Annotated in this window: 104 protein-coding genes, 1 tRNA gene and 3 pseudogenes (2 of these 108 cut by a window edge); 59 read left to right on the forward strand and 49 right to left on the reverse strand. The window is 62.6% G+C overall.

Translation table 11 applies throughout. The features are described from left to right. The 5 genes from KW821_RS05725 to nadK form a co-directional block, all read right to left on the reverse strand. Window positions 1-1045 carry the 5' portion of an efflux RND transporter periplasmic adaptor subunit gene (locus tag KW821_RS05725; protein ID WP_042653856.1) on the reverse strand. It extends 119 nt beyond the left edge of the window, so 1045 of the gene's 1164 nt are visible here — the first part of the coding sequence; it begins with the start codon at window positions 1043-1045; its stop codon lies off the left edge, out of view. A gap of 231 nt (window positions 1046-1276) precedes the next feature. Next, the gene (locus tag KW821_RS05730) at window positions 1277-1717 is read right to left on the reverse strand and encodes a universal stress protein (RefSeq protein ID WP_042653855.1); all 441 of its coding nucleotides are present in this window, start codon (window positions 1715-1717) and stop codon (window positions 1277-1279) included. A 267-nt stretch (window positions 1718-1984) separates the two neighbouring features. After that, on the reverse strand, window positions 1985-2866 hold the full coding sequence (locus KW821_RS05735; RefSeq protein ID WP_042653854.1) for a DHHA2 domain-containing protein: 882 nt from the start codon (window positions 2864-2866) through the stop codon (window positions 1985-1987). 243 nt (window positions 2867-3109) lie between these two features. Then, on the reverse strand, window positions 3110-4774 hold the full coding sequence (recN, locus tag KW821_RS05740) for a DNA repair protein RecN (RefSeq protein ID WP_218290729.1): 1665 nt from the start codon (window positions 4772-4774) through the stop codon (window positions 3110-3112). A 100-nt stretch (window positions 4775-4874) separates the two neighbouring features. Next, window positions 4875-5759, reverse strand: coding sequence for an NAD(+) kinase (gene nadK / locus KW821_RS05745; RefSeq protein WP_218290730.1), 885 nt, complete (start codon window positions 5757-5759; stop codon window positions 4875-4877). Window positions 5760-6248: 489 nt separating this feature from the next. On the opposite strand from nadK, the gene grpE reads away from it, so the two are divergent. From grpE to KW821_RS05785, 8 genes are all read left to right on the forward strand, one after another. Beyond that, a complete protein-coding gene (gene grpE, locus KW821_RS05750; RefSeq protein ID WP_033130359.1) occupies window positions 6249-6824 on the forward strand; it encodes a nucleotide exchange factor GrpE in 576 nt (191 codons plus the stop codon). A 299-nt stretch (window positions 6825-7123) separates the two neighbouring features. Beyond that, on the forward strand, window positions 7124-9040 hold the full coding sequence (gene dnaK, locus KW821_RS05755) for a molecular chaperone DnaK (RefSeq protein ID WP_033130360.1): 1917 nt from the start codon (window positions 7124-7126) through the stop codon (window positions 9038-9040). Between the two features lie 113 nt (window positions 9041-9153). Next, complete coding sequence (gene dnaJ, locus KW821_RS05760; RefSeq protein ID WP_033130361.1) at window positions 9154-10296, forward strand: molecular chaperone DnaJ; 1143 nt, start codon at window positions 9154-9156, stop codon at window positions 10294-10296. Between the two features lie 262 nt (window positions 10297-10558). Then, a complete protein-coding gene (locus tag KW821_RS05765) occupies window positions 10559-12049 on the forward strand; it encodes a carbohydrate porin (protein WP_126623379.1) in 1491 nt (496 codons plus the stop codon). 115 nt (window positions 12050-12164) lie between these two features. Beyond that, the gene (locus KW821_RS05770; protein ID WP_126623378.1) at window positions 12165-13121 is read left to right on the forward strand and encodes an aminoimidazole riboside kinase; all 957 of its coding nucleotides are present in this window, start codon (window positions 12165-12167) and stop codon (window positions 13119-13121) included. A 39-nt stretch (window positions 13122-13160) separates the two neighbouring features. Beyond that, window positions 13161-14525 carry a sucrose-specific PTS transporter subunit IIBC gene (locus tag KW821_RS05775; RefSeq protein WP_218290731.1) on the forward strand — a complete coding sequence of 455 codons (1365 nt, stop codon included), beginning with the start codon at window positions 13161-13163 and terminating at the stop codon, window positions 14523-14525. Then, entirely contained in the window at window positions 14525-15940 is a 1416-nt protein-coding gene (locus KW821_RS05780) for a sucrose-6-phosphate hydrolase (protein WP_218290732.1), read from the forward strand. Before KW821_RS05775 ends, KW821_RS05780 begins: the two co-directional genes overlap by 1 nt. 27 nt (window positions 15941-15967) lie before the next feature. Continuing rightward, window positions 15968-16978 (forward strand): substrate-binding domain-containing protein, encoded by a 1011-nt coding sequence (locus KW821_RS05785; protein ID WP_218290733.1) that lies wholly within the window; start codon window positions 15968-15970, stop codon window positions 16976-16978. 103 nt (window positions 16979-17081) lie between these two features. On the opposite strand, the gene KW821_RS05790 is transcribed toward KW821_RS05785, so the two are convergent. After that, window positions 17082-17810, reverse strand: coding sequence for an MgtC/SapB family protein (locus KW821_RS05790; RefSeq protein ID WP_033130404.1), 729 nt, complete (start codon window positions 17808-17810; stop codon window positions 17082-17084). A 204-nt stretch (window positions 17811-18014) separates the two neighbouring features. Beyond that, window positions 18015-18383, reverse strand: coding sequence for a hypothetical protein (locus KW821_RS05795; protein ID WP_218290734.1), 369 nt, complete (start codon window positions 18381-18383; stop codon window positions 18015-18017). Between the two features lie 531 nt (window positions 18384-18914). Here KW821_RS05795 and KW821_RS05800 point away from each other — a divergent pair. The 4 genes from KW821_RS05800 to KW821_RS05815 all read left to right on the forward strand — a co-directional run bounded on the left by KW821_RS05800 (window position 18915) and on the right by KW821_RS05815 (window position 22762). Continuing rightward, the gene (locus tag KW821_RS05800) at window positions 18915-19328 is read left to right on the forward strand and encodes a YeeE/YedE family protein (protein WP_218290735.1); all 414 of its coding nucleotides are present in this window, start codon (window positions 18915-18917) and stop codon (window positions 19326-19328) included. A gap of 11 nt (window positions 19329-19339) precedes the next feature. Continuing rightward, window positions 19340-19774, forward strand: a complete 435-nt coding sequence (locus KW821_RS05805; protein ID WP_218290736.1) for a YeeE/YedE family protein — start codon at window positions 19340-19342, stop codon at window positions 19772-19774. A 99-nt stretch (window positions 19775-19873) separates the two neighbouring features. Further along, window positions 19874-20890 carry a lipoate--protein ligase A gene (locus KW821_RS05810; RefSeq protein WP_218290737.1) on the forward strand — a complete coding sequence of 339 codons (1017 nt, stop codon included), beginning with the start codon at window positions 19874-19876 and terminating at the stop codon, window positions 20888-20890. Window positions 20891-21067: 177 nt separating this feature from the next. Continuing rightward, the gene (locus KW821_RS05815; protein ID WP_218290738.1) at window positions 21068-22762 is read left to right on the forward strand and encodes a pyridoxal-dependent decarboxylase; all 1695 of its coding nucleotides are present in this window, start codon (window positions 21068-21070) and stop codon (window positions 22760-22762) included. 69 nt (window positions 22763-22831) lie between these two features. Here KW821_RS05815 and KW821_RS05820 read toward each other — a convergent pair whose 3' ends face one another. The 9 genes from KW821_RS05820 to KW821_RS05860 all read right to left on the reverse strand — a co-directional run bounded on the left by KW821_RS05820 (window position 22832) and on the right by KW821_RS05860 (window position 37061). After that, window positions 22832-23188: a copper-binding protein gene (locus KW821_RS05820; protein ID WP_218290739.1), complete on the reverse strand. Its 357-nt coding sequence runs from the start codon at window positions 23186-23188 to the stop codon at window positions 22832-22834. A gap of 47 nt (window positions 23189-23235) precedes the next feature. Continuing rightward, a complete protein-coding gene (locus KW821_RS05825) occupies window positions 23236-26355 on the reverse strand; it encodes an efflux RND transporter permease subunit (protein ID WP_218290740.1) in 3120 nt (1039 codons plus the stop codon). Window positions 26356-26428: 73 nt separating this feature from the next. Next, on the reverse strand, window positions 26429-27937 hold the full coding sequence (locus tag KW821_RS05830) for an efflux RND transporter periplasmic adaptor subunit (RefSeq protein WP_218290741.1): 1509 nt from the start codon (window positions 27935-27937) through the stop codon (window positions 26429-26431). A gap of 289 nt (window positions 27938-28226) precedes the next feature. After that, window positions 28227-28682 (reverse strand): hypothetical protein, encoded by a 456-nt coding sequence (locus KW821_RS05835; protein ID WP_218290742.1) that lies wholly within the window; start codon window positions 28680-28682, stop codon window positions 28227-28229. Between the two features lie 165 nt (window positions 28683-28847). Further along, window positions 28848-31967: an efflux RND transporter permease subunit gene (locus tag KW821_RS05840; RefSeq protein ID WP_218290743.1), complete on the reverse strand. Its 3120-nt coding sequence runs from the start codon at window positions 31965-31967 to the stop codon at window positions 28848-28850. Between the two features lie 9 nt (window positions 31968-31976). Then, entirely contained in the window at window positions 31977-33248 is a 1272-nt protein-coding gene (locus KW821_RS05845; RefSeq protein WP_256353331.1) for an efflux RND transporter periplasmic adaptor subunit, read from the reverse strand. A 205-nt stretch (window positions 33249-33453) separates the two neighbouring features. After that, window positions 33454-34260 (reverse strand): exodeoxyribonuclease III, encoded by an 807-nt coding sequence (gene xthA / locus KW821_RS05850; RefSeq protein ID WP_033130373.1) that lies wholly within the window; start codon window positions 34258-34260, stop codon window positions 33454-33456. Window positions 34261-34399: 139 nt separating this feature from the next. Next, the gene (locus KW821_RS05855; protein ID WP_218290744.1) at window positions 34400-35362 is read right to left on the reverse strand and encodes an ion channel; all 963 of its coding nucleotides are present in this window, start codon (window positions 35360-35362) and stop codon (window positions 34400-34402) included. A 58-nt stretch (window positions 35363-35420) separates the two neighbouring features. Then, complete coding sequence (locus KW821_RS05860) at window positions 35421-37061, reverse strand: tetratricopeptide repeat-containing response regulator (protein WP_218290745.1); 1641 nt, start codon at window positions 37059-37061, stop codon at window positions 35421-35423. A gap of 151 nt (window positions 37062-37212) precedes the next feature. On the opposite strand from KW821_RS05860, the gene KW821_RS05865 reads away from it, so the two are divergent. Together KW821_RS05865 and KW821_RS05870 are read left to right on the forward strand one after the other, a co-directional pair. Then, window positions 37213-37476 carry a hypothetical protein gene (locus KW821_RS05865; RefSeq protein WP_218290746.1) on the forward strand — a complete coding sequence of 88 codons (264 nt, stop codon included), beginning with the start codon at window positions 37213-37215 and terminating at the stop codon, window positions 37474-37476. 86 nt (window positions 37477-37562) lie between these two features. Further along, window positions 37563-38768 (forward strand): MFS transporter, encoded by a 1206-nt coding sequence (locus KW821_RS05870; protein WP_218290747.1) that lies wholly within the window; start codon window positions 37563-37565, stop codon window positions 38766-38768. Here the strand turns inward: KW821_RS05870 and KW821_RS21675 are convergent. Beyond that, a complete protein-coding gene (locus KW821_RS21675) occupies window positions 38765-38899 on the reverse strand; it encodes a hypothetical protein (protein WP_256353332.1) in 135 nt (44 codons plus the stop codon). The two genes, KW821_RS05870 and KW821_RS21675, sit on opposite strands and share 4 nt — an antisense overlap. Here KW821_RS21675 and KW821_RS05875 point away from each other — a divergent pair, their 5' ends adjacent. Continuing rightward, window positions 38900-39034, forward strand: a complete 135-nt coding sequence (locus KW821_RS05875; RefSeq protein WP_256353333.1) for a hypothetical protein — start codon at window positions 38900-38902, stop codon at window positions 39032-39034. A gap of 45 nt (window positions 39035-39079) precedes the next feature. On the opposite strand, the gene KW821_RS05880 is transcribed toward KW821_RS05875, so the two are convergent. Next, complete coding sequence (locus tag KW821_RS05880; protein ID WP_218290748.1) at window positions 39080-40123, reverse strand: FAD:protein FMN transferase; 1044 nt, start codon at window positions 40121-40123, stop codon at window positions 39080-39082. 309 nt (window positions 40124-40432) lie between these two features. On the opposite strand from KW821_RS05880, the gene azu reads away from it, so the two are divergent. Both azu and KW821_RS05890 read left to right on the forward strand, forming a co-directional pair. Continuing rightward, window positions 40433-40888: an azurin gene (azu, locus tag KW821_RS05885; RefSeq protein ID WP_042653829.1), complete on the forward strand. Its 456-nt coding sequence runs from the start codon at window positions 40433-40435 to the stop codon at window positions 40886-40888. Between the two features lie 188 nt (window positions 40889-41076). Beyond that, window positions 41077-41280 (forward strand): hypothetical protein, encoded by a 204-nt coding sequence (locus KW821_RS05890; protein WP_218290749.1) that lies wholly within the window; start codon window positions 41077-41079, stop codon window positions 41278-41280. A 9-nt stretch (window positions 41281-41289) separates the two neighbouring features. On the opposite strand, the gene KW821_RS05895 is transcribed toward KW821_RS05890, so the two are convergent. Then, on the reverse strand, window positions 41290-41850 hold the full coding sequence (locus KW821_RS05895; RefSeq protein ID WP_218290750.1) for a HutD family protein: 561 nt from the start codon (window positions 41848-41850) through the stop codon (window positions 41290-41292). Between the two features lie 282 nt (window positions 41851-42132). On the opposite strand from KW821_RS05895, the gene KW821_RS05900 reads away from it, so the two are divergent. Beyond that, window positions 42133-43101, forward strand: coding sequence for a nucleoside hydrolase (locus tag KW821_RS05900; RefSeq protein WP_218290751.1), 969 nt, complete (start codon window positions 42133-42135; stop codon window positions 43099-43101). A 99-nt stretch (window positions 43102-43200) separates the two neighbouring features. Then, window positions 43201-43533: a DUF3634 family protein gene (locus KW821_RS05905; RefSeq protein ID WP_042653825.1), complete on the forward strand. Its 333-nt coding sequence runs from the start codon at window positions 43201-43203 to the stop codon at window positions 43531-43533. Between the two features lie 111 nt (window positions 43534-43644). Here the strand turns inward: KW821_RS05905 and KW821_RS05910 are convergent, their stop codons facing one another. Beyond that, window positions 43645-44562, reverse strand: a complete 918-nt coding sequence (locus KW821_RS05910) for a LysR family transcriptional regulator (RefSeq protein ID WP_218290752.1) — start codon at window positions 44560-44562, stop codon at window positions 43645-43647. 121 nt (window positions 44563-44683) lie between these two features. Here KW821_RS05910 and KW821_RS05915 point away from each other — a divergent pair, with 121 nt between their 5' ends. From KW821_RS05915 to KW821_RS05950, 8 genes are all read left to right on the forward strand, one after another. After that, entirely contained in the window at window positions 44684-45127 is a 444-nt protein-coding gene (locus tag KW821_RS05915; protein WP_042653823.1) for a carboxymuconolactone decarboxylase family protein, read from the forward strand. A gap of 559 nt (window positions 45128-45686) precedes the next feature. Further along, on the forward strand, window positions 45687-46706 hold the full coding sequence (cyoA, locus tag KW821_RS05920; protein WP_218290753.1) for a cytochrome o ubiquinol oxidase subunit II: 1020 nt from the start codon (window positions 45687-45689) through the stop codon (window positions 46704-46706). Window positions 46707-46709: 3 nt separating this feature from the next. Further along, window positions 46710-48686 carry a cytochrome o ubiquinol oxidase subunit I gene (gene cyoB / locus KW821_RS05925; RefSeq protein ID WP_218290754.1) on the forward strand — a complete coding sequence of 659 codons (1977 nt, stop codon included), beginning with the start codon at window positions 46710-46712 and terminating at the stop codon, window positions 48684-48686. A gap of 4 nt (window positions 48687-48690) precedes the next feature. Next, window positions 48691-49305 carry a cytochrome o ubiquinol oxidase subunit III gene (locus KW821_RS05930; RefSeq protein WP_042653820.1) on the forward strand — a complete coding sequence of 205 codons (615 nt, stop codon included), beginning with the start codon at window positions 48691-48693 and terminating at the stop codon, window positions 49303-49305. Further along, complete coding sequence (locus tag KW821_RS05935; protein ID WP_042653819.1) at window positions 49306-49638, forward strand: cytochrome o ubiquinol oxidase subunit IV; 333 nt, start codon at window positions 49306-49308, stop codon at window positions 49636-49638. Window positions 49639-49648: 10 nt separating this feature from the next. Beyond that, entirely contained in the window at window positions 49649-50542 is an 894-nt protein-coding gene (gene cyoE, locus KW821_RS05940) for a heme o synthase (RefSeq protein WP_218290755.1), read from the forward strand. Between the two features lie 203 nt (window positions 50543-50745). Continuing rightward, on the forward strand, window positions 50746-52107 hold the full coding sequence (locus tag KW821_RS05945) for an MFS transporter (protein ID WP_218290756.1): 1362 nt from the start codon (window positions 50746-50748) through the stop codon (window positions 52105-52107). Window positions 52108-52182: 75 nt separating this feature from the next. After that, entirely contained in the window at window positions 52183-52551 is a 369-nt protein-coding gene (locus KW821_RS05950; protein ID WP_218290757.1) for a DUF1428 domain-containing protein, read from the forward strand. Window positions 52552-52666: 115 nt separating this feature from the next. Here KW821_RS05950 and tauD read toward each other — a convergent pair whose 3' ends face one another. The 6 genes from tauD to KW821_RS05985 all read right to left on the reverse strand — a co-directional run bounded on the left by tauD (window position 52667) and on the right by KW821_RS05985 (window position 58649). Beyond that, the gene (tauD, locus tag KW821_RS05955) at window positions 52667-53515 is read right to left on the reverse strand and encodes a taurine dioxygenase (protein WP_218290758.1); all 849 of its coding nucleotides are present in this window, start codon (window positions 53513-53515) and stop codon (window positions 52667-52669) included. 106 nt (window positions 53516-53621) lie between these two features. Next, complete coding sequence (gene tauC, locus KW821_RS05965; protein ID WP_218290759.1) at window positions 53622-54446, reverse strand: taurine ABC transporter permease TauC; 825 nt, start codon at window positions 54444-54446, stop codon at window positions 53622-53624. Next, window positions 54443-55210, reverse strand: a complete 768-nt coding sequence (tauB, locus tag KW821_RS05970) for a taurine ABC transporter ATP-binding subunit (RefSeq protein ID WP_218290760.1) — start codon at window positions 55208-55210, stop codon at window positions 54443-54445. The genes tauC and tauB overlap by 4 nt, the downstream gene beginning before the upstream one ends. Window positions 55211-55226: 16 nt before the next feature. Next, entirely contained in the window at window positions 55227-56201 is a 975-nt protein-coding gene (tauA, locus tag KW821_RS05975) for a taurine ABC transporter substrate-binding protein (protein WP_218290761.1), read from the reverse strand. A 288-nt stretch (window positions 56202-56489) separates the two neighbouring features. Further along, the gene (locus tag KW821_RS05980; protein ID WP_218290762.1) at window positions 56490-57593 is read right to left on the reverse strand and encodes a YdcF family protein; all 1104 of its coding nucleotides are present in this window, start codon (window positions 57591-57593) and stop codon (window positions 56490-56492) included. A 162-nt stretch (window positions 57594-57755) separates the two neighbouring features. Beyond that, a complete protein-coding gene (locus KW821_RS05985) occupies window positions 57756-58649 on the reverse strand; it encodes a LysR family transcriptional regulator (RefSeq protein ID WP_218290763.1) in 894 nt (297 codons plus the stop codon). A 100-nt stretch (window positions 58650-58749) separates the two neighbouring features. On the opposite strand from KW821_RS05985, the gene KW821_RS05990 reads away from it, so the two are divergent. The 3 genes from KW821_RS05990 to KW821_RS06000 all read left to right on the forward strand — a co-directional run bounded on the left by KW821_RS05990 (window position 58750) and on the right by KW821_RS06000 (window position 61187). Continuing rightward, on the forward strand, window positions 58750-59229 hold the full coding sequence (locus KW821_RS05990) for a DMT family transporter (protein WP_218290764.1): 480 nt from the start codon (window positions 58750-58752) through the stop codon (window positions 59227-59229). 9 nt (window positions 59230-59238) lie between these two features. Further along, window positions 59239-59670: a DMT family transporter gene (locus tag KW821_RS05995; protein ID WP_218290765.1), complete on the forward strand. Its 432-nt coding sequence runs from the start codon at window positions 59239-59241 to the stop codon at window positions 59668-59670. Window positions 59671-59975: 305 nt separating this feature from the next. Then, on the forward strand, window positions 59976-61187 hold the full coding sequence (locus KW821_RS06000; RefSeq protein WP_218290766.1) for a NupC/NupG family nucleoside CNT transporter: 1212 nt from the start codon (window positions 59976-59978) through the stop codon (window positions 61185-61187). A gap of 228 nt (window positions 61188-61415) precedes the next feature. Here KW821_RS06000 and KW821_RS06005 read toward each other — a convergent pair whose 3' ends face one another. The 3 genes from KW821_RS06005 to KW821_RS06015 all read right to left on the reverse strand — a co-directional run bounded on the left by KW821_RS06005 (window position 61416) and on the right by KW821_RS06015 (window position 63350). After that, on the reverse strand, window positions 61416-61658 hold the full coding sequence (locus KW821_RS06005; RefSeq protein WP_042655004.1) for a DUF3297 family protein: 243 nt from the start codon (window positions 61656-61658) through the stop codon (window positions 61416-61418). A gap of 98 nt (window positions 61659-61756) precedes the next feature. Further along, the gene (locus tag KW821_RS06010) at window positions 61757-63073 is read right to left on the reverse strand and encodes a HipA domain-containing protein (RefSeq protein WP_218290767.1); all 1317 of its coding nucleotides are present in this window, start codon (window positions 63071-63073) and stop codon (window positions 61757-61759) included. Beyond that, window positions 63057-63350 carry a helix-turn-helix domain-containing protein gene (locus KW821_RS06015; protein ID WP_256353336.1) on the reverse strand — a complete coding sequence of 98 codons (294 nt, stop codon included), beginning with the start codon at window positions 63348-63350 and terminating at the stop codon, window positions 63057-63059. The genes KW821_RS06010 and KW821_RS06015 overlap by 17 nt, the downstream gene beginning before the upstream one ends. Before the next feature lie 279 nt (window positions 63351-63629). Here KW821_RS06015 and KW821_RS06020 point away from each other — a divergent pair, with 279 nt between their 5' ends. Continuing rightward, window positions 63630-64169 carry a metal-dependent hydrolase gene (locus KW821_RS06020; protein WP_218290769.1) on the forward strand — a complete coding sequence of 180 codons (540 nt, stop codon included), beginning with the start codon at window positions 63630-63632 and terminating at the stop codon, window positions 64167-64169. Between the two features lie 358 nt (window positions 64170-64527). On the opposite strand, the gene KW821_RS06025 is transcribed toward KW821_RS06020, so the two are convergent. The 8 genes from KW821_RS06025 to KW821_RS06060 all read right to left on the reverse strand — a co-directional run bounded on the left by KW821_RS06025 (window position 64528) and on the right by KW821_RS06060 (window position 74067). Beyond that, window positions 64528-65001, reverse strand: coding sequence for a hypothetical protein (locus KW821_RS06025; RefSeq protein ID WP_218290770.1), 474 nt, complete (start codon window positions 64999-65001; stop codon window positions 64528-64530). 83 nt (window positions 65002-65084) lie between these two features. After that, window positions 65085-66002 (reverse strand): FRG domain-containing protein, encoded by a 918-nt coding sequence (locus tag KW821_RS06030; protein WP_218290771.1) that lies wholly within the window; start codon window positions 66000-66002, stop codon window positions 65085-65087. 1205 nt (window positions 66003-67207) lie between these two features. After that, a complete protein-coding gene (gene trpA / locus KW821_RS06035) occupies window positions 67208-68014 on the reverse strand; it encodes a tryptophan synthase subunit alpha (protein ID WP_218290772.1) in 807 nt (268 codons plus the stop codon). Further along, entirely contained in the window at window positions 68011-69204 is a 1194-nt protein-coding gene (gene trpB / locus KW821_RS06040) for a tryptophan synthase subunit beta (protein ID WP_218290773.1), read from the reverse strand. Before trpB ends, trpA begins: the two co-directional genes overlap by 4 nt. A gap of 84 nt (window positions 69205-69288) precedes the next feature. Further along, entirely contained in the window at window positions 69289-70785 is a 1497-nt protein-coding gene (gene trpCF / locus KW821_RS06045) for a bifunctional indole-3-glycerol-phosphate synthase TrpC/phosphoribosylanthranilate isomerase TrpF (RefSeq protein ID WP_218290774.1), read from the reverse strand. Beyond that, window positions 70785-71798: an anthranilate phosphoribosyltransferase gene (gene trpD / locus KW821_RS06050; RefSeq protein WP_042654997.1), complete on the reverse strand. Its 1014-nt coding sequence runs from the start codon at window positions 71796-71798 to the stop codon at window positions 70785-70787. Before trpD ends, trpCF begins: the two co-directional genes overlap by 1 nt. A gap of 9 nt (window positions 71799-71807) precedes the next feature. Beyond that, entirely contained in the window at window positions 71808-72407 is a 600-nt protein-coding gene (locus KW821_RS06055; protein ID WP_033129899.1) for an aminodeoxychorismate/anthranilate synthase component II, read from the reverse strand. Further along, window positions 72400-74067 (reverse strand): anthranilate synthase component 1, encoded by a 1668-nt coding sequence (locus KW821_RS06060; RefSeq protein WP_218290775.1) that lies wholly within the window; start codon window positions 74065-74067, stop codon window positions 72400-72402. Before KW821_RS06060 ends, KW821_RS06055 begins: the two co-directional genes overlap by 8 nt. A gap of 441 nt (window positions 74068-74508) precedes the next feature. On the opposite strand from KW821_RS06060, the gene KW821_RS06065 reads away from it, so the two are divergent. The 5 genes from KW821_RS06065 to rluB all read left to right on the forward strand — a co-directional run bounded on the left by KW821_RS06065 (window position 74509) and on the right by rluB (window position 78752). Next, complete coding sequence (locus KW821_RS06065; protein WP_218290776.1) at window positions 74509-75390, forward strand: PHP domain-containing protein; 882 nt, start codon at window positions 74509-74511, stop codon at window positions 75388-75390. A 151-nt stretch (window positions 75391-75541) separates the two neighbouring features. Next, window positions 75542-76162, forward strand: coding sequence for an L-threonylcarbamoyladenylate synthase (locus KW821_RS06070; RefSeq protein ID WP_033129896.1), 621 nt, complete (start codon window positions 75542-75544; stop codon window positions 76160-76162). Further along, on the forward strand, window positions 76155-77039 hold the full coding sequence (locus KW821_RS06075; RefSeq protein WP_371315775.1) for a ScpA family protein: 885 nt from the start codon (window positions 76155-76157) through the stop codon (window positions 77037-77039). The genes KW821_RS06070 and KW821_RS06075 overlap by 8 nt, the downstream gene beginning before the upstream one ends. A gap of 68 nt (window positions 77040-77107) precedes the next feature. Beyond that, window positions 77108-77677, forward strand: coding sequence for an SMC-Scp complex subunit ScpB (scpB, locus tag KW821_RS06080; RefSeq protein ID WP_042654994.1), 570 nt, complete (start codon window positions 77108-77110; stop codon window positions 77675-77677). 151 nt (window positions 77678-77828) lie between these two features. Then, window positions 77829-78752, forward strand: a complete 924-nt coding sequence (rluB, locus tag KW821_RS06085) for a 23S rRNA pseudouridine(2605) synthase RluB (RefSeq protein WP_042654993.1) — start codon at window positions 77829-77831, stop codon at window positions 78750-78752. A 67-nt stretch (window positions 78753-78819) separates the two neighbouring features. On the opposite strand, the gene KW821_RS06090 is transcribed toward rluB, so the two are convergent. Next, window positions 78820-79335 (reverse strand): winged helix DNA-binding protein, encoded by a 516-nt coding sequence (locus KW821_RS06090; RefSeq protein ID WP_202046709.1) that lies wholly within the window; start codon window positions 79333-79335, stop codon window positions 78820-78822. 138 nt (window positions 79336-79473) lie between these two features. Between KW821_RS06090 and pxpB the strand changes: the two genes are divergently transcribed. The 7 genes from pxpB (at window position 79474) to tesB (ending at window position 85299) form a co-directional block, all read left to right on the forward strand. Next, a complete protein-coding gene (pxpB, locus tag KW821_RS06095) occupies window positions 79474-80163 on the forward strand; it encodes a 5-oxoprolinase subunit PxpB (protein ID WP_218290777.1) in 690 nt (229 codons plus the stop codon). After that, on the forward strand, window positions 80157-81089 hold the full coding sequence (locus KW821_RS06100; RefSeq protein ID WP_218290778.1) for a biotin-dependent carboxyltransferase family protein: 933 nt from the start codon (window positions 80157-80159) through the stop codon (window positions 81087-81089). Before pxpB ends, KW821_RS06100 begins: the two co-directional genes overlap by 7 nt. Next, window positions 81073-81816, forward strand: a complete 744-nt coding sequence (gene pxpA / locus KW821_RS06105; RefSeq protein ID WP_218290779.1) for a 5-oxoprolinase subunit PxpA — start codon at window positions 81073-81075, stop codon at window positions 81814-81816. The genes KW821_RS06100 and pxpA overlap by 17 nt, the downstream gene beginning before the upstream one ends. A 54-nt stretch (window positions 81817-81870) precedes the next feature. Beyond that, window positions 81871-82611, forward strand: a complete 741-nt coding sequence (locus KW821_RS06110; protein ID WP_218290780.1) for a DUF969 domain-containing protein — start codon at window positions 81871-81873, stop codon at window positions 82609-82611. Continuing rightward, a complete protein-coding gene (locus tag KW821_RS06115) occupies window positions 82611-83597 on the forward strand; it encodes a DUF979 domain-containing protein (protein ID WP_218290781.1) in 987 nt (328 codons plus the stop codon). Before KW821_RS06110 ends, KW821_RS06115 begins: the two co-directional genes overlap by 1 nt. A 117-nt stretch (window positions 83598-83714) precedes the next feature. Then, entirely contained in the window at window positions 83715-84368 is a 654-nt protein-coding gene (gene pcp / locus KW821_RS06120; protein ID WP_218290782.1) for a pyroglutamyl-peptidase I, read from the forward strand. Window positions 84369-84435: 67 nt separating this feature from the next. Continuing rightward, on the forward strand, window positions 84436-85299 hold the full coding sequence (tesB, locus tag KW821_RS06125; RefSeq protein WP_042654992.1) for an acyl-CoA thioesterase II: 864 nt from the start codon (window positions 84436-84438) through the stop codon (window positions 85297-85299). Between the two features lie 63 nt (window positions 85300-85362). Here tesB and KW821_RS06130 read toward each other — a convergent pair whose 3' ends face one another. The 3 genes from KW821_RS06130 to KW821_RS06140 all read right to left on the reverse strand — a co-directional run bounded on the left by KW821_RS06130 (window position 85363) and on the right by KW821_RS06140 (window position 88095). Then, window positions 85363-86541: a dicarboxylate/amino acid:cation symporter gene (locus KW821_RS06130; RefSeq protein ID WP_218290783.1), complete on the reverse strand. Its 1179-nt coding sequence runs from the start codon at window positions 86539-86541 to the stop codon at window positions 85363-85365. A 117-nt stretch (window positions 86542-86658) separates the two neighbouring features. After that, on the reverse strand, window positions 86659-87327 hold the full coding sequence (locus KW821_RS06135; RefSeq protein WP_218290784.1) for a bifunctional 2-polyprenyl-6-hydroxyphenol methylase/3-demethylubiquinol 3-O-methyltransferase UbiG: 669 nt from the start codon (window positions 87325-87327) through the stop codon (window positions 86659-86661). 126 nt (window positions 87328-87453) lie between these two features. Beyond that, window positions 87454-88095 carry a TetR family transcriptional regulator gene (locus tag KW821_RS06140; RefSeq protein WP_218290785.1) on the reverse strand — a complete coding sequence of 214 codons (642 nt, stop codon included), beginning with the start codon at window positions 88093-88095 and terminating at the stop codon, window positions 87454-87456. Window positions 88096-88249: 154 nt separating this feature from the next. Between KW821_RS06140 and KW821_RS06145 the strand changes: the two genes are divergently transcribed. From KW821_RS06145 to KW821_RS06185, 9 genes and pseudogenes are all read left to right on the forward strand, one after another. Further along, complete coding sequence (locus KW821_RS06145; protein ID WP_218290786.1) at window positions 88250-89440, forward strand: efflux RND transporter periplasmic adaptor subunit; 1191 nt, start codon at window positions 88250-88252, stop codon at window positions 89438-89440. 17 nt (window positions 89441-89457) lie between these two features. Then, window positions 89458-92607, forward strand: a complete 3150-nt coding sequence (locus tag KW821_RS06150; RefSeq protein ID WP_218290787.1) for an efflux RND transporter permease subunit — start codon at window positions 89458-89460, stop codon at window positions 92605-92607. Next, the gene (locus KW821_RS06155) at window positions 92600-94012 is read left to right on the forward strand and encodes an efflux transporter outer membrane subunit (protein ID WP_218290788.1); all 1413 of its coding nucleotides are present in this window, start codon (window positions 92600-92602) and stop codon (window positions 94010-94012) included. Before KW821_RS06150 ends, KW821_RS06155 begins: the two co-directional genes overlap by 8 nt. An 81-nt stretch (window positions 94013-94093) precedes the next feature. Continuing rightward, window positions 94094-94219, forward strand: a pseudogene (locus KW821_RS21680) (recombinase family protein); the annotation flags it as partial. A 313-nt stretch (window positions 94220-94532) separates the two neighbouring features. Beyond that, window positions 94533-94883, forward strand: a complete 351-nt coding sequence (locus tag KW821_RS06165; protein WP_218290789.1) for a BON domain-containing protein — start codon at window positions 94533-94535, stop codon at window positions 94881-94883. An 81-nt stretch (window positions 94884-94964) separates the two neighbouring features. Further along, window positions 94965-96101 (forward strand): MlaE family lipid ABC transporter permease subunit, encoded by a 1137-nt coding sequence (locus KW821_RS06170; RefSeq protein ID WP_218290790.1) that lies wholly within the window; start codon window positions 94965-94967, stop codon window positions 96099-96101. A gap of 1 nt (window position 96102) precedes the next feature. Next, entirely contained in the window at window positions 96103-96894 is a 792-nt protein-coding gene (locus KW821_RS06175) for an ABC transporter ATP-binding protein (RefSeq protein ID WP_218290791.1), read from the forward strand. Further along, a complete protein-coding gene (locus KW821_RS06180; protein WP_218290792.1) occupies window positions 96891-97844 on the forward strand; it encodes an MlaD family protein in 954 nt (317 codons plus the stop codon). Before KW821_RS06175 ends, KW821_RS06180 begins: the two co-directional genes overlap by 4 nt. Beyond that, window positions 97841-98512: an ABC-type transport auxiliary lipoprotein family protein gene (locus KW821_RS06185; protein WP_218290793.1), complete on the forward strand. Its 672-nt coding sequence runs from the start codon at window positions 97841-97843 to the stop codon at window positions 98510-98512. The genes KW821_RS06180 and KW821_RS06185 overlap by 4 nt, the downstream gene beginning before the upstream one ends. Before the next feature lie 44 nt (window positions 98513-98556). Here the strand turns inward: KW821_RS06185 and KW821_RS21685 are convergent. Continuing rightward, a pseudogene (locus KW821_RS21685) lies at window positions 98557-98691 on the reverse strand (IS5/IS1182 family transposase); the annotation flags it as partial. A gap of 194 nt (window positions 98692-98885) precedes the next feature. Between KW821_RS21685 and KW821_RS06190 the strand changes: the two are divergent. From KW821_RS06190 to KW821_RS06200, 3 genes are read left to right on the forward strand one after another with little or no spacing between them, the layout of a single operon-like run. Next, complete coding sequence (locus tag KW821_RS06190) at window positions 98886-99038, forward strand: DUF3309 family protein (RefSeq protein WP_218290794.1); 153 nt, start codon at window positions 98886-98888, stop codon at window positions 99036-99038. Window positions 99039-99079: 41 nt separating this feature from the next. Beyond that, a complete protein-coding gene (locus KW821_RS06195) occupies window positions 99080-99496 on the forward strand; it encodes a BON domain-containing protein (protein ID WP_218290795.1) in 417 nt (138 codons plus the stop codon). Between the two features lie 28 nt (window positions 99497-99524). Continuing rightward, entirely contained in the window at window positions 99525-99812 is a 288-nt protein-coding gene (locus KW821_RS06200; RefSeq protein WP_218290796.1) for a hypothetical protein, read from the forward strand. A gap of 282 nt (window positions 99813-100094) precedes the next feature. On the opposite strand, the gene KW821_RS06205 is transcribed toward KW821_RS06200, so the two are convergent. From KW821_RS06205 to KW821_RS06215, 3 genes are all read right to left on the reverse strand, one after another. After that, the gene (locus tag KW821_RS06205) at window positions 100095-100505 is read right to left on the reverse strand and encodes a low affinity iron permease family protein (RefSeq protein ID WP_033130410.1); all 411 of its coding nucleotides are present in this window, start codon (window positions 100503-100505) and stop codon (window positions 100095-100097) included. 20 nt (window positions 100506-100525) lie between these two features. Next, window positions 100526-100981: a VOC family protein gene (locus KW821_RS06210; RefSeq protein ID WP_218290797.1), complete on the reverse strand. Its 456-nt coding sequence runs from the start codon at window positions 100979-100981 to the stop codon at window positions 100526-100528. Window positions 100982-101157: 176 nt separating this feature from the next. Then, the gene (locus KW821_RS06215) at window positions 101158-101409 is read right to left on the reverse strand and encodes a GlsB/YeaQ/YmgE family stress response membrane protein (RefSeq protein WP_033129246.1); all 252 of its coding nucleotides are present in this window, start codon (window positions 101407-101409) and stop codon (window positions 101158-101160) included. A gap of 21 nt (window positions 101410-101430) precedes the next feature. Between KW821_RS06215 and KW821_RS06220 the strand changes: the two are divergent. Continuing rightward, window positions 101431-101593: pseudogene (locus KW821_RS06220) on the forward strand (IS66 family transposase); the annotation flags it as partial. 217 nt (window positions 101594-101810) lie between these two features. After that, on the forward strand, window positions 101811-102128 hold the full coding sequence (locus tag KW821_RS06225) for a BON domain-containing protein (RefSeq protein WP_218290798.1): 318 nt from the start codon (window positions 101811-101813) through the stop codon (window positions 102126-102128). Window positions 102129-102321: 193 nt separating this feature from the next. Here the strand turns inward: KW821_RS06225 and KW821_RS06230 are convergent, their stop codons facing one another. Further along, window positions 102322-102630 carry a hypothetical protein gene (locus tag KW821_RS06230; RefSeq protein ID WP_218290799.1) on the reverse strand — a complete coding sequence of 103 codons (309 nt, stop codon included), beginning with the start codon at window positions 102628-102630 and terminating at the stop codon, window positions 102322-102324. A 374-nt stretch (window positions 102631-103004) separates the two neighbouring features. On the opposite strand from KW821_RS06230, the gene KW821_RS06235 reads away from it, so the two are divergent. After that, window positions 103005-103730 carry a Crp/Fnr family transcriptional regulator gene (locus KW821_RS06235; protein ID WP_218290800.1) on the forward strand — a complete coding sequence of 242 codons (726 nt, stop codon included), beginning with the start codon at window positions 103005-103007 and terminating at the stop codon, window positions 103728-103730. Window positions 103731-103828: 98 nt separating this feature from the next. Here the strand turns inward: KW821_RS06235 and KW821_RS06240 are convergent, their stop codons facing one another. From KW821_RS06240 to KW821_RS06250, 3 genes are all read right to left on the reverse strand, one after another. Further along, on the reverse strand, window positions 103829-112357 hold the full coding sequence (locus KW821_RS06240; RefSeq protein ID WP_218290801.1) for a GH36-type glycosyl hydrolase domain-containing protein: 8529 nt from the start codon (window positions 112355-112357) through the stop codon (window positions 103829-103831). A 665-nt stretch (window positions 112358-113022) separates the two neighbouring features. Further along, window positions 113023-113098, reverse strand: a tRNA-Thr gene (locus KW821_RS06245). A gap of 86 nt (window positions 113099-113184) precedes the next feature. Next, entirely contained in the window at window positions 113185-113925 is a 741-nt protein-coding gene (locus tag KW821_RS06250; RefSeq protein ID WP_218290802.1) for a phosphatase, read from the reverse strand. Between the two features lie 489 nt (window positions 113926-114414). Between KW821_RS06250 and KW821_RS06255 the strand changes: the two genes are divergently transcribed. Continuing rightward, window positions 114415-114901: the 5' portion of a TetR/AcrR family transcriptional regulator gene (locus KW821_RS06255; protein ID WP_033129885.1), read on the forward strand. It continues 167 nt past the right edge of the window; 487 of the gene's 654 nt are visible here — the first part of the coding sequence; the start codon lies at window positions 114415-114417; its stop codon lies off the right edge, out of view.

Consider the following 114901-nt stretch of genomic DNA (forward strand, 5'->3'; position numbering starts at 1 on the left):
TGATGCGGCGGGTCTCTTTCTGCTCGTCCTCCTTGAGCAGGCTGACCTCATATTCGTTGTCCCCCAGCTTCTTGCCGAGGGCGGTCTGGGGGATCGCCAGCACCTGCTTGCGTTCACCCAGCACTATGGTGACCTGGGTCGTCATGGCGACCCGCAGCTGATGGTCCGGGTTGGGCACATCGAACAGGGCGTAGTAGTAGACGGCCGCGTTGCTGGTCGCCGTGCTGCTGGCGGTCTGCTCGTTGATGTTGGTGGGGGCCAGCTCGACCGTGCGCAGGGTGGCGTGATAGCGGGTATCCGGATCCCCGATCAGGGTGAAATAGACCGGCATGCCAGCCTTGACCTTGGTGACATCGGCCTCCGAGATCTGGGCCTTGACCGTCATGGTCTCCAGGTTGGCGAGCTTGAGCAGAGTCGGCACCGTCTGGCTGGCGGCCAGGGTCTGGCCCTGGCGGGTCACGATGGAGACGACTGTCCCATCCATGGGGGCCTGAATGCGGTTATAGCCCAGCTCTGTCTTGGTGCGATCCACCTTGATCAGGGCGCTGTCGACGTCGGCCTGGGCACTCTGCAGCTCGGCCCGGGTGACCGCCAGCTGCGCCTCGGCACTCTCCAGATCGGCCCGGGAGCTCGCCTCCTGCCTGAACATCTGCTGCTGGCGGCGCCAGGCCAGCTCGTTCTGCTTGAGCTGCGCCTGCTTGATCTTGAGCTGAGCACGGCGGCTGGCCAGATCCGCCTCGGCGGTCTTGAGGTTGTTCTGGGCGATCAGGGGATCTATCTCCGCCAGCAGGTCTCCCTGCTTGACGTGCTGCCCGGCTTCTACGGCCAGGTAGGTTACCTGACCCGAGACCTGGGCACCCACATCCACCTGCTCGATGGCTTGCAGGACACCGCTGGCCAGCACGGTCTGCTCCACGTCCTGGCGGATGACGGAGGCGGTCAATACCGGGGCCTGCGTCTTGCTGGGCCAGGCCAGCCAACCGATGATGGCCAGCAGAATGAGGACGAGCAGGACGAGCTTGCCCTGCTTGGGGAGTATTTTCATTTATCACCTGAACGAAACGTGCGAAGCCGTGCAAGGGCAATATCCTGCAGCAAACAGCGCTGAAAAAACAGCGAGCAATATGTAAGAAATCATGTGGATGGACTTGTCAGTAACGCTGTGGCCAGCGGGCAGTCACGTCCCGAGCGGGTGCCATGGCACCGGGTTGAGCGGCGCAGGGAAAAGGGGAGGGGAACAAAAGAGCGCCCACCCCAGGGGCGGGCGCTCGAGGGATCAGGCGACGGCCTTGCTCTGCTCGGCATAGGGTTCGTGGCAGATCTGGATATCGATGGGAAGCTTGTAGATGAGCAGGCGCGCCAGGGAGCCTTCCATCCAGTGGTGACGGCTGCCGACCAGCAGCAGTTGGGTCGGGTGTGCGGCCAGCCAGCGTCGCAGATCCGACACCACCTCATTCACCACCAGGCACTGGTAATCCACCGGATGCCGCAAGGTGGTGATGAGCTCGCTGATGACGGCCTTGGCGTCCAGGGTGCCCTGGGCACTGCGCTCCTCTTCCGACAGCGACAGGCTGTCACGCCGGGTCTTGCTACTGTGGGTCAGGTGCAGCAGGGTCAGCGTGCAACCCATTCCCTGCGCCAACTGGCTCGCCTTGGCCAGCGTCTCCTGCTCGTAATCCTTGCCTTCCAGCAACAGCACTATATTGGTTGGGGTCATAAGCAGTTCTCCTTGGCATGTGCGGGTCATGGAGGACAAGACGGCTGTCCCTTCCCATGGCGATCCCGCGAGATGTCACATCGAGCGAACCATTGTGCGTCGCCGCGCATCGGCTCGCTTAACACATCATAACAAATTGAGTTGAATGGAAAATGAAGGGGATTGTGAGGGGGATCGCGAACGGGCTCGATGCTGGATTGGGTAGCCCCCATGCGGGCTGGCATGGGGGCTAGGGCAGTGATGAGGGGGGTATGGGGTGCTCGGCGCTCAGGCGAAGTGTCTGGCGAGCCAGGGCAGTCCTTCCTTCTTGCGGCTGACGGCGCCGGCAAGGTGGACGGGTTCGCCCGGCAAGATGCCGGCACTGGCGAAGTGGAGCTGGCTGTCCCCCTTGGCCAGATCGGTCAGCATCAGCACATAGGCATCGAGTTTGTCTCGCCCAAGTCTCTCCTGCATCGCCTGTTGCAGCTCATCCTGCCGGGCCAGGATCTCGGCCGGGTTCATCACACAGATCTGGCTGACCATCAGGGAGTGGCCCGCGATCTGATAGGCCTTCTCGTCGGCGGTGAGCAACTCGCTGAGCGGCGCGTCGCCCAGCTGGGTGCGGCGCTCCAGCAGGGTCTGGGCGAAGGGGGCAAGCGCCAGCTCGGCGATGGGGAGCAGCCGGTCGACCGCGACCCTGTCCTGCTCAGTGGTGGTGGGGGAGGTAAAGTTGAAGGTGTCGCTGACAATGGCCCCCAGCAGCAGGCGGGCCTGGGCGCGGGACAGCTTGTCATAACCCATCAGCTCAAGCAGCACTGTGGCGCTGCAGCCGACCGCCCTGATCCAGGCATCGAGCGGACCACGGGTGATCAGGGTGCCGATGCGGTGGTGATCGATGAGGCCTTGCACATCGGCATCGGCCAGCCCTTCCGGCCCCTGCTCCAGTTCGCTGAAATCCACCAGAAAGACCGGCTTGTCGGCCACGCTGCCCGTCAGCACGGGCGGCGCCTCGACCCCCGCCGTCTCCAGGATAAAGCGGGTCTCGGCGATGGGGCTGCCCAGCGCGAAGGCCTGGGCGGGGCGGCCCTGGCCATTGAGCCAGTCGGCGGTGACCAACGCGGTGCAGATGCTGTCGCTGTCGGGATTCTTGTGGCCAAAGACATGAAGCATGGGGTGTTCCTGATGTGGGGTGGTGGCCGCGGTGCCAGGCCATGAGAGAGAGGGCCTTGGGCCCGAGTCGGTTCAACTCTACTGCGTGGGGGCCGCGGGGGCAATCCTGGTCAGCCCCGGCCGGGGCAAAGGGGCGCAGGCAGAGCCCGGTGGCAGCCAGGTGGGGGCGCCAGCTGGCTCGCTGGCAGGCAAGGCGCGGTCAAGTGGGCGGCAAGGGGGCATCCCCCCCTTGCCGCCCCGGGCTCAGCAGGCGAGCAGCTCGCGCGCGTTGGCCAGGGTATTGTCGGTGATCTGATCCCCCCCCAGCAGGCGGGCCAGCTCGTTGAGACGGGCGCCCGGGTTGAGGGCCTGCATCTGGGTTTCTGTAGTCTTGCCATCGGTATGCTTGCTGACCACCATGTGCTGGTGACCCTTGCCGGCCACCTGCGGCAGGTGGGTGACCACCATCACCTGGGTGGACTCGCCGAGCTGGCGCAGCAGACGACCGACCACGGCCGCGGTCGGGCCGCTGATCCCCACGTCCACCTCATCGAAGATGAGGGTCGGCGTCGACACCTTGCGGGCGCTGATCACCACTATGGCGAGGCTGATGCGCGACAGCTCCCCGCCGGAGGCGACCTTGCCGAGCGGCTGGATCGGTTGACCCGGGTTGGTGGTCACCATGAATTCCACCCTATCGATGCCGAGGGGGGAGAGGCTGCTCTGGGCATCCGGTCGCACCTCTATGATGAAGCGGCCATCGGGCATGGCCAGCTCGTGCATGCTGCTGGTCACCTTGGCACCGAGCTCTTCGGCATAGCGCTGGCGGCTCTGGCTGAGCACCTCCGCCGCCTGCACGAAGGCCAGGCGGGCCTGGGCCAGCTCGTCTTCCATGCCTTCGAGACGTTCCTCATCCGAGTTGAGGCGGGCGAGATCGCTGGCGAGATCCTGATGATGCAGGGCCAGCTCGGCCGGTTTGACATGGTGTTTGCGGGCCAGGTTGATGGCCTTGGAGAGGCGGGCCTCCAGCTCGTTGAAGCGCTCGGGATCCAGCTCCAGCAGATCGAGGTAGCTGCGCAGCTCGCTGTGGCTCTCCTGCACCCCGATCAGGGCCTCGTTGAGCATCCCCAGCACGTTGCCGAGACGGCCATCCATGGCGACCAGGGTCTCGGCCCTGTCCACCGCCACCTGCAGCAGGCCGGCGATGGTGGTCTCCTCGTTGTCATAGAGCAGATCGAGGCATTGGCCGCACTCCTGCATCAGCTCGGTGCCGTTGGCGAGCCGCTGATGCTCCTCTTCGATGGTTTCAAACTCCCCCGGTTGCAGGGCGAACTCATCCAGCTCCTGCACCTGGTATTCGATCAGCTGGCGGCGTGCCTCCCGCTGCTGTTGCTCGGCCTTGAGGCGGTTGAGCTCGTTTTGCAGCTGGCGCCACTGCTGGTAGTGCTGGCGCACCTCGTCCAGCAGCAGATGGTGGCCGGCGTAGCCATCCAGCAGGGCAAGTTGATAGTCGGGCTTGAGCAGCATCTGGTGGGCGTGCTGGCCGTGGACGTTGACCAGCAGCTGGCCAAGGCTGCGCAGCTGCACCAGGGGAACGGGCACCCCGTTGATGTAGCTGCGGGAGCGCCCCTCGGCGGAGAGCACCCGCCGCACTATGCACTCCCCCTCGTTTTCGAGCTCGTTGGCGGTGAGCCAGGCGCGGGCGGCCGGGTTGCCATCCAGCAGGAAACGCGCGCTGACCTCGGCCTTGTCGCTGCCCGGTCGCACCATGCTGGCCTCGGCCCGCTCGCCGAGGCAGAGGCCGAGCGCATCGATGGCAATGGATTTGCCTGCGCCGGTCTCACCCGTGATGCAGGTCATGCCGGATTGCAGATCGAGTTCGAGAAACTTGACGATAGCGAAGTTGTTGACGGTCAGCTGGGTCAGCATGGTCTCATCCTGTATGGGCCAACATTACTGTGTATGCATCCAGTATATACTGGTTTTCCATACAGTAAAGTGTCGACCTCACACAGGCTGTCTGACCGGCTTAGAACAGCTTGCTACCCCAGCCGAGCTTGTTGCGCAGCACGTGGAAGTAGCTGTAATCGAGGGGATGGACCAGGTGCAGCTTGTGGCTGCTCTTCTTGATGAGGATCTCGTCACCCGGGTGCACCGCCAGGGTCACCTGGCCGTCGCAGCTCACCTGCATGGCGTCATCCTGGTTGTCGGGGGAGACCAGCAGGCGCACCTCGCTGTCCGCATCCAGCACTATGGGGCGGCTGCTCAGGGTGTGCGGAAACATCGGGACGAGCGTGATGGCGTTGAGCTTGGGGGTGAGGATGGCGCCCCCCGCCGACAGGGAATAGGCGGTCGAGCCGGTGGGGGTGGCGACTATGATGCCGTCCGAGCGCTGGCTGTACATGAAGCTGCCATCGATGTAGACCTCGAACTCGATCATGTGGGCTATCTTGCCCGGGTGCAGCACCGCCTCGTTCACCGCCAGGTTGCTGGACTTGCGCTCACCGTGGCGATAGACGGCGGCCTCCAGCAGGAAGCGATGCTCGCTCTTGAAGTGGCCGGAGAGCACCTGCTCCAGCGGCGGCAGATAATCCTGGGGTGAGAGATCCGTCAGAAAGCCGAGGTTGCCCCGGTTCACCCCGATCACCGCCACATCGAAGCGTGACAGCACCCGGGCGGCCCCCAGCATGTTGCCGTCGCCGCCGACCACTATGGCGAGATCCGCCTGCTCCCCGAGCTGCACCAGATCCATCACGTCATCGCAGAGCACGCCCAGGGTGTGGGCGACCCGGCTCTCGAGCAACACCCGAAAGCCGCGACTTCTCAGGTATTGATAGAGGCCGCTGAGGGTCTGGTTGGCACCTTCATGATGGGGTTTGCCGATCAGGGCGATGGTTTTGAACGGAGAATCCATAGGTTATCGGGTCTGGGGCTGAGTATTGAGGGGAGTATACCGCGCTTTGGTGGGGATTTGTCTGCTGCCATGCCCGGCGGGCGGATCCGGCCCGGAAAAGCGGCAAAAATGCCGGTTGGCTCACTTCAATTGGCCATGAGAAGGCCCTTTTCCCCTTGAAAGCCGGGGCGACGTCCCCATAATAGCGCCAACATAGGGTCTGTTGATGTTTCGTCGCGACCGCGACGGAGTCAGTTTTTGCGCGGAGCTAGGCGCGAGACGCGAAGTTTGGTCATCCAAATGAGCCGTCGAGTAACGACGTTACACGCAAAAACTGACCCGTCCCTGCGGGTTGCGCCGCAAATGAGGTCATGCGTTGTTGCGGAACTTGCCAAGGGAACAACCATTGCCAGCGTTTCGCGCCTAGCCTGACGTCATTTGTTGCAGCAACGCGGCTTGCGCCTAAACGTCAACAGACCCTAACAAGTAACCCTGAATATTGGAGATGTCATGAACCACGAAGAACAAAAGGTTGAAGCGATGGAGCAAGTGGAAGTCCAGCCAGTCGAGCCGACCGATGTAGACAGTGAAGTGACAGCCGAACAGGCCCGCATTGCCGAGCTGGAAGCCCAGCTGGAAGCTGCCCAGCAGGCCGCTGCCGACGAGCGCGAGCGCGCCATTCGCGCCGCCGCCGAGATGGAAAACCTGCGTCGCCGCGTCGCCCAGGATGTGGAGAAGGCACACAAGTTCGCGCTGGAGAAGTTTGCCGGGGAACTGTTGCCGGTGCTGGACAACCTGGAGCGGGCCATCGAGCTGGCAGACAAAGAAGACGAAGCCCTCAAGCCGATGATCGAAGGGGTCGAGCTGACGCTCAAGTCCATGCAGAGCTCGGTGGGCAAGTTCGGTCTGGTCGCGCTGGATCCCCTGAACCAGCCGTTCGACCCCAATGCCCATCAGGCCATCAGCATGATCGAGAATGCCGAGCTGGCACCCAACACCGTCATCGCCGTGATGCAGAAGGGCTACGAGCTCAACGGTCGGGTCATTCGTCCGGCCATGGTGATGGTCTCCAAGGCCCCTGCCTGAGACGCATCCCCCCATTGAGCCCGCCGCTCGGCGGGCTTTTTATTGGGATCCGCGGCGAGTGGGTGAAAATGTGGCCGCTGACCGACAAGTTGGTACGGTTTTTTATGCGCAGGGCTTGAAGCTCAACATCGCGGCCCCATATAGGTGGCAAGGCCACGGCGGCACAGACTATTGCACTGCACAGTGGCAAGAATTTGATGTCGGGAGCTTGAAAGCCACAGTGGCAGCCCCCACCTAGCCGTTAACGTATTAAGGCGAGCACCTCGCCAGTTTATTCAAAGTATTTGGAGATTCGTCAAATGGGTAAAATCATCGGTATTGACCTGGGTACTACCAACTCCTGTGTTGCTATTCTGGATGGCGACCATGCTCGCGTGATCGAGAACGCGGAAGGCGACCGTACTACTCCGTCCATCATTGCCTATGCCGATGACGGCGAAATCCTGGTTGGTCAGCCGGCCAAGCGTCAGGCCATCACCAACCCGAAGAACACGCTGTTTGCAATCAAGCGTCTGATCGGCCGTCGTTTCGAAGATGAAGAAGTACAGCGCGATCTGAAAATCATGCCGTACGCCATCGCCAAGGCCGACAACGGTGACGCCTGGGTAGAAGTCAAAGGCAAGAAGATGGCACCGCCGCAGATCTCTGCCGAAGTGCTGAAGAAGATGAAGAAGACCGCCGAGGATTACCTGGGCGAGCCGGTGACCGAAGCCGTCATCACTGTACCGGCCTACTTCAACGACGCCCAGCGTCAGGCCACCAAGGATGCCGGTCGCATCGCCGGTCTGGACGTCAAGCGCATCATCAACGAACCGACCGCTGCGGCCTTTGCCTACGGCGTGAACAAGGTCAAGGGTGAGCGCAAGGTTGCCGTATACGACCTGGGCGGTGGTACCTTCGACATCTCCATCATCGAGATCGACGAAGTCGAAGGGGAAACCACCTTCGAAGTACTGGCGACCAACGGTAACACCCACCTGGGTGGTGAAGACTTCGACAACCGTGTCATCAACTATCTGGTTGACGAGTTCAAGCGTGAGCAGGGCATCGACCTGCGCAACGACCAGCTGGCTCTGCAGCGTCTGAAAGATGCCGCCGAGAAAGCCAAGATCGAACTCTCTTCCGCGCAGCAGACCGACGTGAACCTGCCGTACATCACCGCAGATGCCACCGGTCCCAAGCACATGAACATCAAGGTGACCCGCGCCAAGCTGGAGTCCCTGGTGGAAGACATGGTGAAAGACTCCCTGGAGCCGGTCCGTGTCGCCCTGAAAGACTCCGGTCTGGCAGTCGGCGAGATCGACGACGTCATCCTGGTGGGTGGTCAGACCCGTATGCCGCTGGTGCAGAAGACCGTGGCTGACTTCTTCGGCAAAGAGCCGCGCAAAGACGTCAACCCGGACGAAGCCGTGGCTATGGGTGCTGCCATTCAGGGCGCGGTACTGTCCGGTGAGAAGACCGACGTGCTGCTGCTGGACGTGACTCCGCTCTCCTTGGGTATCGAAACCATGGGTAGCGTGATGACTGCGCTGATCGAGAAGAACACCACCATTCCGACCAAGAAGTCCCAGGTGTTCTCCACTGCCGAAGACAATCAGTCTGCCGTGACCATTCACGTGCTGCAGGGTGAGCGCAAGCGCGCCAGCGACAACAAGTCTCTGGGCCAGTTCAACCTGGAAGGCATCCGCCCGGCACAGCGCGGTCTGCCGCAGATCGAAGTGACCTTCGATATCGATGCCAACGGCATCCTGCACGTCTCCGCCAAGGACAAGGAGACCAACAAGGAGCAGAAGATCACCATCCAGGCTTCTTCCGGTCTGTCCGACGAGGAGATCGAACGCATGGTACGCGAGGCGGAAGCCAACGCGGCCGAAGACAAGAAGTTCGAGGAGCTGGTGCAGACCCGCAACCAGGCTGACGGTCTGGTCCACTCGGTCCGCAAGCAGATCACCGAAGCCGGTGACGCCCTGCCCGCTGACGAGAAGACCAAGATCGAAACCGCACTGAGCGAGCTGGAAGCCGTCATCAAGGGTGACGACAAGGCAGCCATCGAAGCCAAGCAACAGGCTTTGCTGGAAGCGTCCCAGAAGCTGATGGAGCTTGCCCAGCAGCAGTCACAGGGCGCTGGCGCCGATGCCGGTCAGACTTCTTCTGCCAAGGCCGAAGACGACGTGGTCGACGCCGAGTTCGAAGAAGTGAAAGACGACAAGAAATAAGCCATACCCAGCTGGGCAGAGTTCGCTCTGCCCATTGGCTTAGTCACTGAATTTGCGGGCGTTGGGTGACCAACGCCCGTCTGCATAACTGTTTAAGTAGCAACAGGATGAGTATGTCGAAGCGCGATTTCTATGAAGTGCTCGGGGTGTCGAAAGGTGCCGATGAGCGCGAGATCAAGAAGGCGTACAAGCGTCTGGCGATGAAGTATCACCCGGATCGCAACCAGGGTGATGCCGCATCCGAAGAGAAGTTCAAAGAGGTCAAGGAAGCCTACGAGGTGCTGACCGACGAGAACCTGCGCGCCCGCTATGACCAGTACGGTCATGCCGGGGTGGATCAGAGCCAGGGTGGCGGTGGTCACGGCGGCTTTGGCGGCGGCGCGGACTTCGGTGATGCATTCGGCGATATCTTTGGTGACATCTTCGGTGGCCGCAGTGGCGGTGGCCGGCGTGGCCCGGCCCGTGGCTCCGACCTGCGCTACAACATGGAGCTGACCCTGGAAGAGGCGGTACGCGGGGTCTCCAAGGAGATCAAGATACCGACTCAGGTCCATTGCGAGGTCTGTAATGGCTCGGGTGCCCACACCGGCAGTCAGGCCCATACCTGTCCGACCTGCCACGGTGCGGGTCAGGTGCAGATGCGCCAGGGCTTCTTCGCGGTGCAGCAGGCCTGCCCGCATTGCCACGGTCGTGGCAAGATCATCAAGGATCCGTGCCGCAAGTGTCACGGTGAGGGCCGCTACCAGAAGACCAAGACCCTGTCGGTCAAGATCCCGGCCGGGGTCGATACCGGTGACCGCATCCGTCTCTCCGGTGAAGGGGAAGCGGGGGAAGCGGGGGCCTCGGCAGGGGATCTGTACGTACAGGTACACGTCAAGGAGCACGAGATCTTTGTGCGTGACGGCAACGATCTCTACTGCGAAGTGCCCATCAGCTTCACCACGGCGGCGCTCGGCGGCGAGATCGAGGTGCCGACCCTGGATGGTCGGGTCAAGCTCAAGGTCACGGCGGAAACTCAGACCGGCAAGCTGTTCCGTCTGCGCGGCAAGGGCGTCAAGTCCGTGCGCTCCGGCCAGGTCGGCGATCTGATGTGCAAGGTGGTGATCGAGACCCCGGTCAAGCTGACCGAGACCCAGCGAGAGCTGCTGCGTCAGCTGGACGAGTCGTTCAGCGGTGCCGCCGCCAAGACCCACAAGCCAAAATCGGAAGGTTTCTTCGAAGGGGTGAAACGCTTCTTCGATGACCTGACCAAGTAATCACCGCAAGCGTGATGCAAGCCGGCCTCTGTGCCGGCTTTCTTTTTGCCTGCGATTTAGCCTGGATCCCCGCTATTGAGTGGATCCCGATGAGGGATCCTCCTCACAACTCCCGCCAGTTTTCCCTGTACAAATGTTATCCCGCTCACATTGTAGCTGAAACGGTTTAGCTGCCATATTGAGTTGGCTAAAGCGGTTTAGCTATGCTCTCTTCGCCGATAAAAACAGAGCCCGATCGGGTAACACACGACAGGTGAGGAAGATGACGATGTTCAAGAGCAAATTGGCGTTGGCAGTGGCGCTGGGATTGGGGATGAGCGGCCCGCTGTGGGCGGCCGAGGGCGGTATAGAGGCGCGTCTGGCGGCGCTGGAGGCGCGGGTGCAGGCGGCAGAGTCCCGCGCCGCCGCTGCCGAAGCGCGGGCTGACCAGGCCGAGAGCAAGGCGAGCGAGGCCCGGGAGACAGCCGTGGTGGCCAAGGCTCAAAGCGAGAAGGTGGACAAGCAGACCGCCGGCGCCCAGGGCTTCGAGTTTCACGGCTACGCCCGCTCTGGTCTGCTGGCCAACAGCAACGGCAACGGGGGGCGTGGCGGTCCCTACATCACGCCAGCCGGTTCGGTGGGGGGGGCTGTAGGGAGGTTAGGCAACGAAGACGACACCTACATGGAGGCGAACCTGCTCAAGACCCAGACCTTCGCCGATGGCAGCTGGGCCCGCTACAAGCTGATGCTGGCGGATGGAGTCGAGACCAGCAACGACTGGACCGCCAGCGATTCCAGCCTCAACACCCGCCAGGTGTTTGCCGAAATCGGCAATCTGGCGAGCTTCAGCGGCCCCTTCCAGCACTCGGTGCTCTGGGCGGGCAAGCGCTTCGATCGGGACAACTTCGACATCCACTGGCTCGACTCCGACGTGGTCTTCCTGGCCGGGACAGGTGGCGGCGTCTACGACGTGCAGCTGGCCGACAGCTGGAAGGCGAACTTCTCCCTCTACGGCCGCGACTACGGCGACATCAGCGCCAGCGGCCTCTCGGACATAGAGAGCTACATCCTCACCATGAACAACAGGTTCGGCAACTGGCAGTGGATGCTGAACGGCCTCTCGGCCAAGGACAACGAGGCGCGCATCAACGACGGCGGCACCGGCAGCGAGGCGGCGAACAAGGGGGCGCACACCCTGGTGGCCTACCATGGCGACAGCTTCTTTGGCATCAATCCCGGCTTCTCCAAGGCCGCGGTGCTCTACGGCCATGGCCTGGGGGCCGAGCTCAAGGGGTTGGGCTCCGACAGCGAGCTGCTGCCCGATGCCGACGCCGTACGGGTCGCCGTGTTCGGGGCTACCGATATCGCTCCGCGCTGGCGGCTGGCCCCGGCCCTGCTGGCGGAGCAGAGCCAGGATCGCTACGTGAAGGGGGACGAGTATCAGTGGCTGACCCTCAACACCCGGGTGGCCCAGGTGCTGAGCCAGAACGTCGAGCTGGTCTACGAGGCCGCCTGGCAGTACATGGACTTGGATCCCAAGGGCTACAAGGGACGCCAGGCGGTGAGCGGCAACTTCACCAAGCTCACCTTCGCCCCCACCTTCAAGGCACAGACCGCCGGCTTCTTCGAGCGGCCCGAGCTGCGGGTATTCGCCACCTGGATGGACTGGTCCTCCGAGCTCGACAACTACGCCAGCACCGATGCCATGGGCCAGAGCGATTTCACCGCCGGTGGCGAGTGGAACTTTGGCGTGCAGATGGAAACCTGGTTCTAGTTCGTTATCCCGATCACAAAAATGGCAGCCGACGCCGGGATCTGTTGGTTAGCTAAAACGGTTTAGCTGATAATGCCGACCAAGAGAACAGAGCCCGGCTCTGGCAGTGGATCCGATGCAGCAGTGGAGTAGCAAGGTGGGGAATCGTGTGTGGGTAATGGGGGATGCGGTGGTGGATTTGATCCCGGAAGGGGAGCTGCACTACCTCAAATGTCCGGGCGGTGCGCCCGCCAACGTGGCGGTGGGGGTGGCGCGGCTCGGCGGTGAATCGGCCTTTATCGGCCGGGTCGGCGCCGATCCCTTCGGCCGCTTTATGGCCGATACCCTGGTGGCAGAGGGCGTCGATATCCGTCATCTGACCCAGGATCCGGCCCACCGAACCTCCACAGTGCTGGTGGAGCTCGATGAAGAAGGGGAGCGCAGCTTCACCTTCATGGTGCGCCCCAGTGCCGACCAGTTCCTCGAACCGGCAGACTTGCCCCGCTTCGAAGCCGGGCAGTGGCTGCTGACCTGTTCCATCGCGCTCGCCAACGAGCCGGTGCGCACCAGTTGCCTGCAGGCCATGGCCGCCATCAGGGTGGCAGGGGGACGGGTCTGTTTTGACCCCAACCTGAGGCCCGAGGTGTGGGGCAACCCGGCCGAGATGCTACCGGTGGTGCGAGACGCCATCGGGCTGGCTGATGTGGTCAAGCTCTCCATCGAGGAGCTGCAACTGCTAAGCGGCCATCAGGATCTGGTTGCCGGTCTTGCCACCATCGATGGACCCGCTCTGGTGCTGGTGACCCGCGGGGCGGCTGGTGTGGTCGCCCGGCTCGATGGCGAGCGGCTGGAGTGGGTGGGGCCCAAGGTGGCGCCGCTCGACACCACGGGGGCGGGGGATGCCTTCGTCGCCGGTCTGTTGGCCGCGCTGGCCCAGGGCGAGCGCTTGCCCACTATGGGCGAGCTGCCCGCCATCCTGGCCCAGGCCCATGGCTGCGGGGCGCTCGCCACCACCGCCAAGGGGGCCATGACGGCGCTGCCGACCCGCACTCAACTGGATGTGTTTTTACGATCTGGTCTTAATCACGTATGACAAGGGCCCGCCAGCATGGCGGGCCATAAGAGGAAGAGTATGAATATCAGTGCGATAGCCAAGGATCTGGTGCCCCTGCTTGGGGGCCGTGAGAATATCGTCAGTGCTGCCCATTGTGCCACCCGGCTGCGGCTGGTGCTGGCGGATGACAGCAAGGTGAACAAGGCCGCCATCGACAAGCTGGACGGGGTCAAGGGCTGCTTTAGCAACGCGGGTCAGATCCAGGTGATCTTCGGCACAGGGCTGGTCAACAGGGTCTACGCCGAGTTTGTGGCTCTGACCGGGACCGGCACTGCCAGCAAGGCGGAGCTGACCGACATGGCCAGCGCCAAGCTCAATGTGGCCCAGCGTCTGGCACGCACGCTGTCCAACATCTTCGTGCCTATCATTCCGGCCATAGTGGCCTCCGGTCTACTGATGGGGCTGCTCGGCATGGTGCGCACCTACGGCTGGGTCAATGCCGACAGCGCCCTGTTCGTCATGCTCGACATGTTCAGCTCGGCGGCCTTCATCATCTTGCCGATCCTCATCGGCTTTACCGCGGCGCGGGAATTTGGCGGCAACCCCTATCTGGGCGCCACCATGGGGGGGATCCTCACCCATCCGGCGCTGACCAACGCCTGGGGGGTGGCCGGTGGCTTCAAGACCATGGACTTCTTCGGGCTTGATGTGGCCATGATCGGATATCAGGGCACCGTCTTCCCGGTGCTGCTGGCGGTGTGGTTCATGTCTCATCTGGAGAAGCAGCTGCGCAAGCGGATCCCGGATGCGCTGGATCTGATCTTGACCCCCTTCCTCACAGTCATCATCACCGGTTTCGTGGCGCTGCTGTTTATCGGCCCGGCCGGGCGGGTGCTGGGGGACGGCATCTCCTTTGGCCTGAGTGCGCTCTATGAGCAGGCGGGCTGGCTGGCAGGGCTGGTGTTTGGCGGAACTTACTCGCTCATCGTCATCACCGGCATCCACCACAGCTTCCACGCCATCGAGGCGGGACTGCTCACCAATCCGGCCATAGGGGTCAACTTCCTGCTGCCCATCTGGGCCATGGCCAACGTGGCGCAGGGCGGGGCTTGTCTGGCGGTCTACTTCAAGACCCGGGATCCGAAAATCAGGGCCATTACCGTGCCGGCGGCCATGTCCTGCCTGCTCGGTATCACTGAGGCGGCGATCTTTGGCGTCAACCTGCGCTACATCAAGCCCTTCCTGGCCGGCCTGCTCGGCGGTGCCCTGGGTGGCGCCTATGTGGTGGCGGCCAAGGTGGGGATGACGGCGGTGGGCCTGACCGGTATCCCGGGCATGGCCATCGTCCAGCCCATGAGCCTCATTCACTACGTCATCGGGCTGGTGATCGCCTTCGGTGCCGCCTTCGCTGCCTCCTGGCTGCTCAAGTACAAGGTGGAGTGATGAAGGAAAGCCATCTCCTCAATCAGATTGTCCGGTCGCTATTGGCCGGACAGCTCAAGGCGGCGGCCGATCCCCATAGGCCCCGCTGGCATCTGGCAGCCCCGGTGGGGCTGCTCAATGACCCCAACGGCTTTATCGAGCACGACGGACGCTACCACCTCTTCTACCAGTGGAACCCGCTTGGCTGCAGTCACAGCAACAAGTGCTGGGGCCATGTCAGCTCCAGCGATCTCTTGCACTGGCAGCACGAGCCCATCGCGCTGCTGCCCACCGAGGACTATGAGAGTCACGGCTGCTATTCGGGCTCGGCGGTGAACGATGAGCAGGGGCACCTCACGCTGCTCTACACCGGCAACGTCAAATACCCCGATGGTAACCGTACCGCCTTCCAGTGTCTGGCACGCGGAAATGGGGTCGGGGGCTTCGAGAAGCTGGGCCCGGTGCTGGATTTGCCAGAAGGTTACAGCGGCCATGTGCGCGACCCCAAGGTGTGGCACGACGGGCAGCAGTGGTTGATGGTGCTGGGGGCCCGCACCCTGGATGATAAAGGTGAGGTGCTGCTCTATCGCGGTGAGACCCTGCACGACTGGCAGTGGATCGGCCCCATCGCCGGCAGCGGGCGCGGTGGGCTCGGCGACTTTGGTTATATGTGGGAGTGCCCGGATCTCTTTCCGCTAGCGGATCGCCATGTGCTGATCTGCTGCCCACAGGGCATTGCCCCTGAGGAGGATGACTATCTCAACCTCCATCAGTGTGGCTGGCTGGTGGGCACTTTCGACGGGACGCAGTTTGCGCACGGGGATTTTCATGAGCTGGATCGTGGCTTCGAGTTCTACGCGCCGCAGACGACACAAGACGGTCAGGGTCGCCGCCTGCTGTTTGGCTGGTTGGGGTTGCCGGAGGAGAACGAAATGAGCCAGCCGACCATTCCCTATGGCTGGCTTCATCAGATGAGCTGTCCGCGGGAGCTGTTCTGGCAGGATGAGTGGCTCTGCCAGCGACCAGTGGCCGAGCTGGCCGCCCTCAAGGGGGAACTGACCCGCTTCGAGGGGGCGCTCAGGGAGTTTCCGGGGCTCGCCATCGACTCGGCCTGGCTCGATCTGGATCTCTGTGGTGAGGGGAGCCTCTGGTTTGGCACAGTGGCCGAGCTGGTGTGGCAGCCGGGGCGTATCACCCTGCGCCGCCAGAACTGGCAGAGCGGGGTGTGGGAGACGCGATCCGCCCCCTGGCTGGGTGGGCGGATCACAGTGCTTTGCGATCGCTCCAGTCTGGAGTATTTCATCGATGGCGGCCGCCACAGCCTGTCAGCCCGCTACTTCCCCGGGGAAAAGCCTCAACTTTCATCGGGTAACGGCGATGATGGCAGCAAAATTTGCCTTGATCACTGGCCGCTGGCGGCTTGCCTAGTACAATAGCCCGTTGCTAGTCAGCCGGGAGGCCAGGTGGAGAAGAAGAAACGGATCACTATTGCCCAGATAGCCGAACTGGCGGGGGTGTCCAAGGCGACCGCCAGTCTGGTGCTCAACGGCAAGAGTGCGGAGTACAGGATTGCCGACGATACCCGCAAGCGGATCCAGGCGGTGGCGGATGAGTGTCACTACCAGCCGAGCTTTCATGCCCGCTCCCTGCGCGAGACCCGCAGCTACACCTGGGGGCTGGTGATCCCCGATCTCACCAACTTCGGGTTTGCCAACATAGCGCGCGCCCTCGAGGCCCACTGCCGGGAGGCGGGCATCCAGCTGCTGATCGCCTGCTCCGAGGATGATCCCACCCTGGAGCAGACGGTGGTGGACAACCTCATCAGTCGTCAGGTGGATGGACTCATCGTTGCCTCCAGCGGCCACAGCGATGACATCTATGTCCGCATCCACGACCGTTTACCGGTGGTGCAGCTGGATCGCCACATCGGCGAATCGCGCCTGCCCATGGTGATCTCGGACGCCTGCAAGGCCACCGCCGAGCTGGTGCATCAGATGGCCAATGAGTGTGGGGATGAGGTCTACTACTTCGGCGGTCTGCTGGATCTCTCCCCCAGCCGCCACCGGTTGGCAGGTTATGAACTCGGTCTGTACCGGGCAGGGCTGGAGGCCAATCCTGCCCGGGTGCGCCATCGTGACTATCAGCCAAGCTCGGGTTATCAGCTGATGGCCGAGTTGGTCACCGAGCTCGGGGCACCGCCCAAAGGGCTCTTTACCGCCTCTTTCACTCTGCTGGAGGGGGTGCTGCGCTATCTCAACGAGGCGGGGCTGATGGAGACGGGGATGCGCCTCTGTACCTTCGACGATCACGATCTGCTCGACTGCATTCCCATGCGCATCGATTCGGTGGCCCAGGATTGTCCGGCCCTGGCCCGTGCCGCCTTCGAGCTGATGCAGCAACTGATTGCAGGCAATCCCCCCGCACAGACCGCCCAGGTGATCAGCCCCAGGGTGCGCTGGCGCAGTCGCCGCTAACTAGGCCGGTTGATTCAATATAAAAAGCCCCTGCCTGTATTGGCTGGGGCTTTTTTCCTATTGGGCCATTTTCATGACTAATGGCACCATCGAATTCAAGCTATCAATCCGTGATGCTGGTGCGCCAGAAGATCTGCCGGATGCAGGGGTGCTGCCCCAGGGTCTGCATCAGGGCATCCAGCTCGACGCCGTCGATGGAGGTGGCCAGCAGCACCGCCGAGATCTCCAGATCCTGCTCCCCGAAGGGTTCGATATCCAGCTCGCTCAGGGGGTAGTTGGCCTGATCCAGCATCTTCTCCAGCCAGGGCAGTACCTCCTTCTGGTGCTCGCGCCGGATGAGGGCGGTGACGCGATAGGTCACCTCGGTGTCGGTGTTGTCCACCGGCCGGCGATTGATCTGATTGACCAGTGGCCGCAGCAGGGTGTTGGCGGCCAGCACGAACAGGGCGCCAAGCACAGCCTCCATGGCCAGCCCGGCACCGCAGGCGGCTCCGACCGCGGCCACGCCCCACAGGGTGGCGGCGGTGTTGATGCCGCGAATGTTGCCGGACTCGCGCATGATGACGCCAGCACCGAGGAAGCCGATGCCGGAGACGATGTAGGCCACCACGTGGACCACGTTGTAGTTGCCGCCGTGCAGGTCATAGATGCGCTGGGCCAGGCTGACGAACAGGGCCGCCCCCACGGCGACCAGCACGTTGGTGCGCAGGCCGGCGGTGCGCTGGCGGTACTGGCGCTCCAGCCCGACCAGGCTGCCCAGCACGAAGGCCAGCAGCAGGCTGGCCAGGGTGTCGAGCAGGGAAATCATGTCTAGTTGTTGCCACATTCTCATGGCGTACTCCTTCTGGTTGAAGATGGCCTTCGGCATGGATGAGGGGGCCGTCGGATGCCCCGATAAATGGCGTCTGAGCGGTGAAGGCCATCATGATGATGGAAAGCGGGCGCACAGGCCGAGCCGGCCCGTGTTTTCAGACCGTCGGCGGGCGGGCACTAAAGTGTGATTGAACGGGGCCAACCAAGTTGGCCCCTTTTTCATTTAATTGAGCCGGGGCTCGGTGCCTCGCCGCGGGTGCAGCTCCCAACGAACGGGGTGAGCGACCCCGACCTGATGGACGAACTGCACCAGGTAACGGCGCTGGGACGGGGTGCAGCTCAGGTTGAGCACCAGCTCCCGACCATCGCCGCGGCCCGGCCGCAGCGACTGCATGGGGTGCAGCCCGGCCGGTTGCAGGCTGTGGGCCACCATGCCCAGCACCAGCTCCATGTCGGCGCGATCCTGACAACGGATCTGCAGCCGGTAGTGGTGCTGGCGCTGCTTGCCGCGCGGCCAGCGTGGCAGCAAGCCCAGCCTGCTCAGCAGGGGACGGGTCTGAGTTGAGGTCAATAGGGTTGAAACAAAGCGCATAGCAGCCTCCTTGTGGGAAGCAGAAACTATGCAGGCAAGGTGGCCGCCGACATGGACAGGGGCTCACCTGACGTCAAGTGTAAAACGAGAGAAGAGGGGAGTGGATTTCCGCTTCTCGCAGGTTTGCGAGAGGGCGGCAGAGGCAACGCTGCGGCTATCTCGCGACCTGGGTGCCGACGTTCAGGGTCGGCCTGTCACTGTCACTTGATGAATTGCCCACTGATGGTCTCCGCTGTTGATGGACGGCCAGATGGTACCCATCCGCGGCGCCGAGGTAAAGCCCTCTCCTAACGCGGCAACATTCGGAAACAAGTTCACCGACCCGGCACCCTCAAGGGCGACGCCACCACGGCAGGGTGCGCCTGCCGCCGGCAGCGGCTATAAATTAGCGGTTGCTAATGTTTTCTCGGATCGTAGAATGGCCAAACATTAGTAATCGCTAATTTATGAATAATCCCCGTCGGCGTTGTGGGCGGGGTCAAGCCACGGGGCCCGCCTGCCAGCAGGCTGAGCCCGTTACCGGGAGTGCCTATGTTTGAGAGCCAATGGCTGTTTGCACTGGGGGGCGGCATGCTGATCGGAGCCGCCGCCCTGATGTTGTTGCTGTTCAATGCCAAGGTGGCCGGCATCAGCGGCATCCTGGCCGGCGCCCTGCAGCAGACGGATGCCTGGCGCTGGTTGTTCCTGCTGGGGCTGGGCGGCGGGGCGCTGCTGGCGTTTCGCCTGGCGTGGGTCCCCATGCCGAGCTTCGCGACGCTGCCGGCCTGGCCGCTGGTGCTGCTGGCCGGGCTGCTGGTCGGGATGGGCACCCGCCTCGGCAATGGCTGCACCAGCGGTCACGGTATCTGCGGGGTGGGGAGGCTGTCCCGTCGCTCCCTCGCCGCCACCCTCACCTTCATGGCCACCGGTGCGCTCACCGTGTTCGTCAGCCACCATCTGCTGTAAGGAGATCCGGAATGAAACTGCTGATCAGTCTGTTGTCCGGCCTGCTGTTCGGGCTCGGCCTCGCCCTCTCCGGCATGGTGGATCCGGCCAGGATCCTGGGCTTTCTCGACGTGGCGGGGGCCTGGGATCCCAGCCTGGCGTTCGTGATGGGCGGGGCCCTGCTGGTGTTCATGCCCGGTTACTTCCTGCTGGTCAAGCCCCGCAGCCACGGCTTGCTGGGTGACAGCATCTGCGCCTTGCCTGCCCCCGTGCTGGATGCGCGTCTCCTCGGCGGCTCGGCGCTGTTTGGCATCGGCTGGGGCATGGCCGGGATCTGCCCAGGCCCGGCGCTGAGCCTGCTCGTCAGCGGCCAGCCCATGATAGGGCTGTTCGTGGCCGCCATGGTGGCCGGTGTCCTGCTCATCGATCAAACGCTGCCCTGGCTGCAGCAACGCAACCAGCCCTGATGTCTCCCGGGCCTATCGCGCCGCTGGCTGGCGCGACGGCTCCCTCCCGGGGCTGAAGGTGGTAACATCGGAGCCCCGTTGTTTTGACAAGGCTTGCCCATGCTGCCCCTGCGCCTGCTTATCTCAGATTCTCACGATCCCCTGTTCAACCTGGCGGTGGAGGAGTGCATCTTCCGCCAGATGGATCCCGCCCAGCGAGTGCTGTTCCTGTGGCGCAACGCCAATACCGTGGTGATCGGCCGCGCCCAGAATCCCTGGAAGGAGTGCAACACCCGCCGCATGGAAGAGGATGGGGTGACCCTGGCCCGCCGCAGCAGCGGGGGCGGGGCGGTGTTTCACGATCTGGGCAACAGCTGCTTCACCTTCATGGCCGGCAAGCCCGGCTATGACAAGAGCCTCTCCACCGCCATCGTATTGTCAGCCCTGAAACAGCTCGGGGTGGAGGCCTGCGCCTCCGGTCGCAACGATCTGCTGGTGGCGACCCCGGACGGGGATCGCAAGGTCTCGGGCTCCGCCTATCGAGAGACCCATGATCGCGGTTTTCATCACGGCACCCTGCTGCTGGACGCTGACTTGAGCCGGCTCGCGAACTACCTGAACCCGGATCCCAAGAAGCTGGCGGCCAAGGGGATCACCTCGGTGCGCAGCCGGGTCGCCAACCTCTGCGAGCTGCTGCCGGGAATCGATCATGAGCGGGTCGTCCAGACGCTGACTGATGCCTTCTTTGCGCATCATGGTGCCCGGGTCGCCCCGGAGCACATCTCCCCCGAGCGACTGCCGGACTTGCCCGGCTTCGCCGAGACCTTCGCCCGTCAGCGCAGCTGGGAGTGGAACTTCGGCCACGCGCCTGCCTTCAGTCACCAGCTGGATGAGCGCTTCGGCTGGGGCGGGGTCGAGCTGCACTTCGACGTGGAGAAGGGGCTCATAGGCCGGGTGCAGATCTTCAGCGACAGCCTGGATCCGGCGCCGCTGGATGCGCTGGCCGAGCGGCTGCCGGGCACTGCCTATCGACCCGAGGCCGTCGGGACCTTGCTGCGCCAGCTGGGGCTGGCGTTTCCGGCCCAGGCCCATGAGCTGGCGGAGCTCGAGGCCTGGCTGGTGGCGGCGCTGCGCTGAGGCGGGCATGACCCGGATCACGAAACGGCGTCGGGCCGGCCGGGGGCGGTTCGCCGCCAGCCCTTGGCCCGCCGCTGCCATGATAAAAAGTAGGGCAGGCCATTAGATATTGTCGCTGTCTCAAACGCGGCCTCAGAGGTATAACCGGGGCACCTTTGCAGTACTAATGGTCTAAAAATGAGCGATCTGGTTTATCTGAAAGATGACGGCGTCAATGCCGTCTCCCCCGCATTCGAACGTCGTTTCGCCACCGTCAAAGCCCACTACTTCTCCCGCAATCCCGAGCTCTGGCCGGTGTTCCGCGAACCCGGTTTCGCCACCCTCAACGAGTTTCGTGCCCGTGGCCTGGCCCCGGACGCGCGGCTGAACGCCTGGCCCGATGGTCGGGCCCGCCTCGCGGATCTGTGCGAGACCATACCGGTGCCCCAGGTCATGCGTGCCCCGGGCGAGCCCATGGCCGAGCTGCTGTTTGCCGGCGCCCTCTCCAAGGACTGGGAGAATCCCTCCAGCGTCGAGAACGTCATCACCATGTCGGCGGATCCCGCCATCTACGGCGCCCAGCTCGGCATCCTGGCCAACCCCAACCTGGTCTACTCCGAGTATGCCGGGGTGGCCGAGGAGCTGGAGAAGAAGGTGGTGCGCCAGATAGCCCTGCTGGCGGGCTACGATCCGGCCCGCGCCACCGGCATCTTCACCCAGGGGGGGACCTTCTGTAACCTCTACGGCTACCTGCTCGGCATCCGCAAGAGCCTGCCCGAGGCCAAGCACAAGGGGCTCGGCCACTATCAGGATTACCGCATCATCAACTCCCAGGGCGGCCACTACTCCAACATCACCAACCTCTCCCTGCTGGGGGTGGACATAGAGCACAAGACCATCCGCATCCAGGTCGGCGAGAACAACGACATCGATCTGGTGGATCTCGAGCGCACCCTGACCGCCTGCTTCGCCTTGAAGCACGTGGTCCCCACCATCATGCTCACCATGGGCACCACAGACACCTTCGGGGTGGATCAGGTCAAGCCGGTGGTCGAGCTGCGAGATCGGCTGTGCGAGCGGTTCGAGGTGGCGGTCAAGCCCCACATCCACGTGGATGCGGCCATCGGCTGGTCGATGATCTTCTTCCTGGATTACGACTTTGGCGCCAACCCGCTCGCCATCAACGCCGCCACCCTGGCGGGGATAGAGCGCAACGTGGCGCGCTTCGCCGAGCTGAAATACGCCGACTCCTTCACCGTCGACTTCCAGAAGTGGGGCTATGTGCCCTACACCTCCAGCCTGGTGATGATCAAGGAGCAAGAGGATCTCAAGGCGATGGAGAACGATCCGGAGAACTTCTCCTACTTCGAGCGGGACATCCAGGGTCAGACCCACCTGCAGTCCACTATCGAGTGTTCCCGGGGGGCCAGCGGGCTGTTCGGCGCCTATGCGGCGCTCAACTACATGGGGGTCGAGGGCTATCGCACCGTGCTGGCGCACTGCCTGCAGAATGCCAACTACTTCCGCTTCCGCCTGAGCCAGCTCGGCAACGTCAAGCTGGTGGCCCAGGAGAACCAGGGGCCGAGTGTGGGCTTCAAGATCTACAACCCTGAGTGGGTGCAGGATCCGGAGGCCGAGTTCGCCTTCGAGCTGGCGCGCACCTCGGATGCGGCCTACAAGGCGCGGCTGGCGCGCAACACCGACTATCACCGCAGCCTGTTCAAGGGGCGCGGCAAGGTGGGGCTGTTCACCAACTGGGTGGAGGCGGTGGCGCGCTCGGACTATGACGCCCGCGGCAAGTACTCCTACATCGCCGGCGAGAAGGCGGTGTTCATGAACCCGGCCTGCGGCCGCGAGCAGATCGACGCCTTCATCGACCATATTCGCGGCTGAATCAGGCCGAGAGAGCAGATAAAGAAACGGCGGGCCCAGTGCCCGCCGTCTTCTTATCCGGTGCGTATCTTACTGTTTCTGCAGCCGGGTGATGGTCAGCTTGCCGGCCGGGTTCTCGGCGTGGAAGCCGACCGCATCCCCCACCTGCAGGCCCTTGAGCAGGGCCGGGTCGGCCAGCACGAACACCATGGTCATGGCGGGCATCTTGAGGTTGGCGATGGCCTCGTGCTTGATCCCGACCTTCTGGTTCGCCTCGTCGATGCGGCTGATGACCCCCTTGGTCATCACGATCTCCTCTGTCGGTTTCATCTCCATCCCCTCCATCTGGGACATGTCGTGCCCCTCGTGGCTCATGGTCATCTCGGCCCGGGCCTGGAGAGAGGCGAGGCCAAGCAGCAGGGTCAGGGTCAGCGTCTTGTAGTTCATGGTGTTTTCCTTGAAGTCGTTGAATTTGTATCGGTTGTAAATTCGGATCAGTCGGCCTGCCCGGGCGCAAGGCCACGGCGGCGCCACAGATAGAAGGCCGCGGGCAGCACCAGCAGGGTCAGCACCAGGGCCGTCACCATGCCGCCTATCATGGGCGCGGCGATGCGCTGCATCACCTCAGAGCCGGTGCCGTGGCTCCACATGATGGGTAGCAAGCCGGCGATGATGGTGACCACCGTCATCATCTTGGGGCGCAGCCGCAGGGCGGCGCCCTGGATGACGGCCTGATGCAGGCCGCGCAAGTCGGGTTTGCCACGGGCCAGCAGATCGTCCCAGGCGTGGTTGAGGTAGACCAGCATCAGCACGCCTGTCTCCACCGCCACCCCGGCCAGGGCGATGAAGCCCACCCCCACCGCCACCGAGAGGTTGAAGTCCAGCAGCCAGACGGTCCAGATACCACCGACCACGGCGAGCGGCAGTGTGGTGAGGATCAGCAGCACCTCCTGCATGCGGCGGAACGCCAGATAGAGCAGCAGCACTATGATGGCGAGGGTAAGCGGCACCACGTAGGCGAGGCGCGCCTTGGCCCGCTCCATGTACTCGTACTGACCGGACCAGGTGAGGGCGTAGCCCGCCGGCAGCACCAGCTGCTTGTCCACCTGGGCCTTGGCATCGGCCACGAAGGAGCCGATGTCCCGCTCGCGGATATCCACGTAGACCCAGCCATTCAGGCGCGCGTTCTCGCTGCGCAGCATGGGGGCCTCGTCGCTGATGTAGACGCGGGCCACGTCCGCCAGGGCGATCCGCTCCCCCTTGGGGGTCACCAGCGGCAGCAGCTCCAGGCTGCCTACCGAGTCGCGGTAGCTCTGGGGATAGCGCAGGTTGATGGGGTAGCGCTCGCGGCCTTCGATGGTCTGACCCACGTCCATGCCACCGACCGCGGTAGCCAGCACCGCCTGCACGTCGGCGATGTTGAGGCCGTAGCGGGCCGCCTTGAGTCTGTCTATGTCCACCTTGACGTAGCGGCCACCGGCCACCCGCTCGGCATAGACCGAGGCCGCCCCCTCCACCTTGCCGACGATCTGCTCGAGCTGCTGGCCGAGTCGCTGGATCACCTTGAGATCCGGCCCGGCTATCTTGATGCCGACCGGGGTCTTGATGCCGGTGGCCAGCATGTCGATGCGGGTCTTGATGGGGGGGACCCAGGCGTTGGTGAGGCCAGGGAACTGGATGAGGGAGTCGAGCTCCTCCTTCAGCTTCTCCGGGGTCATGCCGGGGCGCCACTGGTCGCGATCTTTAAGCTGGATGCTGGTCTCCATCATCACCAGATCGGCAGGGTCGGTGGCGCTGTCGGCGCGCCCCGCCTTGCCGAACACGTTCTGCACCTCGGGCACGGTGCGGATCAGCTTGTCGGTCTGCTGCAGTATCTCCCTGGCCTTGCCCACCGAGATGTTGGCCGCGGTGGTGGGCATGTACATGATGTCCCCCTCATCGAACGGCGGTATGAACTCGGACCCCAGATATCTGAGGGGCCAGAAACCGATGACGGTCACCGCCAGCGCCAGCAGCAAGGTGGTCTTGGGGCGGGCCAGCACGGCGTTGAGCAGCGGGATATAGCCCTGACTGAGCCAGCGGTTGAGGGGGTTGGCCTGTTCCGCCAGCACCTTGCCGCGGATAAAGTACCCCATCATTACTGGAACGAGTGTGATGGAGAGCCCGGCCGCCGCCGCCATGGCGTAGGTCTTGGTGTAGGCGAGGGGATGGAACATACGCCCCTCCTGCGCCTCCAGCGCGAACACCGGCAGGAAGCTCATGGTGATGATGAGCAGGGAGAAGAAGATGGCGGGCCCCACCTCTATGCTCGCCTCGACGATCACCTGCCAGCGGTTCTTGTCGGTGAGTTCGGTGCGCTCCATATGCTTGTGGACGTTCTCTATCATCACGATGGCGCCATCCACCATGGCGCCGATGGCGATGGCGATGCCGCCAAGGGACATGATGTTGGCGTTGATCCCCTGCAGGTGCATGACGATGAAGGCCACCAGAATCGCGATGGGCAGGGTGATGACCACCACCAGCGAGGATCTCAGGTGGAACAGGAAGGCCAGACAGACCAGCACCACCACCGCGAACTCCTCGATCAACTTGCCGGAGAGGTTGTCGATGGCGCGCTGGATGAGATCGGAGCGGTCGTAGACGGTGACCACCTCCACCCCCTCCGGCAGGCTGCTCTTGAGATCGCGCAGCCGCGTCTTGACCCCGTCTATGGTGCGCTGGGCGTTCTCGCCGAAACGCATGACGATGATGCCGCCCACCACCTCGCCCTCGCCGTTGAGCTCGGCGACGCCGCGCCGGCTCTGGGGGCCGGTGACCACATCCGCCACGTCTCCCAGCAGCAGGGGGGCGCCCCGCACCTGGGTGCCGAGGGGTATCTGCTTGAGATCTTCGACGCTCTTCAGATAGCCGTTGGAGCGCACCATATACTCGGCTTCCGCCATCTCGATGACGGAGGCGCCGGTCTCCTGGTTGCCCTGCTCGATGGCGGTCTGGATGAGGGAGAGCGGGATGCCGTAGGCGCGCAGCTTGTCGGGATCGACCCGCACCTGGTACTGGCGCACCATGCCGCCCACGGTCGCCACCTCCGAGACCCCGTTCACCGTCTGCAGCTCGTATTTCAGGAACCAGTTCTGGAGCGACGTGAGCTCGCTCAGATCGTGCTTGCCGCTCCTGTCCACCAGGGCGTATTGGTAGACCCAGCCCACCCCGGTGGCGTCGGGGCCGAGCTGGGGCTGCGCCGAACCGGGCAGGCTCGGGGCCACCTGGCTCAGGTACTCCAGCACCCGGGCCCGGGCCCAGTAGAGATCGGTGCTGTCGTCAAACAGCACATAGACGAAGGAGTCGCCGAAGAAGGAGTAGCCGCGCACCGTAGTGGCGCCCGGCACCGCCAGCATGGCGGTGGTGAGCGGGTAGGTGACCTGATCCTCCACCACCTGGGGCGCCTGGCCCGGGTAGGAAGTCTTGATGATCACCTGCACGTCGGAGAGATCCGGCAGGGCATCGACCGGGGTCTGCTTGACCGACCAGAGCCCCCAGGCGGTCAGCATGAGGGTGAGCAGCAACACCAGGAAGCGGTTGCCGACGGACCAGCGGATGACAGATGGGATCATGGCTTGACTCCTCTCGCTTGGCGCGCAGGCAGCAGGACTCGGTTGCCGGCAAAGCGGCAGATGATGGAAGGGATCATGGCTTGTCCCCCATCTGGTGCTGGCTGTGGTCCATGCCTTCCATGCCCTTCATCTCATCCTTGGCGGGCGCGGTCTGGCTGGCGGGGGCATCCTCGACATGGATGTTGACGATGCGGTACTCATCCCCCTGCTGCTCGACCTGCAGGTGCAGGCGCTGCCCCTGGGCGAGCTTGCTCATGTCGACGCCATCTGCCACGGCGAAGTCCATCTCCATGGCGGGCCACTGCCACTCGGGGATCGGCTGGTGGGCGACGGTCAGGGTGCGGCTCGCCAGATCCAGCGTCTGGATCTCCCCCTGGGTCCAGATCTGCTGCGGCCGCACCGCCGTCATGCGCTGGAAGTCGGAGTCGATGCTGGATTCGGAGTCGAGCAGGAACTGGGCCGAGGAGACTATGTTGTCCCCCGGCTCGACCCCGTCCAGGATGGCGACCCTGTCACCGAACTGGGCGCCCAGGGTGACCGCCACCGACTTGAAGCCGCCATCCCCCAGCGCCAGCACCAGCCGGTTCTGACTGCCGGTGCGGATCACCGCCTCACTCGGGACCACCATCTGGGGCTCGCCCTTGCCGCTGCGAATGCTCACCTTGGCGAACATGTTGGGCTTGAGGAACTCGTCCGGGTTGTCGAAGCGCAGCCGCACCTTGAGGGTGCGGGTGGCGGCGTCCAGGGTGGGGTAGAGGTAATCCACCTTGCCCTGCCAGCGCCGGCCGGGGGCGTAATCCAGGGTCATGGTGACAGGGTCGCCCACCTTCAGCTGGCCGGCCTGGCGCTCAAACACTTCGGCGCTGACCCACACCTGTTGCAGGGTGCTGATGTTGAACAGGGCGGCGGCGGGCTCCACGTACTGGCCCTCGCGCACCTTGAGCTCGGAGACATAGCCGCTGCTCGGGGCATAGATGCGCACCGTCTCGCTCACCTGGCGGGTGCGCTTGAGGGTGGCTATCTGATCCGCCGGTACCCGCAGGGACTTGAGCTTGCCCTCGGCGGCGCGCAGCAGCAGCGGGTTGGCAGTGTTGAGGGCCAGCAGGTATTCGTGCTGGGCGTTGACCAGATCCGGCGCGTAGAGATCGTAGATGAAGCTGCCCTTGGCGATGCGCTGGCCCTCGTTCTTGATGGCGAGGGTGCGGATCCAGCCCGCCATGCGGGCGTTGATGGCCTCCAGCCGCTCCTCGTCGTAGCCCACGTAGCCGACCGTCTCGATCTGCTGGTGGAGGGGCAGGCGCTCTACCTTGGCGAGCCGTACTCCCAGGTTCTGCTGGATCTCGGGGCTGATGGTGACGGTGCCGGGGGAGCCGCTCTTCTGCTCCTCATAGACGGGGATGAAGTCCATCCCCATGTTGTCCTTGGCGGGGGCGTCGCGCCTATCGCGGGGATCCATGGGGTTGACCCAGTAGAGCGGGGCCTTCGCCTCAGGCCCACTGCCGGCGGTCTGGCTGGCGGCCCAGTAGCCGCCGCCGGCGCCGAGGGCGAGCAGCAGCGCGGACATCAGCAGGCTCTTGTTCATAGCAAGCCTCCGGCGCGGATCTGCATGCAGAAAGTGCAGGAGGACGGGGCGCCCGGGGAGGCGACAAAGTTGGCTGGTGACATGGTACATCTTCTCTCGTGTCGGGCCGCCGGGTCGTCGTCGGAGTGCGGGTCTCTCAGACCCGGACAGGCGTGCCCGCTTGGGCAGGCTTGCCTCTCACAACGTACGAACGGGGCGGCAAACGGAGCACCGCCGACGGATCAGCAGGTGCACGGCACAGCGTGCAAGGTCGGGCCAGGCCACTTCCTTGCAGGGGGAGAAGATCGCGCTAATGGCGCAGCACAGAGAGCATCAGATGCCGTCTGGGCCAGGAGGGGGGATGGGTGCCACGCAGGCGCAGCAAGGGATCCCGCAGCCACTGATCCAGCAGTGACGCGGCGGCGCCCGGGCGGGGCATGAGCAACAGGGGCAGGGCAAACAGGGTCAGCAGCGCCGCCAGCAGGGGAATACCCATCCCACCCTGCGAGGTGAGGCCGCCGTGCATCTGGCAGTCTCCCTGGCTCATGCTGGCGCCGGTCATGCCGTTGCCGGCATCGTGGCAGGGCAGTCCCTGCATGGCGGACGACATCTCTGCGGCGTCGGTCATGACCAGGGTGTCGGTGGCCATGGCCATCTCTGCCGTCGCCGCGCCATGCCAGCTGATGCAGAGCGTGAGATTGCAGACGAGCACCAGCGCCAGCAACAGCCGGGCGATGAGCTCTGTGGGCAATCTCGATGACAACATGGATGCTTTCCCTCTGACGGATAGGTGAAATGTAAACCTTACCTACAGGAGAAGGTCAAGGTATGGCGGCAGTGGAGCGGCAAATAGGTGATCCGGAAGGGGAAATGGCGAGGGGCAGATAAAAGGGGCAGACAAAAAAGCCCCCGCATCGGCGGGGGCTCAGGGTCAGGGTTTGGGGGGCTGGGCTCGCGACTCCGATCGCTTCATGATGAGGCGGAAGAAGAGCGGGATGAAGAAGGTGGCGATGAAGGTCGCCGCCAGCATACCGCCGATCACCGGCCAGCCGAGGGCATGACGGCTGGCGGCACCGGCGCCGCTCGAGGTCACCAGCGGCACGCAGCCGAGGATGAAGGCCAGCGAGGTCATGATGATGGGGCGAAAACGCAGTCTCGCCGCCTCCAGCGCCGACTCGATCAGGCTCATCCCCTCCTCGTGCTTCATCACCGCGAACTCCACGATCAGGATGGCGTTCTTGGCGGCCAGGCCGACCAGGGTCACCAGCCCTATCTGGAAGTAGACGTTGTTGGTGAGCCCCACCGCCCAGGTGGCGAGCAGGGCGCCGAACAGGGCGAAGGGTACCGCGGTGATCACCGCAAACGGCAGGCTCCAGCGCTCGTACTGGGCGGCCAGGATGAGGAAGATCATCACTATGCCGAAGCCGAACGCGGTGCCTGCGCTGCCGGCGGAGGCTTTCTCCTGGTAGGCGGAGCCGGTCCACTCCAGCTTGGCGTCGTTGCCCAGGGTGTCGTTTGCCACGACTTCCAGTGCGGCTATGGCCTGACCCGAGCTGTAACCCGGCGCCGGTTGCGCCATGATCTTGGCCGCCTGGAAGATGTTGAAGCGCTCGACCAGCTCGGGGCCGGTGGCGTCACGCACCGTCACCAGGCTGCTGAGCGGGATCATCTCCCCCTTGTTGGAGCGCACATAGACGTTGCGGATGTCGCTCTTCTTGGCGCGGTAGTCCGCCTCGGACTGCAGCTGGACCCGGTAGGTGCGGCCGAACTGGTTGAAGTCGTTGACATAGACCTGGCCGAAGGTGGCCTGCATGGTGTCAAACACCGCGTTGATGGGCAGCCCCAGCGCCTTGGCCTTCTCCCTGTCGAGATCCAGGTAGACCTGGGGCACGTTGGCGCGATAGGTGCTGGTCACGCTGGCGAACTCGGGACGCGCCTTCGCCGCCTCGAGGAAGCGCTGCACCTCGGCCGAGAAGGCCTGGGCATCGCCGGTGCTGCGGTTCTGCAGGTAGGCCTCCAGCCCGCCGGTGGTGGACATGCCGGTGATGGGAGGCGGGTTGAAGGAGGCGACGAAGCCGTCCGCCAGCCCCATCAGGCTCATGCCCTGGAGGGTCTTGGCCAGGGAGAAGGAGTCCTGCCCCTCGCCCTGGCGCTCGCGCCAGTCCTTGAGGGTGATGAAGCTGATGCCGCTGTTGCTGATGATGGCGTTGGAGAGGATGTCAAAGCCCGAGAAGGTGATGACGTCCTTGATGTTGGGGTTCGCCATCGCCATGCGGTCGAAGTCGTTCGCCACCGCCTGGGTGCGGGTGAGGGCGGCCGCGTCCGGCAACATGATGGCGGAGAGCAGGTAGCCCTGATCTTCGTTCGGCACCAGCTCCCCCGGCACCTTCATCAGCAGGCCGTAGATGGAGACCAGGATCAGCGCGATGATGGTGAACGCCACCCCGACCCGGCGGTTGAGGAAGGCCACCCCGCGCACGTAGCGGCGGGTCAGGCCATCGAAGGCGTTGTTGAACCAGACGAAGAAGCGGGCCGGCTTGTGATGGCCCTCCTTCAGCAGCACGGCGCACAGGGCCGGCGACAGGGTCAGCGCCACCAGGCCGGAGATGGCCACCGACACCGCCACCGTGATGGCGAACTGCTTGTACATCACCCCCGTCATGCCGCCCATGAAGGCGACCGGCAGGAAGACGGCGCACAGCACCAGCACGATGGCGACCACCGGGCCCGACACCTCCTGCATGGCGAGGATGGCGGCCTCCTTGGGCGAGCACTTCTTCTCCTGCATGATCCGCTCGACGTTCTCCAGCACCACGATGGCGTCATCCACCACTATGCCGATGGCGAGCACCATGCCGAACAGGGTCAGCAGGTTGATGGAGAAGCCCAGCAGCAGCATGCCGGCGAAGGTGCCGATCAGCGACACCGGCACCGCGATGCAGGGGATCAGGGTGGCGCGCAGGTTCTGCAGGAACAGGTAGACCACCACGAACACCAGCACTATCGCCTCGAACAGGGTGTAGACCACCTCCTCGATGGAGATCTTCACGAACTCCGTGGTGTCGTAGGGGATCTGGTACTCGATGTCCTGGGGGAAGCGCTCCTTGAGTCGCGCCATGGTGGCATGCACCTGATCCGCGACCGCCACGGCGTTGGCGCCCGGCTGCAGATAGGTGGCGATGCCGATGGCGGGCTTGCCGTTGGCCTTGGCCAGCAGGTCATAGTCCTTGCCGCCGAGCTCGACCCTGGCCACGTCCTTCACCCGGATCTTGGAGCCATCCGGCATGGAGCGGATGATGATGTTCTGGAACTCGCGCACATCCTCGAGCCGTCCCTTGGTCTGCACCGTGTAGGTGAAGTCGACCGGGGCCGTGGTGGGTTGGGCGCCGATCTTGCCGGCCGCGAACTGGGTGTTTTGCTCGCGGATGGCGCCGATCACGTCGCTCGGGGTCAGCTCGAGCTGGGCCAGCCGGTCCGGCCGCAGCCAGATGCGCATGGCGTAGTCGGTGCCGCCGAACAGGGTGGTGTCTCCGACCCCGGGGATGCGCTTGAGCTCATCGATGATGTTGAGCAGGGCGTAGTTCGACAGATAGGTGGTGTCGAAGGTGCCGCCTGGGGATTGCAGCGTCACCACCTGCAGGATGGAGGTCGACTTCTTCTTGACCGTCACCCCCTGCTTCTTCACCTCTTCCGGCAACTGGGCCATGGCCGCGCTGACCCGGTTGTTGACGTTGATGGTGGCCTGATCCGGATCCGTGCCTATCTCGAAGTAGACGTTGAGGTTCATCTGACCGTTGGAGGCGGAGCCGGACTGCATGTAGAGCATGTCCTCTACCCCGTTGATCTGTTGCTCGAGGGGCGCCGCGACCGTCTGGGAGATGACCTCAGGGGTGGCCCCGGGGTAGAAGGCGGTGACCGAGACCACCGGCGGGGTGATCTGCGGGTACTGCTCTATGGGGAGCGCTCGCATCGCCGCCAGCCCGCCCAGCACTATGATGATGGAGATGACGCTGGCGAAGATGGGGCGTTCGATGAAGAACTTGGAAAACATACGAACTCCTTACTTGGCCGCGATCTGGCTGACCATCTTGGCGTTGATCGCCTTCATCTCGGCGGCCGAGACCGGCTTGACCACGGCGCCCGGGCGAGCCTTCATCAGCCCCTCGACGATGTAGCGTTCACCGGGCTCGAGGCCGCTGTCGATCAGCACGCCGCTGTCCACGCTCTGGCCGAGCTTGACCGGCCGCGGCACCACCTTGTTGTCGGCATCGATCACCATCACCATGCGGTCGGCCTGGGACTGGACGATGGCGCGCGGCGGCACCACTATGGCGTGCTTGCGCAGGCCGAGCTCTATGGTCATGCGCACGAACTGGCCGGGCAGCAGCTTGCCCTCCTGGTTATCGAAGATGGCGCGGGCCCGGATGGTGCCGGTCTGCGGATCGACCCGGCTGTCGGAGAAGTTGAGCTTGCCCGCCTGCGGGTAGACGGAGCCGTCGGCGAGACGGATATGGGTGCGCCAGTTGGTGGCATCCCTGGCTTCGATCAGCCCTTTCTTCACCGAGTTCTCGAAGTTCAGGCGATCCTGCTCCGAGTAGGAGAAGTTCACGTAGAGCGGATCGAACTGGGTGATGGTGGTGAGCAGGCCGCTGTCACCGCCGGTGGCGATGAGGCTGCCCTCGGACTGGGAGCTCTTGCTCGCCATGCCGCTGATGGGGGCGGTCACCTGGGTGTAGCTGAGGTTGAGCTGGGCCTCCTTCACCTTGGCCTTGGCCGCCTGGTGGCTGGCCACGGCCGCCTCGTAGTTGGCGATGGTGGTGTCGTAATCCTGCCGGCTCACCACCTGGCGCTTGTAGAGCGGGATGATGCGATCCCGATCGGCGTGGGCCTTGTTGAGGCGCGCCTGCTCCTGGGCCAGGGTGCCTTTGGCCTGCTCCAGCGCCACCTTGTAGGGTTCGGGGTCGATCAGGAACAGGGCCTGACCGGCGGTGACCGGCTGACCCTCGATGTAGGTGCGCTGCAGCAGGATGCCGTTCACCCGGGAGCGCACATCGATCTCACGAAAGCCGGCGGTCTCCCCCACCATCTCGGTGGTGAGCGGGACGTCGGTCAGCTTGACCTCGGCCACCACCACGGGCACCGGGGGCGGCGCCTGGACCTGGCTGGCGGCGTCGTCGCCACAGCCGGTCAGGGCGCCGGCCAGCGCCAGGGCGATGCAACCGCGTCGCAATACTCGCAGCCCGTTGGGGTGATCCTTCACTCCTACACGCTGGCTGGACGGGCCGCGACGGCCCGCTTTTTCGTTGTTATTAACAAACCTGGACAACATCATGTTTACAAACTCAACATCTTGATATATGCGGGTTTTTTAATAATAAAGTGACAAAGTTGAACTGGAGCTGCTCGGCAGGGGAAGTTGTCGGCTCCATACAGGATCTACAGGGGGGAAAGCGGGAGGATTACGACAATCCCTGACGAGGGGAGGTCGGGAGTCAGGCGGGAAGCAGTGGGGGCAGGGCGCCCCCACTGGCGAGGGGTCAGGCGAAGCAGGCCCAGATGGGGGCGTGATCGGACGGCTTCTCGATGCCGCGCAGCTCGTAGTCGATGCCGGTCTCGGTCACTTTGTCCTTGAGCGCATTGGACGCCATGATGAGATCGATGCGCAGGCCGCGGTTCTCGTCAAAGCCCTTGGAGCGGTAGTCAAACCAGGAGAAACGCTCGCACTCTGTGGGGTTGGCGGCGCGGAAGGTGTCGGTCAGCCCGAAGCCTTTCAGACGCTCCATCCACTCCCGCTCTATGGGCAGGAAGGAGCACTTGCCATCCCGCAGCCAGCGCTTGCGGTTCGCCTCGCCGATGCCGATGTCGAGATCGGTGGGGGAGATGTTCACATCGCCGATCAGCACCAGCGGATCGTCCGGGGTGTGGTGGGTCTCCAGGTAGTGCTGCAAGTCCTCATAGAACTTCTGCTTGGCCGGGAACTTGGTCTCGTGATCCTGGCTCTCGCCTTGCGGGAAGTAGCCGTTCATCACCTTGATGAGGGAGCCGTCCTCGCGTTTGAAGCTGGCCATGATCATGCGGCGCTGGGCATCCTCGGGATCGGTCGGGAAGCCTTTTTGCACCTCGAGGGGCGGCTGCTTGCTCATGATGGCCACCCCGTAGTGACCCTTCTGGCCATGGAACACCACGTGATAGCCCATGGCCTCCACGTCGGCCACCGGGAAGGCATCGTCGTGTACCTTGATCTCCTGCAGGCCGATCACATCCGGCTGGTGCTTGTCGATGATGGCTTGCAGCTGATGAAGACGGGCGCGCAGGCCATTGATATTGAAAGAGATGATCTTCATGTCCGGGATGCTCATGTCGTTTTTATTAGTCGCTATTGGACTAGGAATCCGGTCTGGATGCAAGTTCAGGGGCCGAGTGGATGCGGCTTGTCCGGCCGCGGCCGATCGGGTCGGCCATCGGCGCCAGGGGCTGGCTTCCTCAGCGGGTCATCTTCTTGACAAACACCACCACAAACAGCGCCAGCGTGAAGCTGCCGGTGAAGGCCTCGAAGGCGGCAAAGATCCGCGACAGGCCGATGGGGGTGAAGTCGCCGTAGCCCAGGGTGGTGAAGGTCACCACGCTGTAGTAGAGGCACTCCAGCAGGAAGATGGCGTTCTGCTCGAGGGACGCCTCGGGGCGATAGATGAGGTGGTTGCCGTTGAAGCTCAGGCCGAAGAAGAAGTAGAAGATGCTGCAGATGAGGATCAGCAGCAGGGAGAACAGCACCACCCGCATCGGCGCCTCGCCGTAGCCGCAGAACAGATCCACTATCCAGGAGGCGAAACGCTGGTAGGAGCAGAGCGGCAGCTGCAGCCGGCGCATGGTCAGCTCCTGCTGGATGTAGCGGCCGGACATGGTGAAGATGCCCTGGGCCTCCGAGGCCTTGCGCAGATCCCGGTAGGTCTCCTCCGCCTCCTTGAACCAGATGCGGGCCTGCGCCGGATCCCGCTCCTTGCGCCCCTTGCGGTCCTGCATCAGCCGCTTGCCGGTATCCAGATTGTCGAGCCGGGTATTCTTCCAGCGCAGGCCGAGCAGGTTGATGTCGTGCAGCTGGGCGCAGTGCAGGTTGGCGTCGCTGAGATCCGCCTTCATCAGGCTGCCGCCGCGAAAGCGGATGCCGTAGAGGTGGGCGCCCCGCAGGTTGGCGCGATAGAGGTTGCACTGCTCCAGCAGAAAGCCCTGGGGATCCTGCTTGTTCACCAGGTTGAGGCCGGCCAGCTCGGCGCGGGCCAGTTGCAGGCCGTGGCAGAGCCCGCCCTGGCGAACGTAGTTCTCCAGCGCCTGGGCGGTGTCGGGGGATTGATGATCTGCCTGGGGGTCGTGCCAGCGGCACAAGTCGTGCTCCCCCGCCTCTTCGCTGCAGTGGCGGCCATCCGCCACCAGATATCGGCACATCGCCATGCTGTCGCCTCTCCTTGCTGAGTCTGTATCAGCATAGGTGAGGCGTCGGCCCGGCTGGCTAGTTGAACTGGTTAAATTCCTGGCGCAGCTTGCGGAAGCGATCCTGCTGGGCGGGATTCAAGGGGATGCCTTCCAGCACCTCCAGGGTCTCCTTGCACTCGGCGCCGAACTCCGGACTCTTGCGGTTCTTCTGCATCAGCTGCAACAGCACCTGGATCTTGTTGAGGGCGGCGCCGGTATTGGCGGGGGCCCGGCGCAGCGCCTCGCGAAAGTGGCCGAGGGCCTGCTCCAGCTCCCCGCCCTGATAGGCCTTGATACCAAGGTCGTTGAGCTGCTGATAGCGCTGGCGCCGCTCCTGCACCGTCTTGTCGTCGCGGGTCACCTGGATGCAGGTGGTGAGCAGCCGATCCTCATCCTCCGCCAGCAGCGCCTGCAGGCTCTCGGCGTACTCGAACTCGCCGAGCTGGTAGAGCGCCAGTATGGTCTCGCCGAGCAGGGCGGGGGGCATGGTTTCCGGCCGATCCAGCCAGTTCTGGTTGGCGCGATAGAGCATCTTCTTGCCCTTGAGCAGCTCGCCGAGGGCGATCTGCACCCTGGCCTGGCAGATCTGCTCGAACACCGGGTAGTTGAACTCCGCCATCATCAGCGAATCGCGAATGCGTGACAGCGCCGAGTTCACCTGCTTCTGCAGGTTGGCGATGTGGTAGCTGTCGTTGCTGTTGAGGGCATAGAGGGTGAGGGTCTGGATGTAGGCCCCCAGGTAGTGCGGGGTGCGGTGGATGGAGTTGCGCGACAGATCGATGAGGGAGAGCAGTACATCCTTGGCCTGGCCGTAGTCGTGGCGCAGCAGACACACCTCCGCCAGGCGGCGGGAGAGCTGCACCGACTGGGGCGAGATGTCCACCGCCCGCCGCAGCTCCTGCTGGGCGAGCTCCCCCTTGCCGAGCGCCAGCTGGGATTCCGCCAGCCAGAGGTGGGCCTCCACCATCAGCGGGGTGTTCTTGAGGGTCGCCAGCAGGTGGCTCACCGCCTCCTCGTGCAGCCCGAGCGTGTGACAGGCTTTGCCCAGGGTCAGCCTGGCCCAGCTGTTCTCCTGCCCGGCCAGCAGTTGGCGCATCAGGCTGCGCGCCTCCCTGGCCTGGCCGAGCTTGAGCTGGGTGTCGGCCTGCAGGCAGCGGCAGAAGTTGGCAAAGCGTGGCACCGTATCGGCCTGGGCGGCGCAGGCCTCGATGAGCGCCGATGGATCGTCCTTGGTGAGGGCGATAAAGACGCTCTCCAGCGCCTGACGGCGGGCGAGGGCGCGTTTGAGACGAAACGAGAACTGCTCCTGGGAGAAGGGCTTCATCAGGTATTCGTCGGGCTCGGCCTCGAGGGCGCTCAGCACCATGGCGCGAGAGCCGTCGCTGCTGACCATGATCACCACGCTCTGGGGCGGGATCAGCTGCTGATCCCGCAGGCTCTCCAGCAACTGGCGGCCGTTCTCACCGGCCCCCAGCTCGTAGTCGAGCAGATAGATGTCGAAGCTCTCCTTCTGGCAGCGGCGCCGCGCCTCGTCGGCCGAGTTGACATAGGTGATGCGGTTGATGCCGATGTTGATCAGCATCGCCTTCATCATCATCTGGAAGGATCGCTGTTCGTTGACCAGCAGGATGCGCCTGGATTTGGGCTGGGCTTTCTTCTCTGGCTCGGGAGTCTGCATCTGCTTGGGTCGGGGCGCTGCGGGCGGGTGACTGAAGTGTGCCACCAAAGTCCGCAGCCAGGCAATTGAACATGGGGTGGCGCCGCGGTTTTTACGTAAAGCCCCGCCGTTCATGATTTCTTCTGGACCAGGTAGGGGGTGAACTGGGGGTATGGCTCGCCGCGAGCCCCTGCTCGGTCTTGGCGATGAGATAGACCGCCAGCCGGTGCGCCCTGGCGAGGCCATCGCCTCCCTGCAGGGGCGCGCCGACAAGGCCACCAGCATCGCCGAGCTGGGGATCCAGATCGCCAGCGTCTGCGGCCAGCAGGGTGCGGTATCCGATGAGCTGAGCCGCAACATCCAGCGCATCAAGGTTTCCATTTGGTGTGACGCCGGCCGGATCAGCAGCCGTCCCTCGGGGCGGCATTTTTTATGAGCGGGGATTGTGTAAATGGGTGTCTTTTGATACCAATTAATGCTTTTCCCTGCGGCTATGCTGCCATTGCGTGACAAGGAGTTCCCATGCGCCTGCCCCCCTTTCCCCCTCTGGTCTGGATCGTGATCCTGGGCACCTTCATGGTGCGCACCAGCTTCTTCATGGTCTGGCCCTTCCTCTCCATCCTGCTCTACCGGGAGTACGCGCTGTCGGCCTCCGGCATCGGGATGCTGCTGGGCGGCGCGGCTGTGCTCTCCTGCCTCATCGGCTTCTACGTCGGCTGGCTCTCCGACCAGCTCGGCCGGCGCACCATACTGCTGCTGGGCTGCGCCCTGTCGTGCGTTGCTTACCTGCTGCTCGGTTTTGGCCACTCCCTCTGGCTCATCGCCCTCGGGGTGTTTGGCTCCGGCCTCTCCTACGCCTTCATCGATACCCCGGGCAAGGCGCTGATGGGGGATCTGCTGCCCGAGAAGGGGCTGCGGGAGCTGGCCCAGCACCTGCGCTACTTCCTGCTCAACGTGGGGGCGGGGGTGGGGCCCCTCATCGGCGTGATGGTGGGGCTCGGCGCGCGCCAGGAGACCTTCGTGGTGACGGCCGTCAGCTATGGTCTGCTCGGCATCGCCTTCCAGTTCGGCTTTCGCCGCGAGTGCGCCGGCCGGCCGGATGTGGGCCTCACCCTGGGGGCCATGCTCAAGGTGGTGGGGCGGGATCGGGCCTTCATGCTGTTTATCCTCGCCAATCTGCTGATGACGCTGGTCTACGCCCAGGTGGAGTCGCCGCTGATCCAGTACCTGACCCGCGCCGGTGCCCCCGAGGTGGAGACCCTGGTGGCCCTGCTGGTGGGCACCAATGCGCTGACCATCATCACCCTGCAGTTCCCCCTGCTGCACCTGACCCGGCGCTGGCGGGTGAGCCTGCGGCTGCAGTTTTCCATCCTGCTGATGGCGGCCGCCCAGGTGCTGTTCGCCCTGTCGAGTCCGGCCCTGCTGTGGCCCTGGCTGGTGGCGGTGTTCTTGTTGAGCGTGGGGGAGGCGGTGTTGTTTCCGCTTTTTAACGTGCTCATCGACGAGATGGCGCCGGCCCACCTCAAGGGGAGCTACTTCGGGGCAAGCGCCCTGGCTGGGCTCGGTTGGGCGCTCTCACCCCTGGTGGGGGGCTGGCTGCTGCAGGTGTGGGGCGGCCCGGCCCTGTTCACCGTGATGACCGCGATTTGCGTGCTGGTGTTTGTCCTCTACGGGGCAGGCAGCCGAGCGGCGCGTCCGTCTGCCGATCCGGCCGGCTGCGGGGATTAGAAGGGGAGCACCTTGTCGGCGATCAGGGTCCCGTCGGTCCACTTGACCTCGACGGCCACTGGCTTGATGTCGCCGAAGGCGCGCTCCACCACCGGGCCGAGCAGCCCGGAGTGGCGAAGGGGGACCTCCACGTGGATGTGCACGGCAAGCTGGTGACCCTGAAGGCGGAGGTCCGCCAGCACGACAGCCAGAGCAAGGATGAACGCACCCTGGCGCTACCCAAACAGACAGTGACCCCGGCGCCCCACCGTATTCCCATCGAGTAGCACCGTCTTTAAAACAGCGAGGCCCCGCGCAGTGGGGCCTCGTTTTTATGGCTGTTTGGGGACCAGATAGGGGGCGAACTGGGGGCTGAACCTGGCCTCGAAGCCCTGCTCGGTCTTGACGATGAGATAGACCGCCAGCCGGTGCTCCCTAGCGAAGGCCAGCGCCGGCTCCGGCCCCATCACCATCAGCGCGGTGTCGAGGGCGTCGGCCTCCAGCGCGGTGTGGGTGATCACGCTGGCGGAGACCAGCCTGTGGGTCACCGGGGCGCCGCTGGCGGGATCTATGATGTGGGAGTAACGCTGGCCATCCAGCTCGTAGTAGTTGCGATAGCTGCCGGCGGTGCTGAGCGCCATGCCGTTCGGGATCACCACGTCCTCGATGGCGCCGGGCCGGTCCGAGGGTTCGACGATGGCCACCCGCCAGGGGTTGCCCTTGGCGTTGTGGCCCTCGCTGCGCACGGCCCCCGCCACCTCGATGAGGTAGTTGCTCACCCCCTTGCCCTCCAGCAGGGCGGCGAGCTCGTCCGCGGCCGCCCCTTCTCCCAGGGTGGAGAGATCCAGATAGAGATCGGGGATGGCTTTGCCGAGCAGGAATTTGCCATCCTGGGTCGTCAGGCTCAACTTGTCGATGCCGACTCGGTCGCGGGCTTTGGCGATCTGCTCCGCCGTCGGCCGCTTGACCGGGCGCTTGTCCGGCCCGAAGCCCCACAGGTTGACCAGCGGCCCCACGGTCACATCCAGCTTGCCGCTGGTGAGCTGGCCCGCGTCTATCCCTTGCTGCACTATCTTGGCCATGCTGGCCGGTATGAGCATGGGCACCCCGGCCGGCCCCTGATTGAAGCGGGAGATGATCGAGCCCGGATCATAGGTGGAGATCTCCTGATTCATGCGCACCAGCAGGGCATCGACCTCGCGCTGCAGCGCCGCTTCTCCCCCCGGGAAGGCGTCGTTCACCGTCACCACGTAGAAGGTGCCCATGGTCTTGCCCTGAATGCGAAGCTGGGTCGGGGCGGGCTGGCAGGCGGTCAGCATCAGCATCAGGCTCAGCAGCAGGCCGCGTGCGGCCAGGGTGGGGGAAGGGAACGGCATCTTGCATCCTCGCGGGAATCGTCGACGGGGGAGCAGCTTAGCCAACGGGGCCCGGCTTGACGAGCCTTCAGCCGGGCGCGGGGCGGAAAATAATTAAGCGACTCAGGCTGTTAACCCGACAGATCTGTTCCAAAGTTGAATGGTTTCGGGGGTAAACAGGTGACTTGGGCCGCAGCTTTGAGCAAAAGCCATAGTCGATTGACAACAGTTGAGTACAATTAAGATCGATTCTGACAGCATCTTTGCCCATCGCCGACGCGAGTTTCAGGCAAGCGTGTTGCCATCCACTGCCAATCAAAGGAGAAGATGATGAAAAAGGCGATTACCCTGCTGTTTCTGAGTATTTTTACTGCACTGGGCATGGCGGCACCGGCCCTGGCCGATGAGTGCGCACTGGTCATCGAAGGCAATGATGCCATGCAGTACAACCTCAAGGAGATGAGCGTGCCAGCCACCTGCAAAGAGGTGACTGTGACCCTCAATCACACGGGCAAGATGCCGGTGACGGCCATGGGTCATAACTGGGTGCTGGCCAACACCGCCGACTATCAGGCCATCGCCACCGCGGGCATGAGCGCCGGCGTCGATCACGACTACCTGCCGAAGGAAGATGCCAGGATCCTGGCTCACACCAAGCTGGTGGGGGGCGGCGAGAGCACCAGCGTCACCTTCAAGACCGACGGGCTGGCGGGCAAGGATCTCACCTTCTTCTGCTCCTTCCCGGGCCACTTCGCCATGATGAAGGGCTCCTTCAAGGTCGGCTAGACTACCTCCAGTTTTGAGAATAAGCCGGGCTTGCCCGGCTTTTTTTATGGCTCGCTCGCTCGCGCGAACCAACTGAATTCATGGCTGAATTTCATGATCTGGCGGGCGGTATCTCCTCGCCGTGACGGGGTAGAATGGGCCGCAAGCCGGGTCAGGTGACCCGGCAACGAATCCGATGAGAAGGGGCCATGAGCGCCATAAAGTGGGTCATCAGCGGCTGCCTGATGCTGGTCTGTGCCATCGCACTGGCCGCAGAGCCCCCGGTCAAGAAGAGCCGCAACGGCATCTGCCACCCCCAGGGCGGCACCTATTACAGCCGCACCAAACACTACGAACCCTACGACAGCATGCGGGCCTGCCTCGACAGCGGGGGGCGCGCGCCTAAACGCTGACCCGACGCGCTATGCGCGTCGTTGCAGGGTAAAGAAGGCGATGGCCGTCTTCTTCTGGCACTCCAGCCTGATGCTCTCCTCGCCGCTGATCACCAGGGTCTCGTTGATGGCCAGGGCCCGATCCTGCACGCTGAGCTGACCGCTCAGCAGATGGCAGAGATAGGTCTTGTCCGTCTCCAGGGTGAGGGTGAGCGGGAAGGGCAGATTCAGCACCCGCACGTTGGCGCTGATGCGCTCGGGATGATAGATGAGGCCGAGATCCGTCACCTCCTTCTTCAGCAGTTCGCAGTGGGTCTCCTCGTCACCGTCAAAGTGGGCCGCCTCATGGGTCGCATAGGGGTGACCGTTGAGCACGAAGCCGGCGCCGCTGATGGGCAGCAGGATGCGCCTGTAGCCGGGAAACGTGGAGAAGGGGCCCGCCGTCTTGATGGGGGCGGAGCTGAGACGGTAATCGAAGTCGAGCTTGTCCAGAGTCGCCCCCTTGGGGGAGATGAGGATCTGGGCCGTGGTGCCCTGCTTGTTCTTCCAGGGCATCTTCAGCTGGTCAGACTCTTTAATCAGGGTGATCACTAGGGTGCCTCGGCAAGTGGTTGGAATGAGTGGCAATGAGGCCAAGTGATACCATCCCGCACGCCGGCCCACAAGGCGATGGAGGCCGATCCCCGTCCGGTTGCCCATAATCTCGGCAGTTTGACCCCTCGGCGCAGGGTCGCCCTCTGCCGGTCAGTCAGGTGTGCCCAAGATATCGCCGGTCGATGGGGTTGAAGCAGAGCAAACTCCGAGGCTGTGATCCCTGCGCTGTTAAACGGGCGCAAGGCCGCTACACTGGCAGTTCTGTTGTATGGAGGCCCCATGACCCACAAGATCATTCTGGATACCGATCCCGGTATCGACGACGCCATGGCAATACTGTTTGCCGAGGCACACCCCGCCATCGATCTGCTCGCCATCACCACAGTGTTTGGCAATGCCACCATCGAGAACGGTACCCGCAACGCACTCTGGCTCAAGCAGAAATACGGCATGAAGGCGGACGTGGCCCAGGGAGCGGCCGCGCCGCTGCGACGCGAGCCGGTCGGGCCGACCACAGTGGTGCACGGCCCGAGCGGGCTGGGGGATGTGGAGGCGGGGGAGGTGACCATCAGCGCGGATCCCCGTCCGGCCTGGCAATACATAGTCGAGGCGGTGAAGGCCGCTCCCGGCGAGATCACCCTGGTCACCATAGGGCCGCTCACCAACCTGGCGCTGGCGCTGCGGGAGGCGCCCGAGATCACCGGGCTGGTGAAGCAGGTGGTGGTGATGGGCGGCGCCTTTGGCGTCAACGGCCATCGCGGCAACGTGACCCCCTATGCCGAGGCCAATATTCACGACGATCCCGAGGCTGCGGATGTGGTGTTCACCGCCCCCTGGCCTGTGGTGATCATCGGGCTGGACGTGACCCAGCAGAGCTTCTTCAGCAGCCGTTACCTCGATGCGCTGCGGGATGAGGCGGGCGAGCCGGGTCGCTTCCTGTGGGCGGTGAGCCGCTTCTACCTGCGCTTCTATTCCGAGCGCATCGGCCTGGATGGCTGTCATGTGCACGATCCCTCCGCCATCGCCTATGTGATCGATCCGACCCTGTTTACCCTGCGGGAAGGGCCGGTGCGGGTCATCGACGGTGGCCCCGCCATCGGCCACACCCTGCAGAAGTTCGATGACAAGGCGCATCCCCACGATGAGTGGGCGGGCTATCCGGCCCAGCGGGTCGGGGTGGCGGTACGGGATCAGGCGCTGCTGGCGCTCTATCGCGAGACGCTGGTGGCCTGGGGCAAGGATTGCTGAGGCTCGCCCGCAGGATGGACAAAGCGTGATGCTCGCCAGGTAATCACCGGCCGGCGCGGCCTATACTGACCAGAAGTTAAGCATGGGAAGGGGAAACGGATGGCCTGGTTGTCTTTGTTGGTGGCGATAGCCCTGATCTGGTGGCTGATGAAGCTGGGGCGTGGCGCCCTGTTCGAGATCCGGCTGCAACCTGGCAAGGTGCAGTTGAAGCGAGGCGCGGTGTCGCCGCGCTTCCTGGCTCAGGCCAAGCAGATCCTGCAGCAGGATCCGGTGCGGGGCCGGATCCTGGGTCAGCGCGACGACAACGGCGTCAGGCTGGTCTTCTCCCGCTCCATCCCCGAGCCGGTGGCCCAGCGGCTGCGCAACATCTTCCCCTATGGCGACTACCGTACCCCTCCCGCCGTCCCGGACGGGCGCAAGCCGCATAAATAGAGCCGGCATGCACACCCCGTGAGCCGCAGCCGGGCCAGGTGCCCGGCTGTTTATTTTCTTATTTTCGCATCCTCTCTTTCCCATCGCCCTGGCCACCTTGGCAGCAGGCGGTCAAGCCTTCCTGTCCGCCTCCTGCAGCGGCGCCATCACCTCGATCAGAAAGTCGATGAAGGCGCGGGTCTGTGGCTTCAAGAAGCGGCCACCGCGAAACACCGCAAAGATCTCGTCGTGGCGATCCTCGTAAGGGGAGGCCTGCCAGTCGGGCAGCAGCTGGCGCAGGCTGCCATCGTCGATCCCCTGCTGCACCATCCAGCTCGACAGCAGCAAGAGCCCGCATCCCGCCTGGGCCGCGCAGAGCAGGGGCGTGCCGCCGACGGAGGCGAGATTGCCCTGCACCGCGATCTTGCGCCGCTCAGGCCCGCGCTGGAAATACCAATGCTGGCGCTGACGGCCCTGGCCGCGGATGAGGCAGTTGTGACTGGCCAGCTCATCGGGATGGGCGGGCTCGCCATGCTGCGCCAGGTAGGTGGGGGAGGCGACCAGCAGGGTCCGGTTCGCCAGCAGATGGCGGGCATGCAGGCTGCTGTCGGTCGGGCGCCCGATGCGAATGGCCACGTCCACGTTGTCGGCATCGAGATCCACCAGCCGGTTGTCGAACTCGATCTCGACCCTGACCCCGGGGTAGCGGGCTAGAAACGCGGGCAGTTGCGGCGCCAGCCAGGCCGCCCCGAAGCTCTCGAACACCGAGACCCGCAATGGGCCACGGGGCGCCACGTGCAGGGGCTGGAGGGATTGCACCAGCTGCTCGGCCTCCTCCAGCAGGGGCACCGAGCGGGCGAGAAAATACTCCCCCTGCTCGGTCAGCACCAGCTGGCGGGTGCTGCGCTTGAACAGGGGCACCCCCAGCTGTTGCTCCAGGCTGTCGATGGTGCGGGTCACCGAGGAGGGGGCCAGATTGAGGGCGCGGGCGGCGCGGGAGAAGCTGCCTGACTCCACCACCTGGGCCAGGATACGAATGCGATCCAGCACGGACACTCCTTTGCGTTTAATGCAAAACTGTTGCAGGTTGTGACGGTATTCTATTCATCGGTGAGAAGGTGAACAATGCCGTCATCGCCCGAGACGGGCATAGCGCCACAGGAGCCGCACCATGTCAGACCGTATCCAGCTCGCCCAGCAGATCCCCGCCGCCATCCAGGCCATGATGGGGCTGGAGTCCTATCTCGGTGGCACCGAGATCCCCTCCCGGCTCAAGGAGCTCATCAAGCTGCGGGCCTCCATGATCAATGGCTGCGCCTACTGCATCCAGATGCACGCCGAGGTGGCGATGAAGCAGCAGGAGAGCCCGCAACGTCTGCTGGCGCTGTCCGCCTGGCGCGAATCCCCGCTGTTCGATGAGCGTGAGCGGGCCGTGCTGGCGCTGACCGACGAGGTGACTCTGATCGCCGGGCAGGGGCTGAGCGAGGAGGTCTATCGGCAGGGACTGGCGCTGCTCGGCGAGACTCTGCTGGCCCAGTGCCTGATGCAGATAGTCACCATCAACGCCTGGAACCGGATTGCCGTTGCCACCCGGATGGAACACCCGCTTAGCTGAGTCTGGAGAGGGGCATGGCCGCCCTGTCATCCAGGGAGATGAACCTGGTGTGAACAGGAGCAGGGAAGCTCGATAGAAAGGTCTCCATTGGAGGCCTTTTTTATGAGGCATGGATGGGAGGCGGACTCTAATGGCCGTTTTTTGCCGCCGTTCCCACCATGGCAGGAAGTTAATCACACAGTTGTTTGATTAATTATTTATTATTTTATCTCATCACTTACCCCGATCAGATCAAGGTTTTGTTGATTAAAAAGCGTGCAGTCAGAATATCCACCAGCAGAAAATGATGCATATTGACCATGACAACATTAAGGGGAAGTGAGAGTATTGCCCAGTTGTTGCTCGATGAGGGATCGAAATGAAAGCAATGCAGGCTGAATCAGAAATTTGTGATCGTATAAAAATCGTCACTGTCAAGCGTTTAACAAATAACGCATCTTCGCACCAAACAAAAAACAACTTCCGGATTAATTTTTCATGTTGTTCACATGCCGGTCTGATGCAATAAAATGCTGCATTTTTATTATACCAATAAGCCTTGAAACGATGAGGACATTGCATGAGACCTTTTGAAGTAAAGAGGGGCTTGGGCGCTTTGCTGTTGATTGCAACCGCTGGCTTGCTGAGTGGCTGCGACATGGCTCTGATGAGCCCCAAAGGGCAGGTTGGTCTGGAACAGAAGTCACTAATATTAACCGCACTCGGTCTGATGTTAATTGTAGTGATTCCTGTGATTATTATGACGGTGGCCTTTGCTCGTAAATACAGAGCATCCAATACCACCGCCAAATACACCCCGGATTGGTCTCACTCCAACAAGATTGAAGCGGTTGTCTGGACCGTACCCGTCATTATTGTCGCCATCCTGGCGGTGATTACCTGGAAAACTTCCCACTCGCTGGATCCTTATAAACCGCTGGAATCGGACGTCAAACCGATCCAGGTCGATGTTATTTCCCTCGACTGGAAATGGTTGTTTGTCTATCCGGAACTGGGTATCGCCTCGGTCAATGAGTTGGCCTTCCCGGTCAATACCCCGGTCAATTTCCGGGTGACCTCCGACACCGTGATGAACTCCTTCTTCATTCCGCAACTGGGCGGTCAGATCTACGCCATGGCCGGGATGCAGACCAAGTTGCATCTGATTGCCAACGAGGCGGGTCAGTACAAGGGGATCTCCGGCAGCTACAGCGGCGCGGGCTTCTCCGGCATGAAGTTCAAGGCCATCGCCACGACCGATCAGGCCGGTTTCGATGCCTGGGTCGCCAAGGTGAAGCAGTCTCCCAAGATGCTGAACACCATGGGCGAGTTCGATGTGCTGGCCAAGAAGAGCGAAAACCATCCGGTGGAGTACTTCGCCAGCGCCGATCCCAAGCTGTTCGTCAATGTGATCAACAAGTTCATGGGTGACATGAAGCCGGGTGAGCACAAAGGCATGCAGCACGAAACTGCCGCCAAGCATGACGACGGGATGGACATGGCCGACATGGATCATGGCGACATGACCTCCGCTGAGCATGCCGGGCACATGGCCATGCCGATGGATGACAAGAGTGTGAAAGCAGGATCCGAGGAATAATCGATGTTTGGAAAGTTAACACTCGACGCTATCCCGTACCATGAACCCATCATCATGGTCACGATAGCCGGTATCATATTGGGCGGGTTGGCCATTGCCGGGCTGATCACCTATTTCGGCAAGTGGGAATACCTGTGGAAAGAGTGGTTCACCTCGGTGGATCACAAGCGCCTCGGTATCATGTATCTCATCCTGGGGATGGTCATGTTGCTGCGCGGCTTCGCCGATGCGGTGATGATGCGGACCCAGCAGGTGATGGCCTCGGCCGGGGGCGAGGGCATACTGCCACCGCACCACTACGACCAGATCTTCACCGCCCACGGCGTCATCATGATCTTCTTCGTGGCCATGCCACTGGTGATCGGCCTGATGAACATCGTAGTGCCGCTGCAGATCGGTGCCCGTGACGTCGCCTTCCCCTTCCTCAACAACCTGAGCTTCTGGTTTACCGCCGCGGCCGTGGTGTTGATCAACGTCTCCCTGGCGGTCGGTGAATTCGCCCAGACCGGCTGGCTGGCCTATCCGCCCTTGTCGGGCGTGGACTTCAGTCCGGGCGTCGGGGTCGATTACTGGATCTGGAGCCTGCAGATCTCGGGTCTGGGTACCCTGCTGACCGGTGTCAACTTCTTTGCCACCATCATCCGGATGCGTGCCCCAGGCATGACCATGATGCGGTTGCCGGTGTTCACCTGGACCGCCCTGTGCGCCAACATCCTGATCATCGCCTCCTTCCCGATCCTGACCGTCACCATCGCCCTGCTCACCGCAGACCGTTACCTCGGCACCCATTTCTTTACCAATGACATGGGTGGCAACATGATGATGTACATCAACCTGATCTGGGCCTGGGGTCACCCCGAGGTGTATATCCTGGTGCTGCCGGTGTTCGGGATATTCTCCGAAATCGTGGCGACCTTCTGCAAGAAGAAGCTGTTCGGTTACACCTCCCTGGTGTGGGCCACCGTGGCCATTACCGTGCTCTCCTTCGTGGTCTGGTTGCACCACTTCTTCACCATGGGATCGGGCGCCAACGTGAATGCCTTCTTCGGCATCACCACCATGATCATCTCCATCCCGACCGGGGTGAAGATCTTCAACTGGCTGTTCACCATGTATCGCGGTCGCATCGAGTTCAGCTCCCCCATGCTGTGGACCGTCGGTTTCATCATCACCTTCACCGTCGGTGGCATGACCGGGGTACTGCTGTCGGTGCCGGCCGCCAACTTCGTGTTGCACAACAGCCTGTTCCTGATCGCCCACTTCCACAACGTCATCATCGGCGGCGTGGTGTTCGGTTGCTTCGCCGGTATCACCTACTGGTTCCCGAAGGCATTCGGCTTCAAGCTGGATGACGTCTGGGGCAAGCGCGCGTTCTGGTTCTGGATCACCGGCTTCTTCGTGGCCTTCATGCCGCTCTATGTGCTGGGCTTCATGGGCATGACCCGTCGGGTCAGCCAGAACATCGATCCCGAGTTCCACGGCTGGCTGGTCGTGGCCGCCTGCGGTGCCGGCCTGATTGCCATCGGCGTCCTGTGCCAGGTGATTCAGGTCGTGGTCAGTATCCGTGACCGCGAGAAGAACCGTGACTGGACCGGCGATCCCTGGGGTGGCCGTACCCTGGAGTGGGCCACTTCCTCTCCGCCGCCGTTCTACAACTTCGCCATCGAGCCGAAGGTGAAGGGTCTCGACGCCTTCTGGGAAGCGAAAGAGGACGGCTCTGCCTTCCAGCAGCCGGCCAGGTATGCCCCCATCCACATGCCGAAGAACTCCGGTGCCGGTGTGGTCATCGCCGCCCTCAGCGTGGTGTTTGGCTTCGCCATGATCTGGCACATCTGGTGGATGGCCATCGCCGGCTTCGTCGGCATGATCGCCACCTGGATCATCCACAGCTTCAACGAGGATGTGGACTACTACGTACAGGTTGACGAGATCGAGCGCATCGAAGGTCAGCATTTCGACAACATCAACAAGGTAGCCTGACGCTATGGCAACTGACGTTCTACATCACACTCACGGCGCCCATGACGATCATGGGCACCATGATGCCGGTGCCACCAAGGTGTTCGGTTTCTGGATCTACCTGATGAGTGACTGCATCCTGTTTGCGACCCTGTTCGCAACCTATGCAGTCCTGGTCAACGGCACCGCCGGCGGCCCGAGCGGCAAGGACATTTTCGAGCTGCCGTTCGTGTTCGCCGAAACCATGCTGCTGCTGTTTAGCTCCATCACCTTCGGTTTTGGCATGCTGGCCATGAACAAGAACAAGGTGGCCGCCGTCAACGGCTGGCTGCTGGTGACCTTCTTGCTCGGTGCCGGCTTCATCGCCATGGAGATCTACGAGTTCCACCACCTGATCGCCGAGGGCTTCGGTCCGCAGCGCAGTGGCTTCCTGTCCGCCTTCTTCACCCTGGTCGGTACCCACGGTATCCACGTGACCAGCGGTCTTATCTGGATCATCGTGATGATGGTGCTGGTAGCCAAGAAGGGGCTGACCGAGCGCAACCGTACTCGCCTGATGTGCCTGAGCCTGTTCTGGCACTTCCTGGACGTGGTGTGGATCTGCGTCTTCACCGTGGTCTATCTGATGGGGGCAATGTAAATGAGTAGTCATGCAGTCGATAATCACGGCGCCAGCCACGGCAGCGCCAAGTCCTACCTGATCGGCTTCGTGCTGTCAGTGATCCTGACCGCGATCCCGTTCTGGATGGTGATGGACGGCAGCGCCTCCCATGCCATGGTGCTGGGTACCGTGGTTGCTATGGCGGTGGTCCAGATCTTCGTGCATCTGGCCTACTTCCTGCACATGAACACCTCGTCAGAGGAGCGCTGGAACCTGGTGGCACTGGTGTTTACCGTGCTCATCATCGCCATCGTGGTGGTGGGTTCCCTGTGGATCATGTACAACCTCAACGTCAACATGATGGTTCACTAAGCGGGTTGGTGTGATGATGAAGCAATACCTGCAAGTGACCAAACCGGGCATCATCTTCGGTAACCTCATCTCGGTTATCGGCGGATTCCTGCTGGCCTCCAAGGGGAGCCTGGACGTTCCCCTGTTCATCCTGACCATGGCGGGGGTGTCACTGGTGGTCGCCTCCGGTTGTGTGTTCAACAACTACATCGACCGGGACATCGACTGCATCATGGAGCGGACCAAGAACCGCGCCCTGGTGAAGGGGCTGATCGCCCCTGGCGTGTCGCTCTGGTATGCGAGCGCGCTCGGCGTTGCGGGCATTGCACTGCTCTACTTCGCGGCCAATCCGTTGGCCGCCTTGCTGGCAGTGCTCGGCTTCCTGGTCTATGTGGGGGTCTACAGCCTCTACATGAAGCGTCATTCGGTCTATGGCACCCTGGTTGGCAGCCTCTCCGGCGCCGCGCCGCCCGTCATCGGCTACTGCGCGGTGAGCGGCCAGTTCGACTCGGGCGCCCTGATCCTGCTGGCGATCTTCAGCCTGTGGCAGATGCCGCACTCCTATGCGATTGCCATCTTCCGCTTCAAGGATTACCAGGCCGCCAACATCCCGGTGTTGCCGGTGGTGAAGGGGATCTCGGTGGCCAAACACCATATCACCCTCTACATACTGGCGTTTATGGTGCCGACCCTGATGCTGTTCCTCGGCGGTTATGCCGGTTACAAGTATCTGATCGTGGCCACGGCGGTGAGTGTCTGGTGGCTGGGGATGGCGCTGTCGGGTTACAAGCAGGCGGTCGATGACTCCCTGTGGGCCCGCAAGTTGTTCATGTTCTCCATTGTCACCATCACCTGCCTGAGCGTGATGATGTCGGTGGACTTCCAGCCGGACGCAGCGCCGGTATTAGTGAGCATGCTGCCCTGAGGCTTCGGTAAGCCGAGCCCCAGTGTTGTGATATGACACAGGAAAATCAGTAGAATCCAGAGCCGGGAACTTTCCCGGCTCTGTTATTATGTGGGCCGACCCACGTCGGGTCCGGTCCGTTTTCCCTCATATTCTCGGGCTTCGTGTAGATTGCATAATCCGCAACCTGTGATCACCCACTTCTCTTATTCATCGAGGCCATCATGAATGATTTCACGATGACAAGGGGCGAGCGCCGGGCCACCTGGGCGCTCGGCTCCGTCTTCTCCCTGCGCATGCTCGGCATGTTTATGGTCCTGCCGGTATTGACCACCTATGGCATGTCCCTGGCCGGCGCCTCCGAGGCCCTGATCGGGCTGGCCATCGGCATCTACGGCATGACCCAGGCGCTGTTCCAGATCCCGTTCGGGTTGCTCTCCGATCGCATCGGCCGCAAGCCGCTCATCGTCGGCGGCCTGCTGATGTTCGCCCTTGGGGCCGTCATCGCCGCCCTCAGCGACTCCATCTGGGGGGTCATCGTCGGCCGCGCCCTGCAGGGCAGCGGGGCCATCTCCGCCGCCGTCATGGCGCTGCTCTCGGACCTCACCCGCGAGCAGAACCGCACCAAGGCGATGGCCTTCATCGGGGTGAGCTTCGGCATCACCTTCGCCATCGCCATGGTGACCGGCCCCATCATCACCCATGCGCTGGGGCTGTCCGGCCTGTTCTGGCTGATCGCCCTCTTGGCGCTGGGGGGCATCGGCATCACCCTGTGGTGGGTGCCGGCCCCGACCAGCCACCTGCGCAATCGCGAGTCGGCGCTGGTGAAGGGGGGGATCCGCACAGTGCTCACCAACCCGCGGCTGCTCAAGCTCAACCTCGGTATCCTCTGCGTCCACACCCTGCTGATGTCGAGCTTCGTGGCGCTGCCGCCGCTGCTGGAGCAGGCGGGTCTGCCCCGTGACAGCCAGTGGCAGGCCTACCTGGTCACCATGCTGATCGCCTTTGTCAGCGTGGTGCCCTTCATCATCTATGCCGAGAAACGCCGCCAGATGAGACGGGTCTTCCAGCTCTGCGTGCTGGTGATGCTCGTCGCCGAGGTGGTGTTGTGGCAGGCCGGCCTGCAGCTCTGGGGCCTGCTCGCCGGGCTGCAGATCTTCTTCATCGGCTTCAACGTGATGGAGGCATTGTTGCCGTCCCTCATCAGCAAGGAGTCGCCACCGGGTTACAAGGGCACCGCCATGGGGGTCTACTCCACCAGCCAGTTCATCGGGGTCGCCATCGGCGGCAGCCTGGGTGGCCTGTTCTACAGCCTCGGCGGTGCGCCCCTGGTGTTTGGCAGCTGCGCCGTGCTGGCCCTGCTCTGGCTGGGGATAAGCCTCACCATGCAGGAGCCGCCCTATGTCAGCAGCCTGCGCATAGTGCTGCCGGAGGGGGTCGCCGCGACACCCGCGCTGGAGCAGAAGATCCGCGCCTGTGAGGGGGTGAGCGACGTGCTGCTGGTCGAAGCCGAACGCTCGCTCTACGTGAAGGTGGATACCAAACACCTCACGCGCAGCGATCTGGAGCGACTGGTGGCGATCTGACGGGCACTCATGCTGGGCAGCGCAGCGGGCAGCACCCCTTGCTATGCTGAGATCCTCAATAAGGAGGAGAGTGTCATGTCATATATAGATGGATTCGTGCTCGCCGTGCCCACGGCCAGCAAGCAGGCCCTGATCGATCACGCCAGGCAAATCGATCCCATCTTCCTCGAATACGGCGCCACCCGGGTGCTGGAGGGCTGGGGGGACGACGTGCCTCACGGCAAGCTGACCGACTTTTACCGCGCCGTGGCGGCGAAGGAAGATGAGTGCGTGGTCTTCTCCTGGGTGGAGTGGCCGGACAAGGCCACCCGGGATGAGGCCATGGCGAAGATAATGAAAGACGCCAGGATGGACCCGAGCAATCCCGCCAATCTGGCGATGCCCTTCGATGGTGCCCGCATGATCTTCGGGGGTTTCAGCCCCGTGCTGGATCTGCGCGGCTGAGGTGTCTTGAAAGCAGAAGAGGCCCGCCACATTGGCGGGCCTCTTCGTTATGGCCGCCAGCAGGATTTGTCCCCAGCATGGCGGCCCTGTGCATCACCCGGTGGATCTCTTTCGCTCAAGGCCGCCAGAAGGGCTTGTCCCCGAGTATGGTGGCCCTGTGCATCACCCGACGCGCCGGCAGGTAGTCGGCGTTGGCATAGTGCTGGGTCACCCTGTTGTCCCAGATGGCGATGTCGTTCTCCTGCCAGCGCCAGCGCACCTGAAATTCGGGTCGACGGATATGGTCAAACAGGAAACCCAGCAGCGCCTCGCTCTCCCGGGCCGGCAGATCCGGCAGCCGGCTGGTGAAGCCCTCGTTGACAAACAGCGCCTGCCGCCCGCTCACCGGGTGGGTGCGCAGCACCGGGTGGCGCAGGGGCGGGTTGTTGGCCACGGCGGCCTGCCAGCGCTGGCGTTCCTCTTCGCTGCCGTTGTGGCGGTGGGCCGGGAACGACTTGGTGAAGTCGTGCTCGGCCTCCAGCCCCGCCAGCAGCTTCTGCAGAGGCGGGGAGAGCGCCGCCAGCGCCGCGATCCCGCTGGCCCAGAGGGTGTCCCCGCCGCTGGGGGGCAGCTGCTTGGCGGCCAGTATGGCCAGCGCCGGCGGCGTCTCGATGAAGGTCACGTCGGTGTGCCAGTTGTCGTTGTCCGGCGGATTGTCGTCGTGGGTATCGAGCACGATGATCTCCTCGGCCTCCTCCGCATGGGGATAGACGGGGTGGATGTGCAGATCCCCGAAGCGGTTCGCCAGCGCCCGCTGTTGCCTGGGGCTGATGGGCTGATCCCGCAGGAACAGCACCTGATATTTGAGCAGGGCGCGATGGAGCTGCTCGAAGTGCTCCTGCGTCAGGGGCTCGGCCAGGGTGAGGCCGGCGATCTCGGCGCCGATGTGGGGCCCCAGCGGGGTAATCGTCAGCTTGTCGTTCATATGCTTTCTCCATGCCAAGGCGTCAGTCGACGCTGCAGGGCTCGCAAGCCCAGTTCCAATACGAAGACGATGTGAAGGATCACCATGAGGACGGTCAGCTTGTCGTTCATTGTCCTTCACCATGCCAGGGCGTCAGCCTGCGCTGCAGTGCGCGTAAACCCAGTTCCAATACGAAGGCGACCAGGGCGATCACCAGAATGCCTGCCAGCACCACGTCGGTGGCCAGAAACTCGCCGGCAGACTGCACCATGAAGCCCACCCCCCGGGTGGCGGCGATCAGCTCCGCCGCCACCAGGGTCGACCAGCCCACGCCGAGGCCGATGCGCAGCCCGGTCAGGATCTCGGGCAGGGCGCCCGGCAGGATCACATGCCACAGCACCTGCACCCTGGAGGCGCCGAGCGAGCGGGCCGCCCGCAGCCGCACCTGCTGCGCGCTCTGCACCCCGGCCAGGGTCGCCATGGCCACGGGGGCGAAGATGGCCAGATAGATGAGCAGCACCTTGGATGTCTCGCCTATGCCAAACCAGATCACCATGAGCGGCAGGTAGGCCAGCGGCGGTACCGGTCGATAGAGCTCGATCAGCGGATCCAGCATGCCGCGCACCGTGGGACTCAGCCCCATGGCGAGACCGGCTGCAATCCCGAACACCGCTGCCGCCAGCAGGGCGATGAGGATGCGCTGCAGGCTGGCCCCCAGGTGTTGCCACAGGGTGGCATCCATGAACCCCTGCGGGCCGGCCAGGGTGACGAGCTGGGCCAGCACCCGGCCGGGGGGCGGCAGGAACAGCGGATCGACCCAGCCGAGCCGGGCCACCAGCCACCACAGGGCCAGCAGGGCGAGCAGGGTGGCGAGGCTCAGGCTCAGCCGCCGTGGCAGCGGCCAGCGCAGGGCACGACCGGCGGCGGTGGATCTGGCGAGGGCGATGCTCATGCGAAGGCCTCCCGCTCGTTGAAGACCCGGCTTAGCACGTATTCGCGCCGCTCGATGAAGGCCGGATCGGACTTGATGCTGCGGCAGGGTTCGCCGGCGGCGAAGCGGCGACCAAAATCCAGGCTCAGCCGCTCCACCACCCGGCCCGGGGAGGGGGAGAGCAGCACCAGCTCGCTGGCCAGGAACACCGCCTCCTCGATGTCGTGGGTGATCAGCAGCACCTGACGACGCCCCTCATGCCACAGCCGCAGCAGCAGGGTCTGCATCTGCTCGCGGGTGAAGGCGTCGAGCGCGCCGAACGGCTCGTCCAGCAGCAACAGCTGTGGCCGGGTGGCCAGCGCGCGGGCAATGCCGACCCGCTGGCGCTGACCGCCGGACAGCTGCCAGATGGGGCGCTCGGCCGCCCCCTCCAGACCGACCTTACGCAGCAGGGTCAGTGCCTGCTCACTTCGCTCGGCGCGGGGCACCCCGGCCAGCTGCAGGCCGAGGGCGACGTTGTCTTGCACGTTGCGCCAGGGCAGCAGCCCCTCGCTCTGGAACACCACGCCGCGCTCGGCACCCGGGCCTCTCACCGGTTTGCCCTGCAGGCTTATCTGGCCGCTCTGGCAGGGCTCAAACCCGGCGATGAGGTTGAGCAGGGTGGTCTTGCCGCACCCGGACGGGCCTAGCACCACCATCAGCTCGCCCTCGGCCAGGCTCAGGCTGATGTTGTCGAGCACCTTCTTGCCGGCGTATTCGGCAGAGACATAGGCGAGCTGCAGCATGGTCTTCTCCTCAGGGTCATTGGGCCAGGGGCTTGACGAAGCGATCGGTCACGAACTGGCTGTAGTCGGGGGCGGCGCTCGGCACCTTGCCCTGGGCCTCGAGGAAGCGGGCGGTGTCTATGATGGTCTGGTTCACCAGGCTGCCGAGCTGGGCGCTCTGCTCGCGGGCGCCGAGGTAGGTGTTGCCGCGCACCAGATCGGGCACCTCGGCCACGGAGACGCCGCTCAAACTCGCCAGCTTGTCCAGATTGGCCGGTTGGGCCAGCCAGCCGGCCGGGTTGTCGAGGTAGGCCTGCTGCGCCGCCAGGTTGCTCTTGACGAAGGCCTGCACCACCTCGGGATGGGTCTTGGCAAAGTCCTTGCGCACCACCCACACATCCAGGGTCGGAGCGCCCCAGCTGCCGACCTGGGCTGAATCGGTCAGCACCGAGCCCTCCTTGGTCAGCTTGTTGAGGGCCGGGGCCCAGACATAGGCGCCGTCGATGTCGCCGCGCTGCCAGGCGGCGATGATGGCCGGTGGTTGCAGGTTCACAATCTCCAGCTTGGTGGGATCGACTCCCCAGTGCTTGAGCGCTGCCAGCAGACTGTAGTGGGTGGTGGAGCTGTAGGGCACGGCGATGCGCTTGCCGACCAGATCCTGAGGCGTCGAGAGCCCCTTCTTCACCACCAGTGCCTCGGAGTCACCGAGCTTGGAGGCGAGCAGGAACACCTCGATGGGCACGTTCTGGCTGGCCGCCACCGCCAGCGGGCTGGAGCCTATGTTGCCGATCTGCACGTCGCCGGAGGCGAGCGCCCTGACCACGCTGGCGCCGCTGTCAAACTTGCGCCAGTCCACCTTGGCGCCGCTCTCTTTGGCGAAGCTGTTGTCGGCCTGGGCCACCTTGGCGGGCTCGGCCGAGGTCTGGTAGGCCACGGTGACCTCGACCGCCTGGGCGGATTGCACGACCAGCGCCAGCGCCGCCAGCCAGAGGGAAGTTCCTTTTCCTGTCATGATGTCGTTCCTGATTTCGGGGATGGAGACGCCATCTTTCCCGTAATGACCCGCTGACTGAAGGAACGAGAAACCTGCATTAAGACGCTATGGTTCTTAGATAAATAACTGAAATGAAACAATGAGATATGGATATCTCAAATGCGGGGATACTTATTTGCTGGCTGGCAATCGAGCCGGATCATTCAGGGGCGGCAACCCAGATAGGCGGGGCTGATGAGGGGATGAGAACAGGGGGAAAACAAGATACCCGCCAAGCGGCGGGTATCTGTCGATGGGGCCAGGGGCCTAGCGTTCGATCAGCGGGGCCGAGCGGTAGCTCCACAGGCCGTAGGTGCGCAGGGCATCCCGGTAGATGCCGAGCAGCTCGCCGTCGCTCACCTTGGCCAGGGTCGACAGCGGCTGGTCCGGGTAGCTGACGCTGTCTATCTGGATCCCGGCCGGGCCGCTCTGCCAGCAGGCGATCTCCAGCAGGGTCTGGCCCCGGCGCACATGGCTGGCGGAGCTCACCAGGGTCGCGTACTGGATCTGGTGGCGGGCGAGGGCATAGCCGCTGTAGAGGGCGTTCTCCACCGTGCTGGTGGCGTAGTTCTCCTCGATGATGCGGGATCTGTCTATACCCTTCTTCACCAGCCAGTCCGCCATCAGCTTACCCTCGGTCTGGCGGTTCTGGGGCACGCCGCCGGTCAGTATGATGAGCGCGGCCGGGTTGGCCTGGGCCAGGGAGCGGGTGGTCTCCAGCCGGCCGAGCAGAATGTCGTGCATGCTGCCATCGGGGTTGAGGGCATAGCCCAAAGTGACGATGGCCCTGTTGCCCGGCTTGGGTGAGCGCTCCCCCTGCTCCTTGAGCGGGGTGGCGTTGACCCGGTCAACGGTATCGAACAGGCGCTGCAGATCGGCGGCGCGCCCGCCATTGAGCTCGCTCACCCGCTTGAGATAGGCATCAGATTTGGCCTGATCGCCCTTGAAGCGCTGCCAGGTGGCGAGGTAGCTATTGAGGTCCAAGTCGTCCGGCGCCGTGGTGAGGGCCTGCTCGAACAGGTTGATGGCCCGCTCCACGTTGCCGTTGTAGATCTGGGCGTTGGCCGCCGAGATGAGCAGATCGGTGCGATAGGGTTCGAGCTGATAGGCCTGCAGCAAGAGCTCGGTGACCCGCTCCATGTTGCTCGGCATCTTGGCGGTGAAACCGGCGGTCGAGACCCGGGCCGGTGACTTGAAGATCTGCCAGGCATCCGCCAGCAGCTGATCCACCACCTGGCGCTTGCTGATGTATTGATCGTAATTCTGCTCTTTTTGCAGGGAGCGCACCGGGGCAGCCCAGGCAGCAGAGGGGAGAAACGCCGGCAGCGCCAACAGGCTGGCCAGGGTCAGGGCAATCGCAGTTCTTTTCATCATGGAATTCCACCGAGGGTTAAGGGCGCCATGCCATTGCATTACCCGTAGGGGCTTTTTCAATAAAAACATAAACTTGGTTATTGGCGATTGTACGCCCTTTGGCAGCAAAAAAACGTGAACCGCTTCGGTTATCGGGGGACGGGCCGCCAGCCCCTGAGCTCACACCTGGCCTAGTCGCTCGCCGAGAAACGCCAGCCAGGCCTCCACCTTGGCGGGCAGATGACGGCGGCGCGGGTAGACACACCAGACGCCGTGCTCGGGCAGCCGGTAGGCGGGCAGTACGGCGACCAGCCGGCCGGCGGCGAGATCCTCGGCCACGATGAAATCCGGCATATTGCCGATGCCAAGGCCCGCCAGCAGGGCGGTGTGGATGGCGTCGCTGTTGTTGACCTCGAAGTTGCCGCGGGGCGTCACCCCCACCTCCCCCTCGGGGCCGTGCAGGCGCCACTGGGTACCGCCCCGAAACAGGGAATAAAACAGACAATTGTGGCCGCTGAGGTCGGAGGGGATCTGGGGAATGCCTGCCTGCGCCAGGTAGGCGGGGGCGGCGCACAGGGTGCTGTGGCAGGGGGCGAGGTGGCGGGCGACCAGGCTGGAGTCTTCCAGCGCGCCGATGCGCACCGCCACATCGAACCCCTCGGCGACCAGATCGCGCTGCTCGTCGCTCATCTCGAACTGCAACTGCAGCTCGGGGTAGCGGGCGAGAAAGTCGGGGATGAGGGGGGCGATATGGCGCCGGCCATAGACCATGGGAGCCGTCACCCGCAGCAGGCCGCGCGGCGCCGCCTGCAAGGCGCCGATGGCATCCTCCCCTTCGGCGGCGAGGCGTACCGCGTGGCGCACCGCCTCGAAGTAGCGCTCGCCCGCCTCGGTGAGGGTGAGGGAGCGGGTGGTGCGATAGAGCAGCTGGCAGCCGAGCAGCTGCTCGAGCTGACTCACCCGCTTGCTCAGTGCCGACTTGCTGTTGCCAAGCTGGCGGGCGGCGCCGGAGAAGCTGCCGGCCTCCACCACGGCGACGAAGGCGGGGAGCAGGGCGAAGGCATCCTGGTTCATGTTGTTCTCAAACTGGAAACAATGTTGTTCCAGAATGCTAGATTATGCTTGAACTCAAAACAATCTATCGTGCTCCTGTGTTCAAACAAGGAGTCGCATCATGCCACCCACCCTCACCGACGCGCGCCCGGCAAGGCGCGTTCATGCCGGCCAGGCCATCGGCGCCCTGGCGGCCTTTGTCGCCGGCCTGCTGCTGGCGCTGATGATTGCCCAGAACGGCGCACTGGCCCGGGCGACCGACCCTTGGCTGGCGAGCTGGCTCGCCCACGGGGTCGGGGCCATGGTGGCCGGCCTGCTGTGGTGCCTCGCCCCCAGGGTCACGTCGACCGAGGCGGTGCCGCGCTGGGCCTGGCTCGGTGGCCTGCCCGGGGCGCTCACCGTGGTGCTGGCGGCATTGTGTCTGAACTCACCGCTCGGCATGGCGGGCACACTCGCCTTGCTCTTGCTGGGCCAACTGCTGTTTGGCGCCCTGTGCGATGCCTTCGGCTGGTTCGGACTGACCCGTCGCCGCCCGGCAGGGGTGGACGCGCTTGCCACCCTGCTGGTGATGGCTGGTGCCCTGCTTATCGTGCTGCGTTAGGAGGAAACGATGACCATCCTGATCCTGCTGGGATTGCTCAATGGCGCCGCAGTGAGTCTGTCGCGCACCCTGAATGGGCGGCTGGCCAGCGCCCGTGGCGCCTTTAGCGCGTCGCTGGCCAATCACCTGCTCGGCTTCGCGCTGCTCGGCGCCCTGCTCATCGTCAAGGGGGCGCCCTGGGAGCGCCTCGCCGGGCTCGATCCTTGGCTGCTGTTCGGAGGTGTGCTGGGGGCGATCTTCGTGGCCATCAGCAGTTGGGCCATCGGTCGGGTCGGCGCCCTGGCCTGCGCGCTGCTCATCATCACCGGCCAGCTGACCGGCGGGGTGACCCTCGATGCCCTGGCCGGCAGGCTGGGGTGGAATGATCTGCTCGGCGTGGCCCTGGTGCTGGCGGGGGCCGGACTGCAACGGCTCCATAGCGGGCGAAAAAAACAGCGCTGATCGATGCCGTCGGCGGGGGCTGCATTTTGTTGCCCCCGCGAATCGTTTTACCGCTTTTTCTGTGACGGCGATCACTGTAGCATCGCCGCCCGACCTGCCAGTTGGCCGCAATTTCCTCGCGGCGGCGCTGGCGTCACCCGATACTCGCCGTCACCCGGAACGTGAATGACCCCAGGATGGGACCCGCCACTAGCCAGCAGGTGTGTGGTCTGTGTGTCGCATGGTCGGCACGCTCCCGCCTGACTGTCCCCGCGATACCTGTGTGCAGACCTGCCGTATGAATCTCCTCTCTTCATAGGTGCAAGATGACGCTGTTATTGAGTCTGGTCGGTATGTTGGCCCTCCTGTTTATCGCCTGGCTGGCGAGTGAAAATCGCCGTGCCATCCGCTGGCGTACCGTGCTGGGCGCCCTGGCGCTGCAGATCGGCCTGGCCGCCCTGGTGCTCTACTTCCCCCCCGGCCAGCTCCTGCTCGGTGCCATGAGCAACGGCGTCTCCGCCCTGCTCGGCTTCGCCGACAGCGGCATCCGCTTCGTGTTTGGCGATCTGGCCAGCAACGGCTTCATCTTCGCCGTGCGGGTGCTGCCGCTGGTGATCTTCATCAGTGCCCTCATCGCCGTGCTCTATCACTTTGGCATCATGCAGTGGGTGATCCGGGTGCTGGGGGGTGGCATTCACCGCCTGCTCGGCACCAGCCGCGCCGAGTCCCTGGTGGCCACCGGCAACATCTTCCTCTCCCAGGGGGAGTCGCCGTTGCTCATCCGTCCCTTCCTGGCTGGCATGACCCGCTCCGAGCTGTTTGCGGTGATGACCTGCGGCATGGCCTCGGTGGCGGGCTCGGTGCTGGGGGGCTACGCCGGGCTCGGAGTGGATCTCAAATACCTCATCGCCGCCTCCTTCATGGCGGCGCCCGGCGGCCTGCTGATGGCCAAACTGCTGGTTCCGGAGCAGGAGCGGGTGCGCGAGCAGGACGAGATCACCCTCGACAAGAGCGACTACAGCAACGCCATCGACGCCCTGGCGGGCGGCGCCATGGGCGGCATGAAAATCGCGGTGGCCATCGGCACCATACTGCTGGTGTTTGTCAGCGTCATCACCATGATCAACGCGGGCTTTGCCACCGTCGGGGGCTGGTTCGGCTGGGCCGATCTCTCGTTGCAACTGCTGCTGGGCTACCTGTTCGCCCCCGTGGCTTGGCTCATCGGGGTGCCGAGCAATGAGATGATGGCGGCCGGCTCCCTCATCGGCCAGAAGGTGATCATGAACGAGTTCGTCGCCTATCTGGACTTTGCCAGCATCAGGCAGGAGCTGAGCGCCCACAGCCAGATCATCATCACCTTCGCCCTGTGCGGCTTCGCGAACCTGGGGTCGATCGCCATCCAGCTCGGCTCCATCGGTACCATGGCGCCGGAGCGCCGCCAGGACGTCGCCCGCATGGGTCTCAAAGCCGTGCTGGCCGCCACCCTGGGCAACCTGATGAGCGCCACCCTGGCGGGGATCTTCGTCTCGCTGGGTTGATGCATCGATGCCCGGCAAGCCAGCCGCAGCAATAACAAGCCCCGTCTCGCTTTAAGGCAAGACGGGGCTTTTTGTCGCCAACAGATCATGACTGGGGGATGCCGGGCTTGGCGATCCCATGGTGCCGCCCGCCGGCAAGCGCCGCACAAAACAAGACACCGGCGCTAGGCCGGTGTTCTGAAATAACAGGGTCGTGCCCCTGCTCGGGGCGTCGCGGCCATACGCAGCTTAGGCGTAGAAGGCCTCGACGGTACCCTTGACGGTGATCAGCATGGGGTTGCCGTAGCGATCCTTGGCCTTGGGGGAGGGGATCTTCACCCAGCCTTCGCTGATGCAGTACTCCTCGACATTAGTGCGCTCCTTGCCGTTGAGGCGAATGCCGATCTCGTGCTCGAAACACTCCGCCACATGGTGCGGGCTGCGCGGGTTGGCCGCCAGATGGTCGGGCAGTGCTGGTTTGTTGTCGCTCATTTTATAGACCTGAGTTTGATAAAAAGTGGGTCATTGTAGGCAATGCCCGCCATGGGCTCAAGGCTGGGTTGCGTCCCATGGGGGTGGACAAGCTCCGGCTACAGTTTCAGCTCGGGCAACAGCGTCGCCTGCTCCTGAAAATGGTGGCAACGGCGCTCAACGTCGTCTCGGTAGCCTGCCAGATAAGCCAGCTCGGCGGGATTGTCTGTCTCAACCATGGCGATGGCGGCATCAAGCTGATGAAGGATGTCGTTGGCCATCTTGTGCAAGGTCTGTTGCAACAGGCGTTTGGGCAGCTCACACGCTTCGGCCATCTCCAGCAACTGCCATGCGTTGACTGCCTCGGGGGCAAACTCGTCGCCGATGGCCATGGCCAGATGCTGGTTGAACTCGGGGTAAAGCCCCACATTGACCAGATCGTACCAGGGGGTGGGCGTCAGCCCTGCCCGCGAGACGAAGAAGCTGTAGTTCTTGCCGTGGGCATCGTGATTGTTGACGCAGAGGTTGAAGAGCAGCCATTGCAGCATGTCCAGTCTGGCCTGCGCCGGATTGACACAGAGGGCGCTAAGACTGAACAGCCGTGGCAGGCTGACTCCTTCTCGAATATGGGCCACATCCCGCCCGTCACCGAAGTTGCGTTCATATTTTCGGGCGACGGGAAACCCCAGCCCCTGACAGGCATCGATCATGTGACGACGACGTACCCTCACGCCATCCTCATCGAGGCGTCGATCAAACCGTTCCACCAGCAAGCCTCGGTGGGACTTATCGCCTTGGCCGACCCTGTGCAGTTCGACCTGTGCCACCGGCATGCCCAGCAACGCGGCCAGCCGCATGGTCACAAACTCATTGATCACCAGATGAGGATGGTGCTCGAACTTGAGGAGGTGGGTGGAACAGAGCTCGCCCTCACCAAATCCCAGCGCCCCCTCGAGTCGCAGCACGTTGAGCTTGGCCTGCACACCCGCAACCGAGAGGCGGGGGCGACCATCCCAGACTTCCAGCGGCCAGATCTCGGGCTGATCGAGGCGCAGCATCAGCTCTTCTGGCGTGATGGGACGAAAGTGGGTGGGAATATCGGGCTCTGCGGGCAGGGTAAAGGTGACCGCCCCGGAGACATCGCGGCCGATGCCGTGGGTCAGGGCAAAGAGATTGCTGCGCGAAACGGAGAGCGCCTCAATCAGATGGTCCAGCCCGCGATTTTCAGGCAGCAAGTTGCCGAGATACGCCCGGACTTGGGTGCTGCTGGCTGAGCCGTCCAGCGCTAGCGGCGGTGAGAGCGGGAAGCCGCGTGCTTGCCACGCAGGTGTATAGCCGAGCTGAAACGTATCCCGGCTGGAGTCATATTCGAGATGGCCGATCAGCTGGGTACCCAGCCGAAGTTCCAGCCGATGGTGCTCAGAACCATTCATCATCACCGACCTCTGGTTGGCTGTTGCCGCTCGTTACCTGTGAGCCCGCTTCTTGCATCAGTTGCAACCTCAGCCCCAGCGCCTTCATCACCTGCAACAGGGTCGAGAGGTAGACATCCCCCCCTTTTTCAATCTTGATCAGGGTCTTCTTGGAGATGCCGCACAGTGAGGCCGTCACCTCCTGGGTCATCCTGGCTGCCTTGCGTCTCTCGCGTATCGCCAGCCCCAGCGAGGCGGGATCCAGTTCTTTCGGGCCGGTTTGCAACGATGTGTCTGCCATCATGATTACGTAAAAAGTGTAGGTTGTTACACCTTAATCCATGGTAAGGGCAAACAGCAATAAAAAGTGTACGATAGTGCACTTTTTATGGTCCTGGTACTGGTTGTGAGAGAAAAGTGTAGAGGGGTTCACTTTTTAGAACAGAAAGGTGGTCAGTGATGGTCTGGGGGATGGCCGAGGGGCAGGGAGGGGCTCGCTTGCAGAGCCGCAGTGCACTTCATGTTCACTTCACCGAACGGGATTAGGGTAAGCACAAGTTTTCAGTTGGAGCTTTACTCTATGCTCACCATAGTCACCCATGCCGCCGTACCTCTCTGCCTTGGGCTCGGGCTTGGCGGCCGGATTATCCCGCCGCGTCTGTTGCTGGCGGGGGTTGCCATCGCCATGCTGCCCGATGCCGACGTGCTCGCCTTTAAACTGGGGGTTGCCTATGGCCACGTCTTTGGCCACCGCGGCTTTACCCACTCATTGCTGTTCGCCTTTGCCCTGCCGACCCTGGTCATGCTGTTTCACCGCCAGTTTAAGGTCAGCGCCGCCACCGTCTGGTCGTTTCTGCTGGTCTCTCTGCTCTCTCACAGCCTGCTCGATTCGTTCACCACCGGCGGCAAGGGGGTTGGCTGGCTCTGGCCGTGGCGGGATGAGCGTTTCTTTGCTCCCTGGCAGGTGATCCGGGTTGCTCCCTTCAAGCTGGAGGCCTACCTCACCGCCCGAGGTGAAGCGGTAATCCTCTCCGAACTCTACTGGGTCTGGCTGCCGGGGATGGTATTGATGTTGATGTTGATGTTGATGGGGTGGCGGGTGTGGGGCAGGGCGCGGTAGTGGTGGGATTGGAAAGGGTTGTTGTATATATCGTGGCTGAGCAAAAAATCAAAACTTGGACTCCCATCTCTTGTGCTTTGGCTATGCAACCTCTTGCTCAAAAAATGGGTGTCCTGATTTTTAGATTTGGAGTGGCTAGCAAATAAAGAACCCTGATTAGGGAGTCAAGCTACTGCCTCAAAATTTACATCATTGAACCGGGAAGATCATGGATGCGAGAAAATGCTATCTCATACTCATCTGGACGTGATTCTATTAATTGTATGAATTCTTGCTCGGAGCATCCTTTGACTTATAACGCCGCCTAGTAAAATTAGTTTTTTACATTGCACTACTGTGCTTGACCTTATTAGAAGTTTTACTCACGATTTATAGCGCTCTTTTTGAAATTTGGGCCTTTTGCCACAATTAAGACACGCCAAAACTCAAAAGCTATATATAGCACGACCAAACCTGTGAGCCACAAAACAACTGAAGCCGAAGATATACCGAATGCGTAGACAATAAAACAAACGGTGTACATAATAGTTGTGTTGCTTATGCCATGAGTTACAAACCAATCAACATACGTTCCTAGATGCCCTTTCTCGTGATACCCCATATGAGTCAACACAGTGTCAGCCACCCATGTAACAAGGAAAAGCGCCAAAAAACTTGGACTTGTAACCGATATAGAAAGAACAATTAGCTTTGTTGTGTCTAAGGCCAAAAAAAGTTCTGGATTGAGCCTATAAATAAGTAAGAACGCAGGAGCAATAAAGGATACAAAAAATATGGCTAGTATCACCGCTGAATTCGCATTCAATCCTTTAACTTCTTCGATAATACTCATATCTTCCTACTTATTACTAATATTTGGTTAAGGGTGGGCTTTAGCTCGTTCCAGTGAGCGAAGCGAACGGTTTGAACTATTTGTTAGCTGTATTTGTGGAGATTTAGTAACTGATCTGCAACACCGTTGTATCCAGGGAATACTCTGGCAGAGTCGTAGCCTAGGGAGTCAAGAATTTTGCATAACTTTTCCGCTTCGGAACATGGGATTATAAATTTTTTAAATAAATTGGTTTGGTCATCACACTGTCTCACGCGCTCAAGTATTAAATTATCCAGAGATCTTCTATCTATAAGTTTAGCGTTACCAGTGGAGAAAGCTTGCATTTCAGTAATTATAGATGGACGCGATATAGGCCAGTGTGTAAATAAGCCTTTTTGCGCGTTTAGGTTTGGGTTTCCTGCGTAATGAGGGGTGATGAATTCAACGTTTATGCGATTTACTGTTGGCTTTAGAAAGGATAAGTGTTCTTTGTTTAGTGCCCATATGACCATGTTGCCCGATTTCCCTAAAGCACCTCTGGCTGCAAAATATAGTGAAACGTATAAGTCATATGTCCAGTCCAGTAGCCTTGTTGGAATTCCATAATGTTGAGCAAGGGCAGCGGTTTCGTATAGATCTGATGGAATCCAAGTATCTGGTTGATCTACTGAGCTCAAACCAAGCACATCAAATTCTTGTGCAAGATTAGAGCGGACACGAGGCGAAGTTGGCACCTCTAACCCGCGTTGGTCGGCTAGACGGTAGAACGATCTGAGGATTGTGTACTCCGCTTTTACCTGCCAAGTTTGCCAGTTGTGCTGGTCAGATATAGGCTTACCTAAGCCACATATTTTCCAAAAATACTCTGAACACTCTTGGCGAAGTGCGGTAGGTATTAGCTGGTAACTTTCTTGCGAATGCCCTCTGAAAACAAAGCCGCTCAAGTTTACGCTTTTTCCCCAAGGGGAAAGTAGATCTAGAAGACTTTCAGCATCATTAAATTCTAAAATTTCAATCATATTTTCTTATACATCCCGTATGTTGGGTTAAAAATCGTAGGTTGGTGCTGAACGAAGTGAAGCCCAACGTTTACCGCGAATATATCTGAAAATCTTTTTTCGGATCTGCCACATCCTTGTTTATCCCGATCTGGTCGGTGCAATAATGCTCGCCTGTTGGGCTTCGCTACGCTGTGCGCCAACCTACAAAAACCACGCTACCGCCCCTGAGTGACAGCCCCCAGTTCGCTGCTTTTAACCTGCGAGATTGCAACAATCGCTGTCATGGTGCACTCCCGAGAGAGGAATTGTCGTTTGGCTATCTTAAGGGCCCTGAACGAGGCATGGGAAGGGGTGGTTGATAGAAACCTGAGTTGGCTCAATTAATTAGTGAGCAATCGATATTTTAAGTGCGTCATTGCTTCAGCAGAGAGTACGGAAATTCCCCTCACCCCAGCCCTCTCCCAAGGGGAGAGGGAGCATATCTGCGGTCAGACGGGGGCTGCGGGTTGGCACGGTTTTGATCCCCCTCCGAGCCGCCGAGTCGAGCTCAATGGGTCAGGGGCGCCGTCAGGGATGACGGCGCAGCCGCAGTTGGTACAGGGATGTACCATCTGCGACGTACCGTCCGACCCAGAGAGTGAGGCGAGGGAAACCGCCGTAGGCGGGCGGCTTGGCGGGGGAGAAGACCTTTGGTGACTTTGGGTCTTTCCAAAGTCACTCGCCCAGGCCCGAAGGGCGGGCGAAACCCAGTCGAGGGCAGAGCCCTCGCGTCCCATGCGGCGCAGCCGCATCAAGGGGCTAACCGCTGGTTCGGGAATCCGGCGAGAGTCTGTCGTCGTGGAACAGACGATTTCCTGCGGTGCAATGCGCTGCGCTTATTGCACCCTACGGTGTTCCACTGCGTGGCAAAGCCACGCCATCACATCCAATCCGCGAACGTCCGAATACGCGACCCTATTCAAACCTACGGGCCCCCATCAAATCGTTAATCTTCGGGGAACCCTGACTCCCCTCACCCTGGCCCTCTCCCGGAGGGAGAGGGGACAAAGTGATAGGAAGCAAAAGAGATAAATAGAAAAGGGAGCCCAAGTGGGCTCCCATTATGCTGGCTGGCTGGCTGGCTGGCTGGCTGGCTGGCTGGCTGGCTGGCTGGCTGGCTGGCTGGCTGGCTGGCTGGCTGGCTGGCTGATCAGGGTCAACGGCATCTGACCCTATACCTGCCCCTACTTATTGGTCGCGGCCTTCATTCCTTCCACAAATTCCTTGAGACGAGTGAGCATATGCTCAGGGTTTTTGTGGTGGGTCTCGATGATCTTCACCACTGCGGAGCCGGAGATGGCACCGGCGGCACCGGCCTTGATGGCATCACGCACCTGGGCCGGTTCGCTGATGCCGAAACCGAGCAGGGCGGGGGGGGCATTGAACTCGCGCAAGGTGTTGATGAGGCCATCCACCGGCATGCCGGCCTTGGTCTCGGCGCCGGTGACGCCGGCGCGACTCACCAGATAGGTGTAACCACTGCCCAGTTCCGCCACCGCCTTGAGGGTCTCGGCATCGCCGTTCGGCGGCGCGATAAAGATGCTGTCGATGCCGTACTTGTCGGCGGCGGCCTTGTAGGGCTCGCACATCTGCACCGGCACGTCCGCCACCAGCACTGAGTCGACCCCGGCTTGCTGGCACTTCTCGTAGAAGCCGTCGATCTTGCGCACATAGACCAGGTTGGCGTAGACCAAGAGGCCAATGGGCAACTGTGGGTACTTGGCGCGGATCCGGGTCAGCAGCTCGAAGCAGCCATCCGGGGTGGTGTGGCTCGCGAAGGCACGCAGGGCCGCGCCCTGGATGGTGGGGCCGTCCGCCACCGGGTCGGAGAAGGGAATACCGAGCTCGAGGGCATCGGCGCCCCCCTCGACCAGCGCATCTATGATGGCCAGCGACAATTCGGGAGTGGGATCCCCCAGCATCACGAACGGCACGAAGGCGCCCTGATTGGCTGCGTCTAAACGGGAGAAGAGTTGTGCGTAGCGATTCATGACAGGGTTCCTTCTTTTTCGAAGATATCGGCGACGGTGAAGATGTCCTTGTCGCCACGGCCGGAGAGGTTGACGATCAGTACCTGCTCTTTCTCGGGTTCGCTGCGCGCCATCTTGAGGGCATGGGCCAGGGCGTGGGAGGACTCCAGCGCCGGGATTATTCCCTCGGATTTGGCCAGCTCCTGGAAGGCGTCCAGCGCCTCCTTGTCGGTGATGGAGACATAGTCGGCACGGCCGATGGCGGCCAGGTGGGCATGCTGCGGGCCGACGGAGGGGAAGTCCAGCCCCGCCGAGACGGAGTAGGACTCCTGGATTTGACCCTGCTCGTCCTGCATCAGGTAGGAGTGCATGCCGAAGAAGACCCCCTTGCTGCCGTGACCCAGTGGCGCACCGTGCTCGCCGCTCTCGATGCCGTGGCCACCGGGCTCGACCCCGATCAGGCGCACCGAGGGCTCGTCGATGAAATCAGCAAACATGCCGATGGCGTTGGAGCCGCCGCCGACGCAGGCGATCACGGCATCGGGCAGCCGCTCTTCTTTTGCGAAGCACTGGGCCTTGGCCTCCTCGCCGATCATCTTCTGGAACTCCCGCACTATGGTGGGGAAGGGGTGCGGACCCGCGGCGGTGCCGAGCAGGTAGTGGGCGCTGTCGTAGTTGGCAGCCCAGTCCCGCAGGGCCTCGTTGCAGGCATCCTTCAGGGTGCTGGAACCTGAATGCACCGGTATGACGGTGGCGCCCATCAACTTCATGCGAAACACGTTCGGCTTCTGCCGCTCGCAATCCTTGGCCCCCATGTAGACCCGGCACTTGAGGCCGAGCAGGGCGCAGGCCAGGGCGGTGGCGACCCCGTGCTGACCGGCGCCGGTCTCGGCGATGATCTCGGTCTTGCCCATGCGCTTGGCGAGCAGGGCCTGGCCCAGCACCTGGTTGGTCTTGTGGGCGCCGCCGTGCAGCAGGTCTTCCCGCTTCAGATAAAGCCGGGTCTTGGTGCCCTTGGTCAGGTTGCGAGTCAGGGTGAGCGGGGTCGGGCGCCCGGCGTACTCGGTCAGCAACTCCTGGAATTCGGCGATAAAGGCCGGATCTTCCTTGGCATCGACGAAGGCCTTCTCCAGCTGGAGCAGGGCGGGGATGAGGATCTGGGGCACATACATGCCGCCAAATTCACCAAAAAACGGGTTAAGCAGGGTCATGATCTATTCCTTGTTCAGATTCATTAAAAACTTAAATATCAAAAATTCAGCATCAAATTCGGTGCCGTCAATGCGGCAGGTGCGTCACAGCTTGCGCAGGGCGGCGAAGGCGGCCTCAAGCTTCTGTGCATCCTTCTGGCCCGGGGCGCTTTCCACCCCGGAGTTGAAATCGAGGCCGAGACAACCCACCTCTGCGGCACGCAGGGCGTTGTCGGGATTGAGGCCCCCCGCCAGCATCAGGCGAGATTTATCAAGGCTTGCCAGCATGGCCCAGTCGAACGCCTGACCTGTGCCGCCGCTCTGGCTGCCGACTTTCGTGTCCAGCAGCAGCCTATCCGCCGGATAGTCGAGGGCGGGCAGCGGCTCGCCGCTCGTGACACCGACCGCCTTCCAGATCTCGCAACCCTCGGGCAGCAGAGTACGCAGCGCCTCGATATAGGCGGCGTCTTCATCCCCGTGCAGCTGCACCGCGGCGAGCCCGAGGGCCTCGACCGTCAGGGCTATGGTCTGGGGCTGGGCATTGCGAAACACCCCCACATAGTTGAGCGGGGCGCCGGCCATCACGGCACGGGCGCCGGGGATGTCCACGTAGCGCGGGCTCTTGGCCACGAAGATAAGGCCGCCAAATACCGCACCTGCCTGATGGGCGGCGGCGGCATCTTCGGCGCGGGTCAGGCCACATACCTTGTTCTGGCCGAGGGTGAGCTTGCGCACCGCGGCCTCCAGATCCGCCTCCTCCATCAAGGAGGAGCCTACCAGGAAGCCCTTGGCATGCTGGCGCAGGCGGGCGACCTGACTGCGATCCCGGATGCCGGATTCGCTGATGACCACGCGATCGGCGGGAATGTCGGCGGCCAGCTGGCCGGTGCGGGCGAGATCCACGCTGAGATCGCGCAGGTCTCGGTTATTGATGCCGATCACCGGCGCCCCCAGGGCGATGGCGCGGGTCAGCTCCTCTTCGTTGCTCACCTCGGTCAGCACCCCGAGGCCCAGCGCTTTGGCAACCTTGAACAGGGCGCGGTAGCCCTCGTCGGTGAGCACCGAGAGCATCAGCAGGATGGCGTCCGCTTGATAGTGGCGAGCCAGATAGACCTGATAGGGGTCGATCATGAAGTCCTTGCACAGCACCGGTTGGCTGACCCTGGCCCGCACTCTTGGCAGGAAGGCGAAATCCCCCTGGAAGAACTTCTCGTCGGTCAGCACCGAGATGGCGGTGGCGTAACGGCCATAGACGTCGGCGATGGCCTCCAGATCGAAGTCATTGCGGATCAACCCCTTGGAGGGGGAGGCCTTCTTGCATTCGAGAATAAAGCGGGTGCCGCCGGTGCGAAGTTGCCCCTCGAAGTCCCGATCGCTTGGAGTGAGCGCGGCCTGGAAGTTCTCCAGCGGCTGTGCCTGCTTGCGGGCCGCCACCCACGCCTGTTTGGCGGCCACTATCTTGCCGAGTATGGTCTGGTTGATGGAGGCCATGTTCAGGAAGCCATGGGGGGCAATAAGGTCTGACATCTCGTTATCCTTGCGAAGCTGGCTACTGCCTTGTGGGCTCTCTTGTTGGGCGCTGTGCTGAGCGGTGACTGACATCATGCCTCCTGATGGCTCAGGGTGGCGAGTGCCTGGGCGAGCGCGCTGGTCTCGCCGCTGGCCAGCTTGGCCAGCACCAGGGCGGCGGCCTGCTTGAAGTCCGGAGCCTTGCCCGCCATCACCAGCAGCGGCGCCACATTGGCGGCGATGGCGGCGTTGTGGGCCGGGCTGCCTTCGCCGGCCAGGATGGCGGCGGTGATGGCGCGATTCTCTTCCGGCTCCCCCCCTTGGATGGCGCTGACCGGGTAGGTCTCGAGGCCAAAGTCGGCCGGGGTGAGCAGGTACTCACGGATCTCACCATCACGGATCTCGGCCACCTGGGTCGGGCCGTGGATGGCCACCTCGTCCAGCCCGGCGCCGTGTACCACCATACCGGTTTTCAGTCCCAGTGCCAGCAGGGTTTCGGCGATGGGGCGCACCAGCTCGGGGGCATAGACTCCCATCAGCTGGTAGCTGGGGCGGGCGGGGTTGATAAGCGGCCCCAAGACGTTGAACAGCGTCCTGGTTTTCAAGGCCTGGCGCACCGGCATGGCGTGGCGCACCCCGGCGTGATACTGGGGGGCAAACAGGAAGCAGATGCCGAGCTCGTCCAGACAGCGGCGGGCCAGCTCAGGGCTCATGTCGAGCCTGATGCCCATCTTGTCCAGCAGATCGCTGGAGCCCGACTTGCTCGAGACCGAGCGGTTGCCGTGCTTGGCCACTTTCAGGCCACAGGCGGCGGCGACCAGCGCCGAGGTGGTGGAGACGTTGATGGTGTTGAGGCCATCACCGCCGGTGCCGACGATGTCGCAGAAGGCGTAGTCAGGGCGCGGGAAGGGACGGGCCTCGGCCAGCAGGGCGTCGGCGGCACCGGCGATCTCCTCCGGGGTCTCCCCCTTGAGCTTGAGGGCGGTGAGCAGGCTGGCGAGGACGATGGGATCCACTTCGCCGCGTACCACCTGACCGAAGGCGTCACGGGCTTCGTCGCGGGAGAGAGACTGCCCCTGATAGAGGGTGTTGAGATGATGATGCATGGGGTCTCCTTACCGCACGTGGCTTTCTGGGCGGGTGATATGGGCGAGCGCCTGGGTGAGCAGGCGGGCCCCTTCGCTGGTCATGATGGATTCCGGGTGGAACTGGAAGCCCAGCACCCGCTCGTCCCGTTGCTCGATGGCCATGGGCATGCCCTGGTAGTGGGCGATCACCTGCAGCTCTTCCGGCACATAGGTGGCGACCAGGGAGTGGTAACGGGCCACCGGCAGCGGGCTCGGCAGGCCGGCGAAGGCGCCGTGGCCATGGTGCTCGATGAGGGAGCGCTTGCCGTGGACTATCTCCTCCGCCGCGCCGACGGTGCCGCCGTAGGCTTCGCACAGCGCCTGATGACCGAGGCAGATGCCGAGGATCGGCACCCGGCCGCGGGCCAGCTTGATGAGATCGATGAGGCAGCCGGCCTCGTGGGGGGCGCCCGGTCCCGGCGAGAGCACCAGCACCGCATCCCCGTCACAGGCTTCGATCTCCTGCATGATGCGGGTCGCCGGCAGGCTGTTGCGATAGATACGCACCGGATAGCCGAGGGTGCGGAACTGATCCACTAGGTTATAAGTGAACGAATCGAAGTTATCGAGCAGGAAGATGTTAGTCATGGCGCGCCGCCTTGGTTTTCTCGGACTGCTGGTGTTCTTGCAGGCTGAGGGCCTGCAGGGAGGTGCCATGGCTGGCGGCGATGGCGGCCAGCACGGCGGCGGCCTTGGCGCGGGTTTCATCCGCCTCCATCTGGGGCTTGGAGTCGTAGACCACGCCGGCGCCGGCCTGGACATGGGCCACGCCCTCCTTGACGAAGGCGGAGCGGATGACGATGCAGGTGTCCATCTCGCCTACGCCGTTGAGATAGCCGACGGCGCCGCCGTAGCTGCCCCGTCTGCGACCCTCCACGGCGCGAATGAGCTCGCTGGCGCGCAGCTTGGGGGCGCCGGTGAGGGTGCCCATGTTCATGCAGGCCTGATAGGCGTGCAGGGCATCGAGGTCGGCTCTCAGGGTGCCGACCACCCGGGAGACCAGGTGCATCACGTGGCTGTAGCGATCCACCTTGAGCAGGTCCTTCACGTAGCGGGTGCCCGGCTCGGAGATGCGGGCGATGTCGTTGCGGCCGAGATCCACCAGCATCAGGTGTTCGGCCACCTCCTTCTCGTCCTGGCGCAGCTCCAGCTCGATGCGGCCATCCAGATCCAGGTTGATGCTGCCATCCGGGTTGAGGCCGCGGCGGCGGGTGCCGGCGATGGGGTACATCTCCACCTGGCGGCTGGCGGCTTCAAACTTGACCGCGCTCTCCGGCGAGGCGCCAAACAGGGTGAAACCCTCATCCTGCACGTAGAACATGTAGGGGCTGGGGTTGGTCTGCTTGAGGCGGCGGTAGGCGGCGATGGGCTCGGGGCAGGGCAGGGAGAAGCTGCGTGAGGGCACCACCTGGAAGATGTCGCCCCGGCGGATGAAGCCCTTGAGCTTTTCCACCTCGGCGCAGAACTGCTTGTCGCTCTTGTCGACGCAGAGCGCGCCGGTCAGCGGCTGGGTCGTCTGCGGTCGGGGTTGTGGCTGCTGACAGGCCTGCTTGAAGCTCTCGAGCCGGCTGAGCAGGCGAGCGTAGCGCGCCTCCTGCTGACTCTCTTCCTGCTCGTCGTCGTTGCCACTGTTACCGCCAAACAGGCAGGCTACCAGTTGGGTGCTCTGTTTGATGTGATCTATGGTGATCAGGGTCTCGGCTACATAGAAGCAGTAGTCGGGGCAGTCGTTGCTCCCCTCCGGTACTTCTGGCAGATCCTCGAACGAGGCGATGAGGTCGTAGGCGAAGCTGCCGGCCATGAACAGCGCTTCTTTACCTACTGGGCATTGCAGTTGCTGTTGCAGGGTGCGCAGCACGTCCAGCACGCTGATGCCCTTGAGACGGCTGTCTTCGTCAAGCTCCCGATCGGAGGCCGGGAACTCGAGGTGCAGCTCCCCCTTCACCAGGCTGCGGCGGATCAGGGCCGGCAGCTGCTCGCCGAGCAGGGTCTGCAGCTGGGCGCCGTTGTCGTTGAGGGCGCGCACCTGCACGGTGCGGCCACGGCACTCGATGCGCAGACAGGCGTCCACCAGCAGCAGGCTCTGGGTGCCGGCCTTGGAGTCGATCTCTACCGATTCCAGCAACAGGTTGTTGGGGCGGCACTGGCACAGCTGGCTGTAGAGCGCCAGGGGATCGGTGACATAGGGGGCATTGAGCCTGAGGGTATCGAATTCGCCCAGGGATAACCGGGTCTTGCTGGCTGTCATAATGCGTTCCCTTGCGTGAGATGGTGATGACCGATGTTCATGACGTTGCATACCTCGAAAAAATGCCTTGAAAATTAAGGTGGTTCAGGCGGTTTCAGTAGGGTCGCCATCGCCAGGTCTGTGTGCTGGTCTGAATTCTCGGTTTCATCACATGTCCATTTGCCGGATAATAAAAAAGCCCGCTGGGGTCAGCGGGCTTTTTCTCTGGGTTCTTAATTTGCTGTCAGATTACAGGTACAGCAACGACCACACGCCCGCATGTTAGGGAATGTGCCACCACCAGTTCTGGTTCAGGGTGATTGTCGTTTGCATGATAGAATCCTGTAACGTTCTGTTTGCAGTTGAAGTGTCTACAGAAAACGATAAAGCCGCGGCCAAGTCAAGTCGCTTTTTTGCCTTCTTTTTTCCAAAGTGGCCTGTTCATGAGAGCGAAATAAGCCGATGAGATTCGATCTTCACTGTCATACCACCGCCTCCGACGGGGTGCTGGCACCCCGTGACCTGGTGCGGCGCGCCGCCGAGAAAGGGGTCGAGGTGTTAGCGGTCACTGACCACGATACCCTCGCCGGGCTTGATGAGATCCGCACAACGATCAACGCCGAGCAGTTGCCGCTGCGGCTGGTGAGCGGGGTCGAGATCTCCACCGGTTGGGAGCATCACGAGATTCATATAGTGGCGCTGGGAGTGGATGAAAAAAATCCGCAACTGATGGCCTTTCTGGCCGCCCAGCTGGCCCGCCGCGAGGCGCGCGCCGAGGAGATAGGGCGCCGTCTGGAGAAGTGCCAGCTGCCTGGCACCTACGAAGAGGCCAAGGCCCTGGCCGGTGACGCCGCCGTGACCCGCGCCCATTTTGCCCGGGTGCTGATGGCGCGCGGGGTGGCCGACACCATGCAGAAGGTATTCAAGAAATACCTGAGCCGGGGCAACAAGGGCTATGTGCCCGCCGAGTGGCTCGAGATGGCGGTTGCCATCGAGGCCATTCATGGCGCCGGCGGCCTGGCGGTGCTGGCGCACCCCAGCCGTTATGGCCTCACCGCCAAGTGGATCAAGCGGTTGCTGGTGGCCTTCAAGGCCGCCGGGGGGGATGCCATGGAGGTCTCCTTGCCCCAGCAGAGTCCCCAGGAGCGGGCCAACCTGGGCCAGTGGGCCAAGGAGCACGATCTTTACATTTCGGTGGGATCGGATTTTCATTTCCCCTCCAACTGGACCGAGCTGGGCCGCCATCTCTGGCTGCCCAAAGAGGGCATGCCACTCTGGCTGGGGTATCCCGGCCATTTCGGTCTCACTACCGAGGAGCATGCCAGCCTGCTGGCCAGCCGCTGACGGCGGCACGGATCCGGCGGGTTCGACCTTCGGCGCGAGCGAGTCTGCGTCAAAGGGGTTAAGGTAGTGTCATGGGCCAAGGGGCCCGTGACCATGCTCTAGTTTGGGAATTACAGGCAGGCCTGTCCTGTCGCTATCGCGAGAACAGTTTATGAGTCAGCATTTTTACGTACATCCGGATAATCCCCAGGTCCGCCTCATCGGCCAGGCGGTTCAGATCCTGCAAAACGGGGGCGTCATCGCCTATCCCACCGACTCCGGCTATGCCCTGGGTTGTCAGATGGGTAACAAGGACGCGCTGGAGCGCATCTGCCGCATCCGCCGCATCGATCCGACCCACGACTTCACCCTGGTGTGCCGGGATCTCTCCGAGATCTCCACCTATGCCAAGGTGGACAACACGGCGTTTCGGCTGGTCAAGAACAACACCCCCGGCGCCTACACCTTCATCTTCAAGGCCACCAAGGAAGTGCCGCGCCGGCTGATGAACGAGAAGAAGAAGACCATCGGCATCCGGGTGCCGGCCAACAACATCGCGCTGGCCCTGCTGGAGGGGCTCGGCGAGCCGCTGCTCTCCACCACCCTGATCCTGCCGGGCTCCGAGATGGCCGAGTTCGACCCGGAAGAGATCTTCGACAAGCTGGGCAAGCAGCTGGATCTGGTGGTCAACGGTGGCTATCTGGGCGAGCAGCCCACCACCGTAGTGGACTTCTCCGACGACGAGCCCGTGCTGCGCCGTCGCGGTGCCGGGGATCCCACGCCGTTTGAGTGATACCGCCGAGCCCGTACCCGAGCTGCTGACGCCGGCGCCGGGTGCGAGCGGGGAGGCAAGCCTTCCCCTGCCCATCGCCAAAGTCCTGGGGCAGCCCTATCATGAGCTGCCCCAGGATTTGTTTATTCCGCCCGATGCGCTGGAGGTGTTCCTCGACACCTTCGAGGGGCCGCTCGATCTGCTGCTCTACCTCATCCGGCGCCAGCAGCTGGACATTTTGAACCTGCCGATCCTGCAGATCACCGCCCAGTACATGGAGTACGTGGAGCTGATGCAGGGGCTCAACCTGGAGCTGGCGGCCGAATACCTGCTGATGGCGGCCTGGCTGGCGGAGATAAAATCCCGCCTGCTGCTGCCCAGGGCCCCCGAGCTGGAAGAGGAGGACGAGGGGGAAGATCCCCGCGTCACCCTCATTCGCCGGCTGCAGGAGTACGAGCGTTTCAAGGTCGGTGCCGAGCGGGTGAACGAGCTGCCGCGGGTGGAGCGGGAGATCTATCTCGCCGCCGCCCTGCCGCCGGATTTTGGTGCCCTCAAGCCGCTGGCACCCGATGTTTCACTGGTTGAGCTCGCCCTTTACATGCAAAGTGTGGTAAAACGCGCGACTCATTTCGAACATCACCAGATCCGCCGCGAGCAGATCCCGACCCGGGTGCGGATGGCCGAGATCCTCGCCATGCTCTCCCTGGGGCAGACCCTGCGCCTGGAGCAGGTGCTCAGGGCAGAGGAGGGGCGGATGGGGGTGTTGGTGACCTTCTTGGCCCTGCTGGAGCTGTGCAAGGAGTCCCTGATCTGGATCCTGCAGGCGGAACCCCTTGGCCCTATCCATTTCGCCCTGGCCAGTGCAGAGGAGGAGGGGAAGCGTGAACATGTGCATTGAGTCAGCCCCCTGGTCGCCAGCGCGCCAGCGGCCGGTTGCGTTGGCAAACCCGCGTGAGGAGGGCACCCGTGGCGCTGCCCGCTGAACGGCTCAAGACGCTGATCGAGGCCGCGCTCTTCGTCGCCGGGCGTCCGTTGACCGCGAGCGAACTCAAGGCCAGCGTGCTGGCCGACTACCCGGTCACCGGCCGCTATGTGCAGCTGTTGCTGGCCGAGCTGAAACAGGATTACAGCGCGCGGGGGGTGGAGCTCAAGGAGGTCGCCTCCGGCTGGCGCTTCCAGGCGCGCCAGGAGTATGCCGACGAGCTCTCCCGGCTGTGGAGCGAGCGGGCGCCGCGCTATTCCCGCGCCGTGATGGAGACGCTGACCCTGATCGCCTATCGTCAGCCGATCACCCGGGCCGAGATCGAAGCCATCCGTGGGGTGGCGGTGTCGAGCCAGATAGTGAATACCCTGAAGGATCGAGGCTGGGTACGCAGCGTCGGTCACAAGGAGGTGGTGGGTCGCCCCGAGCTGCTCGCCACCACCAGAGATTTTCTGGACTATTTCAATCTGCAGAGTCTGGAGCAGCTCCCCGAGCTGGATCCCGAGCTGCAACAACCCTTGCCCGGTTTGCCGGGTGAGGGTAGCGATGCCTAGTCTGCGCTGCCACTTTCTCAATGAAGGTTGGCAAAGAGTGCGACCGGGTGAAATGATCAATGCGATGGCGGATCGCCCAGACGGGATCCGGCATGGCAATAACCGTTGTCCGTTATGTTAGCGGGCAGCGATCAACAATCAGGTAACCCCGATGAGTGAAAAACTGCAAAAAGTGTTGGCCCGCGCGGGTCACGGCTCCCGTCGTGAGATGGAGGCCCTGATCACCGCAGGTCGGGTCAGTGTGGATGGCAAGGCTGCCACACTGGGAGATCGCGTCGAAGTCAACGCCGTGATCCGGGTAGACGGTCACCAGATCAAGACCCGTGCTGCCGAAGAACAGATCTGCCGCGTGTTGGCGTATCACAAGCCCGAAGGGGAGATGTGTACCCGTCACGATCCGGAGGGTCGTCCCACCGTGTTTGATCGTCTGCCCAAGATGGAAGGGGCGCGCTGGATCGCGGTCGGCCGCCTCGACGTCAATACCTCAGGCCTGTTGCTGTTCACCACCGACGGTGAGCTGGCCAACCGGCTGATGCACCCGAGCCACCAGGTGGAGCGGGAATACGCGGTGCGCGTGTTTGGCGAGATCACCGAAGCCATGCTGCAGCGCCTGCGCAAGGGCGTGCAGCTGGAAGACGGCGTCGCCAAGTTCAACAAGATCAAGCCGGCCGGCGGTGAAGGCCTGAACCAGTGGTTCAACGTCACCCTAACCGAGGGTCGCAACCGTGAAGTGCGCCGCCTGTGGGAATCTCAGGAAGTGCAGGTGAGCCGCCTGATGCGGATCCGCTACGGCGATGTCACCCTGGATCGCGGCATCCCCCGCGGTGGCTGGAAAGAGCTGAAGCTGCAGGAGGTGAACTACCTGCGCGGTCTGGTTCACATGAACTATGAGACCGAGTCCAAGGTCGATCTGCAGCAAGAGGGCAAGAGCACCCGCCACAAGCAGGCCGCCCAGATCCGTCGCGCCGTCAAGCGCCACAAGGACATGCAGGGCATGGAGCCGCGCGCGCGCAGCACCACCGCCCGTCGCAAGCCGACCTCCTCGACCCGCAACTCGGGCACCGGCAGCAAGTAATTCCCGCCACTGCCGCTCAAGAGCCTACCCCGCGAGGGGTGGGCTTTTTTTATGGGCGCTCGGGCAACTAGAGGGAGGCGGCGGCCCGTGACGCCTGATCATAGAGGCTGGCAAACAGCCGCAGTTGCTGCGCGATTTCCGCCGTCGAGCCGTTCGCCCCGGCCAGCCCGCTCTCCACTATGACCTGGATCAGACACTGCTCACGGATCTCGCTGTACTGGTGGCACAGGGCGGCTCCGGCCGGGGTGGTGCTGAAATGCACCTCCTTGCCCACCTTGGTGCGCGCCGCATAACCCAGGGTCACCAGCTTCTTCAGGGCATAGGTGGCGACATGGGTGTCCTCTATGTTCAGCACGAAACAGATATCGGCCAGCCGCTTGGGGCGATCCCGATGATTGATGTGATGGATGAGCAGCACCTCCAGCGCGGTCAGCCCCTTCTCCCCGGCGGCCCCCATGCAGCGCACGACCCAGCGGTGGAACGAGTTGTTGAGCACGGTCAGGCCGAACTCCAGCTCGGAGAGGGCGGGGGCCTGGGCCGAGACGAGATGGGCCGATGAGACGATGGAGGGAGACTTGTTCATGGGGATTCCTTTCCTGATGAGATGCCTGGGACGCGCCACGACTTGCGCACCCAATGATGACTTATTGTAGATAAATTATCGATGTTTTATCGATATGCTTGCTGTATGTTAATTGGATGTTTTGTTGTCGGGGGTTGTATGGGATCGAGCGATTGTCGCCTCTACCCGCTGGGAGAGCGGGCCCTGGTGCTGGAGGCGGAGCCGGAGGCCGGGTTTGTCGGCCAGCGGCGGATCTGGTGGTTGGCGGAGCGACTTCGCCAGCGGGAAGGGAAGGGGCAGGCGTCGGTTGAGCCGGCGCTGGAGGAGATAGTGCCGGGGATGAACAACCTGACCCTGGTGTTCGATCCCGAGGTGACCTCCTCGGCCCGCCTCGAGCGGCGGCTGACCGAGCTGTGGCGGCAGGGGGAGGAGCTCGACTTCACCCCGCGCGAGCGGGAGATCCCGGTGCACTACGGCAGTGAGGGAGGGCCCGATCTGGACGAGACGGCCCGTTGCTGCGGCCTGACACCGGCCGAGCTGGTGGCGCGTCACAGTGGCGGTGACTACCGGGTCTACTTCCTCGGCTTCCAGCCCGGCTTCGCCTACCTGGGTGGCCTGGAGCAGGCGCTGGCCGTGCCACGGCGCAGAGAGCCACGGCTGCGGGTACCCGCTGGCAGCGTCGGCATCGGCGGGGCCCAGACCGGCATCTATCCGGCTGCCAGCCCCGGCGGCTGGCAGCTCATCGGGCGCACGGATCTGGTGTTGTTCGATCCGAACCGTGACGAGCCCTCCTACCTGCTGCCCGGCGATCGGGTGCGTTTCATTCCCGTGGGAGGCTCGCCATGCTAGAGGTGGTTCGCCCCGGGCTGCAGAGTACAGTTCAGGATCTCGGTCGCCCCGGTTTTCGCCATCTCGGCATCGCTCTGGGGGGCGCCCTGGACAGGGAGGCGCTGATCCTGGCAAACCGGCTGGTAGGCAATCCGGCCGGTGCTGCGGCCATCGAACTGGTGCTGGGGGCGGCCGAGTTTCGCTTCCTGCGTGACGGCTGGTTGGCGCTGACCGGGGCCGATTGTGGCGCCATGCTGGACGGAGAGCCCGTCTGGCACGGCTGGCGCTGGCGGGTACGGCGCGGCCAGCGCCTGCTGTTGCCCGCGCCGCGCCATGGCATGCGCAGCTACCTCGCCCTGGATGGCGGTGTGGCCGAGCCCCTGGTGATGGGGTCGCGTGCCACCGAGTTGCAGGCCGCCTTCGGTGGCCATCAGGGCCGGGCCCTGCGGGCGGGCGATCGCCTGCCGCTGGGGGAGCCGCTGCACCATGATGGCGCCATCGGCGCCCTGCTGCGGACGTCGGATCAGTGTCTGCGCGTCTTGCCGGGCCCGGAATTTGACGAGTTTGACGCGGCCGCCGTGAACGCGCTCTGGCAGGAGCACTGGCGGCCCAATTCCGCCAGCAACCGGATGGGGGTTCGCCTCGATGGGCCCGAACTTGTCCGCAGCCGTGGACGGGAGCTGCCCTCCCACGGGGTCCTGCCCGGCGTCATCCAGGTGCCCCCGGGTGGACAACCCATAGTGCTGCTGGCCGATGCCCAGACCACCGGGGGCTACCCGCGCATCGGCTGTGTCATCGAGGCCGATCTCTGGAAACTGGCTCAGGCTCGTCCGGGGGAGCGGCTGCGCTTCGTTTCCCAGACCAGGGAGCAGGCCCTGGCGGCGCGCCGTGAATGGCGGCTCTACCTCAATCGTTTCGAATGGATGGTTTATGGACAGATGCATTGATCTCAACGCCGATGTGGGCGAAGGCTATGACTCGGATGCCGCGTTGCTGGACTGTGTCAGCTCGGCCAACATCGCCTGTGGCTGGCACGCGGGGGATGCGTCCCTGATGGGCGAAACAGTCCGGCTGGCACTGGCCAGGGGCGTCGCCATCGGCGCCCATCCCAGCTTCCCGGATCGGGAACACTTTGGGCGGGCCCCCATGGTGCGGGAGCCGGCGAAGGTCTATGCCGACGTGCTCTATCAGGTGGGGGCCCTGGCCGCGCTGGCCAAGGCGGCTGGGGGCCGGCTGGCTCATGTCAAACCCCATGGTGCGCTCTACAACCAGGCTGCCCGGGATGGGGCCCTGGCCGATGCCATCGCCAGCGCCGTCGCCAGTCTGGATCCCAGCCTCAAGCTGATGGGGTTGGCGGGCAGCGAGCTGATCGCCGCCGCCCGGCGCCATGGTCTGATCCCCATAGCCGAGGTCTTCGCCGATCGCGCCTATCTGGCCGATGGCTCCCTGGCGCCGCGGGGCCAACCCGGCGCCGTCATCGACGACGAGGCGAAGGCGCTGAGCCAGACCCTGCGCCTGGTGCGGCTGGGGGAGGTGGAGACCCTGGAGGGAACCCTGCTGTCGCTGCTGCCCCAGAGCATCTGCCTGCACGGGGATGGCGCCCATGCCGTCGCCTTTGCCCAGCGCCTGCGCGAGGGCCTGATTTCGAACGGAATATCGATAAGACCTCATTGAGGAGGTCAATCTCAAGCCACCGCGGTGGCGTTTAGATGGAATGGAGAGGCTCACATGGATGGAAGTGTATTATTGCCACTGATAGGGATCCCCGTCGTGGTGCTGGGTTTTGCGTTGAAATTCAATCCGTTGCTGGTGGTGACGGCGGCGGGGTTGGCGACAGGTCTGGCGACTGGCATGTCCCTGACCGGGCTGCTGGAGACCTTCGGTGAGAAGTTTCTCAACAGTCGGCAATTGGCCACTCTTATTCTGATCCTGCCGGTGATCGGCCTGCTGGAGCGCTATGGCCTCAAGGAGCGGGCACAGAGCTGGATCGCCGGCATCCGCAAGGCCACCTCGGCCCGCATCCTGATGCTCTATTTCGTGTTGCGCCAGGGCACGGCCATGCTGGGGTTGCTGAGCCTGGGGGGTCATGCCCAGACGGTGCGTCCGCTGATCGCCCCCATGACAGAGGGAGCCGCGGTGCATCGTCATGGTGACTTGCCCAAGCATATTCGTGACAAGATCCGGGCCCATGCTGCCGCCTGTGACAACGTGGCGGTCTTCTTCGGTGAGGACATCTTCCTCGCCTTCGGTGCCGTCTTGCTGATGAGTGCCTTCCTCCAGGAGAACGGCATCACCCAGGTCGAACCCCTCTACATAGGGTTGTGGGGAATACCGACCGCCCTGTGCGCGCTGCTGATCCACATGGGTCGTCTGCTCAGGCTCGATGCCAGCATTGCCCGCGACGTGGCCGCCTGGCAGGCGGGTGAACAGGCCAAGGCCCCCGAACAAGCCGTGCTGGAGCGTGCATGATGAACAGCCTGATCACTCTCAATGATATCTACTACCTCATCGGTCTCATCGTCATGCTGCAGGTAGGCATGACCCTCTCGGACAGGCATAACCCCAAACGCTATACGACGGCCCTGTTCTGGTTCTGCTTCGGCGCCATCTTCCTGTTCGGCGACCTGCTGGTCAGCCAACTGGGTAGTCAGATTGCCTACCGGATAGTGGGTGTGCTGGTGATCCTGATCGCCCTGCTGGCCGGCACCGGTCAGCTGGCGATGGGGCGTTACTCCCAGCGCACTGATGCCGAGCGGCAAGATTCGGCGGGCAAACTGGGTAACCGTCTGTTCCTGCCCGCCGTCATGATCCCGGTGGCGACTGTGCTCAGCACCATACTGCTGGGGCATGCCACCCTGGGGGATTACTTCGTGCTCGATCAGAAGAACATCACCCTGACCTCCCTGGCCATAGGGACGCTGGCGGCCCTGCTGTTGGGTTGGAGGCTGATCGGTGGCACCCCCCTGCAGGCGGTGCGTGAATCGAGACGGTTGGTGGACTCCATCGGCTGGGCCGCGATCCTGCCGCAGATGCTCGCCATGCTGGGCGGGGTCTTCGTGGTCGCCCAGACGGGGGAGTCGGTGAAGGAGGTGGTGAATCTGTTTGTCACCCCCAACAATCTGTTCTTGATGGTGGCCATCTACTGTGTCGGCATGGCGCTGTTCACCATGATCATGGGCAATGCCTTCGCGGCCTTCCCCGTGATGACGGCGGGTATCGCCATCCCCTTCCTCATCATGGGGGCCCACGGCAACCCCGCCGCCGTCGTCGCCATCGGCATGCTCTCCGGTTATTGCGGTACCCTGATGACCCCTATGGGGGCCAACTACAACATAGTGCCCGCCGCCCTGCTCGAGCTGGACAACAAGTATCAGGTCATCCTGGTACAGATCCCTACCGCCATCCTGATGCTTGGCTGCAACATATTGCTGATGTACTTCCTGGCGTTTCGTTGATGCGTCATGACGAGGGCCACCCACTTGGGACGGCCCTCGTCTCTCCCGCTGTCATGAGTATTGCTGCGGGGGCGCCGTGGCCGGCCGCATGCCGAAACAACACAGAAGGATATGATAATGAAGACCATTTTACTGACCGGTTTCGAACCCTTCGGTGGCGAGCCGCTCAACCCGTCCTGGGAGGCGGTCAGGGGACTCGATGGCCAGCACCTCGGCAAACACCATCTGATCCGGGCGGTGCGGCTGAGCTGCGTCTTCGACCTGGCCCTGGCGGAGCTGGAGGTCGAACTGACGCAGTACCAGCCCGTGCTGGTGCTGGCGGTGGGCCAGGCGGGGGGGCGCAGCGAACTCAGTCTGGAGCGGGTCGCCATCAATCTGGATGACGCCCGCATCCCGGATAACGCCGGGGCTCAGCCCATCGACAGGCCCATAGTGGCGGATGGCCCCGCGGCCTATTTCACCACCCTGCCCATCAAGGCCATGGTGCTGGCACTGCGTGAGGCGGGGTTGCCCGCCGCCGTCTCCTACAGCGCCGGGACCTATGTCTGCAACCACCTGTTCTACGGCCTGATGCATAGGATTGCCCGGGATGGATTGCGCTGCCGGGGTGGTTTCCTGCACATCCCCTATCTGCCAGAGCAGGCGGCGCGCCAGCCGACGGGTGCCCCCTCGATGAGCCTGACCCAGATAGTGCAGGGGCTGACGATCGGCCTGGATGCGGCACTGAATCACGAGCAGGACCTGGCGATCGGTGGCGGCACGACCCACTGAGAGAGGGGGAGGTTGCCTCGGCCCTGTCTCCTTGTTAGCCTTTGCGGCACTGATAGAGGAGATAATAATGAGCAAGGTACTTGATGAGCTGCTGGCACTGCTGGCGCTGGAGAAGATCGAGGAGGGCCTGTTTCGGGGCCAGAGCCAGGATCTCGGTCTGCGGGCCGTGTTTGGTGGACAGGTAATGGGGCAGGCCTTGTCAGCCGCCAAGCAGACGGTGGCCGCCGATCGCCAGGTGCACAGCTTCCACTCCTACTTCTTGCGTCCGGGGGATGCCAACAGACCCATCATCTACGACGTGGAGAACATCCGTGACGGCCAGACCGTCTCCACCCGCCGGGTCAAGGCGATCCAGAACGGCAAGCCCATCTTCTATCTCAATGCCTCCTTCCAGGTGGAGGCCGAGGGCTTCGAGCATCAGGCCCAGATGCCGGCAGGCATCACGCCCCCCGAGCAGCTCAAGAGCGAGCTGGAGCTGGTGCGCCCCTACGAGCACCAGATCCCGCCGGCCCTGCGCGACAAGATCATGTGCGAGAAGCCCATCGAGATCCGCCCGGTGACCCTGGTCGATCCGATCCGGCCGGATGTGCACGAGCCGCTGCGTTACACCTGGTTCAAGGCCAATGGCACAGTGCCGGACGATCAGCGGGTGCACAACTACCTGCTGGCCTATGCCTCCGACTTCCACTTCCTGTTCGCCGCCCTGCAGCCTCACGGCGTCTCCTACTGGGAGCCGGACATGCAGGTGGCGACCATAGATCACTCCATGTGGTTCCACCGCAACTTCCGGCTGGATGACTGGCTGCTCTACGTGGTGGACAGCCCGAGCGCCAGCGCCGGCCGGGGACTGGTGCGCGGCCAGTTCTTCACCCGCGACGGGGTGCTGGTGGCGAGCACCGCCCAGGAAGGGGTGATCCGCCGGCGTGGTTGACCTCAAATGTCAGCCATAAAAAAACGGGAGCCAGTGGCTCCCGTTTTTTTATGGCGTGTGCGATCAGGCCGCGTCGCGCTCGGGGGAACGCGTGGTTTCCCCGCCTTGGGCGAAGCGATCGGCCCAGAGCGCGATGACGCCGTCACCGGTGACGTTGCAGGCGGTGCCGAAGCTGTCCTGCGCCAGGTAGAGGGCGATCATCAGGGCGATGGAGGCCTCGCCGAAGCCGAGCATGGAGGTGAGCAGCCCCAGCGCCGACATGACGCCGCCGCCCGGTGCACCCGGCGCCGCTATCATGATGACGCCCAGCATCATGATGAAGGGCAGCATGGTGTCCAGCCCCGGGATGGCCAGGTGCTCGGAGAGGAACATCACGGCGGTGGCACAGGTCACCAGGGTGATGGTGGAGCCGCACAGGTGGATGGTGGCGCACAGCGGCACGGTGAAGTTGGCGATGCCGTCGCTCACGCCGTTGTTCTTGCTGGCCTGCAGCGCCACCGGGATGGTGGCGGCGCTGGACATGGTGCCGAGCGCGGTGAAGTAGGCGGGCAGCATGTTCTTGATGAGCATGGCGGGTGAGCGACCGAGCGCCAGCCCGGTGCCGACGAACAGCACGCTGAGCCAGAGCCAGTGCATGGCGATGGCCATCACCAGTACCACCCCGAAGGTCTTGAGGGTGGCGAAGACGGTGCCTTCCACCGTCATCTCGACGAAGACCCCGGCGATGTAGAACGGCAGCAGCGGGATGATCACCTTCGCCAGCAGGCGGTCGATGATGTCACGGCCCTGATCGGCGACCCGGCGCAGATCCGTGGCCTGGGTGGCGCTGATGCCGATGCCGAACACGAAGGCGGCGGCCAGGGCCGACATCACCCCGAACAGCGGCGGTATCTCCAGATTGATGTAGGAGCCGAGCTTGATGGCGGCCTGCGCCGTGGGCTCGGCGGCGGTGGTCAGCCGCGGGATCAGCTGGCTCGCCACGGTGAAGGCGAACAGGCCGGCCAGTATGGTGGAGCAGTAGGAGAGTGCCACCGTCTTGCCCAGCAGCTTGCCGGAGTTCTTCGGCAGGCTGGCGATGCCGCTCATGATGAAGAACAGGATGATGAGCGGGATGGTGAAGGTGATCAGCTGGCCGATGACCGTCTTGGCCGTAAACAGCACGCGTGCGACCCATTCAGGGGCGTAGAGACCGAGCAGGAGACCGGCGAGGATGCCGGCAATCAGTTTAAGGACAAGTTTCATAGAAAAATCCAGGTGTTGGTGTCTGTCTTGTTATTTAATCTTGATTTTGATGCCGATTTTTAACACAAAATCCGCATCTTGTCTGCCGACACCTGGTTAACTCAGAGTTAAATATTGTTAGCTGGATGATGAATCACGTCGGGCACCCTGTTTGGATCGACGGCCGCGATATTGATTAATTGTGGCGGGATTGGGGTCGCGGATCAGCAGGGCATGCAACCAGCGCCCCTGCACGGCATCCTCGCTGCACCAGCTCTGATGCAGGCCAAACGGCAGGGGGGCGATCAGTTGTTGCAGGCGGGCCTCATCGAGCCGGGTCTGCAGCGGGTATTCGGCCGGTGATGCTGGCAAGGTGCCGCCGGGCTCCCCCTCGTCATAGGGGAAGGAGCAGTAGAGCGGCCCCTGGGGTTTGAGCAGGCCGGCGAGATGCGTCAGGGCGGGGGCCAGCTCGGCCTCGGCCAGGCAGGGCAGCGAGCCGCTGGCCCAGATGCCGTCAAAGGGCAGCACGTTGTGCATCTGCTCGAAGCGGCAGACCCGCACCGGCTGGCCACACAGGCGCGAGGCGGCCCTGGCCTGGCTCAGGCTGGCATCGAAGGCGGTGACCACGAACCCTTGCTCCCGAAAGTAATGCAGATCCTCCCCCGCGCCGCAGCCCGCCTCCAGCAGGTGCGCCCCCGCCGGCAAGCGGGCCAGGAAGGGATCGTGGGCCTTGCCGAGGAGGGCAGGGCGCGGCGCCAGCTGGGCGCAACTGTGGGTGTCGGGGGCGGGTGGCAGTGAAGATGGCATAGGGATCGTCTCTAAGGTGGGCGGCTACTCTAGCAAATTTGCCCCCTGCAGTTCAGGTCCGCGCTCAGAAAATGCGGTCACACCCGACCTGGGGCCGGGTGTGACGGGGGAGAGACTGGCGGCCTGTCAGGGGCGGCGCAGGAGGGAGGGCTGTGGCTGGGCGAGCAGGCCGAACAGGGTGTCGAGCACGAAGTCGGCCTCCTGGATCAGGTCGATGCGCTCCGGGAAGTGCAGCCAGTTGATGATGTAGCCATCCAGGGTGCAGTGCAGCAGGGTGGCGGTACGGCGCAGATCGAGCCCCTCCGGCAGTTGGCCGCGGCGCACGGCATTGGCTAGGGTGAGCTCCAGATCCCGGAAGAAGTTATTCGATTGCAGACGCATGTGATCCCGCAGGGAGATGGCCTCTCCTTCCAGCGACTCCAGGTTGAACATGATGGTGAACATCTGCTGGTGGGCGGGATGGGAGCTGATCTTCACCATCACCTCCCGCAAGAAGGCGCGCAGCTTGCCGAGGGGATCCGGCTCCTGCTCATCGACACAGGCGTCGAGCTGATGGGAGAGCGGCGCGCACAGCTCTTCCCACAGGGAGGTAAACAGCTCCTCCTTGTTCTTGAAATGCCAGTAGATGGCCCCCCGGGTCAGCTCGGCGGCATTGGCAATATCGGTCAGGTTGGTCTTCGCCAACCCCTGTTGGCAGAACAGATTCAGGGCCGTGCTCATGATGTGGCAGCGGGTCTGCTGCGCTTCTTCTTTAGTTCTTCTGGCCATCGGATCCGTACCTGTTTAAAAGGGGGAAAAGTTACTTACATACATTTATGAATGTATGTATATTGCCTCATCTTCGCAGTTTTACCAACAGGGGCCCTATAAACCCTGTGGTTTTGTTGTTTTTTTTTGATTGAAACAGAGGCTCAGAGACTTCATGCATAAACATATTCTCGCACGTTCAGTCGGCCTTGCCTTGTTGGCAAGCGGCCTGTTGGCTGGCTGTGGTGAAAAAGGCGAGGCCCAGCAGGCGGGTGAGATGCCACCCGCCGCCGTGGACGTGGTCACCCTGCACACCAGCCCGCTGCAACTCATGTCCGAGCTCACCGGCCGCACGGCCCCCCTGCGGGTCGCCGAAGTGCGCCCCCAGGTGAACGGCATCATCCTCAAGCGCCTGTTCACCGAAGGCAGCGACGTCAAGGCCGGCCAGCTGTTGTACCAGATCGATCCGGCCGTCTATCAGGCCGCCGTGGCCTCGGCCGCGGCCAATCTGGCCAAGGCCGAGGCCAACGAGCGCAGCGCCCGCCTCAAGGCCCAGCGTTATGCCGAGCTGGTGAAGGTCAAGGCCATCAGCCGTCAGGAATATGACGACGCCGATGCGGCCTGGAAGCAGCAAGTCGCCGAGATCGGGGCCGCCAAGGCCGCCCTGCAGAGCGCCAACATCAACCTGGCCTACACCCGCATCACCGCCCCCATCAGCGGTCGCATCGGCAAGTCTGCGGTGACCGAGGGTGCCCTGGTCACCGCCCAGCAGGCGGCCAGCCTCACCTCCATCCAGCAGCTCGATCCCATGTATGTGGACGTGCGCCAGTCCACCGCCGATCTGCTGCGCCTCAAGCGCCAGGTCGCCGCCGGCAAGCTGACTCAGGGTCAGCAGGATGGCGCCAAGGTCAGCTTCCTGCTGGAAGATGGCAGCCACTACGGCGAGCAGGGCTCGTTGCAGTTCTCCGACGTGACCGTGGACGAGACCACCGGCATGGTGACCCTGCGGGTCCTGGTTCCGAATCCCCATGATCTGCTGCTGCCCGGCATGTTCATGCGCGCCATCCTGCAAGAGGGCGAGCGCCCCGAAGGATTGCTGGTGCCGCAGACCGCCGTGACCCGCACCCCCAAAGGCGGCGCCACCGTCATGGTGGTGACCGCGGACAACAAGGTCGAACTGCGGGAAGTGCAGCTCAGCCGCGTCGTCGGCGACAGCTGGGTGGTGGAGTCCGGTCTCAACTCCGGCGAGAAGGTGATCGTCGCCGGTCTGCAGAAAGTGAAACCCGGGGCTGTGGTTGCGCCCGCTGAACGCGTCAGCAACACCGCCACCACACAGACCGAGCAGACCCCGGTAACCAAGCAGTAGGATGGAGTAGTCGCCTCATGGCACGATTTTTTATAGATAGACCCATTTTTGCCTGGGTAATCGCCCTGGTGATCATGCTGGCCGGGACCATGGCCATCATCGGCTTGCCGGTGGCCCAGTACCCGACCATAGCCCCGCCGGCGGTTGGCATCTCCGCCAGCTACCCGGGCGCCTCCGCCAAGACGGTGGAAGACTCGGTGACCCAGATCATCGAACAGAACATGACGGGGCTGGATCACCTGCTCTACATGTCTGCCCAGTCGGATTCGTCCGGTAATGTCAGCGTGACCCTCACCTTCAAGCCGGGCACCGATCCGGATATCGCCCAGGTGCAGGTGCAGAACAAGCTGCAGCAGGCCATGTCGCTGCTGCCGCAAGAGGTACAGCAACAGGGTGTCCGGGTCCAGAAGACCTCCAGCAGCTTCCTGATGGTGGCCGCCTTCATCTCCACCGATGGCAGCATGACCAACGATGACCTCGCCGACTACGTGGTGAGCAACATCAAGGAGCCCCTGAGCCGGCTGGACGGGGTGGGTGACATCACCCTGTTCGGCAGCCAGTACTCCATGCGCGTCTGGCTGGATCCGCACAAGCTCAACCGGGTACAGATGACCCCCGGGGACATCCAGGCCGCCATCAAGGCCCAGAACGCCCAGGTGGCCTTCGGCAAGTTGGGCGGCACCCCCTCGGTGAGCGATCAGCAATTTACCGCCACCATCATGGGGCAGACCCGCCTGTCCACCCCGGAGGAATTCAACAACATACTGCTGCGGGTGAACCAGGACGGCTCCAAGGTGCTGCTCAAGGACGTGGCCCGGGTCGAGCTCGCCGGTGAAAGCTACGATGCCACCGCGCTCTACAACGGTCAGGCCACGGCGGCGCTGGCGATCAAGCTGGCCACCGGCGCCAACGCCCTCGACACCGCGGACGAGGTGCGCGGCAAGCTCGATGAGCTCGCGAACTACTTCCCGGCCAACATGAAGATCGTCTACCCCTACGACACCACGCCGTTCGTGAAGATCTCCATCGAGGAGGTGGTGCAGACCCTGGTGGAGGCCATCTTCCTGGTGTTCTGCGTCATGTATCTGTTCCTGCAGAACTTCCGGGCGACCCTGATCCCGACCATAGCGGTGCCCGTGGTGCTGCTCGGTACCTTCGGGGTCATGGCGGCCTTCGGCTTCTCCATCAACACCCTGACCATGTTCGGTCTGGTGCTCGCCATCGGCCTGCTGGTGGATGACGCCATAGTCGTGGTGGAGAACGTGGAGCGGCTGATGAGCGAGGAGGGTCTCTCCCCGCTGGAGGCTACCCGCAAGTCCATGACCCAGATCACCGGTGCCCTGGTGGGCATCGCCCTGGTGCTGTCGGCGGTGTTCGTGCCCATGGCCTTCTTCGGCGGCTCGACCGGCGCCATCTATCGCCAGTTCTCCCTCACCATCGTCTCGGCCATGGTGCTGTCGGTGCTGGTGGCCCTGATCCTGACCCCGGCGCTCTGTGCCACCCTGCTCAAGCCCATCAAACAGGGCGAGCACGGCATCCAGCGTGGCTTCTTCGGCTGGTTCAACCGCTTCTTCGACACCAACGCCAACCGTTACCAGAATGGTGTGCGCAAGGTGATCAAGCAGGGTACCCGCTACAGCCTCATCTATCTGGCCATGCTGGCGGTGCTGGCGGTGCTGTTCCTGCGCCTGCCCACCTCCTTCCTGCCGGAAGAGGATCAGGGGGTCATCATGTCCATGGTGCAGCTGCCGGTAGGCGCCACCAAGGAGCGTACCGAGGTGGTGCTGGCGCAGATGCGCGACTACTTCCTCGAGACCGAGAAAGATAACGTCGACTCGGTGCTGACGGTATCGGGCTTCAGCTTCGCCGGTAGCGGCCAGAACAGCGGTATGGCCTTCATCAAGTTGAAGGACTGGAGCGAGCGGCAAGGGGAAGAGCGCAGCGCCAACGCCATCATAGGCCGCGCCATGGGTTATCTGTTCAGCATCAAGGAGGCGCAGGTCTTCGCCTTCAACCTGCCTCCCATTCCTGAGCTCGGCACGGCCACCGGCTTCGACTTCTTCCTGCAGGACCGCGGTGGTCTGGGTCACGAGAAGCTGATGCAGGCCCGTAACCAGCTGCTCGGCATGGCGGCGCAGGATCCCAACCTGGTGCGGGTGCGCCCGAACGGGATGGAAGACACGCCCCAGCTCGACATCAAGATCGACTACGAGAAGGCGCTGGCCCAGGGGCTCTCCATCAGCGACATCAACAACACCCTGTCGGCGGCCTGGGGCTCCTCCTATGTGAACGACTTCGTCGACAGAGGCCGGGTCAAGAAGGTCTACCTGCAGGCGGATGCGCCATTTAGGATGAACCCGGAGGATCTCAAGCTGTGGTACGTGCGTAACAGCACCGGCCAGATGGTGCCCTTCTCCGCCTTCGCCAGCACAGAGTGGAGCTTCGGCTCGCCGCGTCTCGAGCGTTACAACGGCGTCTCCGCCATGGAGATAGTCGGTGAGGCGGCGCCGGGCAAGAGTACCGGTGATGCCATGGCGGCCATCGAGCAGATGGTGCAACAGCTGCCGGACGGGATCGGCATCGAGTGGACGGGTCTCTCCTTCCAGGAGCGGCAGGCCGGCTCTCAGGCGCCTGCCTTGTACGCCATCTCGCTGCTGGTGGTCTTCCTCTGTCTGGCGGCCCTGTACGAGAGCTGGAGCATTCCGTTCTCGGTCATGCTGGTGGTGCCGCTCGGGGTGCTGGGCGCCATACTGGCGGCCACCCTGCGCGGGTTGGAGAATGATGTCTACTTCCAGGTGGGCCTGCTCACCACCATAGGGCTGTCGGCCAAGAACGCGATCCTGATCGTCGAATTCGCCAAGGAGCTCCATGACAAGGGCATGAAGCTGGGCGATGCGGTGGTGGAAGCCTCCCGTCAGCGCCTGCGCCCGATCCTGATGACCTCCCTCGCCTTCATCCTCGGCGTGCTGCCGCTGGTGATAAGCTCCGGCGCCGGCGCCAGCAGCCGCAACGCCATCGGCACCGGCGTGATGGGGGGGATGATCACGGCCACAGTGCTCGCCATCTTCTTCGTGCCGCTGTTCTTCGTGCTGGTGATGCGTTACTTCACCGAGCACCACAGCGCCGAAGAGCGCGTGACCCACGCCAAGGAGATCAAACATGACTAAGACCCTGGTCGCCTTGAGTGTGACAATGTTGCTGGGGGCCTGCTCCATGGCCCCCGATTACCAACGCCCGGAGGTGCCGCAAGGCGCCTCCTGGCAAGAGAACCTCGCCACCCAGGGGGCGGTCGCCCCCTGGCAGCAGCAGTTCCTCGATCCGGCGCTGCAAAAACTGATCGACACCGCTTTGGAGAACAACCGGGATCTGCGGCTCGCGGCGCTCAACGTCGAGGCCTATGAGGCCAGATACCGGATCCAGCGGGCGGCCCAGCTGCCCACCCTGGCCGCCAACGGCGCCGGCACCCGCCAGCAGGGATCCGACGATCTCAGCGGCACGGGGCAGGGGACCATCAGTAGCCAGTACGGGGCTGACATCGGCATCACCGCCTACGAGCTGGACCTGTTCGGCCGGATCCAGAGCCTGAAAGATCAGGCGCTGGAGAATTACCTGGCGCAAATCGAGACCCAGCGCAGCACCCAGATCGCGCTGATCGCCTCGGTGGCGAATGCCTACCTCACCCTGCTGGCGGATCAGGAGCTGCTGGCGCTGAGCCAGGCGACGCTCGCGACCGAGCAGGAGAGCTATGTGTTGACCCAGCACAAATACCGGCTGGGGGCGGCATCCGAGATGGAGCTGGCGCAGGGGCGCACCGCCCTCGAGAACGCCAGGGTCAGCCAGGCGCAATTCCAGCGTCAGGTGAAACAGGACAGAAACGGTCTGGCCCTGCTGCTCGGCACCCAGGTGCCGGTGCTGGAGGGACAACCGGCGACCCTGGCCGAGGTGCAACTGGCGGCCATCCCGGTGGGGGCGCCCTCCAGCTTGCTGCAGCAGCGGCCCGACATCCTGGCGGCGGAGCACAGCCTGAAGGCGGCCAACGCCAACATAGGCGCGGCCCGTGCCGCCTTCTTCCCGACCATCTCGCTGACCGCGACGGCGGGCACCGCCAGCAACCAGCTGAGCGGGCTGTTTGACGGCGGCACCGGCACCTGGACCTTCATGCCCCAGATCAATCTGCCTATCTTCGACGGCGGCAAGCGGGTGGCGGATCTGGACGTGGCCGAGGTCGGCACCAAGCAGGCGGTGGCGAGCTACGAGAAGAGCATCCAGACCGCCTTCAAGGAGGTCGCGGATACCCTCGGCGCCCAGGCGGACTATCAGCAGCAGCTGCAGGCCCAGCAGGATCTGGTGGATGCCAACCAGACCTACTTCAAGCTGGCCGAGTTCCGCTACGAGCAAGGGGTGGACAGCTACCTGACCCGCCTCGACGCCCAGCGCTCCCTGTTCAGCGCCAGACAGGGGCTGATCAGCACCCGCCTGGCCCAGCTGACCAACCAGGTCGCGCTCTACAAGGCGGTCGGTGGCGGCTGGCAGGTACCAAAGGAAGCCTCAGCGCCTGAGAGCCAAGGCTAGTTTCTCATCCCAGCGCTGACAGCATGACAGCCACAGGGCGAACCATCCGGTTCGCCCTGTTTTTATATGTGAATCATCAGTCTGCGGGAGGAATTTGACCTGTCCACGGCCATTGGCAAAGCCATGCTCACCATCTTGGCTGCCGTTGCAGAGCTGGCGCGCTCGAACATCAAAGCCCGTCAGATGGCCGGCATTGCCAAGGCGAAGGCAGAGGGCAAGGCGCTCGAACGTGAAAAGACAATTGACGATGCCGCCGTCTCTAGCTGGCGCAAAGAGAGCTCAGCGAGCATTAAATTGACCGCGGAACACTTTGGGATCTCGCCCGCCCGCGTGAAACGCGCTTGTCGGGTAGCGGCTCTTCATGCTGGCTCACAACGCCATGGGTTCTCCCCCACAGCCAGCGTTATGTACGATGCCGTACAGAACTGTGCGCAGCCCCGTGTTAAATCTTCGTCACGGCGAACGGATTGCATTGGTGCTGCCGGGCGCGCGGTTTTCAACCCTCGAGGAAGGACCCATCATGAACCACAAACTCAGTGCCCCTTTACTCGTAGCCGGTCTGTTGCTGCCGCCGGTAGTTGGTCATGCCGCTGGGACCTCCTATGGTGCCGATGCCACGACGACCACGGAATCGACGGCAATGGAATATGTCGAGGATTCGATCATCACCACCCAGATCAAGGCCGAACTGGCCGCCGAGCAGATGTCCAGCCTGGTCGAGATCCATGTCAATACCGACCAGGCCGGGGAGGTTGTCCTGAGCGGCATAGCGACAGATCAGGCGGCGGTGGACAAGGTCGTCTCTATTGCCAAGGGAGTCGAGGGGGTGACCTCTGTCAAACATGACATCAGGGTCGAGTCCGACCAGTAGGCAACCGTTGCCGCCCACAGCTATCTCGTGCAGGCGCGCCGCCTGTTCGGGTCACTCAAGCTGTCAACAGGCAGGCGGGCCATGATCCCGACTGTTGTAGTAACGCCGGCTGCCATCACCCGGACGACACCGCAGGCGCTGGCGCTATCGGGTTCGTGGACGGCGTGCGGCATTGGCCGGCTCACCGGCGAGCTCGATGCGCTGTCGGCTCCGGCGGGTTCGGCCTGGATCATCGACGCTTCGGGCATCGAGTCCTTCGACATGGTCGGTGCCTGGGTCGTGCAAAAACTGCTGCACCGGCTGCGTGGCGACTCGGCCGGTGTCGAGCTGCGCCAGTTGCGCCCCGAGTTCGCCAGACTGCTCGATGTCCTTGACCAGGATCTGGAAGCCGGCCAACCGCCCACCCCGGCTCCCGCCCCTGTTCTTTCCCATCTCGACAGCCTCGGCCGCGGCACGGCCAGCGCCCTGGCACAAGGCTGCGCCCTGCTCGCCTTCATCGGCGAATGCACGCTTGCCCTGGGCGGCTGGCTGGCTCACCCGACGCGCATTCGCTGGCGTCCCATCCTCTACAACATTCGTAGCGCCGGTTTTGATGCGCTGCCCATAGTCGGCCTGCTCTCCTTCCTGCTCGGCATCGTCGTCGCCTATCAGGGGGCCAATCAGCTGCGCCAATACGGCGCCAACATCTTCGTCGCCGATCTGATCGGCCTCTCGATGCTGCGAGAGTTCGCGCCGCTGATCACCGCCATCATAGTCGCCGGCCGCTCGGGCTCGGCCTACGCGGCGCAGATCGGGACCATGGCGGTGACCGAGGAGATCGATGCCATGCGCACCATCGGCATCCCGCCGCTCGACATGCTGGTCCTGCCCAAGGTGCTTGCCCTGCTGGTCGCGCTCCCGCTGCTCACTATCTTCGCCGACCTGCTCGGCGTCCTGGGTGGCATGCTGATGGCGCGCGTCCAGTTGGCCGTCGGCGCCGCCGAATTCCTCGATCGCTTCGTCAAGACGGTCAGCGTCACTGACCTGATGCTCGGCATCGGCAAGGCGCCGGTCTTTGCCGCCATCATAGTGACCATCGGCTGTTTTCAGGGATTTCGCACCCGGGGCGGGGCAGACAGCGTCGGGCGGCAGACGACGCGCAGCGTCGTCCACGCCATCTTTCTGGTGATCGTGGCCGACGCCCTGTTCTCGGTCGCCTTCAGTGCCCTGGATCTCTGAGATGAACGACCAGACCGGCAGCCTCATCCCGGCCATCGCCATCAGCCAGCTGACGACTCGCTTCGGCGAGCATGTCGTGCATGCCGGGATCGATCTGGTCGTCGGCCGCGGCGAGATCTTCGCACTGATCGGCGGTTCGGGCTCGGGCAAATCGACCCTGCTGCGGGAGATCATCCTGCTCCAGCAACCCGAATCGGGCTCGATCCAGGTGCTCGGTGTCGATCTGGCCAACATCGACGACACCGCAGCGCTCGCCCTGCGCCAGCGCTGGGGCGTCATGTTCCAGAGCGGCGGCCTGTTCGGCTCGCTGACCGCCAGGGAAAACGTTGGCCTGCCGCTGCGCGAGCACACCGCGCTGGTCGACGGGTTGATCGACGAGATCGCCGACTGGAAACTGGCGCTGAGCGGCCTGGAGCCCGCCGCCGGCGCTCAGTATCCGGCCGAGCTGAGCGGCGGCATGATGAAACGCGTCGCACTCGCTCGCGCCCTGGCCCTCGATCCTGAGCTGCTCTTTCTCGACGAGCCGACCGCCGGCCTCGATCCCGAAAGCGCCGGCGAGATCGATCAGCTGATCCGCAAACTGCGCGACCTGTTCGGCCTGACCATAGTCCTCATCACCCACGATCTCGATCTGCTGTGGCAGGTGGCCGACCGTGTCGCCGTGCTCGGCGACGGCAAGGTGCTGGGGGTCGGCTCCATGGCCGAGCTGGCGGAGATAGATCTGCCAGCAATCCGGACATTCTTCGACGGTCCTCGCGGGCGGGCCGCCCAGCAACAGAGCGGGGCCATATGATGGAAACGAAAGTCAATTACACCCTGGTCGGCAGCTTCGTCGTCATCCTCGGCGCCATGCTGATCGCCGTCATACTCTGGCTTGCCTCGGGCGGCGCCTTCCAGAAGACATACGATCTCTATCTCGCGATCTCGGAGGAGTCGGTCGCCGGCCTCAACCTCGATGCGCCGGTCAAATACAATGGCGTCGATGTCGGCAAGGTGCGGCAGATCCAGCTCGACCCGACCAATCCCGAGTGGGTCAATCTGCTCTTCGCCCTCGATCACGGCACGCCGATCAAGCAGGACACAGTGGCCGTCCTCAAGACGCAGGGGCTGACCGGCATCGCCTACGTCGAATTGAGCGGCGGCGCCGACGATCAGCCCCTGTTGCAGGCTACCGCCGGTTACGCCTATCCGGTGATCCGCACCAAGCCCTCGCTCGCCGCGCGCCTCGAGAACGTCCTGACCAACGTGCTGGCCAAACTGGACAGCACCTCGAACAACCTCAATACCTTACTCGGTCCGGAAAACCAGGCGGCCTTCAAGAGCACCCTGGCCGACCTCGCCCAGGTGGCGCACACCCTGGCCGCCCGCACCGAGAGCATCGATGCCGGCCTCATCGATGCCGCCCAGACGATGAAAAATAGCGCGCGCGCGAGCTCCGAACTCGAGCCGCTGATCGATCGCATCGGCCGGGCGGCCGACGCCGTCGAGAAGATGGGCAATGAACTCGCTGGCACCAGCGCCAGCGCCGGCAAGACCATCAACGCAGTCGGTAGCGACATCAACCGCTTCACGGCGGAAACCCTGCCCCAGCTGGAGCGCCTGATCGGCGAACTCAGCGTGCTGAGCAGCTCGCTGCGTCGTCTCAGCGAACAGACCGAGCGCAATCCCTCCGGGTTGCTGTTTGGCCGCAAACCGGTGCCGGATGGCCCGGGAGAAGCAGCCGAGGGGGGCCGAAAGCCATGATCCGCCAAGCAGCATTCCCCTTGTCCCGGTTCGTCGCCACCGCACTGTTGCTGCTACAGCTCTGCGCCTGCAGCATGCTGGGCGGGACCGAGGAGTCACCACCGGCCTTCTATTCGCTTTCCGGTAGCGGGCCTGTCCCACCGGTGACCGCCTCGCCGGCGGTCCGATCGAACAGGGCGCCGACGCTGATCGTCAATCCGCCGCGTGCCGCGCCCGGTTTCGACAGCCAGCACATCATCTACGTCCGCGAGCCCTACCGGCTGGAGTATTTCGCACACAGTGAATGGATCGATACGCCGGCCAGGATGATAGCCCCGCGCATCGTCGCCGCGCTCGAGGGCACCGACGCCTTCCGCGCCGTCGTCCTAGCCCCCAGCGCGGCGGTCGGCGAGCTTCGCCTCGATATCGAAATCATCCGGCTGCAGCATGAGTTCGACCGTTTGCCCAGCCGTACCCGCTTCACGCTGAGCGCCTATCTGGTCGATAACGACAGCCGGCAGGTGCTGGCCTGGCGTGAATTCGACGTCACTGTGCCGGCGGCCGAGGCCAATCCTTATGGCGGCGTGATGGCGGCTAATAGCGCCGTACAACAGGTCTTGCAGCGCCTGGCCAGCTTTTGCGCCGACGCGGCGGGGAACTGGCAACCGGTGGCAGGGACGCGCCGCTGAACCGCAGAGGCGCCAAAGCGCGGCAAGAGAAGAGGGGCTTCACTGGGATAGATGGGCTCGATGACGGCCAGCACCTGGCCAGGGAGCCATTGCTCCAGTCGAGACAGGAGAATTTCTTTGCGGATCTGGCGGCGTTCGCCGTTGAACTCGCCGTCAGCGAAGGTCAGTTGGTGAGTCACGCTGGTTCTCGTGAGTGGTACCAAGAGGATCTCACGCCAAGGACTTGTTCGCACCTTCCCTAGGCTCGACAGCAAAATGTATGCCGGGTCTGTGTGGTGGCGAACAGACCCGGTGGGTGGACTCGTAGCACTATCACCATGAAATGGGTCGATGATATCAGCCCATATGCAACGCTTAGGCGAAGGAAATGACCATGGGAACCATTCTACTGATCGTGCTTATCCTGCTATTGATCGGTGCTATTCCAAGCTGGCCGCACAGCCGGAACTGGGGTTACACCCCTAGCGGCCTCATCGGACTAGTGCTGATCATCATGCTTATCCTGATTCTGCTCGGCAAAATCTAGGCAGCCTCATTCAGGTAACCTTGCACCGGAGAAATCAACAGATGAAACACAGCAACACTATCCTCGCCATCTCGCTGCTGCTCGCCTTCGGGATGAGCGGTTGTGACAAACCGGGGACGGCCGAACAGGCTGGCAAGAAAATTGACGAAGCGGTCAGCGACACCGGTAAGAAAGTCGACGAAACCGTTGACGAATATGAAGGCAAGATAGCGGAACAAAGTGCCAAAAACGCCCAATCCTGGGATGACACCGAAGTTACCGCCAAGGTCAAGGCCGAGCTCCTCGGTGAGCCCGGTCTGAAATCGATGAAGATCAGTGTCGACACCGTCGGCGGTGTAGTCACGTTGAGCGGGACGGTCGATTCGAAAGCCAACAGCGAAAAGGCCAATGCGTTATCGATGGCGGTAGACGGCGTCGAGAATGTCGTTAACAAGCTGGTGGTCACCAAGACCCAATAATGTCCCACCTGCAGCCAAGGAGAAGATCATGGAAGTGTACCAGGCATATAGAGAAAAGATGAACGCGCAGCTCAAGGAGTGGAGCAGTCAGATCAATCTGCTGGAAGCCAAAATGGAAAACATCACCGCCGATATGAGAGTCAAGCGGGCGGAAGAGATCCAGTCCTTGCGCGTCAAGCAGTGCGCCGCCACCGAGAAGATGGAAGAACTCGGCAGGGCGAGCGGTGAATCCTGGGAGCAGCTCAAGGTCACCGCCGACAAGATGTGGAGCGATCTGAAGACCGGTCTGGCCGAGGCCCAGTCGAAATTCAAGTAAGTACACAAGCTTGCGTCTTTGGGCGTCGGGTTCAGAAAGATGTCGCGTTCCAAGGCACAGGTTCCTGCTAACACGAGAACCTGTGCCTTGCTACTTGGCTACACCGCCCCCTGTGTTGGGCGAGCCACTCATCGACGCTCTGCAGCGCAGGATTCAGTTCCCGACTGGTGGCAAGGTTGCGGCAGCCACAAGAAACGTCATTAAAGCAGGCCCACGTTGGCAAACACCGGCACACTGGACCACAGAGGCGTAGGCAATAGCAGCGATGAGAGGGATGCTCTTCTATGGTTCGGGTGAGCCCGTGTCTTTGTTACCCAGCGTCAGCTCCGATCGGGCGGCTGCGGCCAGTGCCTGGTACTTCACCTTGAACGCGTCCAGGTTCTCCTCTTCCAGCTCCTCGAGATCGAGCAGCGCGTTGTGCGCGCCTTGGGTTGCCCGAATGAGTTCATCCAACTTGATCTGAATGGCTTCGGTGTCGCGGTTCTGGGTGTTCTGGATGAGGAAGACCATCAGGAAGGTGATGATCGTCGTGCCGGTGTTGATCACGAGTTGCCAGGTGTCACTGAAGCCGAACAACGGGCCGGTGACTACCCACACCAGGATGACCCCCACCGCGAGCGAAAACACTCTGGGTCTGCCGCAAAAGTGCGCGGCGGCTTTCGCAAAACGGGAGTACCAGACTGCATTGCGCATGGGGGCTTCCTTCTCGGCGGCTAAGGTTTGACATCAGGAGCGGCGCCCGGCTGGGTGACCTCTTCTCGATAAAGAGCTGCAGCCAGCGCCCCTGCTATTTGCTGGTGCTCATAGGACGTTATCTCGAACGGATTTCCGTCGGGGTCGCTGAAGTCGAGTGACCAGGCGAGATGGTGATCGACAGCCTCTACGCCATGGCCGAGGACGGCAGACAGATGGGCACGCCAGGCAAGAAACGCCGCGGCCGTGGTGCGAAGGGCGACGACGGAATGGCACTTTTCGACGGGACGCTCGAACAGCGCGAGCTGGACGGTAGCTGCCGCATTGCCCAGGGTCAGCGGGCCCTGCGCCGACAGCCAGGGTTCACACTCTGGCTGGCGGTGCAACCCCAGCACCCGTGCGTACCAGGCTTCCGACTGCGCACGATTGGCAACATGAATGTGGACGTGGTCAAGACAGTCGAGCGTGGGTGCCATCACCGGCTCCTCAAGTGGTGAATGTGATCCAAGGCGTTCGCGATGGGGTGCCATGCCTGTGCTCATCCCTGTGCGTCGGGGAATAGGTGATAGCCCTGTGTGACGCGCGCCGAACCATCATTCAGAACCTCATCCCTGCACATTGTCCGGATTCCGGATAAAAAGCTCGGATGCTCCTATACACGTCTGATGATGCGCACGATCAGGAGCAGCACGACGGCCCCTATCGTCGCTACCAGGATGCTGCCGAACAGACCACCGCCCATGGCGACACCAAAGGTGGTGAACAGCCAGCCGCCAACAAAGGCACCGAGCACACCCACGACGAGATCGCCAATCAGTCCGAAGCCGCCCCCTTTGACCAGCACTCCCGCCAGCCAACCGGCGATCAATCCCACGATGAGAAACCACAGCATGTTCTCACTCATATCATTCTCCTTGCTCTTCGTTGGTCTGATCGCGGCGAGCTATTTCGCCGACGCATCTGGTCGTTGGTGGATACGGGCAAACGACTGGGCCGTTGCCTGCAGAAGTAGCTACGAACGGGTCCACATCGAGACGGCGGATTATCCCATTCCTGCGAAACTGATGCCGTCAACCCCGTCCCGGTGAGCAATTACTTACTTTGTTCGGCAGCGTACAGACGGGAGAGGCAAGTAAGGATAGTTTAGGTGTGTTATCAGGATAGATAGGGTCGGGAGTCAATATTTGACCCAATGTTCGTCATATATCAACCACTGCCTATTGGGAGTGCCATAGCATGGGCAGAGTGCTGTCCTTGTTATCTTGTTGATTGGCACTCTACCGTCAAGTTGGAGTCATGCTTATCATGAAAAACCTATACAGTATTGCCAGAAATTTTGCAGCAATAGCCTTGCTATCAGTCGCTGTGGTTGGTTGTGCGTCAACGGCCAATAAAGAGGGGACGGGGGAGTATATTGATGACTCCGTAGTCACCACCAAGGTCATGTCTGCTATTTTTGCCGATCCAGACCTCAAGTCAGCTGAAATCAATGTAGAAACCTTCAAAGGCGTAGTGCAGCTCAGTGGCTTCGTCAGTAAAGAGGCCAATATTTCAAAAGCCGGTGCCGTAGCCGCTGGTGTCGAAGGGGTGACCTCAGTGAAGAACAATCTGCATCTTAAGTAATAGAGTGAGTTTATTTTATAGACAGCAGTAAAACACACCGTCCAGTCGATGTGTTTTACTGCTGTATATTATCTGTGGTGCCATGACTTATTGTTAATAACCGAAAATGAGTTTATATGCATGGGCATATTTTAACTTAATTTAATGATTTCCATAGAGTCATGCAAAAATCGGCGCTTGGGGCGCGGTATGATTAAAAAAATATCCAGGCCAGCAGAAATCCGACCACCATTGCCAGCAGCATATAGCTCATGGGATTGATCTTGATTTGAGTTCGCACTTTTTTGAAATACGAGTCCTTTGCTTCTTGTAAGTCCTTATTTTTGTCGTTGAAGGTGGTCGTTGCCGAGTTTACCGCATCGGCGACTTTGTTGACTACTTCATGGGTACTTTGGGTCATCTGCTCGACAGCCGGATGTGTCCCATTAGCAGGGGTGACGATTTTTGGCTGAGGGGCGCCTTTCGTGCCAGTGGTGCTGCTACTCTTGTCGGATGTGATCATGATAGTTCTCCATATTCGATGTGATATATCTGTGGTATCAGACTTCGTATATTCGGTGTTGGCCAGCCCCGCGATGACATTCATTATTGATGACATCACATTATATTAACCCGCGGGGCAGGGCTCTTCTTGTCACGTCATTCACTGATTATGCCATTGCATATGCGGTGAATATCCCTCGAGTGTGGCGTGTCGACGTTTTGATGTCGGTTCGTTGTAGCACATAGGCACGAGTATTTTTGCCCTGCAAATAGAAAGTCAACGCAGATAACCGATGTCAAAGAGACTTTATTGGCGCCGTTGTGGTTGGTTTTCATCCACCCAGTAGATTTTTGTATATCCTTGTTGGGTGAAAAAATAACATAGGAAAAGGTATGTCAGCACATCATCCACTGCAGAATCATTTGCTGGCGGCCTTGCCTGCAGAGGTCTATCAGCGTTTGTTGCCGCATCTTGAATATATCGAGTTACCACTGGGTAAGGTGTTGTACGAATCTGGTGATACCCTGCGTTATGTCTACTTTCCCATCGATTGCATCGTCTCATTACTGTACGTGATGCAAGATGGCGCCTCGGCGGAGATCTCCGTGGTCGGCAATGAAGGACTCATCGGGGTGGCGTTGTTTATGGGGGGTGAGAGCACGACGAGCCGGGCCCTGGTGCAGAGCGCAGGCCATGCCTACCGTCTCAAGGGGAACTTGCTGAAAACCGAGTTCAACCTGCATGGGGACATGTTGCATCTGGTGTTGCGTTACACCCAGGCACTGCTGACTCAAATGGCCCAGACGGCGGTATGCAATCGTCACCATACCATCGATCAACAGCTCTGCCGCTGGTTGCTGCTGTCACTGGACAGGCTGGCCGGCGATCAGCTCTCAATGACCCAGGAGCTGATTTCCAACATGTTGGGGGTTCGCCGGGAAGGGGTGACGGATGCGGCAGGCAAGCTGCAGAAGCTGGGTGTCATCGAGTACAGCCGTGGTCATATTACCGTGCTGGACAGACCCAAGCTTGAGCAGCTCTGCTGCGAATGTTATGCCGTGGTGAAGGCGGAAACAGACCGCCTGTTACCCTATCTACCCAAAAAAACCAGGCCCTGACGCCATCCCGCTTTCGCCAGTCGATGCGAGACACGCATATGGCATGCTCCCGCATGTGATGCGAATTACAACGGTGAGCCAGTGTCCACAGCCTCGCGCTAAGGGGCATGGCATGGCATCGTGATGTGAAGCTGATGGTGGCCACCATCCAGTGGTACTCGTAAAGGTGCGTCACTTGGGGGGAGCGCGACCCCATCCAGTCGAATGATGCTGGTTTGTCTCTCCGACGGCTCCCCTATGTCTACCTCTATGCTGTAGCGGGTGGCGTCCATCGTTATCTCGGCGCTAAATCCTGGCCAATGTCTGGGCAAGTGAGGATCGATACGTAAAAAATGCCCCTCACGATGTATCCCCAATATGCCCTCAATGCCGGCCTGATACATCCAGCCTGCCGCTCCCGTGTACCAGGTCCAGCCACCACGACCAATGTGCGGCGCGACAGAGTAGATATCTGCCGCCATGACATAGGGTTCAACCTTGTAGCGTTCAACGTCAGCGGCATTCTGGGCATGATTGATGGGGTTGAGCAGTGCGAACAGGTTATGAGCCTTGTTGCACTCACCGAGCCTTGAAAAGGCAAGGATGGCCCAGGTCGCGGCATGGGTGTATTGGCCACCATTTTCGCGCAATCCAGGCGGATAGCCGCGAATATAGCCCGGGTTTTGAGTCAGCTTATCGAAGGGAGGGCTAAAGAGCAGCGCCAGCGCCTCATCGTAGCGGATCAGGTATTTCTCCAGGGATTGCATCGCCGTCATGGCACGGGTGGGATCGGCAACACCCGACAGGATGGCCCAGGACTGGGCGATAGAGTCTATCTGGCACTCAGGGCTATCTTTTGAGCCCAGCCAGGTGCCGTCATCGAAGGTCGCCCGACGATACCAGGCGCCATCCCAGGCTTTGCGTTCCAACGCGACCCCCACCCGCTGGGCATGGGCCTCCCAGCGCTCGGCGCGCGGGTCTTGACGGGAGCGGGCCAAGGGGGCGAACAGCATGATGGTGCGCAGCAGCAACCAGCCCAGCCAGACACTCTCTCCCTTGCCTTCGCTGCCGACCAGATTCATGCCATCGTTCCAGTCCCCCGAGCCGATGGGGGGCAGGCCATTGCTGCCCGTCAGCTCTATGGCTTGATCCAGTCCGCGAGCGCAATGTTCAAACAGGGAGGCCGATTCGTCGGAGATGGCTGGCAGGAAGAAGGCATCCTGTTCGTTCAGGCCCAGTTGCGGGCCTTCCAGAAACGGAATGATCTCATCGAGAATGGCGTCATCGGCCGTGTCTAGAATGTAGGTGGCCGTCGCGAAGGCTAACCAAATCCTGTCATCAGAGATCCGGGTGCGCACCCCTTGTCCGGAATGGGGCAGCCACCAGTGCTGGACATCACCTTCAATAAACTGGCGCGCCGCGGCACGCAGCAAATGTTGTCTGGTGGCCTGGGGCTGGGCAAAGCTGAGCGCCATTCCATCTTGCAGTTGATCGCGAAAACCATAGGCCCCCCCGGCCTGATAAAACGCCGAGCGAGCCCAGACTCGGCAAGCGAGTGTCTGATACAACAGCCAGCCATTGAGCATGATATCCATGGCTCTGTCAGGGGTCTTGACCTGGATGGCCCCAAGCAGTGCCTGCCATTGGCTGGCCACCTCGTCTTGCACAACATCGAGATCCTGACGATAGCGGGTGACAAGGGCACTGGCCTGCTCAGCCGAGCGCCCTTCGCCGAGCAGGATGACAAGCTCCAGGCGCTGACCCGGCGCAAGCAGGATCTCGGTCTGCAAGGCGGCGCAGGGATCCATTCCCGCACCCGTTCGGCAAGATAGCCGGTGGCGCCTTGTCAGCGCGGCGGGGGCAGACAGCTGTCCGTGGTTGCCGAGAAACTCCCTGCGATCGGCGGTCCAGCTGGTTTGCTGGCCGCCGAGATCGAAGAATGCGACCTGATTGGGGAAAGCGGTACTCCAGGGATTGTGTGCCAGCATGGCACCGGTCTGGGCATCCATCCGGGTGGTGATATAGGGGGCGGTCAGGGTGCGGGATGCGCCTAAAATCCATTCCACATAACCGGTGACCGTTAGTCGGCGTGGGGCTCGGGTGAGGTTGTGCAACGTCAGGCGAGAAATCTTGACGGGATCCGCGACGGGGACATATTGCAGCAGTTCGCTGTGGATCCCATGGGCCTGATGTTCGAAGCGGCAATAACCAAACCCATGACGAGCGATATAGCTGCCACCATCGCGAATGGGCTGGGCGGTGACGCTCCATAGCTCAAGCGTATCTTCATCGCGCAGGTAAATGACTTCCCCGCCGGGATCCGTCACGGGATCATTGGACCAGGCCGTCAGTTGGTTCTCTTTGCTGTTGTCGCTCCAGGTGTAACCGCTGCCTTCGGCGGAGGCCTGGAAACCAAAGTGGGGATTGGCCACCACATTGATCCAGGGCGCCGGGGTCATCTGCTCTTCGGTGAGCAAGGTGACGTACTCGCGACCCTCTTTGGCAAAGCCGCCCAGCCCATTGAAAAACTCCAGCTCTGGATGATGTGGATGCTTGAATGGCACGGCGTGCCGTGGTCTGACGACAGGCCCGGGTGGCGGGAACGGCGGAGAGTCGGGCAGGCGGGCCAGCTGCTGTTGCAGCGATCCACGGCGCGCCGTCAGCACGACACGCGCCGCCGCGAACAACAGATCGCGTACCTCGGGACTCATCAGATCGGTTCGCACCGTGTACACAGACCCTTGTGCCAGTTCGGCATGGAAGCGTGGCCGAGACTGGCTGCTGCGCACGGCGGTCTCGATGCTGTTTTGCAGATCTTGCACATAGGTGGAGGCGTGTTCATTGATGATCACCAGATCGACGGCAAGCCGCTTCATGCGCAGATACTCATGGGCGAGCAGCAGCTCGCGTACCTGAGCCAGGTCCTCGATATCGTCGATACGCAGCAGCAGTATGGGCAAATCACCCGAGATGGCCTGTTGCCAGAGCACGGACTGCGGTGCCAAGCCCTGCAGGATGGCATTTGAGGTGGCGCGAAAACGGGGGTCGGCGTAGAGCAAGGGGGCGGCCAGCCGTTGGAAGTTAGCGGCATCGGATGCCTGAATATTCAGGTGGTTCAGTTGTACCTGTGCCTGGGTCCAGGCCAGCGTCTTGGCGCGTTCAAAGGCATGACGGTTGCGGTGCTGATCGATGAGGTCGAGCAGAACCGATCGCGATGAGGCAACCAGGGTCCAGAAGACCACATGGGTAGTGCCGCCCGGCGGGACCTGCACCTGCTGGCGCAGCGAGAAGATGGGGTCGAGCACGGTGCCCGTGGTATCTGACAGCAGGGCCCCCCGCTGCAAGGCCTGCGCCGAGGCGACGGTCCGGCCACGGCCGATAAATCGGGCGCGATCGGATTCGTATTGGAGGATCCCCACGGATGGGCCCTCGACGGTGATGAAATGTGCCGCCCACACCTCAGCCTCCTCAGGGGATCTGGGGCGCCGGGTGGCAATCAGCGCCCCTGTCTCCGGCAGGTATTCGGTGACCACAAAGAGCTTGGCAAAGGCGGGATGGGCCCGATCGGCTTCCGCTGTGGTCAGCACTATTTCGGCGTAGGAGGTGAGCTCGATATCGCGGCGATGGCGGCCACGGTTGGTCAGCGAGACACGGCGTACCTCGCCATCCCCCTCACCCGACACCAGCACCTCCATGGTGGTGGTCAGACGGCCGTTCCGATGGAGGAAGTGGGCGCGATCCTCGGCAAACACGACCTCCTCCTCGTTGGTGGCGCGCCCCAGGGGCTGCGAGCAAGGAGACCAGGTCTCGCCACTTTGCACATCGTGCAGGAACAGGAAGTAGCCCAGGTGGTCACGGGTGCTGTCCGCCTGCCAACGGGTGATGGCGATGTCGCGCCAACGGCTGTAGCCCGCCCCCGCACTGGTGAGCATGACAGAGTAACGGCCATTGGAGAGCAGGTGAGTCACCGGGGCGCCGTGCACCGAGGACAACAACCGCCGTACCGCGCTGACGTCCTGGCGGCTCTGGGTCTGGGATGCCTTTATCTCGGCGCCACGCGTCCGGATGATGGTCATGTCCTGCGGTATCCGCTCCTGCAACAGCAGCTCACAGGCTTGAATGATGGGTTCTTGATGAAAGCGGGTGCGCATTCGTCCCTCTTGCAGCGCGTTGGCAATGGCCACCACCGTCATGCCCTGATGATGGGCCATGAAGTTCTGCACGACGGCAACCCGCTGATTGTCGGGCAACCGCGCCCGGGTGAAGTCCAGCGCCTCGTAAAAGCCGTAACGCCCAGCCCCTCCCTGCGTGGCCAGCCGCTCGAAATTCTTCAGTGCCGCGCCGGGGTTGATCATGGCCGCCAGCGCGGTGGCGTAGGGGGCTATCACGCGATCTTCCGCCAGCCCACGCTTGAGGGCCAAGCGAGGAATACCAAAGTTGGAGTATTGATAGGTGAACTCCAGGTCCCTGGCGTTGTAAGCCGACTCGGATATGCCCCATGGAATGCCGAGTGTACGGCCATAGCGGATCTGCAGCGCGACTATCAGGCGGTTGGTTTGCTCCAGCTGTGAGCCGATGGGGGTCCGCATGACCAGCGAGGGCATCAGGTATTCGAACATGGAGCCAGACCAGGAGATCAGCGCGCTGGCCTGTCCCACCGGGGTGACAGCTCGGCCCAGACGAAACCAGTGGCGGGTGGCGACATCGCCCTTGGCGATGGCAAACAGGCTGGCTAGCCTGGCCTCGGAGGCGAGCAGGTCGTAGCAACTGGTATCGAGCCGGTTATCGGTCAGGGAGTAACCGATGGAGAGCAGCTTGCGCTGTGAATTGAACAAGAACGCGAAGTCCATCCCCATGGCCAGCGCGCGCGCCGTGTCGGCGATGGCCTGCAACCGCAGTCGCAATGATGGCGGAAGTTGGGGGAACGACCGCTGATCCTCCGCATGCTCAGTCACCGCCAGCTTCAACGCATCCAGCCAGAAGGTGAGTTCAGCGCCCGCGAGTTGATCTCCGCTGCGGCAAAAATGGTGCGCCATGCTGGCGGTTTGCGCCGTCAGCTTGGCGAGTATGGGCAGCAGCTGCGCCATCGGCTGCTGGCCGAATAGCTGGTGGTGGATCTCGCCCAGATAGGCGGTGATCGCTTGCTGTGGCATGTTGGATTGTATGGTGTAGGGCTGGGCGAGATAGGCGTGCAGGGCCTGCTCGGCCAGCAGACAGTTGTCCTGCAAGCCACGTCGGGCGGCGCCGTAGCCGGGTTGTTGTTGCCAGTGTTCGCAGGCGGTTGCGACGACCAGCAGATGGCCTGCCAGGTTGCCACTGTCAACCGAAGAGACATAGGCGGGCTCCAGGGTTAGCAGGCTCCGGGTGTCATACCAGTTGAAGAAGTGGCCCTTGAAGCGAGGCAAGCGCTGCATCACTGCCAGGGTAGTTTCCAGTCGCTTGAGGGTGGCACCGAGCCCGGCCCAGCCGAAGTCGTTGGCCGCCAGGGTGGCGAGCAAATAGAGCCCCATGTTGGTGGGAGAGGTGCGATGGGCAATGACCTGCTCGGGGCTCTCCTGCACGTTGTCCGGTGGCAGCTGGTTGTCCTGGTCGGTGACGAAGGTCTCGAAATAGCGCCAGGTCTGGCGGGCTATCAGCCGCAGTGCCACGGCCTCCTTCACACTGCAAGTGAGCGTCTTGGCCTGACCGAAGGGCCGACTCGTCCAGTACGCGGCCAGCGGCGCCAGCAGCCAGAGCACGCCAAAGGGCAGCACCAGGGGCCAGGCGGTGGGGGTGCTGAGCAGGGTCATGGCGCTTGCGCCCATCCCCAGCACCACAGCCGTCGCCATCAGCCGATAAAATCCCACGCAGGCGAGGCGTGGTGATCCGGCAGTTTGCGCCGCTGTGGTCCACTCCAACAGGTGACGATGGGAGAAAGACAAGCGGAACAGGGTGCGCACTATGGCATCTGTCATGCGCCAGGCCTGATCGACCAGAAAGACCAGGCTGAGCAGCAACTGCATGGCGGCCCGTTGCAGGTTGTTGCCAATCTTGCCCAGGTGATGGCGCCATAAAATGTCCCGCCTGCGGGGAAGCAGATCGAAGAGCAGCGGCAAGAAGATCGGCAGCGCCAGCCCGGCAAGGAGCAGCAGCGTCGCCCTGATGCCGGTATCCAGTGGCAGTTGCCAGGCAACGAGCAGTGCCAACAGGGCGCTGGGGGGCAACAGCGAACGGCAGAGGTTATCAAACAGCTTCCAGCGCCCGACGAGGGGCAGGGCATCCGACCCGCGTCGAACATGACAGATCCAGCTCAGCAGTTGCCAGTCGCCTCTTGTCCAGCGGTGCTGGCGCTTGGCACTGACGTCATAGCGGGAGGGGAACTCCTCGACGACCTCGATATCGGTTGCCAGGCCCGCCAGTGCGAAGATCCCCTCGAACAGGTCATGGCTCAGGTGGCTGTTCTCTGGCACGCGCGCCTCCAGGGCGGCACCGAAGGCATCGACGTCGTAGATGCCCTTCCCGGTAAAAGAACCTTCGCCAAACAGGTCTTGATAGATGTCCGAGGAGGCGGCGGCGTAAGGGTCCATGCCACCGGGCCCTGAGTAGATCCACTGGTAATAGGATCCATCCTGCCCCACTGGCAGCGAGGGGGTCACCCGTGGCTGAAGAATGCCGTAGCCCTGGGTGACGCGTTGGTGATCCGCATCTAGGCAAGCCCGGTTGAGAGGGTGAGCCATCTTGGCAATCAGTCGGCTGGCGGTATCCCGAGGCAGGCGGGTGTCCGCATCCAGCGTGATCACATAGCGCACCGACCCCGGGACTGTGGGTGGCTGCCCATCGAGCGCCATGAAGCTGGTATCGGTGGCGCCGCGCAGCAAGCGGTTCAGTTCATGGAGCTTGCCCCGCTTGCGCTCCCATCCCATCCAGCAGCCCTCGCCGGGGTTGAACCGGCGATGACGATGGAGCAACAGGAAACGATCGCCAGCAGGCCCAGGGCCATGTTTGCGGTTCAACTCGGCAATGGCCTGACGGGCGTTGGCCAGCAGGGCGTCGTCATCGGGCATGATCTCCTGGTCGGCATCCATACCATCGCAGAGCAGCGCAAACGTGAGGTCGCCCCCGATCCCTGACAGATGATGAACCTCCAGTTGGCCGACCTGAGCCCGCATATCGGCGTGAGAGGTCAACAGGGTGGGGATGACCACCAGGGTACGCAGCGAGGAGGGCACGCCGTGGCGGAGATCCATGGCGGGTAAGGGTCTTGGCACCAGATGACCACCCAGGAGGCTGTTGATCAAGGCGATGGCGGCCCCCTGCGCAGGCAGGCATGCGAACAGGATGAAGGGGATGAGCCAGAGGGAGTCGCGCCCTGGCCCCGTGAGGAGGCCATAGGTGAGAGCCAGCAAGGCGATCGTCAGCAGGGCGATGATGCCGATATAGCCCACAATGCCGAGTCTGGCGTGGATGCGGTGCAGGCGAAGCCCTGGTGGCGGGCGAAAATTCAGCGTTTTTTCCAGTGCGAGTCGGCCTTCGGCAATCAGGTGATAGCCGGGATCCTGTGCTCTTCGCTGGATGTCGTCCGGGGGGGCATGGGTAGCCTGCGCCGTGGCAGCCAAGACGCTGGTCGTGACGGCCAACTCGTCATGGGGAGAAAATCGGGCCAACTGCTCGATGGCACAGCGATAGAGATTGCGGGTGGCGAAATCCATGCTGGCAAAGTCACTGCCAGTGCGTAACTGCTGGTCTACCAGGCTCATCTCCTCAAACAGATCGCTCCAGTCGATGTCCGAGATGAGGCGCATGCTGGTGATGATGTTGCGCACCGTGACGTTAGAGGCCCCCTGTCGCTGTTGTGCATGCCTCACCACCTTTTCCACCGAGGATCCTTGCTGAGCGAGTCGCTCTTCCAGCCAGCCGAGGGCAGGGGTGGTCAATGGATCCTGATCCCGTAGTTGTTTGGCCAACTGGGCGGCAAAGAGCTCAGAGAGAGGGCTGTCGGCGCGTGCGGCAATGTTTTCGTTTAGCGCGGACAAGGCGGAGGCAGAGACAAGGAGCCGTGAACAGAGCGCGTCCGCATCGGCTCTGATGCGCCGTGCGAGCGTGATCTGCTCGGCGAGACGGCGCAGGTTCTCGATAAGGACGATCCTGAGGGTGATGGAGACGGCCCACAGCTCGCCGATGGTCAGGGGTTGCACCCGTTGATAAGCCTGGATGAAACGGCTCAGGATCTCGGGGTCGAAGTGACTGTCGTTGTGTGCAACGAATGCCCAGGCAATCCCGAAGACCCTGGGGTAACCGGCCAGTGGCCCCCCCGCCAGCTTTGGCAGTTGGCGGTAGTAAGCGGCGGGAAGACTGCTGCGGATCTCCTGGATCTGGGTTTCGACCAGATGATAATTATCGAGGAACCACTCAGCCGCATGAGTCAGCTCGCGCCCCTGCTCCAGCTCGGCCGCGCTGGCCCGGTAGGCGGTGAGCAAGACCCTCTCATTTTCTTTCAAACGACGATGTAGCGGTTGCACCGCAATGGGCTGGGTCGTGACAGCTTGCGCCGCTGCCAACGTCATGGCATGAAGTTCCAACCGCTCGATACCGAACAGCTCTTCCCGGATGGGCACGTCATTTTGCCAAGGCGCTTGATGGCCAAACAGCCTGGCGTGCCAGCTACTCATCGGCTTGCCCTCGATGATGGGCCATGATGAGACATCAATTCGCTCTGTTCCCGGTTTGAAATATGCATGCTTGCTCCACTGTCTGCAGCTCGCTGAAGAGGCATGAAGGCTCATGATTTACCTGCCAAGGCATCATGAAGGGGTCAGGGACGGGCTCTCTTGCAATCGAGGTTTCTGCAAATACGGAGACTATGAGGGGTATACGGAGGGCTGTCGGTTCGTTAAGGCACATATAAAAACCCATTACGATATGTGGCCAGCTTTTCTTCTGTAACGGTATTTTGGTTTTTATTGATGCCGGTGGGGTGGAGTAGGAAGTGGGGTTTGTGTAGTGGGCCATGTACCCGGTGAGTGTGGCCTTCCGCCGTCAGTACCGGTTCAAGGCCATCCGAGCGCAAATGCCAATTAAAAGATCCAGTCAGTTGAGGCCCTAAGAACGACGGCCATTTCGACCCATCCCGAATTTCGGATAACCAACGCTGCTGGAACTGACCTCCCACACTCGGTACGAGTAGTCCCGGGCCAAGCGCTGATAGTTTCCTGCTGGTTCAATTCGACGGCTTGTAGTGGATCAATGAGGCTATTGCCTTACCCGAAATGTAACCACGGTGTAACCCCAGTCATGAAATTAACAAGGCCCGCATCGCTGCGGGCCTTGCTGTATCTGGTGCCGGTAAGAGGAGTCGAACCCCCGACCTTCGCATTACGAATGCGCTGCTCTACCAACTGAGCTATACCGGCCTGTCATTAGATTCCCGAAAATGTCCTGGCAAGTCAATGAGCCTGAATCAATTTCATGTGTCAGCTCATGGAGTTACAGGCGCTCTTCAGAGATCCACAAACTCCGGGATATGGGCGCGGCCACGGCTCTCGAGAAACTCGAGCAGGGCGCGAGGGGAACGTGCCAGGATCCGCTCCTCGGGGAAGCCTGCCTCGTTGACCAGTCGCTGGCAGTGTTCAAAATCCCCCAGGCTGAAGGCCACGTGGGAGTCGGAACCAAAGGTGAGATAGGCGCCCAGATCGCGCGCCGCCTCGACGATGGCGCGGCAGTTGTCTTCGCTGCCGGGGCGGGAGTGGATGAATGAGGAGTTGTTGAGCTCCAGCGCCACCCGGTATTCGGCCGCCGCCTTGACCACCGCCTGGATGTCGATGGGGAAGGCGGGGTTGCCGGGGTGGCTTATCATGTCGACCCGGCCACTCTTGATGGCGTTGATCATGGCCTGGGTGTGGGTGGCCTGATCGCAAGGGGGAAACACCGGCTCATGGAAACCGGCCATGATCATGTCGAGCCGCGACTCGTAGCGCTCGGGGAAGTCGATCTCGCCGTCGATGTTCTTGATGTTGGCCTCGATGCCGCGCAGGATGCCGACCCCGTCGACCACCCTGGGCAGCACATGCAGGTTGACGAAGTGCCAGAAGTGGGGGGCGTCGGCCATATCCGGGCCGTGATCCGTGGTGGCGAACAGCTTGATCCCCTTCGCCTTGGCGATGGGCAGGTAGTCATGAATGGTGCTGTAGGCGTGGGTGCTGGCGACGGTGTGCGTGTGGGTATCGACCTGGTACTTCATCTTATCTCCCCTCTGGCATGAGGCGTCAGCATAGCAAGATTAGCGGGGTCGGGCCATGTGGTGGCCTGCCATACTTTGTCACAAATTACGGCGAGACTGACAAAGTCTGACCATCTTTGCCTGTCAGGATGGAGCCATCGATGCAAGCCTGAACACCCATCGATGAGCCGGATCAGGATGGTTTGGCTCTCTTTTCCCCACCGTCGCCCCTGCGACGGTTTTTTTTTGCCCGATTTTTCATCGAAGGGGCGCCATCGTGCCTTGCCGGATAAAAGTCGGATAAAAAAAGGCCCAACGAGCATGGCGCAGGTTGGGCGAGACTTAATGTTTAATTGCAGTGGCATAGATATAGAGTCCCGTTGGTCAGCTAAGTTCCCGCCCTGTTCTCCCTTTTTTGATTAAAACATTTCGCTAACGCCTGTTCACATTCTCTTGACATGGATGTGCATGAAACGTACTTTTTAAACATTCGTTTAAGTGAGGTGTCCAGTGAGCAAAATCGATACCAAAAACCGTATTCTCGATGCCGCCGAGGTGTTGTTCGCCGAACGGGGGTTCGCCGATACCTCCCTGCGTCTGATCACCAGCGAAGCCGACGTCAACCTGGCGTCGGTCAACTACCACTTCGGCTCCAAGAAGGAGCTGATCCAGGCGGTGCTCGATCGCTATCTGAGCCTGTTCATGCCGGAGCTGGATGCGCGTCTGCATACCCTGATGGCGCAGGAGCAGCTGACCCTGCTGCAGGTGTTCGAGAGCTTTGTCGAGCCCCTGATGAAGCTGGTGGCGGTGCGTGCCAATGGTCCCGCCATCTTCATGCAACTGCTGGGCCGTGGCTACATCGACAGCCAGGGTCACCTGCGTCGCTTCATCACTACCCACTATGGCGCGACCCTGCAGCGGATCACCCAGGCGATTTCCAAGGCCAATCCGGCGCTGTCGCCGGCGGATCTGTTCTGGCGCCTGCACTTCACCCTGG

Source organism: Aeromonas sp. sif2416, from assembly GCF_019218665.1.
GTDB lineage: Bacteria > Pseudomonadota > Gammaproteobacteria > Enterobacterales > Aeromonadaceae > Aeromonas > Aeromonas encheleia.

Coding starts and splice junctions, on each gene's coding strand:
- KW821_RS05730 (WP_042653855.1), bottom strand. CDS start 1,717: ATGACCCCAACCAATATAGTGCTGTTGCTGGAAGGCAAGGATTACGAG.
- KW821_RS05735 (WP_042653854.1), bottom strand. CDS start 2,866: ATGCTTCATGTCTTTGGCCACAAGAATCCCGACAGCGACAGCATCTGC.
- recN (WP_218290729.1), bottom strand. CDS start 4,774: ATGCTGACCCAGCTGACCGTCAACAACTTCGCTATCGTCAAGTTTCTC.
- nadK (WP_218290730.1), bottom strand. CDS start 5,759: ATGGATTCTCCGTTCAAAACCATCGCCCTGATCGGCAAACCCCATCAT.
- grpE (WP_033130359.1), top strand. CDS start 6,249: ATGAACCACGAAGAACAAAAGGTTGAAGCGATGGAGCAAGTGGAAGTC.
- dnaK (WP_033130360.1), top strand. CDS start 7,124: ATGGGTAAAATCATCGGTATTGACCTGGGTACTACCAACTCCTGTGTT.
- dnaJ (WP_033130361.1), top strand. CDS start 9,154: ATGTCGAAGCGCGATTTCTATGAAGTGCTCGGGGTGTCGAAAGGTGCC.
- KW821_RS05765 (WP_126623379.1), top strand. CDS start 10,559: ATGACGATGTTCAAGAGCAAATTGGCGTTGGCAGTGGCGCTGGGATTG.
- KW821_RS05770 (WP_126623378.1), top strand. CDS start 12,165: ATGCAGCAGTGGAGTAGCAAGGTGGGGAATCGTGTGTGGGTAATGGGG.
- KW821_RS05775 (WP_218290731.1), top strand. CDS start 13,161: ATGAATATCAGTGCGATAGCCAAGGATCTGGTGCCCCTGCTTGGGGGC.
- KW821_RS05780 (WP_218290732.1), top strand. CDS start 14,525: ATGAAGGAAAGCCATCTCCTCAATCAGATTGTCCGGTCGCTATTGGCC.
- KW821_RS05790 (WP_033130404.1), bottom strand. CDS start 17,810: ATGAGAATGTGGCAACAACTAGACATGATTTCCCTGCTCGACACCCTG.
- KW821_RS05795 (WP_218290734.1), bottom strand. CDS start 18,383: ATGCGCTTTGTTTCAACCCTATTGACCTCAACTCAGACCCGTCCCCTG.
- KW821_RS05800 (WP_218290735.1), top strand. CDS start 18,915: ATGTTTGAGAGCCAATGGCTGTTTGCACTGGGGGGCGGCATGCTGATC.
- KW821_RS05805 (WP_218290736.1), top strand. CDS start 19,340: ATGAAACTGCTGATCAGTCTGTTGTCCGGCCTGCTGTTCGGGCTCGGC.
- KW821_RS05810 (WP_218290737.1), top strand. CDS start 19,874: ATGCTGCCCCTGCGCCTGCTTATCTCAGATTCTCACGATCCCCTGTTC.
- KW821_RS05815 (WP_218290738.1), top strand. CDS start 21,068: ATGAGCGATCTGGTTTATCTGAAAGATGACGGCGTCAATGCCGTCTCC.
- KW821_RS05820 (WP_218290739.1), bottom strand. CDS start 23,188: ATGAACTACAAGACGCTGACCCTGACCCTGCTGCTTGGCCTCGCCTCT.
- KW821_RS05825 (WP_218290740.1), bottom strand. CDS start 26,355: ATGATCCCATCTGTCATCCGCTGGTCCGTCGGCAACCGCTTCCTGGTG.
- KW821_RS05830 (WP_218290741.1), bottom strand. CDS start 27,937: ATGAACAAGAGCCTGCTGATGTCCGCGCTGCTGCTCGCCCTCGGCGCC.
- KW821_RS05835 (WP_218290742.1), bottom strand. CDS start 28,682: ATGTTGTCATCGAGATTGCCCACAGAGCTCATCGCCCGGCTGTTGCTG.
- KW821_RS05840 (WP_218290743.1), bottom strand. CDS start 31,967: ATGTTTTCCAAGTTCTTCATCGAACGCCCCATCTTCGCCAGCGTCATC.
- KW821_RS05845 (WP_256353331.1), bottom strand. CDS start 33,248: ATGATGTTGTCCAGGTTTGTTAATAACAACGAAAAAGCGGGCCGTCGC.
- xthA (WP_033130373.1), bottom strand. CDS start 34,260: ATGAAGATCATCTCTTTCAATATCAATGGCCTGCGCGCCCGTCTTCAT.
- KW821_RS05855 (WP_218290744.1), bottom strand. CDS start 35,362: ATGGCGATGTGCCGATATCTGGTGGCGGATGGCCGCCACTGCAGCGAA.
- KW821_RS05860 (WP_218290745.1), bottom strand. CDS start 37,061: ATGCAGACTCCCGAGCCAGAGAAGAAAGCCCAGCCCAAATCCAGGCGC.
- KW821_RS05865 (WP_218290746.1), top strand. CDS start 37,213: ATGGCTCGCCGCGAGCCCCTGCTCGGTCTTGGCGATGAGATAGACCGC.
- KW821_RS05870 (WP_218290747.1), top strand. CDS start 37,563: ATGCGCCTGCCCCCCTTTCCCCCTCTGGTCTGGATCGTGATCCTGGGC.
- KW821_RS05880 (WP_218290748.1), bottom strand. CDS start 40,123: ATGCCGTTCCCTTCCCCCACCCTGGCCGCACGCGGCCTGCTGCTGAGC.
- azu (WP_042653829.1), top strand. CDS start 40,433: ATGAAAAAGGCGATTACCCTGCTGTTTCTGAGTATTTTTACTGCACTG.
- KW821_RS05890 (WP_218290749.1), top strand. CDS start 41,077: ATGAGCGCCATAAAGTGGGTCATCAGCGGCTGCCTGATGCTGGTCTGT.
- KW821_RS05900 (WP_218290751.1), top strand. CDS start 42,133: ATGACCCACAAGATCATTCTGGATACCGATCCCGGTATCGACGACGCC.
- KW821_RS05905 (WP_042653825.1), top strand. CDS start 43,201: ATGGCCTGGTTGTCTTTGTTGGTGGCGATAGCCCTGATCTGGTGGCTG.
- KW821_RS05915 (WP_042653823.1), top strand. CDS start 44,684: ATGTCAGACCGTATCCAGCTCGCCCAGCAGATCCCCGCCGCCATCCAG.
- cyoA (WP_218290753.1), top strand. CDS start 45,687: ATGAGACCTTTTGAAGTAAAGAGGGGCTTGGGCGCTTTGCTGTTGATT.
- cyoB (WP_218290754.1), top strand. CDS start 46,710: ATGTTTGGAAAGTTAACACTCGACGCTATCCCGTACCATGAACCCATC.
- KW821_RS05930 (WP_042653820.1), top strand. CDS start 48,691: ATGGCAACTGACGTTCTACATCACACTCACGGCGCCCATGACGATCAT.
- KW821_RS05935 (WP_042653819.1), top strand. CDS start 49,306: ATGAGTAGTCATGCAGTCGATAATCACGGCGCCAGCCACGGCAGCGCC.
- KW821_RS05945 (WP_218290756.1), top strand. CDS start 50,746: ATGAATGATTTCACGATGACAAGGGGCGAGCGCCGGGCCACCTGGGCG.
- KW821_RS05950 (WP_218290757.1), top strand. CDS start 52,183: ATGTCATATATAGATGGATTCGTGCTCGCCGTGCCCACGGCCAGCAAG.
- tauD (WP_218290758.1), bottom strand. CDS start 53,515: ATGAACGACAAGCTGACGATTACCCCGCTGGGGCCCCACATCGGCGCC.
- tauC (WP_218290759.1), bottom strand. CDS start 54,446: ATGAGCATCGCCCTCGCCAGATCCACCGCCGCCGGTCGTGCCCTGCGC.
- tauB (WP_218290760.1), bottom strand. CDS start 55,210: ATGCTGCAGCTCGCCTATGTCTCTGCCGAATACGCCGGCAAGAAGGTG.
- tauA (WP_218290761.1), bottom strand. CDS start 56,201: ATGACAGGAAAAGGAACTTCCCTCTGGCTGGCGGCGCTGGCGCTGGTC.
- KW821_RS05980 (WP_218290762.1), bottom strand. CDS start 57,593: ATGAAAAGAACTGCGATTGCCCTGACCCTGGCCAGCCTGTTGGCGCTG.
- KW821_RS05985 (WP_218290763.1), bottom strand. CDS start 58,649: ATGAACCAGGATGCCTTCGCCCTGCTCCCCGCCTTCGTCGCCGTGGTG.
- KW821_RS05990 (WP_218290764.1), top strand. CDS start 58,750: ATGCCACCCACCCTCACCGACGCGCGCCCGGCAAGGCGCGTTCATGCC.
- KW821_RS05995 (WP_218290765.1), top strand. CDS start 59,239: ATGACCATCCTGATCCTGCTGGGATTGCTCAATGGCGCCGCAGTGAGT.
- KW821_RS06000 (WP_218290766.1), top strand. CDS start 59,976: ATGACGCTGTTATTGAGTCTGGTCGGTATGTTGGCCCTCCTGTTTATC.
- KW821_RS06005 (WP_042655004.1), bottom strand. CDS start 61,658: ATGAGCGACAACAAACCAGCACTGCCCGACCATCTGGCGGCCAACCCG.
- KW821_RS06010 (WP_218290767.1), bottom strand. CDS start 63,073: ATGATGAATGGTTCTGAGCACCATCGGCTGGAACTTCGGCTGGGTACC.
- KW821_RS06015 (WP_256353336.1), bottom strand. CDS start 63,350: ATGGCAGACACATCGTTGCAAACCGGCCCGAAAGAACTGGATCCCGCC.
- KW821_RS06020 (WP_218290769.1), top strand. CDS start 63,630: ATGCTCACCATAGTCACCCATGCCGCCGTACCTCTCTGCCTTGGGCTC.
- KW821_RS06025 (WP_218290770.1), bottom strand. CDS start 65,001: ATGAGTATTATCGAAGAAGTTAAAGGATTGAATGCGAATTCAGCGGTG.
- KW821_RS06030 (WP_218290771.1), bottom strand. CDS start 66,002: ATGATTGAAATTTTAGAATTTAATGATGCTGAAAGTCTTCTAGATCTA.
- trpA (WP_218290772.1), bottom strand. CDS start 68,014: ATGAATCGCTACGCACAACTCTTCTCCCGTTTAGACGCAGCCAATCAG.
- trpB (WP_218290773.1), bottom strand. CDS start 69,204: ATGACCCTGCTTAACCCGTTTTTTGGTGAATTTGGCGGCATGTATGTG.
- trpCF (WP_218290774.1), bottom strand. CDS start 70,785: ATGTCAGTCACCGCTCAGCACAGCGCCCAACAAGAGAGCCCACAAGGC.
- trpD (WP_042654997.1), bottom strand. CDS start 71,798: ATGCATCATCATCTCAACACCCTCTATCAGGGGCAGTCTCTCTCCCGC.
- KW821_RS06055 (WP_033129899.1), bottom strand. CDS start 72,407: ATGACTAACATCTTCCTGCTCGATAACTTCGATTCGTTCACTTATAAC.
- KW821_RS06060 (WP_218290775.1), bottom strand. CDS start 74,067: ATGACAGCCAGCAAGACCCGGTTATCCCTGGGCGAATTCGATACCCTC.
- KW821_RS06065 (WP_218290776.1), top strand. CDS start 74,509: ATGAGATTCGATCTTCACTGTCATACCACCGCCTCCGACGGGGTGCTG.
- KW821_RS06070 (WP_033129896.1), top strand. CDS start 75,542: ATGAGTCAGCATTTTTACGTACATCCGGATAATCCCCAGGTCCGCCTC.
- rluB (WP_042654993.1), top strand. CDS start 77,829: ATGAGTGAAAAACTGCAAAAAGTGTTGGCCCGCGCGGGTCACGGCTCC.
- KW821_RS06090 (WP_202046709.1), bottom strand. CDS start 79,335: ATGAACAAGTCTCCCTCCATCGTCTCATCGGCCCATCTCGTCTCGGCC.
- pxpB (WP_218290777.1), top strand. CDS start 79,474: ATGGGATCGAGCGATTGTCGCCTCTACCCGCTGGGAGAGCGGGCCCTG.
- KW821_RS06100 (WP_218290778.1), top strand. CDS start 80,157: ATGCTAGAGGTGGTTCGCCCCGGGCTGCAGAGTACAGTTCAGGATCTC.
- pxpA (WP_218290779.1), top strand. CDS start 81,073: ATGGACAGATGCATTGATCTCAACGCCGATGTGGGCGAAGGCTATGAC.
- KW821_RS06110 (WP_218290780.1), top strand. CDS start 81,871: ATGGATGGAAGTGTATTATTGCCACTGATAGGGATCCCCGTCGTGGTG.
- KW821_RS06115 (WP_218290781.1), top strand. CDS start 82,611: ATGAACAGCCTGATCACTCTCAATGATATCTACTACCTCATCGGTCTC.
- pcp (WP_218290782.1), top strand. CDS start 83,715: ATGAAGACCATTTTACTGACCGGTTTCGAACCCTTCGGTGGCGAGCCG.
- tesB (WP_042654992.1), top strand. CDS start 84,436: ATGAGCAAGGTACTTGATGAGCTGCTGGCACTGCTGGCGCTGGAGAAG.
- KW821_RS06130 (WP_218290783.1), bottom strand. CDS start 86,541: ATGAAACTTGTCCTTAAACTGATTGCCGGCATCCTCGCCGGTCTCCTG.
- KW821_RS06135 (WP_218290784.1), bottom strand. CDS start 87,327: ATGCCATCTTCACTGCCACCCGCCCCCGACACCCACAGTTGCGCCCAG.
- KW821_RS06140 (WP_218290785.1), bottom strand. CDS start 88,095: ATGGCCAGAAGAACTAAAGAAGAAGCGCAGCAGACCCGCTGCCACATC.
- KW821_RS06145 (WP_218290786.1), top strand. CDS start 88,250: ATGCATAAACATATTCTCGCACGTTCAGTCGGCCTTGCCTTGTTGGCA.
- KW821_RS06150 (WP_218290787.1), top strand. CDS start 89,458: ATGGCACGATTTTTTATAGATAGACCCATTTTTGCCTGGGTAATCGCC.
- KW821_RS06155 (WP_218290788.1), top strand. CDS start 92,600: ATGACTAAGACCCTGGTCGCCTTGAGTGTGACAATGTTGCTGGGGGCC.
- KW821_RS06165 (WP_218290789.1), top strand. CDS start 94,533: ATGAACCACAAACTCAGTGCCCCTTTACTCGTAGCCGGTCTGTTGCTG.
- KW821_RS06170 (WP_218290790.1), top strand. CDS start 94,965: ATGATCCCGACTGTTGTAGTAACGCCGGCTGCCATCACCCGGACGACA.
- KW821_RS06175 (WP_218290791.1), top strand. CDS start 96,103: ATGAACGACCAGACCGGCAGCCTCATCCCGGCCATCGCCATCAGCCAG.
- KW821_RS06180 (WP_218290792.1), top strand. CDS start 96,891: ATGATGGAAACGAAAGTCAATTACACCCTGGTCGGCAGCTTCGTCGTC.
- KW821_RS06185 (WP_218290793.1), top strand. CDS start 97,841: ATGATCCGCCAAGCAGCATTCCCCTTGTCCCGGTTCGTCGCCACCGCA.
- KW821_RS06190 (WP_218290794.1), top strand. CDS start 98,886: ATGGGAACCATTCTACTGATCGTGCTTATCCTGCTATTGATCGGTGCT.
- KW821_RS06195 (WP_218290795.1), top strand. CDS start 99,080: ATGAAACACAGCAACACTATCCTCGCCATCTCGCTGCTGCTCGCCTTC.
- KW821_RS06200 (WP_218290796.1), top strand. CDS start 99,525: ATGGAAGTGTACCAGGCATATAGAGAAAAGATGAACGCGCAGCTCAAG.
- KW821_RS06205 (WP_033130410.1), bottom strand. CDS start 100,505: ATGCGCAATGCAGTCTGGTACTCCCGTTTTGCGAAAGCCGCCGCGCAC.
- KW821_RS06210 (WP_218290797.1), bottom strand. CDS start 100,981: ATGGCACCCACGCTCGACTGTCTTGACCACGTCCACATTCATGTTGCC.
- KW821_RS06215 (WP_033129246.1), bottom strand. CDS start 101,409: ATGAGTGAGAACATGCTGTGGTTTCTCATCGTGGGATTGATCGCCGGT.
- KW821_RS06225 (WP_218290798.1), top strand. CDS start 101,811: ATGAAAAACCTATACAGTATTGCCAGAAATTTTGCAGCAATAGCCTTG.
- KW821_RS06230 (WP_218290799.1), bottom strand. CDS start 102,630: ATGATCACATCCGACAAGAGTAGCAGCACCACTGGCACGAAAGGCGCC.
- KW821_RS06235 (WP_218290800.1), top strand. CDS start 103,005: ATGTCAGCACATCATCCACTGCAGAATCATTTGCTGGCGGCCTTGCCT.
- KW821_RS06240 (WP_218290801.1), bottom strand. CDS start 112,357: ATGAGTAGCTGGCACGCCAGGCTGTTTGGCCATCAAGCGCCTTGGCAA.
- KW821_RS06250 (WP_218290802.1), bottom strand. CDS start 113,925: ATGAAGTACCAGGTCGATACCCACACGCACACCGTCGCCAGCACCCAC.